The following is a 115,343-nucleotide window of genomic DNA, read 5'->3' on the forward strand; positions in this document are numbered from 1 at the left end:
TCAAGATAACGAAGATATGATATGATAGAACGGTTGAAATAAATGGTAAATTAGGGGTGTATGTATGAAAAAGAAACTTTTAAGTGTAGCAGCAGTGGCAAGTGTATTCACATTAGCAGCATGTGGTTCAAATGACGAAGCTGTCATCAACTACAAAGGTGGAGAAGTCAATAAAGCGGACGTCCAGGACGAGGCGTACCAAAAAGCAGGCGCACAAATTGCTTTCCAACAAACGATGAACAAACTGCTTGAAAAAGAATACGGTAAAAAAGTAACGGATAAAGAAGTAGAAGCTGAAGTCAAGAAAACAAAAGATCAGTTCCCGGATAAAGAGCAGTTCAATTCGACACTTCAAACAGCTGGTATCAAAAGCGAAAAAGAATTCGAAAAAGTTCTTCGGACACAAATGCTCTTAACAGAAGCAAAATCAGCAAAATCAAAAGTAACGGATAAAGAAATCGAAGATCGTTTCAACCAGGAAAAAGTGGAAGTCAAAGCAAGCCACATTCTTGTTGAAAAAGAAGCTGATGCAAAAGCAATCAAGAAACAACTTGATGAAGGCGGCGATTTCGCTAAAATTGCTAAAGCTAAATCAACGGACACTGGTAGCGCAACAAAAGGTGGAGATCTTGGATACTTCACAAAAGGTAAAATGGTCGAGGAATTCGAAAATTATGCGTTCAAGGATGGCGTTGAAGGTAAAATTTCTGACCCGATCAAAACACAATTCGGATATCACATCATCAAAGTAACAGACCGTAAAGAGAAAAAAGACTTTACGCTCGAAAAAGAATCCGATCGAATCAAAAAGGCATTAGCTGAAGAAAAAGCAGCTCAAGTCAATCCAAACGACATCTACCGTTCATTGATGAAGAAGTATGATGTTAAAATCGAGAACAAAGACTTCAAGGATGCTTTTGACCTCGATAAGCAAGAGCAACAACAAATGCAACAACAGATGCAACAGCAACAGCAACAATAAGCTTAAAAATCCCTGCTTCCATCTTGGAAGGCAGGGATTTTTTTGGTTATGCTTTTATTCCTATTAACGAATCGGAGCCCGTTCATATTGTTTCGGTAAACTGACCTCGTCTTTGAGTTCTGCTGCCGCATGATAGACCCAGTACGGTTGACGCAAAAGTTCACGGGCAAGCAGGATGACATCCGCTCGTTCACTGCGAATGATCTCTTCTGCAAGCGTCGCCGTCGTAATCAGACCCACGGCTCCAGTCTTGATTCCGGTTGCTTGCTTGATTTCAGCTGCATACGGCACTTGATAACCGGGATACACGTCCGGAACTGCATTGGCAACAACCGCTCCAGAACTGCAATCGAGCAAATCGATCTTCCGTTTTAACAGTTCCTCGGCCAGTGGAATATAATCCGTTGCCGTCATCCCGCCTGCTGCATGGTCCGCTGCCGAAATCCGGACCCATAATGACAAATTGGATTTTTCTTGAACCGCATCAATGATTTCAAGCAAAAAGCGCATCCGATTTTCCATTGATCCACCGTATTGATCTTGGCGTTTATTCGACAATGGAGATAAAAATGTGTTGATCAAATAGCCATGTGCTCCATGTAATTCGATGAAATCGTAACCCGCTTGTTCGACACGAAGTGCCGCCTCGACAAATTGTTGTTTGATAACATCGATTTCTTCTACAGTCAATTCATGCGGATGGTCGTATGAATCGTCAAATCCGATTGCTGATGGTGCGACAGGCGGTTTAGCCGTCGTACTTTTTCGCCCGGCGTGCGCCAGTTGGATACCTGCTTTTGCCCCCGCCGCTTTCACTTGATCTGCAATGCGACGAAGTCCGTCGATATGTTCATCCGACCAAACGCCTAAATCACCTGCTGAGATTCGTCCGTCTGGTGTGACAGCCGTTGCCTCTAAGATGACACCACCGACGCCACCAACAGCACGTGAGGCATAATGTGTGACATGCCAATCTGTTACGAGACCATCGTCTTTTGCACTGTACATACACATTGGTGCCATGATGACACGATTCCGGAACAGAAGTTCACCGATTTGGATTGCTTCGAATAGTTTTGTTTTCATGAATTTCACTCCTCTGATCAATTTCAAATCCTTTTGAATCACTTCAAGTCATTTATTCATAGCTTGGGACGATAAAAAGATCGATTATCTAACGCAAATGACCGTTCAGAAAACTGACCGGGCTCTACATACTCGAGCAAACGATCCATCATCGTCATTCGTGCATCCAAATTATCAATCAAGAATAATACTTCGGCTTCACGCATCTGTGGTGCGACTGCCGACCCCCACTCGGGACGACCATGATGGCTTAAAACGAGATGTTGTAAGACCGTCAAAAGTTCTGCGTCGATTTGTAACTCCGCCCCGACTTTTTCTAATTCTGCGACCATCAATGAAATATGCCCGACAAGCTTTCCGGGAAGCGTATATTCCGGTGTCACAGGATCAGACAGTTCCTTGATTTTTGCATAGTCATGCAAGACGACACCTGCAATCAACAAATCACGGTTTAAAGTAGGATACAAACGGGCGATTTGGTCAGCCAGTTTTAACATCGAAAGGACATGATACGATAAACCAGAATAAAACGCATGATGGTTTTTGACTGCGGCCGGATGTGTAAAATATGCATCGAAATCCTTGATGACCAGATGCTTGACCAGTTTCTTCATCTCGGCATGTTGAATCGATTCGATGAAGCCAAGTACTTCCGTTTCAATCTGTTCACGCGGAAGAGGAGCCGATTGAATGTAGTCTTCCACATTCGTTTCGTCCAGGACGGTAATTTGCTTCAGCTTCAATTGTGTTCGTCCTCGGTAATCCATCACTTCACCCGCCGCATGGACGATGAATTTCGGTGCATATTTTTCAAGATCGCTTGTATCCCACATCTTTGTTTCAATTTCTCCCGTTTTATCTGCTAAAATCAATGTCAGATAAGGTTTTCCGTTTGCAGCAATTCCTTTTAATGCCTGCTTGATCATGACTCGTTGATCGAGCATTTCCCCAATTGCTAACTGACCGATACCTTTCATTTCACAACACATCCTTTTTATTTATCTGGACTCATTTCGATTGGAGCTATTTACATATTTCTCTGACTGTCAAACGTCACTCTACCATTCTACTATATAGGAGCTCAAAACATGGAATTCGACTCACTCTTTACATGGCATCGTTTTTTAACGCTTGCTGAATTTGAAGAATATTTTCATTCTGAAACACCAACCGATGCCTTTAAGTTGGACTGGTTGAATCAACTGTCCACAAAAGATATGAACTTTACACGTGTCGAACTCGACTTATTATACGGATCCATCATAACTTGGCAAAATCCGGCCGATAAAAGCGATCGCCGCTCTATCTGTTATTATCTTTCACCGACGGAACTGATTACAATCGGCTTATCGGAACATACGGTTTCCTTAATTGAACCGTTTGAGACTACGACCCCTTTCGAAGCTTTTTATGCCCTGTTATCCCTGCAAATGAATACCTACTTCTCGGGAATCGATGCTTTTGAAACAGAACTTTTTTTGAGACAAGATGAGCTCCGGGGAAGCATCGACGAAAATTCTCTCGACAGTATTTTTGGCTTACGCGATACGATCGAAAACTGGTCCGACTTGATCGTCCCGTTCCGTGAGCTTGTTTTAGCAGGTCCCGAAGCTTTCGTTCGGCAAAGTACGTACACGGATGCTTTACCTTACCGACTGGCAGAAAAACGGGTAAAACGTCTGTTGATGCTGATTGAACACTATCAAAAAGATATCGAGGTATTGCTTGATCTTTCGACAACCGTCTCGAACTTCAGAGGAAATGAAATCATGAAAGCCCTGACGATTTTCACAGCCGTTGCCACGCCAATGATGGCCCTCGGTGCGATTTGGGGAATGAATTTTAAAAATATGCCAGAGCTCGACTGGAAATATGGATATGCCAGCTCCCTCTTTTTGATTTTCCTTACGACCGGCGGAATCTTTTATTGGATGAAACGCCGTGGTTGGTTAGGAGCGCTCGTCCGAATGCCTAATAAAAAGTCGAGAGTAAAAAATAGATGACAGAACATAAGTTCGTTATACTTAGTGTAACGAACTAACCGATTGAAAGAAAGGAGGAGACGATGATGGGAAGAAAAATCATTCATGTCGACATGGACGCGTTTTACGCCTCTGTGGAACAGCGCGATCGACCGCATCTAAAAGGGGTTCCCGTCATCGTCGGTGGCCCTCCTCATGCGCGAGGTGTCGTCGCCACCTGTTCGTATGAAGCACGTAAATACGGCATTCACAGCGCCATGCCGTCTCGACGGGCATTTCAACTGTGTCCGCGGGCCGTTTTCCTGCGCCCCCGTTTTGAAGTGTACCGTGCTGTCAGTGCCCAAATCATGGAGTTATTTCTTGAGGTCACGCCTCTTGTCGAACCACTTTCGTTAGATGAAGCCTATCTTGACGTCACAGAAAACAACCTGCAGATGACAAGTGCGACGCATATTGCCCAGTACATTCTGACTGAAATCAAACGACGGACAGGTTTGACTGCCTCTGCCGGTGTATCGAACTCAAAACTTGTTGCTAAAATTGCCTCGGGTCATCAAAAACCAAACGGGTTAACCGTTTTGCCTCCGGATGCTGTCTTACCTTTTTTATCCGGATTAAAGATCGGGGATTTACACGGAGTCGGAAAAGTCACGGAGCAAACGCTCCAAAAACATGGTTTCAACACTGTGGCAGATATCCAACAATCGCCGATAGCTGAACTGCGGGGGCTACTCGGCCGAGATCGGGGAACTGAACTGTATACGATGGCGCACGGTGAAGATGAACGAATGGTCCGCCCGCACCGGGAACGGAAATCAATCGGATCTGAAAGTACGTTCGAAGAAGATACAGAAGATATCGATACCATTTTCGAAACGTTAAAACGCGAAGCACTGTCCGTTGTCAAAACGCTGAACCAAAAGGAACTGGTCTGCAGAACCGTCACAATTAAATGGAAAACGGAAGATTTCCAGTCTCGCTCTAAACGTTATACGTTTTTAGAAGAAACGGCTGATGAAGAAACGTTACTCCGGGTTACGACCAAACTGTTTAATGAAATTGACTTTTCAGGTCCGATCCGCCTGATCGGCATGAGCGTCAGTCATCTTGAATCCCCCCCCCTCTCCAAACAATTAACGTGGCAAGACATTGATTCATACTTGTAAAATGAATGACTATTCATTACACTTAAGCTAGTTATTTCGGATAAGGAGGAATCAGCCATGCTTTATACGATTACCGCATTTTCAGATCGAGGACAAACGTTACTGGATGATACCTTTGACGCTCCCTCCGATTCTGAGGCGCGTCAAGAAGGTATCCGCCGCCTGAAAGAAGCAGACTTGGAACACCGCGGAGCACGTGTGACCCGTGCCGGACAGTTGGTTCATTTTGAACGGGCTTACCTCCCTCGCCTTGTATCAACGGAAAAAACATCATGAAAAAAGCCTCGTTCCGATGAAACGGAAGCGAGGCTTTTTCATGATGTCATTGAACGTCGTCTTGATTTTGTTCCATCATCGGTGCGTATAGTTCTTCGAGTGGCTTCATGATGATTTGTGTCACTTCCGTCAACATCGTGTGCATGCGTTGTTCTTCCTGCATCAGTTGACCAATCAATGGATTGTTTTGGACTTCCAGCATCTTCGCTTGTGCCGATGCCATATCCTCAGGTGTGATTTCTTCACCTTGCATTTGTTTTTGTTGTAACTCAAGTTGCACGTTGCGGAATGAGGCGAATAGCTCATTCGACATTGGATCCGCATTGACTTGCGCATACAAATCCTTAAGTGTAGTGTATTCTGATGTTTCACGTAGTGCACGCTCTAGTGTGTAAGCATGATCGTATAAGTTTGTTTCAGACATATTTGAACCCTCCAATTTAGTTAAACGATAAGAAGTATCGCTTGTATCATTCCAATTAAACCACCTAATAGTCCCCCAAGCCAAGTGATAGCCCGGAATTCTCTTCTTGAAATCGACAGGACGATTTCTTCCAGATACGCGGTATCCAGTAAATCGACTTCTTCCCGAACAATCGTTTCGAGATCCAGTGTCGCCATGATTCGCTCGACTTGTTCGACCAGGCGGACCACCACTTGTTTAGAAAGCATCGGAACCATTTCTTGACTGATCCGGACTTCAAGCGGTTCCAGTAGTTCACGTAATTCCGTATCCAATAATTTCGTCAATGGAATACGCGTTAAGATTTCTGATTTCATTCGCTCGATGAGTTGTTGTTCCGTCTCCGCTCCAAGCAGTTCTTCAACCGGCCGCTCTAGTAACGCACTGATTTCTTGTTCGACCATTTCACTGATGAACTGGTGTGTCGACTTTCCTTGTATTACCCGTTTGAGTTCCGGTTGAATCATTTCCACGAGATTGACATTAGCCAGCAACATCCCGAACATGCCTCCGCCTAATTTACTTTGAATGAACTGAGCGACCGTTTCTTCCAGTTTCATTTTCCCGGCTGGACTGTCAAAATACTGTTCGGTTTGCCGAAGTAATGTCTCGACAATCCCAGGAATCGCTGTCTTGATTTTTGTCGTTCCGCCATCCCCGAGGACTTCTGATAACCGCGCTGTTTTAACCGAAGCAGCCATCGTTACCAATTCCTGATCAATCCGATGCTCCATTTGATGTTGTAATTTACCTTCCGGATTCGTGACAAATCGTTCGGCAATTTCACGAATTGTTTTCGCCGAGCGCGTCCACTTCTGTAACTCCTGCTGAATCATCCGGGTAATTGCCTCGTATACGACCGGCTGCTGAAGCCGCTTGCTGATTCCTTCCGGAGTTAATAAATGTTTGACGACCGTTCGCCCGAGATTCGCCGCTAGTTCGTCACGACGTTTTGGAATTAGTCCCGGTGTAAACGGAATTCGGTACTTTCCGATATACTTTGCTTCAAGCGGACGAAATAACATCCGGATTGCGAGATGATTGGTGATTGCCCCAATCAATGCTCCAATGATGATCATTCCAATCATCTTTATAACTAAATCAACTTCTACTTGCATAGATCCTCGTTCCTTCCGATTTTGGTATTGTGGTAAAGTCTTAGTAGGACTTTTTAGGGAGGCGCCTTGTATGTTACATCAATTAACCGTCTTATTTAAGGATCATCTCTCCACCGATCCTACCTTGTACTGTACCGATAAGTATACCGTATATCAGTTAGCCGATGGACTGCGTTTCGGGATTGAAAATATGGTTCTCACTCCTCGTGAACTGGATTTGCTCGACCTGATTGCAGAACGGGTCGTTACGTCTGATTCCGATCAGATTGTCACGTGGCGTCATCGGTTGGAACAACAGCACAGTGAAGAAGCAGACCCGTTTCGGATGATTCATTTCTTATTTGAACAACTTGACGTCCGGACCGGCGAAGATTTGCAACAACTGCTGACTTCTTTTTTTCATCCGTCGAGTTGGATCATCCCGTTAACATCCAATCGTCTTGTCGTCATTGAACGGGAAGAGTCTGTCACAGAAAATGATTTACATGATTTTTTTACAGCTCTCCAGTCTGATTTTCTGATGGACGGCAAGGTCTTGATCGGCCAACAACGAAAATCCGGAGACCTGGCAGCTCAATTCCGGTTGGAGCAGGCTGCTTTACGTGAACTTCCCTTATTACACATTGAACGGTTCCTGCCTGCCCTGATGCGGTTGACGTTACTGTCGACAGATATCCGCGACGATTTGATCGAACGGTTCATCACACCGCTCGAACGCGAATCACGCGAGACGATCGATGCCTTTTGCCGCGCCAACTTAAATGTTTCACTGACGGCTAAGCATCTCTTTTTACATCGAAACAGTCTTCAGTACCGGCTCGACCGACTGACGGAACAGACGGAAATCGATATCCGGTCGTTCGAGGGTGCGATGTTCCTTTATACGCTTCTTCTTGTAGCATAGTGACCAAATGATAACGTTTACATTCTGGCATGTTGTCCATATGATTTTCGTACCAGTTCTCCTATACTAAGTCTTGTAAGCGTTATAGTAACCGATTACTTAATTTACAGGAGGATGTACACATGGCAGATATTCGTCTTGAGCATATTGATAAAGTTTATTCAGGAACAGCAAAAGCAGTGGATGATTTTAACCTTCATATTAAAGATAAAGAATTCATCGTCTTCGTCGGACCATCAGGTTGCGGTAAATCGACGACATTACGAATGATTGCCGGCCTCGAAGAAATTTCAGGCGGAGATTTCGTCATCGATGGAAAACGCATGAACGATGTGGCGCCTAAAGATCGTGATATCGCGATGGTCTTCCAAAACTACGCCCTCTATCCACATATGAACGTATATGACAACATGGCATTTGGTCTGAAACTTCGGAAGTTCCCGAAAGACGAAATCAAACAACGTGTCGACAATGCAGCACGTATTCTCGGACTCGAAGAATATTTGGAGCGTAAACCGAAAGCCCTCTCTGGTGGACAACGTCAGCGTGTCGCAATCGGCCGTGCCATCGTCCGTGATGCGAAAGTCTTCTTGATGGATGAGCCGCTCTCGAACTTGGATGCTAAACTACGTGTTCAGATGCGTAAGGAAATCATCCAGTTGCACAAACGTCTTGAAACGACGACGATTTACGTGACGCACGATCAGACGGAAGCGATGACCCTCGCGACTCGAATTGTCATCATGAAAGCCGGACTCATTCAACAAGTCGGAACACCAAAAGAAGTATACGACCACCCGGACAACATGTTCGTTGCTGGTTTCATCGGTTCTCCGTCAATGAACTTCCTGACAGGTAAACTCGCGGAAGACGGTCTCTTCCATGTCACGGGTACAGAAGAGAAATTTGAAGTTCCTGAAGGTAAGATGAAAGTCCTGCGCGAACGTGGCTACACAAGTAAAGATCTTGTTCTCGGAATCCGTCCGGAAGATATTCATGCTGAGTTGATCTATCAAGATACACAGACAGCTCACCGTTTCCCGGCACACATTGAAGTATCTGAGCTCATGGGAGCCGAGTCTTACCTCTATTCAAAAGTCGGTAACCAAGCGTTCACAGCACGTGTCGACTCGCGTTCACACGTCGAGATGGGTTCAGATTTAGACCTCTTCTTCGACATGACAAAAGCGCATTTCTTCGATGCAGCAACAGAAGCAACAATCCGTTAATCTTTAAGAGTTCAGTAACCGCAATCAGGCTGTCCATTCATGGGCAGTCTTTTTTATTGACAGACGTTCCTGTAACTTTGTATGATACTGCTTGTAGTCTTAAATTAATCCTATTCGAAAACTAGGAATTGAAATCATTTATTCATTAAAAGGAGAGAGCGCTATGAAACACGGACTAAAGCTAGCAGTAGCAGCACTATCAACAGCGGGGGTGTTAGCGGCGTGCGGCGCTTCTAACGAAGAAGCAAACAAAGACGAAAAAATCGTAACGGTCGGAACAGAAGCAACATACCCACCATTTACGTATAAAGAAAAAGGCAAACTGACAGGTTATGATATCGATGTCATGAATGAAGTCGCAAAACGTGCCGGCTATAAAGTCGAGTACAAAGCGATGGACTTCAAAGGATTGATTCCAGCACTTGATTCAAAACGAATCGACGTCATTGCCAACCAAATGGGGATCACAGATGAGCGGAAAGAAAAATATGCGTTCTCTGATGCCTACACGGTTTCCGGTTCAACGATCATCGTTAACAACAAAACAAATGACATCAAGACACTTGACGACTTAAAAGGAAAAACAGTCGGTTCGACACAAGGCTCACTCTATGCGAAAACAGCGGAAGAAGCCGGTGCGAAAGTCAAATACTACAAAGGCGCAAACCAAGTCTTGAAAGATCTTGAAGCAGGTCGCGTCGACGCTGCCATGAACGATCGTCTGTTTGTCCTGACAGAACTTAAAAAAGCAGGATACAAAGTAAAAGCTGTCGGTGAGACGTTTGACAAAAACGAATCAGGTCTGATGATGGCGAAAAACAGCAAGTATGCAGAGGACTTCAACAAAGCACTCGCAGAGATGCAAAAAGACGGCACACTCGCAGATCTTGGGAAAAAATACTTTAACGAGGACATCAGTAAGTGATGGAATTGTTTACAATCGTCCGCGATAATGCGGACGTTTACGGAAAGGCGATTGGCACTACACTTCTTGCAAGTGGATTTGCCATCGTCTTTGCGCTTTTTCTTGGTCTGATTCTTGCCGTCATGCGGGATAGTCGCTTTGCCGTCTTAAGCGGCTTCGCACGATTGTATGTTTCATTTTTCCGAGGAACGCCACTGTTACTGCAAATTCTGATTTTATACAATGGTCTCGTCGTTCTTCAACTGACCGGCTTCCAAGCGTTAGCATTTGGTCTGTCGCTTCACTTCTCGGCCTACATCTCCGAATCGTTCCGAGCAGCGATTTCGTCTGTTGATCGCGGACAATGGGAAGCTGCGGATTCACTCGGAATTCCACGCCGGAAGACGTTTAAGGATGTTATCCTCCCACAAGCTCTTTCACGTGCCATTCCTCCCCTGTCGAACTCGGTTATTGATATTATCAAATCGACTTCACTCGGGACAATCGTAGCCGTTGAAGAACTGACTTATGTGTCTGATCAGATTTCAGCAACAACCTATCTTGTCATGCCGTTATTGCTGTTTTCAGCTGCGATTTATTGGATTATGTCCACATTAATTCAAGGTGTTCAACATCGTCTCGAAGCACGATTCAGTATTCCGGAATAAAATAAGTACACTTGGAATCGTTACACATTCCAAGTGTTTTTTTTAATCTTTTTCAGGTTTAATACTAGCCAACACGGGAATAATCAAGTATACTAATAAAAATCAGAATTATCTGATAACTTTAAAAGGAGCGTGGCCGAGATGAAACAAGTAATTGAAGCTTTCCGTAGACAAGATGCAGAGCAGCGGATTCCAGTGCTACGCCTCGAAATCGATTATGAGCTCAGTACGCTCTTCGATGCTATCCAAGTCAGTGATCAAGCAGCTGTTGTCGCTAGTAAAGAACGTTTAGATAAATATCGCCAGGAAATGCTTCGTCTCGAAGCATAACCCTATAGATACTCCCATCTCAACTCCCCCTTGAGATGGGACTTTTTTTGTACAAAAAAATAGCCCGAAGGCTATTTTTCAATCGACATCCCGTCCACGGGAAGCTTTTAAGATTTCAAACCATTGTTCACGTGACAGTTCGAGACGCGTCGCCCGGACAGCAGATTCGATCCGCTCAATTTTTCCTGAACCGACGATTGGCATGATGCGCGCCGGATGTTTGAGCAACCAGGCATAGGCTACTTCGTCGATTTCTTCCGCTCCGATGTCACGTCCGATCTCCTCGAGTTTTTCACGAAGCGGCGCAAATTGTTCTTCTTTGAACAATCGTCCTCCGGCAAGCGGACTCCATGCCATGAGCGGCATTTCATTTTCGTGGCATAAATCAACCGAACCGTCTTCAAAATGCTTCAGTTCCGCGACAGACAGCTCAAGCTGGTTCGTGACGAGCATAAACGGCAGTCGTGATTGAATCAAACTTTGTTGAGCCGGTGTATGGTTCGACAATCCAAACGTCCGCACTTTTCCGGATTCTTTTAATTCGACGAATGCTTCGGCTATTTCGTTTGGATCCATCAATGGATCGGGACGATGAATCAGTAATGTATCGATGTAATCGATACCCAGTTCCTTTAATGAACGGGTCGCCTGCTCAATGATATGCTCTTTTGTCGTGTCGTAAAATGAAAGTTTTTGATCCGAGAAATGATTTCCTTTCATTTTGATACCGGTTTTTGTGACGATTTCCATCCGTTCACGTAATTCAGGTTTCAGCGCCAATGCTTCACCAAACAGTCCTTCATTCGTATAATCACCATAAATATCGGCATGGTCAAATGTCGTAATTCCTAATGCTAAGCATTGTTCAATTAATTCGAGTCGCTCCTGTGCCGTCATGTTCCATTCATTCAGACGCCATAGTCCATGAATGATTTTCGAAAATGAAAGTTCTTCTGTTAATTGTACGCGTTCCATGTGTATCCATCTCCTTTTTCTCTATCGTGCTTCATCGTTCACTTTACATGAATTTGAGAACGGTTGCACGGGTTACGACCTTCTTAAACAAATATACAAAAAAACTGGCAGAGACAGATGATCTCTTTGCCAGTTTTCGTGTTCCCGGTTTATCCGATTATTGAATTTGCTCGACTTCCTGCATCACTTCATCTTCAATCAACTGACGTTTGCGTGTTGTCTCTGCGGCGTCCGGTGATGTCACACTGAAATAGAACTTGATTTTCGGTTCTGTTCCAGATGGACGAAGGCAGAACCACGAACCGTCTTCTAACGTAAATTTCAAGACGTTTGATTTCGGCAGATTGATTGGTGATGGCTGATGTTGTATCAAATCATGCGAGATGCTGGCATCATAATCTTCAAATAAGACGACCTTTTCACCTGCCACTTGTTTTGGCGGATGCTCCCGGAATGTATCCATGATCCGGCCGATTTGTGCTACACCGTCTTTACCTTTCAGCGTCAATGAACGAAGCGATTCTTCAAAGTAGCCGAACTGCTCATAGATAGCTTGTAATGCCTCATACAGCGTCCGTCCTTCTTTCTTGTGATACGCTGTCATCTCAGCAGCAAGCAAGCAGGCCTGGACAGCATCCTTATCACGGCAGAAGTCCCCGATCAAGTAGCCATAACTTTCTTCATAACCAAACAGATATTCATATTCCCCGGATTCATTGTATTGCTTGATTTTTTCACCGATAAATTTAAATCCTGTTAATGTGTTTTCAACGTGTAAGTCGTAATGTCTTGCAATCAAAGCTCCAAGTTCCGATGTGACAATCGTTTTCGCTACAAAACCATTTTTCGGCAATGTACCCTGAGCTGATTTTTGTGACAAGATGTAATCAAGTAGTAACGCACCTGTCTGGTTTCCTGTGAGGACGACCCACTCTCCGTCCGCATCACGTGTCGCAACACCAACACGGTCGGCATCCGGATCCGTCGCAAGTAACACATCCGCATCGACACGATCTCCGTACTCGATCGCCAATTTAAACGCCGCATGCTCTTCCGGGTTCGGGGAAGAAACTGTCGGGAACGCACCATCCGGCTTCGCCTGTTCTTCGACGACCGTCACATGCTCAAAACCATAATTCTTTAATCCGACCGTTACAGGCACAAGACCTGTGCCATGAAGCGGAGTAAAGACAATTTTTAAAGGTGCTGTTAACTCGTCTTGAATCGTTGGTAAAACACGAATCGTTTTTAATTGTTCTTGATACGCGTCATCCAGCTGTTCTCCGACACGAACGATTAATCCATTCGCTCGCAATACTTCTTCCGCTTCAAGTTCGATTGAAAGTTCATCCTCGACTTGATCAACGTAAGAGACAAGATCATCCGCTTCTTTTGGCGGTAATTGGCCACCGTCGTTCCCATAGACTTTATAACCGTTATATTCCGGTGGGTTGTGACTCGCCGTAATGACGATTCCGCCTGCTGCACGGAGTTCACGCACGGCAAATGACAGTTCTGGTGTTGGCCGGAGTCCATCAAACAAGTACGCTTTAATCCCGTTACTGGCAAGCGTCTTCGCTGCTTCTAACGCAAACTCCGGAGAGTAGTGACGGGAGTCATGTGCGATGACGATACCTTGAGCGACTGCTTCCGCTCCTTCTGCCTTAATAAAGTCAGCAAACCCTTGTGAGGCTTTACGGACAGTGTATACATTCATCCGGTTCGTCCCGACACCGATTTCACCACGCATACCACCTGTCCCGAATTCCAACTCTTTGTAAAAGGCTTCTTCGGCTGCTTTGTCATCTGCCGCAAGTGCCGTCAATTCTTCTTTTAATTCAGTTTCTAATCCCGAAAACTGATTCCATTTTTGGTAGGTCTCTTTCCATGACATGTAGTGTCCACTCCTTTAAGTTTGTTTGTACAAGATGTTTGTTACGACTTGCGATAAAACGGTACCTTTCATATGATTACTTTAGAAAGGGTCAAGGTGATGTTTATGTTTCCAACCATTCAAATGACAGACTTACAGCAACTTGTCCATACGGATCAGATTCGCTGGTTTGATTGTCGCTATGATTTGCAGCAGCCCGATTATGGTCGTGACGCTTTTAAGGAAAGCCATGTCGAGGGCGCACAGTATTTAGATTTATCAACTGATTTATCAGGACCACGTTCCGAAACGGGCGGACGCCATCCATTACCTTCAAAAGAGCAATGGATTCGTACCTTGGAGTCACTCGGGGTCCAGCGCGATGATTTCATCGTTCTTTATGATGATGGCTTCCCTTATGCAGCACGTGCCTGGTGGCTTTTTAAATGGGCCGGGCATGAACGTGTCGTCGTCCTTGAAGGTGGACTATCATCTTATCTCGCATTTGATTTTCCCGTGAGTTCAGAATCTGCTGTTTTTGAAAAATCGACTTATCGAGCCGACTTTAAAGATGACATGCTGATTCAATATGAAGAAGTTAAAAATCGTCCGGCAGACACCTATCTCGTCGATTCCCGGTCACCTGATCGATTCCAGGGTCAAAACGAAACGATTGATTCCATTGCCGGTCACATTCCGGGTGCTGTGAATTGTTTCTTCGAAAAGGCGATTTCGCCAGACCGCCGCTTGAAAGATGCGGAAGATTTGAAGGAATTGTACGCTGAGCTGCTCGAAGCGGAGTCTCCGATTCTTTATTGCGGCAGTGGCGTGACTGCTTGCGTCAATGTCCTAGCCTTGCACGCTTTAGGGAAAACAGATGTCCGGCTCTATGCAGGTTCTTACAGCGACTGGATCAGCCAAACGGATGAGGTCGCACGATAACGTACACGAAAGTCCGATTCTCATCGGACTTTTTTTAGATTTGAACCGGTTTGATGTTCCATATGGCATTGGCATATTCTTTAATGGTCCGGTCGCTCGAGAAGACACCCGATTTCCCGATATTCATGATGACCATCTTATACCATTTTTCAGGGTCCTGATACGCACGTCCGATTCTTTCCTGCGCTTGTTGGTACGATAAGAAATCTTTTAGAATCAAGTATTCATCATTGTACGTCAGCAGAGAATCATAAATTGCCTGGAACTCACCTGTCGGGAAAAGCGATCCGTCCACGAGTCCATCAATCACGCGACGAAGTTCAGGTTGTGCACTGTATTGATCGTAAGCGCTGTATCCACCATATTTTTTGTAGTTCATGACTTCTTGTGGGGTCAGTCCAAAAATGAAGATGTTTGAATCCTCCACCTCATCACGAATCTCAATGTTCGCACCATCCAGTGTTCCGACCGTCAAGGCTCCGTTCATCATGAATTTCATGTTGCCGGTTCCTGAAGCCTCATAACTTGCTGTCGAAATCTGTTCACTGACATCACTTGCCGGGAAAATCTTTTCTGCAAGCGAGACACGGTAATTCTCAAGGAACACCACTTTCATATAAGGACTGACGTCCGGATCCGAGTTAATCAGTTTAGCTAAAGAATTGATGTAACGGATGACTTCTTTGGCATAATGATAGCCAGGAGCCGCTTTTGCACCGAAAATAAAGGTCCGTGGTGTCATCTGGAACGATTGATCTTCTTTTATACGGTAGTACAACGAATGAATATGAAGCGCGTTAAGTAATTGTCGTTTATACGCATGAAGCCGTTTGACTTGCACATCAAAAATCGAATGCGGATCTACAACGATTCCCGTCTCATTCTCAATCAACTCTGCCAATTCCTTTTTACTCGCTAGCTTAATTGCCTGGATATCCTGTTGAAGCGTGGTATCCTCTGCGAATTTCGTCAGCTTTTGTAAATCAGACGGATGATTGATCCAACTGTCCCCGATTGCTTCCGTTACACGATTCGCAAGTGCCGGATTCGATAATAGGAACCAGCGCCGATGTGTGATTCCGTTCGTTTTATTATTGAAGCGTAGTGGGAACATCTCATAAAATAACCGCATTTCGCGTTGCTTGAGAATTTCCGTATGGATTTGAGCCACACCGTTCGTCGAGTGGGTACCGACGACCGCTAAGTTTGCCATATTGATCATCCCGTCCGCAATAATGGCAATTTCACGCATGTTCGCTTCCAGGTGCGGATAATTATCAAGGACATCTTTACAGAATCGACGGTTGATTTCTTCAACGATGAGATAAATTCGCGGTAATAGATCACGGAACAGATCAACCGGCCAGCGTTCCAAAGCTTCTGAAAGCAATGTATGGTTCGTAAAGGACATGACACTTTTCGTAATCCGCCATGATTCTTCCCATGAATATTCCTCTTCGTCAATCAATATCCGCATCAATTCAGGAATCGCAACAACCGGATGCGTATCATTGATATGGATCGCGATTTGATTTCCTAAATGCTTCAGCGACGTATTTCGTTTTTTATGTGACAACAAGATACTTCGGAGTCCTGCCGAGACGAAGAAGTACTGCTGCTTCAGACGTAATACTTTTCCTTCATGTGTCGTATCATCCGGATATAAGAATTCAGAAATCGTCTGAATTGCTTGTTTGTGGCTTAGTAAGTCTTTATAGTTGCCGCGGTGTTGGCTCAACAGTTCATCGTCGTCATACGGTGATTCAGCACTCCACAGACGTAAGTTATTGACGATACCGTTCTGATAACCGACAATCGGCATGTCATAAGGAACAGCACGAACGATTTCTGCCGGTTCGTGATGGACACGATACTTACCGCCTTCGACTTCCTCGAGCCAAACGTTTCCTCCGAATGGAATATCGACCGCTTTGTCTGAACGACGGATTTCCCACATGTTGCCGTTCTTCAGCCAGTTATCCGGAAGTTCGACTTGGTAGCCATCGATGATTTTTTGTTTAAACAGTCCATATTGATAACGGATACCGTTTCCATGCCCCGGTAAGCCGAGTGCTGCGAGTGAATCGAGGAAACAGGCCGCTAAACGACCGAGTCCTCCATTCCCAAGACCCGGTTCCGGTTCTTCTTCCGTCAAATCAGCCAAATCATAGCCGAGTTCTGAAAGACCGCTTCGCACCTCTTCTAGTACATCGAGACTCAACAGGTTATTGTAGAGGAATCGACCAAGCAAAAATTCAAGTGAAAAATAATAGACTTGTTTACTTTTTTTATGGATGTAAGTTTCTTTCGTTCGCATCCAATCCGTTGTGACATATTCCCGCACCATATAGGCTAACGTTTGGTACACATCATTTTCCGTTGCATCATCGAGCGCTTTACCATGCATGGAAATAAACCGTTCATTAAACCTCTTCTTGAACTTCTCTTTGTCTTGGAACATCTAAAAACCCCATTTCCCGTAATCCCATTTAGTCAACAGACGGTGCGATTAAACGATAGAGCGCCAAATATTCATCAGCAGATCGAATCCAGCTAAAGTCTTCTTGCATCGCTGTCTCGATCAGATGTTTGAATACAGGTTTATCATGATACGTCTCGATCGTCCGTTTGATTGCATCAAGGAACTCTTGCGCATTATAATTCGAGAACGAGAAGCCATTTCCCTCTAAAGTGAACTGATTAAATGGTTGGACAGTATCGCGCAAGCCGCCGGTTTCTCGAACGACAGGCAACGAACCGTACTTCATCGAAATCAATTGACTGAGACCACATGGTTCGAAACGTGACGGCATCAAGAACGCATCACTGCCGGCATAAATACGTTGGGCGAGTCCGACATCAAAACCGATGTATGAAGCTACCTTGTCGGGGCGAATCGTTGACGCATGTTGGAACAATCCTTCATACTCCGCTTCCCCTGAACCAAGAATGATGAACTGCGCATCGAGTTCAAACAGGTCAGGCAGGATATGGGCGAGCAAATCGATTCCTTTTTGATCGACAAGACGCGAGACGAAGCCAAATAACGGAACATCCGGATCGACCGGTAGTCCAAGTTCCTGTTGTAAGGCGGCCTTGTTGGCTGCTTTGCCTGCTTCAGCAGTCTGAACATCGTAGTTTTCCACTAAATATTCGTCTGTGTCCGGACTGAACTGTCTGTAATCGATTCCGTTCAAAATTCCGCGGACGTCGACGGCACGGTGTTGCAAGACTGGTTCTAGTGTTTCCCCATAGTATGGATCCATGATTTCATCCCGGTAAGACGGGCTGACAGTCGTAATTTGATTGGCATGGACAAGACCAGCCTTCATATAGTTGACGAGTCCGTTATGGGCAATTCCGTCTGCTGTGAAGTGTTCGTGACTGAGACCAAGCAGATCACCTAGTACTTCTTCCGGGAATACACCTTGATATTGCAGGTTATGGATTGTAAAGACCGTTTTGATTTCCTGATAACGGTTGAGATGCTGATAATGAATCCGTAAGAAAGCCGGTAAGACGCCGGTTTGCCAATCATGACAATGGATAACATCCGGTACTTCCTCTGCATCAACACGCTGAATCATTTCAAGGACCGCTCTTGAGAAGTACGCAAAACGCTCCGCATCGTCATAATGACCATAAATTACGCCATCGCGCTTGAAGTAGTATTCATTGTCGATGAAATAAAACGTCACACCGTCTTGTTTTAGACGCAAGACTGCTCCAAATTGCTGACGCCATCCGACCGGGACGATGAAATCAAATAAAAATTCCATCTCCTGTTTGTATTGTTCTTTAATTTGACCGTAGTTCGGTAAAATAACCGAAACTTCCGCACCCTCTTCAGCAAGCGCTAAAGGGAGCGAGCCGACGACGTCAGCTAGCCCCCCTGTCTTGATGAATGGTGTCGCTTCTGTGGCAGCAAACCATACCTTCATAATGACATCCCCTTTTAAACGATTGTTTGTTTCTTGATGACAATCGGTTCTTCAGCCGTTCCACGGATGACTTGTCCGCGTTTCACTGTTACCTCTTTGTCAAGGATCGCGTATTCAACGACTGCGCCTTCTTCGATGACTGATTTTTGCATGATGATCGAGTTTTTAATACGCGCATGTTTTCCGACTTTGACACCACGGAAGAGGATGCTGTCCGTTGCCGTCCCCTCTAACTTACATCCGTTCGCGACAAGTGAATTCTTGATTGTCGATCCTGGTAAGTAGCGAGTCGGTGGTTCATGCTTGATTTTCGTGTAGACATGCTGGAAGTCATTGATTGCTCCCCATTGTTCGAGTAACAACATGCTTTCACGGTAGTACGAACGAAGGGAATGAATCACTTGCGATGTACCTGTGTACTCATAACCATGGACATGAAGTCGGTTTAATTGAGAACGAATGATGCTTTGCAACAAATCATATTCCCCGCGGCCAATTGCTTCGTCAACGAGACGGACGAACAAGTTTTTTGACAGGACAACTGTTTCCATGTAGAACGTCTCATCCGATGGTTCATATCCACGTGAACCAATTGCCGTCACACGGTTTTGTTCACTGAAACGAATCGGACGGCAGTAGTTACAAGGCAAGTCGCGCTTTGTATAAACGACTGTAATATCAGCATTGGACGCTTTATGTTCACGTAACACATCACGATAATCAACAGCGGATAAAATGTTTGATCCTGAAATCACGACATAGTTCTCTTTACTGCGTAAAAAGAAGTCGCGGTGTAAATGGAAGTTTGATAGATCCCCACGGAATTCATGGGCATCTTGTGATAAAGCCGGCGGGAAGATGTATAATCCGCCGTTTGACCGGTCCAAGTCCCACTCTTTGCCGGATCCAAGATGATCCATCATGGCGCGGTATTTTTCAAGTGTAAAGACACCGATATTCGCAATCTCATTTTGAACCATGTTCGTCAACGTGAAATCGATGAGTCGGTAACGACCTGCGAATGGTACGGCAGCCAAGTTGCGGTGTTCCGTCAATTCTTTAAAGAATCCTTCTTCACCGCTCAGATTGATGACTCCTAATAAATCTGTTTTCATCGGTACTTCCCCCTTATTGGATCGCTTCTTTGATGACTTCGTTTTTTGGAATGATACTGTTCGCTTCGATAACGAAGACTTCGCCGTTCGGTGTTCCGATTGTTGCCCCGTCTTCTACGACGACACCGTCTGCGAGAATCGCCCGGTGAATCGTAACGTCTTTACCGATCTTGACGTTCGGGAAGATGACCGAATCCTTCACAAGTGAACCTTCTGCGACGTCAACGCCGTAAAAGAGAACCGAATGATTGATTTCGCCTTCGATGTGGCATCCTTCGTTGATGATTGAAGTATCAATCGAAGCATTGTTCCCGATATATTGTGGTTGTTGGTTTGGATTGACAGAATGTACTTTCCAAGACGGTTCGTACAAGTCGAACTCCGGATCCGCTGCAAGTAAGTCCATGTTGGCTTCCCAAAGCGATTGGATTGTTCCGACGTCTTTCCAATATCCCTTGAATTTGTAGGCACGAATGTTTAAGTTTTCAAATAACATGTTCGGAATGATATTTTTCCCGAAGTCAAAGCTTGATTCTGCGTCCCCGGCATCTTGAATCAAATGACGTTTCAAGATATCCCAGTTAAAGACGTAAATCCCCATCGAAGCCAGGTTCGATTTCGGATTTTCCGGTTTTTCTTCAAATTCATTGATTCGAAGATCTTCGTCCGTATTCAGGATACCGAAGCGCGGTGCCTCTTCCCAAGGTACTTCTCGAACAGAAATCGTGACGTCTGCTCCCCCTTGACGATGTTCCTCGATCATTTTTTCGTAATCCATCTTGTAGATGTGATCCCCTGACAATACAAGCACATAATCTGGATCGTATTGGTTGATGTAACTCATATTACGGTAGATGGCATTCGCCGTTCCTTCATACCAGTTTTTCCCGTTTTGGGCTTGGTATGGTGGCAGGATCGTTAATCCACCGTTACGGCGGTCAAGATCCCAGGCACTTCCGATTCCAAGATAGCGGTTTAGTTCAAGTGGTTCGTATTGCGTCAAGACTCCTACTGTGTCGATTCCTGAGTTCGTACAGTTGGATAACGGGAAATCGATAATCCGATATTTCCCTCCAAACGCGACCGCTGGTTTTGCAGTGTGTTTCGTAAGTGCTCCTAGACGTTTTCCTTCTCCGCCAGCAAGCAACATCGCGACGACATTCTTTTTAGCCATTTCGTCCCCTCCAGTTTGTGCTCTTTTTTTACATCAATCGTTTGTTCTAATTTATACAGATACTCTTATATACCCACCTTTTCTCTTTTTAATATAACATTCCTGCAAAATAGGTTTATTAAAATACAAATTTCTTAAATTTTTCTACTGTTTTCTCCATAAAACACCGATAATAGGAATGAAATGCCGTTTGAAAGGAGTTTTCATGAGAATCACGACCGGATATGCTTTAGTCTTGGCTTTAGCTTTTAGTTTAGTACTAACACTTTTTTCAGTTCGTAATCAGTTGGATCTTGCCCAGGATTTGTTCAGTTGGGCAGATCAAAAGACGACTGATCGTCCCCTTGCTTCCTATCAACCGATTACTGTCACGTATCAAAAAGAGCGCCTTGAACTCTATGACGGGTTACGTCGAGATGATTTGATGGCAAGTGCTTTACCACCAAAGGTCGAGCAAGCTTTCATCGCGATTGAAGACCGACGATTTTATCAACACGATGGCTATGATATCACCGGTATTTTGCGAGCGTTTACAGAAAATCAGTCCGGTGACAGTAAAGGTCAAGGCGGAAGTACCATCACCCAGCAACTGGCACGAATGACGTATCTTTCCACAGAGAAAACCTATACTAGAAAAATAAAAGAAATTTTAATTGCAATGGAATTGGAACAAAAATATTCTAAAAAAGAGCTTTTAACAGCGTATGTCAATCAAGCCTACTTTGCCAATAATATTTATGGCATTGAGCTCGCAGCGAAATCTTATCTTGGAAAACATGCAAAAGATTTAAGTTGGGCGGAAGTCAGTTATTTGGCTGCGATTCCAAACAATCCGTCCCTTTACAATCCATTACGGTTTCCGAACAATACGAGCAAACGTCAACAACGTATTTTAAAGGCCTTGCAACAGACAGAGGACATCCCAAACAAAGTCTCGAAGCAGTCCGTTAACGTTTCGTTTCATAAGCCGACCATCCGGTATCCCGATTACATCGATGCCAGCGTGTCGGAAGCAATCCGCCAAACAGCTGCTTCAAAAAATTTGAGCGTGTCACAGGCTGAACAGTATTTACATCAGCACGGTGCTGTCATTCAGACGTATCTTGATCCCGCAGAACAGACTCGGGCCAAAAAAGCAATTCAACAACTCCCCCAACCGCTTGAAGGCGCTTACGTCGGAATCGACGGGGAAACACGCGGTGTGACGGCACTTGTCGGCAATAAATCCAATGTGCCGGGTCAGCTCAATCGGGCGGTTCAGTCCTACCGCCAACCCGGATCAACATTGAAACCATTACTTGTTTATGGTCCCTATCTTGAAAAGACGAAAAAAACATTAACGAGCCGATTGGACGGAAGCCCGGTTTGTTTTGACGGGTATTGTCCGCAAAACAGCAGCAACCGGATTCTCGGAAGCGTAACGATTGCCGATGCGATTGCTTACTCCTATAATACACCGGCCTTACGCGCTTTTGCTGTATCGTTCAATGAAGGGTTGAAAACCATCCGACCGTTCCGGTTCAGTCAATGGACCGAGGAAGATAATTCATACAACAGTGCGCTGGGCGGATTGAAATACGGTGTCAGTCCACTCGAATTGACGAATGCCTACACGACGTTCGTCAATGACGGACTCTATAGTCCATCCTCGATGATCCGCACCATCACGACGGATCAAGGCACACTTTACCGGCATTCGATGACAACGGACCGGATCTGGTCAAGTCGAACAAACCAGTTACTGCGCAAAGGGCTCCACAACGTCATGACGTATGGTACAGGACGATTGGGTTATGATCCAACCCCTGCCTATATCGGAGGCAAAACCGGTACGACAAACGAAAATAAAGACATGTGGTTTGTCGGTATAAAAAACCAACACGTCGGGGGAATCTGGCTTGGGGCGGATATTCCCCGTGCCTTCCCGAACGAAGCGAACGGTACATTACAGGTCAGGACGTGGGCTTCGATCGTCCGATGACTTATTTCGGGAACAAGACGGCTTGTCCAAGCGAATTGAACAAACTTAGTCCGACCCAGGTCAGTCCGGCCAGTAACAGGCCCCACGCCAAAAAAAGAAATACGACTAATCCGATGGCTCCTGCAGATGAGGTCATTTTACTGATTTGAAAAACGTAAAAGAAAAAATAGATTAAAAAAGAACTGGCCAGTACGAGACAAACCAACGGAAACGATGTCATGAATGCAAAACTGATGCATCCTCCGATCAACAGGAGGATACTGCCGGGACGTAACATGCTCAAAGTCGTTCCCACCTGTTCTTTGATGAAAAACGCAAACCCAAGCTGATTAATCGTATCTGAAATCAGTTTCAGCGAACTGAAAATCATGAAATAAATGATTAAAAAGCCGAGCCATACGAGTAACTTCGTGTTACGTGCACTAAGTATTTGTAGTAGCTCGTCGTATACCCCGACGTCATTTAACCATGTCAGTGCAAGCTCTGATGTAGCAATCGCAAGAGACGTACTGAACAGCAGGATGCTGATCAGCGGGGCATAACTTAATAAGTAGACGTTCGTCCGCATTTCGAATCTCCATTCATAGAAATTTCATATGTAGCACACAATTACACTAACAAGTATACTATAATAGATTATATCGGTTATTGAGACTAAAGGGGGAAGCAAAAATGGCATTTATTTTAATGGTAGGCGTTAGTCTCGCTTTCTTGACAGCGATTTTCACTGCAGGCTACAACAAAAAACCTGAAGGTAACGAATAAAACAAATCCCCCTGCCCGTATATTCGGGTCAGGGGGATTTGTTGTTTTACAGAAGATTCGCATATCCTTGTTGCCGCAGTGCTTCATAAACGATGATTGCCGCTGTGTTCGAGACATTGAGCGAACGAACAAGATTCGATTGCGGAAGGCGGATACAACGATCCAGATTCTCATCGATGACGTTTAACGGCAATCCTTTCGTTTCGCGTCCGAAAACGAAAAAGTAGTCTTCTTCAACGTTTGACAAATCCACTTGGCTTGGATATTTTTCGCCATACTTCGTGATATAGTAGAACGTCCCATCCGGATGTTTATCCCATAACTCTTCCAACGAATCATGATATCTTACATCAACGAACTCCCAGTAATCAAGACCTGCCCGTTTCAACTGTTTATCATCCGTTGAAAATCCAAGTGGCCGAATTAAATGTAAGACTGAATGCGTCGCTGCGCATGTCCGTGAAATGTTACCTGTATTTTGTGGAATTTCTGGTTGATACATGACGACGTGAATAGCCATATTAATTCTTCTCTCCTAACTCATGCGCAAGCAGCGCTTCTTTATGGGCAATGCCGCTGGCAAAACCCGTCATTTTACCGGTTGTCCCAATAATCCGGTGACATGGATAAATCAAAGCGATGGGATTCCGATTCAAGGCGCCACCGACTGCACGTGCCGCCTTGTCGGAACCAATCATTCGTGCAAGTTGTCCATAACTCGCTGTCTGTCCGAACGGTATCAATTTTAACGCTTCCAAGACACGTTGCTGGAAAGCAGTAACCTCCAGCCGGCAAGGAATGGTATTCAATGCTTCCGGCTGTCCTTGTTCATATGCGTTAAGCGCGTCGGCTAGAAAACCGGGCAACGGTGCCTCATAATAAGCAGCTTCATCAAGATGTTGCTTCAGACGATTCATGTCATGTCCAAAATCGAGATAGACGACTTCCTCTTCTTCCCACCCGATGACCAGCTCGCCAAACGTATATGTCAGTTTTTTATACGGCATGCCCGCTCCCCCATTCCTCAAGCAAACGATTCCCTTCCACTTGAACATCTTCCGCTAAATCAGTCAACAGCCGCCCTTGGATATAGACTTCCGCTTCTTGACCGGCAATCCGACCGATTGCCCAGATGGCAAGGGCTCGCATATCTTCTCGCTGATCGGTTTCAGCCATTACTCGTAAAGCCTCGAGTGCCGTCCGGTCTTGATAATGAACGAGCGCACAGACGGCATTACGTTGAATTGGTTTTTTTCCGCGCCATGCACCCGATAATGAACCAAACCGTGTTTTAAATTCACGATTACTAAGGGAGAGCAACGGAATCAGTAACGGTTTGACCTGTTCCGGATCAGGTTGCAGTTCGCTGTGTTGTGTCGCATGTTTTTTCCGGTTGTATGGACAGACTTGCTGACAGGTATCGCAACCGTATAACCGATTTCCTAAAGCATATCGGAAGTGTTCAGGAATCAGTGTCTTCGTTTGTGTGATGAAGGAGATACACCGTTTTGCATCGATGACACCAGGTTCAATCAGTGCATCCGTCGGACAAGCATCGAGACATTTATTGCACGAACCACACAGTTCTTCTACAGGTTCGTCCGGCGGAAGATAACAATCCGTGATCAGTTCACCGAGATATAGATAAGAACCGTGCTCTTCACTGATGATGGAACAGTTTTTTCCGCTGAATCCAATACCGGCTCGTTCGGCGACCGCACGATCGACCAGTTCTCCCGTATCGACCATCGAACGCGATCGGGCTCCCGGGTTCAGCTCTTGAATTTTTTCTTCCAGCAATGTCAATCGCTGCTTCAGAGCCTGATGGTAGTCCAGTCCCCAAGAAGAACGTCCAAAAATCCCGCGCCGTTCTCCTTCTTTTCCACGCGGAGCATCTTTGAGCTTACTTGGATAAGCGACGGCGATTGCGATAATGGAGACGGCATCATCCAGCAACAGCGTTGGTGTCGTCCGCCGTTCAAGATCAGGCTCTTCAAATCCAGAAGCATACCCTTTTTCTTGTTGTTGAATGAGACGCTGTTTCATCACTAAAAAAGGATCAGCTGTCGTAATACGGAATTCATCAATACCAATCTCTTTGGCATACATCTGCAATTCTTTTTTCAACAATTCCCACTGCATCGTATCTCTCCTTTCGCTTGTTTATCTCCATGCTAAACAAAAAGAGCAAAGTGTCAATTAAAAACGACACGTTGCTCTTTTTAGGTAAGCGGGTGAAGGGAATCGAACCCTCATCATCAGCTTGGAAGGCTGAGGTTTTACCACTAAACTACACCCGCAAGATACCGGTGGTCGGAATCGAACCGACACTCCAAAGGAACACGATTTTGAGTCGTGCGCGTCTACCAGTTCCGCCACACCGGCACAATCTCTTGCATAAACATTAAATTAGGAATTGGAGGCGCCAGTCAGAATCGAACTGACGATAGAGGAGTTGCAGTCCTCTGCCTTACCACTTGGCTATGGCGCCACTCATTGGAGCGGAAGACGGGATTCGAACCCGCGACCCCGACCTTGGCAAGGTCGTATTCTACCACTGAACTACTTCCGCACAAAAGCTGGGCTGGAAGGGATCGAACCTTCGCATGCTGGAATCAAAATCCAGTGCCTTACCACTTGGCCACAGCCCAATAATAAAAGGGCGACTGATGGGAATTGAACCCACGAATGCCGGAATCACAATCCGGTGCGTTAACCACTTCGCCACAACCGCCATAATAATAGAACAGGGGCAGCAGGAATCGAACCCGCGCTGACGGTTTTGGAGACCGTAGTTCTACCGCTAAACTATGCCCCTAAAAGTGGTGGGGGGGGGCGGATTCGAACCGCCGAACCCGAGGGAGCGGATTTACAGTCCGCCGCGTTTAGCCACTTCGCTACCCCCCCACAATGGGAAAATCATCTAAAAATCATATGGTGGCTTTGGACGGAATCGAACCGCCGACACGAGGATTTTCAGTCCTCTGCTCTACCGACTGAGCTACAAAGCCATACTAAAATTTTTCGGTAAATAAAAATGGCGGTCCTGACGGGATTCGAACCCGCGATCTCCTGCGTGACAGGCAGGCATGTTAACCGCTACACCACAGGACCGTATGTAATTGCGGGGGCCGGATTTGAACCGACGACCTTTGGGTTATGAGCCCAACGAGCTACCAGACTGCTCCACCCCGCGCTAATAAAAATGGTGACCCGTACGGGAATCGAACCCGTGATACCGCCGTGAAAGGGCGGTGTCTTAACCGCTTGACCAACGGGCCATCTTGAAATTGAAAATGTTATGGCGGAGAGCAAGGGATTCGAACCCTTGAGACGCTTGTGACGCCTACACGATTTCCAATCGTGCTCCTTCGGCCACTCGGACAGCTCTCCATTGCATGTGGTGAAGAAGTAATATAATGGCTCCGCAAGTAGGATTTGAACCTACGACCTACCGGTTAACAGCCGGTTGCTCTACCACTGAGCTATTGCGGAACGATCGCCTGGCAGCGTCCTATCCTCACAGGGGGAAGCCCCCAACTACTTTCGGCGTTCAAGTGCTTAACTTCCGTGTTCGGCATGGGAACGGGTGTGACCACTTGGCTATCGCCACCAGACATCTATTATCTTAACATTATGTTTCCATAACGTCAAGCACTTTTTTTGAAAGGCTCGCGCCCTCAAAACTGAAGTCATCAACAAGATCATCTGCTAGAACAAGGCCTCGACCGATTAGTATCACTCAGCTCCGCATGTCGCCATGCTTCCACCCGTGACCTATCTACCTCATCGTCTCTGAGGGGTCTTTCTTGATTACTCAAAGGGAAATCTCATCTTGGAGGGGGCTTCATGCTTAGATGCTTTCAGCATTTATCCCGTCCGCACGTAGCTACCCAGCGATGCTCCTGGCGGAACAACTGGTACACCAGCGGTGCGTCCATCCCGGTCCTCTCGTACTAAGGACAGCTCTCCTCAAATTTCCTGCGCCCACGACGGATAGGGACCGAACTGTCTCACGACGTTCTGAACCCAGCTCGCGTACCGCTTTAATGGGCGAACAGCCCAACCCTTGGGACCTACTCCAGCCCCAGGATGCGATGAGCCGACATCGAGGTGCCAAACCTCCCCGTCGATGTGGACTCTTGGGGGAGATCAGCCTGTTATCCCCAGGGTAGCTTTTATCCGTTGAGCGATGGCCCTTCCATGCGGAACCACCGGATCACTAAGCCCGACTTTCGTCCCTGCTCGACTTGTAGGTCTCGCAGTCAAGCTCCCTTCTGCCTTTGCGCTCTACGAATGATTTCCAACCATTCTGAGGGAACCTTTGGGCGCCTCCGTTACTGTTTAGGAGGCGACCGCCCCAGTCAAACTACCCGCCTGACACGGTCCTCCAGCCGGATGACGGCTGCGAGTTAGAGACTCTATGCATGAAGGGCGGTATCCCAAGGGTGACTCCTCCGAAGCTGGCGCTCCGGTCTCGACGTCTCCCGCCTATCCTGTACATCATGCACAAAGCCTCAATATCAGGCTGTAGTAAAGCTCCATGGGGTCTTTCCGTCCTGTCGCGGGTAACCTGCATCTTCACAGGTACTATGATTTCACCGGGTCTCTCGTTGAGACAGTGCCCAAATCGTTACGCCTTTCGTGCGGGTCGGAACTTACCCGACAAGGAATTTCGCTACCTTAGGACCGTTATAGTTACGGCCGCCGTTTACTGGGGCTTCGGTTCAAAGCTTCGCTTGCGCTAACCCATCCCCTTAACCTTCCAGCACCGGGCAGGCGTCAGCCCCTATACGTCATCTTGCGATTTAGCAGAGACCTGTGTTTTTGCTAAACAGTCGTTTGGGCCTATTCACTGCGGCTCTACTTAATGTAGAGCGTCCCTTCTCCCGAAGTTACGGGACCATTTTGCCGAGTTCCTTAACGAGAGTTATCCCGCGCGTCTTAGAATTCTCATCCCGCCTACCTGTGTCGGTTTACGGTACTGGCACCTTCCACCTCACTAGAGGCTTTTCTTGGCAGTGTGAAATCGTGACCTTCGTCCCTACGGGACTCCGCATCGTTCCTCGACTTTGATGCCTGACGGATTTGCCAATCAGACGGTCTCGAAACTTACACATGCACTTCCATCCGCATGCGTCACTATCCTCCTGCGTCCCCCCATTGTTCAAACGGTGGATCGGTGGTACAGGAATATCAACCTGTTATCCATCGCCTACGCCTTTCGGCCTCGGCTTAGGTCCAGACTAACCCTGAGCGGACGAGCCTTCCTCAGGAAACCTTGGGCTTTCGACGGAGGGGATTCTCACCCCTCTTTTCGCTACTCACACCGGCATTCTCACTTCCAAACGCTCCACTGCTCCTTACGGTACAGCTTCACAGCGGTTTGGAACGCTCCCCTACCATTCCTTACGGAATCCGCAGCTTCGGTGGTATGTTTAGCCCCGTTACATTTTCGGCGCGGCGCCACTCGACTAGTGAGCTATTACGCACTCTTTGAATGGTGGCTGCTTCTAAGCCAACATCCTAGCTGTCTAGGCAGCGCCACATCCTTTTCCACTTAACATACACTTTGGGACCTTAGCTGGCGGTCTGGGCTGTTTCCCTCTTGACTACGGATCTTATCACTCGCAGTCTGACTCCCGAGTATAAGTTGCCGGCATTCGGAGTTTAACTGAATTCGGTAACCCTGTGGGGGCCCCTAGTCCAATCAGTGCTCTACCTCCGGAACTCTCAACCTCGAGGCTAGCCCTAAAGCTATTTCGGGGAGAACCAGCTATCTCCAGGTTCGATTGGCATTTCACCGCTACCCACACCTCATCCCCGCACTTTTCAACGTGCGTGGGTTCGGACCTCCAGTCAGTGTTACCTGACCTTCATCCTGGACATGGGTAGATCACCTGGTTTCGGGTCTACGACAACGCACTATGGCGCCCTATTCAGACTCGCTTTCGCTACGGCTCCGCCTCATCAGCTTAACCTCGCGCGCTATCGTAACTCGCCGGTTCATTCTACAAAAGGCACGCCATCACCCATTAACGGGCTCTGACTACTTGTAGGCATACGGTTTCAGGATCTATTTCACTCCCCTTCCGGGGTGCTTTTCACCTTTCCCTCACGGTACTGGTTCACTATCGGTCACTAGGGAGTATTTAGCCTTGGGAGATGGTCCTCCCGGATTCCGACGGGGTTTCACGTGTCCCGCCGTACTCAGGATCCACTCTGGAGGGAAAACAGTTTCAGCTACAGGGCTGTCACCTTCTTCGGCCGACCTTTCCAGGTCGTTCACCTACTGTCTTCCTTTTTGACTCCGTATAGAGTGTCCTACAACCCCGGAGAGCATGCTCTCCGGTTTGGGCTGTTCCCGTTTCGCTCGCCGCTACTCAGGGAATCGCATTTGCTTTCTCTTCCTCCGGGTACTTAGATGTTTCAGTTCCCCGGGTCTGCCTCACGCTACACTATGTATTCATGTAACATGTCCCATCCCATTACGGATGGTGGGTTCCCCCATTCGGAAATCCTCGGATCAAAGCATACTTACTGCTCCCCGAAGCATATCGCTGTTCGTCGCGTCCTTCATCGGCTCCTAGTGCCAAGGCATCCACCGTACGCCCTTCATACCTTGATCTAGCATTTTGGTATTCTAAGAACACACGTCTAATGACATGGTTATAAAAAGTTTGATGTCTTGTTGATGTCTTCAGTTTTCAAGGTGCGAGTGTCTCTATCGAGACTAGAGAGACGAGCTCTCAAAACTGAACGATGGGCATGTCCCGTAAGGGACGTTTTCCTTAGAAAGGAGGTGATCCAGCCGCACCTTCCGATACGGCTACCTTGTTACGACTTCACCCCAATCATCTACCCCACCTTCGACGGCTGGCTCCTTGCGGTTACCTCACCGGCTTCGGGTGTTGCAAACTCTCGTGGTGTGACGGGCGGTGTGTACAAGACCCGGGAACGTATTCACCGCAGTATGCTGACCTGCGATTACTAGCGATTCCGACTTCATGCAGGCGAGTTGCAGCCTGCAATCCGAACTGGGAACGGCTTTCTGGGATTGGCTCCACCTCGCGGTCTCGCTGCCCTTTGTACCGTCCATTGTAGCACGTGTGTAGCCCAACTCATAAGGGGCATGATGATTTGACGTCATCCCCACCTTCCTCCGGTTTGTCACCGGCAGTCTCCCTAGAGTGCCCAACTAAATGCTGGCAACTAAGGATAGGGGTTGCGCTCGTTGCGGGACTTAACCCAACATCTCACGACACGAGCTGACGACAACCATGCACCACCTGTCACCCTTGCCCCCGAAGGGAAAACTTGATCTCTCAAGCGGTCAAGGGGATGTCAAGAGTTGGTAAGGTTCTTCGCGTTGCTTCGAATTAAACCACATGCTCCACCGCTTGTGCGGGTCCCCGTCAATTCCTTTGAGTTTCAGCCTTGCGGCCGTACTCCCCAGGCGGAGTGCTTAATGCGTTAGCTTCAGCACTGAGGGGCGGAAACCCCCCAACACCTAGCACTCATCGTTTACGGCGTGGACTACCAGGGTATCTAATCCTGTTTGCTCCCCACGCTTTCGCGCCTCAGCGTCAGTTACAGACCAAAGAGTCGCCTTCGCCACTGGTGTTCCTCCACATCTCTACGCATTTCACCGCTACACATGGAATTCCACTCTTCTCTTCTGTACTCAAGCCTTCCAGTTTCCAATGACCCTCCCCGGTTGAGCCGGGGGCTTTCACATCAGACTTAAAAGGCCGCCTGCGCGCGCTTTACGCCCAATAATTCCGGACAACGCTTGCCACCTACGTATTACCGCGGCTGCTGGCACGTAGTTAGCCGTGGCTTTCTCGCAAGGTACCGTCAAGGTACGAGCATTACCTCTCGTACTTGTTCTTCCCTTACAACAGAGTTTTACGATCCGAAAACCTTCATCACTCACGCGGCGTTGCTCCATCAGACTTTCGTCCATTGTGGAAGATTCCCTACTGCTGCCTCCCGTAGGAGTCTGGGCCGTGTCTCAGTCCCAGTGTGGCCGATCACCCTCTCAGGTCGGCTATGCATCGTCGCCTTGGTAGGCCATTACCCCACCAACTAGCTAATGCACCGCAAGGCCATCCCAAGGTGACGCCGGAGCGCCTTTCATCATCAGACCATGCGGTCTGAAGAACTATTCGGTATTAGCTCCGATTTCTCGGAGTTATCCCAATCCTTGGGGCAGGTTCCTTACGTGTTACTCACCCGTCCGCCGCTCATTCCCTTCACTTCCCTCCGAAGAGTTCCGTGAGCTTCCTGCGCTCGACTTGCATGTATTAGGCACGCCGCCAGCGTTCGTCCTGAGCCAGGATCAAACTCTCCATAAAGTGTTTGACTTGCTCGTTGTGTGACCGAAGTCACGTTGACGAAGCTTGCGCTTCATTCATTGTTTGTATCCGAAGATACGTTTTTTGCCTCATCGTTCAGTTTTCAAAGTTCGTCGTGTCGTTTTCAGCGACTTTAATAAGATATCACGGAATAACTTATGCGTCAACCGTTTTTTTCTTGTTTTTTTCATCGCGTCAATGGCGTGTGCCTGTCGACATGTATTAATATACTATCTCGAGATAATAACGTCAATGCTTTTTCATCATTTTTCTTGTTATTATTTTTTCCTTCTATATATGCTAGTTCTATTTTTATTTTTAAAACAAAAAAAAACCGGTCTATCAAACGACCGGTTCATATGTCACGAGTTCAACACCAAGTCCTTTTGTGTGTTGGTACGAAATCCGGACCAACCCTTTCCGAATGAAGAAATCAATCAAACTGCCTAAATCAACCTTCAATTCTGCCAAACGGCTTTCTTCCATCAACTCTTGCATCGTCCAAGGATAATCGTGTTCTCGCATGACTTCGAATAAGTATCTGCCACCGGACAACACTTTCGATTGCAATAAATGTTCTAGTCCGATCAGCGCTAAATGAATCCGTTGTTCTAATGTTTCTTCACTTAACAAGAGTTGTTCATATAATTTATAGACATCCGGATCGTCCAGTCGTGCCTGTTCCCAAACGACAACTTCCGGATGCGCTCCCTTTTCCAATACGGACAACCGGGCCAAATGATGTAGCGCATGATGAACGTGCGTATAGGCATCATAATAATTTCCGCGACTGAACAGATTCCTTCCGTCCTGAAAACGACGCAATAATTTTGCGAATGACAGCGACATTTGTAAACATCGTTCCGTTTCCGGGAAATTGAGCAGTTGTTTTTTCAAATCCGTTAAATAGTCATTTCGCTCAAAAATGATGGTCCCTTCCGACACCCAATGGACAGCACGGCGATTCGCATTTAAAATCAACCAGCGGGAAAGAACTTGTTCATGCACAAGATGTAATGAAACCCGCAATGTATCCAAACGATAGTGTTTCACTGTCCATTCGATAGAAGAGTCTCGGGTAATCACTAAAAGTAAAACATCAAATTGATCGGTCAAAGAGTCTCTCGGTTGCCTTTTCTCAACGGAGATGATTCCTTGCGTCTCCGGATAAGCTGCATATTCTGAATAGATCGTTCGTGTTGCTTGTTCCATTTCCTTCTCACCCTTCTCTACTCCATACTCGTTACTCTGATCATTCGTCCGTTACCATTTTCGACAAAAAATCAATCGTTCCTGCTTCTGACTCGATCCAACAATATGCTAGACTGACTACAGGGGGAATTCATGTGAAAAAACAACGTAAGAATAAAATAAACCGTGCCCGTAACTTAGCAATGTTCCTTGTGTTTGGTGGAATGCTTGTCATGTACGGCGGTCTTTTGTTAAAACAATTCGAAATCATCATGGTCATCCTCATGCTCGTCGGGTTTGTCATGGTCCTCGCCAGTACGGCGCTTTATTTCTTGATCGGACTCACTTCGACGAAAGCGGCCGTCGTCACCTGCCCAAACTGCGGCAAAGAAACGAAAGTCCTCGGGCGAGTTGATTTATGTATGCACTGTGACGAGCCTTTGACGATGGATCGTAACCTTGAAGGAAAAGAATTTGATGAAAAATACAATAAACACAGTAAACGAGCTCCCCGCTAAAAGGAAGCTCGTTTTTTTAATGCACGTTTGATTGACATTCGGGACAAGTCCCATAAACCTCAAGACGATGACGGTCTACTTTAAATCCTGTTAAATGCGCCGCAACTGTCTCGACGTCATCTAAGACAGGATAATTGAAGTCAACGATTTTCCCGCATCCTTCGCAAATCATATGGTAATGACGCGTCGTAACGAAATCAAAACGACTTGAAGCATCCCCATAATTCATCTCTTCTACGATTCCTTTTTCTCGGAAAACCCGTAGATTATTATAAACTGTCGCCACACTCATATTTGGAAAACGATGTTCGAGCGCACGATAAATTTCATCTGCCGTCGGATGGGTATGTCCCGTCGTTAAATATTCCAAAATCGCATGACGTTGTGGTGTCATCCGAACGCCTGATTCACGTAAAGAGCGTACTGCATCATCTAGCATTTCGTTCGCCACGTCATCCCCTCATTTCTATCTTTCATTGATTATTAGATTGTAATCTTTATAATTAGTCTACCTACATTCTCTCTGTCCGTCAACGGCTCTGCTCCACGTTTGACGGACATGATACAATCATATCGTGATATTTTTCACGTATCAATGATTGGAGGAATCATCATGTCAACTCATGCAAATCGCCCAACTTCCGAAGCATTATATGAAGTAGCACAACAATGCATCGTCGGAGGTGTGAACAGCCCATCCCGCTCTTATAAAGCAGTCGGAGGCGGTGCTCCCGTTTATATGGAGCGTGGAGAAGGAGCTTACTTCTATGATGTCGACGGCAATCGTTACATCGATTACTTAGCAGCTTACGGTCCGATCATCACCGGTCACGGTCATCCACATATTACGGAGGCGATCACGAACGCTTCAAAAAACGGCTTATTGTACGGGACACCCCATCGTCTGGAAATCGATTTTGCCCACAAACTCCAACAAGCGATTCCTTCTTTAGAAAAGGTTCGTTTCACAAACTCCGGAACGGAGGCCGTCATGACGACGATCCGCGTTGCCCGTGCCTATACAGGACGTGAACTTGTCGTTAAATTCAGCGGTTGCTACCATGGTCACTCAGACCTAATGCTGATTGCAGCCGGTAGCGGTCCTGCAACACTCGGTTCACCTGATTCGGCTGGTGTCACAAAAGCGACAGCCAAAGAAGTCATTACGACACCGTTCAACGATATCGAGTCTTACCGTCAAATCATGGCAGAATGGGGCGATCAAGTTGCCTGTGTTCTCGTCGAACCGATTGTCGGGAACTTCGGAATCGTCGAACCGCAACCCGGTTTCCTCGAAGCGATTAATGAAATCACCCACGAACATGGTGCGCTCGTCATCTACGATGAGGTCATCACTGCTTTCCGTTTCATGTACGGTAGTGCACAAGAACTTCTGAACATCCGCCCGGACATGACAGCGCTTGGGAAAATCATTGGTGGAGGTCTGCCGATTGGTGCATATGGCGGTCGCCAAGAAATCATGGAACATGTTGCACCACTTGGTCCTGCTTATCAAGCAGGTACGATGGCCGGAAATCCAGCTTCGATGGCAGCTGGAATCGCCTGCCTCGAGTTGTTGGAACAGCCTGGTGTGTACGAAGAATTCGACCGTCTCGGTGCAAAACTCGAACAAGGGATCCTGAAAGCCGCTGACACTCATGACGTCACGATTACCATCAACCGTCTTAAAGGTGCATTGACGGTCTACTTCACGGACGAAACAGTCATCGACTATTTAGGTGCCGAACGTGCAGACAGTGAAATGTTCGGTCGTTTCTTCAAATTAATGCTCGAGCAAGGCATCAACCTCGCTCCTTCTAAATATGAAGCTTGGTTCTTGACGACGGCCCACACAGAAACAGACATTGACGAAACGATTGTTGCTGTCAACCGTGCTTTCGCCCAACTGTAAACAATTACTTTCTCTATATAAAAGGCTGTTCCGTTTTTTCGGAACAGCCTTTTATCATTCAACGAGCTCTAGGTTTTGAATCGCATACAGTTCAAAATAGGCGCCACGTTTTCGCATCAATTCTTCATGACGTCCCATTTCCGTGATCTGACCGTTTTCAATGACGACGATTTTATCAGCATCGGTGATGGTCGAGAGACGGTGGGCGACAGTAAACGTCGTCCGTCCTTTCGCGAGACGGGCAAGCGAATCTTGAATCATCGATTCACTTTCCAAATCAAGTGCACTCGTCGCTTCATCCAAAATCAAAATCGGTGGATTTTTGAGGAATACCCGGGCAATTGCCAGACGTTGTTTTTGTCCGCCAGATAATTTGACACCCCGTTCGCCGACCGGTGTTTTATAGCCGTCCGCCAAACGTTCGATGAACTCATGGGCATTGGCCGCTTTCGCTGCCGCGACCACCTCTTCATCAGTCGCCTCGGGATTTCCCATCTTAATGTTCATTTCGACCGATTCACTGAACAGAATCGATTCTTGCATGACCATACCGATTTGATCGCGAAGACCACGTAACTTCAAATCACGAATGTCGACGCCGTCAAGCGTGATTCGCCCTGATGACACGTCGTAAAAACGAGGAATCAGACTGACCAGCGTTGATTTCCCGCCGCCCGACATCCCAACGAAGGCAATCCGTTCTCCGGCCTGAACATCAAGCGTCAACCGGTCAATCGCCCGTTCACCGCCTTCTTCGTAGGAGAAGCTGATATTTTCAAACTGGACGTTCCCTTTGACAGTAACCGGATTTTTCGCATTGGCTTTTTCCGTAATGTCATACGGCTCATCCAGGAATTCAAACATCCGGTCCATCGAGGCAATCGACTGAGTCAGTGTCGTCGAAGAGTTCACGAGACGACCGAGCGGTGCGTACAGACGATCGATGTAAGCGATGAAGGCCACCATCGTCCCAAGTGATTCTTGACCGTTCAAGACAAGGAAGGCCGCTGCTCCGAAAATCAAAATCGGTGCAAAATCGGTAATCGTCGAAACGACGACGTACGTCCGGGCATTCCAGTTCGTTTGGCGTAATGCTGCCGTCAAGAAACCATCGTTTTGTTTCTTAAACGCCTGATTTTCATGGGGCTCAAGCGCAAAGCTGCGGATGACTGCCATTCCGTTGACCCGTTCCGTCAAGTGACCTTGCAGTTCAGCCAGTGCCGCGGACCGGTCACGTGTCAGACTGCGAAGCCGACCATAGAAAAATTTCACGGCAAGCGCATAAAACGGCAACGGAATGATGGCGACGAGTGTCAGCTTTGGATCAATCGTCCACATGATGGCAATCGCAATCAAAATCGTAATCATATCGAGCCACAAGTTCATTAAACCGGTCACGACAAAGTCTTTTGTTTGTTCGACATCATTAATGATCCGTGAGATGACCTCACCTGTTTTAGAATTCGAATAAAACCGAAGTGATAATTTCTGAACATGATCAAACAGTCGATTCCGGACATCAAATAAAATTTTCGAAGCGGACCACTGGGCAAGGTATTGCCGGATATACTCAAGCGGTGGTTTGACGACGAGAAAGACGAAGAATCCGGCTCCGATCAGATACGCCAACTCCTTGCTGCGCTCCGCCAGCGGAACTGTCTGATTATCGAGTAAATTGTCGATAATGTATTTGTAAAGAAGCGGCAATCCTAACGGAATCGAAAACTTGATGATTCCGACGAACACCGTTAAGAGAATTTGTTTTTTATACGGTTTGACGAATTCCATGTACCGCCGGATGGAGCCCTTCTTTTTTAACTGCTTTTGTTTCGTTTTACCCATGTGTTTCCCTTCTTTCCACTAAAAAAAGACGATGGCGAACCATCATCTCCGATATCTTGTTTCGTATTCACGATACCACGTTTCCACGAAAGCTGGATTGAATGGACCCTTGCGACTGCGGATCCATTGAATCAAAATCTGAACGTTGTCCTTCAGAATACGATCAATCGCTTTCGGATAGTTCATCTCCCGGCGATGTTTCTCGTACTCGTCCTCATCCAAAATCATGTAAGACATGTCCGGATAGACTTTGATATCTAAATCATAATCAATGTACTTGACTGCTCGATCCTTTTCATCAAACGTCGAAGGTGACCCTAAGTTACAGTAATAGTAGATACCGTCTTCACGGATCATACAGATTACATTAAACCAGAGTTCTGTCGAAAAATAACAAATCGCGGGTTCTCGTGTCCGCCACTGACGACCATCCGATTCACTGACCATGATCCGGTCATTGAATCCAATCAATTCTTCTTCCGTCGATTTAAGCACGAGCGTTTCTTCCCAAACTCTGTGTAAGCTGCCGTTATGTTTGAAACTTTGAATCTCAATCTTGCTACTTTCTTTTGGGAATCGACTCATGTGCTACTCCTTTCTGAAGCTTTTTATTCAGTTTTTTCTATACTCTCGTGCTTATTATACCCATTTTCAGAACACATGAAAAACGAAAGGCTACTTTTTCAGGAAAATGACTGGTATTTAACTTGAAAAATGATGTAAAATCGCCTGTTTCCGTTGCTGAAACATCGGTTTCAGAATAAATCCATCCACCACCCATTTTGGTAAATACGACTTATAAACCAAGTCATCAATCATGTAGATGCCGTCCGACCGTTCTTCCACACGGTGAACATGACACCAGGCCGTAAAGGGAAACGGAACTTTGATCCCGACATCCACAAACAAATCGCTCCCGACCATCGGAATGATTGAATCCCACTTCACAAAAATCGGCGGAAGACCGACCTTCAGCTGAATCGTATTGCCGGCATATGTCCGTGTATCTCCCGTCGTCTGTACTTTCGGGAACGTCGTCATTCCGGTCAAGGCTTTTGCATCACTTAAAAAGGACCAAGCTTGTTCCTTCGTCGCTGGCACTTTCGTTTCTGTATAAAAATGATCCATTAAAGTTCCTCCTTTAATAAACGATCAATTTTCATCTGGGCAACGGAAATCGGCTGTTTTTCATATGTCTGTTCATCCATCAGAACAGTTCCTTCCGGTTGTGTCGCAACACGATACACCGTAATGTCCCAAATCCGGTGTGAAAAGATATGTTTGATACTGCCGACACGGATTCCCAGCTGTTCTTCCGTCGATTCGACCAAAGGATATTGCCACATACCGGCTAAGAGTCCTGTATCCGGGCGTTGCATGACTGCGACTTGTCCATTTTCTTCATAGACAAGGGCGTCATACTGAATCGTCTGAGTTTTACCTTTTTTAGTTTTGACGGGAAGTTCTGCTTGAACGGACCGGTCGTAAGCAAAGCAGATATCATTGACCGGGCACAGTCCGCACATCGGTGATTTGGGTGTACAGACCATCGCGCCGAGTTCCATCAATCCTTGATTAAAACTTGACGGATCCGCATGATCAATCAGTTCGTGAACAGCCGCTTCAAAGACTTTTCGTGTTTTTGGTGCCGCAATGTCGTCATAAATTCCGAGGACCCGCGACAGTACACGCATGACATTCCCGTCAACAGCCGGTTCCGGATGACCGTAAGCAATCGAAAGAACAGCACCGGTCGTATAGGGACCGACCCCCCTTAAACTTTCAAACCGTTCTTTTTCGTCCGGTACGATTCCATCATATTTTTCAACAACTTCCTGAACTGCGATTTGAAGGTTCTTAACCCGGGAATAGTACCCTAAGCCTTCCCAATATTTTAAGACTTCACTTTGTTCGGCTGCTGCTAAATCCTGAGGGGTCGGAAAACGTTCCGTGAAGCGGTGGTAATAAGGAATTACCGTATCGACCCGCGTTTGTTGCAACATGATCTCACTGATCCAAATATGATAGGGATTTTTCGTTTCACGCCACGGCAACTGTCGTTGTTCACGTAAAAACCACTCGACCAATTCCGTTGTAAAATGCCGTTTATTAAAGTTTGTGAAATATTCTGTAACAAGAGTCAAAATATTACCTCTTTTCTATTTGATACGTTATAGTAAGTTCAATTAACCTTAAAATCAATTTACGTTTTTTATGATCCCGAATACTTTGATAAGGAGCGAATTCGCATTGGATACTGGAACGCATATCGGAATGGGACTTTGCCTCGCCGCCATTTCCACACTTGAACCGGATGTCGCTGCAAGCGCTACGCTGTTTGCGGCTGTTACGACGACGGCGTTGGTCGGTTCCCATGCTCCAGACTTTGATACTGTATTTAAATTTAAAGGTAACAGTGCCTACCTGAGACAACACCGTGGTAAATCCCACGGCTTAATTGCTTTAATTGCCTGGCCATTACTGCTGTCGATCGTCATCGGCGCCCTGTTTGGCGTTCCGCCTACTTCATTATGGCTGATGGCACAGATTGCTGTCGCCCTTCATGTCTTCGTCGATCTGTTTAATGCTTACGGCACGCAGGCGCTCCACCCCTTTAAGAAAACCTGGATTGGTTGGGGTGTCATCAATACGTTTGATCCCTATCTGTTTACGATGTATTACGGCGCGTTCGGCATTTGGTTATTGACCCGTGCAACAATTGTAATCTTCCCGATTTTGATTGCGATCGTCATCATTTATTACGCGGTGCAGTTCAAATTGCGAAACGATGCCCTGGCAACGGCAGCCCGTTATTATGGCGGTGCTCACAAACTGTTCATCTCACCCGGCATGAAATGGGATGAATGGCATGTCGCAGCACGTCTCCGGAATGAATATGCGGTTGTTAAAATCAATTCCGGTACCGTCGTGGAATGCGGCAATTTCCGGATCAAAAATGAACCGCATGGTGATGAACTGTATGACATCGTTAAAGAGAACGCTGATCTACAAGCTTTTCTTGAGTTCTCGAAAATTCATACGTACACCGTTTCCCGAAAAGACGGAATCGTTGAATACCGTTTCACGAATTTACGTTACTTCACGAAAGAAGTTTATCCGTTCGTTGCTGTCGTCCGGATTGATGCGACATCGCGTCAAATCGTCAGCTCCTATACAGGATGGGTCTTCAGTGAACGGACATTACAAAAAAAATTGGTCGTACCGGTTTTATAAAGAAAGGACTCGCCATGCTCGGAAGACACCCTTCCGAACCGCGAGTCCTTTTTTAATTGACTGACTGGTCGTCGCGCCCAATCATCAAATGCTTGAACTTCTCATTTGTTGTATTGAAACGGTGAAGCATCGGTCCATGTTGCTTGATTTGTTGCTGAACAAAACGAACAGCAACTGCTTCCCCTTGGTATTTTTCTCCCGCTCTTGCCAGTGTTGCTTCGAAATCTTCCCATAAGACTTCGACCCACGTCAAGGCCTCAAGCGGCGTCAGCGTTTCGTTGACTCCCTGCAATTCTTCCGCTAATCCTTTTAATGCTTCTGAACGATTTTGATCCATTGTCATATCTCCTCTTCCTGAATTAAAGCGAGCGGAATCGCCACTTCGTTGACAGTGCCCTCAAAATGACCCCAGCCCATCACACCGTTGACGAAATGAAGTTCGAATCGTGCCTCTTCCCCGGCAATCCGGTAAAAACGACCCGTCTCAAACCGGCTAGCGTCAACTAAGTAACTTTGGGCGATTGCAATCTTGCGGATAATGACCTCGACTTCACTCATGTTGCCGTGTTGCTCCGCTTTACGTTTCTGCTCATTCAATTTCGTCACGAGCATCTCTAACTCATATTTTGATAACTGACTCATACGTGTCTCCATAAAAAAACTCCCCCTCTTCGTCATTAGTATATACGAAAAGAGGAAGAAAAATGATGGAGTTAGCTTGATTTCAGCTCGAGATTGCGTTTACTTTGCAACGCATACATTTTGGCATAGATTTTTTGTTTTTTGAGTAACTCATCATGCGTACCGCGTTCGGCAATCCGTCCCCGGTCGAGAACGATGATTTCGTCGGCGTCTTTGATTGTTGACAAGCGATGGGCGATAATGAATGTCGTTCGCCCTTTCGTCAACGTCAATAACGCGTCCTGAATCATGGCTTCCGTCTCAGAATCGACACTCGCTGTCGCCTCATCGAGGACTAAAATGGCCGGATCAAACGCCAGCGCCCGGGCAAAGCTGATCAACTGCCGTTCACCGGCAGATAAGGTCGCTCCTTTTTCGATGACCGGTTCGTCCAGCCCCTTAGGAAGGCGGTCAATGAATCGGTCTGCTCCTACAGCGACAATCGCTTCCCGAATCCGTTCTTCGGAAATCATTGGATTACCGAGCGTAATGTTCGATCGAATCGTTCCGGTGAATAAAAACGGATCCTGCAGGACGATGCCCATGTGGTCACGAACTGCCTGTTTCGGAAGTGATGTGACGTCTGTTCCATCAATCAATAATTGACCGGATGACGGATCATAAAAACGCATCAGCAGATTCATGATTGAACTTTTCCCGCTGCCCGTATGTCCGACGAGGGCGATTGTCGCCCCGGGACGGGCATCAATTTCGATTTCTTGCAGGACAGGATGACCCGGGTCATAACTGAAGCCGACCTGCTTGAATTCCACGCGACCGGCGAAACGCGGTAACCGTCCTTTTCCGACATCTTCTCCTTTTTCGTCTAGCAGTTGGAACATCCGGTCTGCCGAAACGAGTGCTTGTTGCAGCGGCGACAGTTGATTCATGATTTGCGTCACCGGTTCAAAGAGACGGGAGACATAATCGATGTAGGCATATAAGATACCGAGCGACAAAAACGTCCCGTCGGTCAGACTTTTTCCGGCAACGACCCAAATTAACAAAGCAAGCGTCAGGTTTTTTAAGAAATACGATAAGTTATGCGACATTAAAGCATCGAGCCGTAATAACTTGGAACGGGTTTGATAGTTCTCTTCATTTTTCTGCTCAAATTCCGCCAATACTTCTTTTTCCCGCGCGTACGCTTGAATGATCGGCATCGTTTGGATATTCTCGTTCAATTGACCATTCATATCAGCGACAAGCGACCGGACTTTGAAGTTATTTTCCGTCGCGAGCTTCTGAAACAACTGAATCCAAAAGTAGACGATCGGGATAATCAGCAACGAAACTAATCCCAAACGGACATCGAGGAAAAACATTGCTACTAAAATTCCTGCCATCGTAATCAGTCCTGAAAAGACCCGCGCCAACACACCCAAATACAAATCACGGATCGTTTCTGTATCGTTCGTCACACGACTGACAATCTTCCCGATCGGTGTTTGATCAAAATAGCGGACCGGCAACCGTTGTAAATGTGTAAAGACATCGAGCCGCATCCGTTTGACGATTTTATGTGCCGATCGCTGAAGCAGGATTTGCTGGATCCAGTTTAGACCGGCTGCGATTAACAGCAAGATGATATACATCAACGACAGCCAGCCGACTGCTTTTAAGTCAGAAGCATAAAAATCATACACTTGTCCTTGCGTCAGCTTTGCGACGCCCGGATAACGAAACGTCTCATCGCCACGCGTGACGGTCAACGTTCCATCGGTCACACTGCGTTCGCCACCGCTCACGACTTGTTTCGGTACAAAATAATAACCCTCTTTTGACTGGACAATCGAAATGGATTGAATGATAGCAGAAGACGGAACGTCCTGCTTCTTCGCAAACTGACGCCCGTCATACTCGACCCGTCCTCCATCTTTCACTTCAACCCAGTCCTTTTCAATCGCGACAATATGCTCATCGATGATGACTTTCGCAATATAAGGTCCGGTCAACTCCGCTCCGACTGCCAAAATCAATAGAAACAATCCTAGAAAAATCGCTTGTTTTTCATACATCGCATAACGGACAAGTGATCGAATCGTCGTTTTCCGACGAACAGGATCTAATACATATAATTCTTCTTCCTTCACGTTCGACACCTCCTACCTTACGTTTCTTCACTTTGCCGTTCAAACTGTTCGGCATACCATCCTTTATAGTCCATCAACTGTTCGTGCGTGCCCCGTTCTGTTACTTGACCGTCCTGCAGGACAAGGATTTCGTCCGCATGGGCAACAGCAGACAGACGGTGCGCGACAATCAATGTCGTAGCTTGCTCGCGATTGGTTCGAATCGCTTCAATGATGTGCGACTCGGTTTTCGCATCGACCGCGGATAACGAATCGTCGAGCAATAATAATTTTGGTTTTTTCAACATTGCCCGGGCAATCGAGAGCCGTTGTTTTTGTCCACCGGATAACGTGACACCACGTTCGCCGACCAACGTCTCAAGACCTTGATCGAGCATCGTGATATCTGTCGTGAACGAAGCGAGACGAATCGCTTCTTGCAGTTCGTCTTCCGTTGCCGTTCCGGCTCCGAAAAGGATGTTGTCCCGCACTGTTTTCGAGAATAAGAGATGTTCTTGTGAGACATAACCGGTCCATCCACGGACCGTCTCCAGGGCGACATCTTCATACGGAATCCCGTTGACTTGCAGCATCTCGCGCCCAAGCGGATATTCGCGTAAAAACTGTCGTAACAACGTCGTTTTGCCGGCGCCGGTCGGACCGACGATCCCGATTGTCTTGCCTTGTTCGATTGTCACGTTAATATCGCGTAAGGCGGGCTGTTTCGTTCCCGGATACGTAAACGTCAAATCAGATAGGACAATCGTTTCTGGAATAGCAACATCTGCGACCGGTGTCGACGTAATCAACGGTTTGACCCGCATCGTCGCTTGTAGACGATCAAGACTCGCTGTTCCGCGCTGGATGACGTTGATCAATTCCCCGAAGGCATACATCGGCCAAATCAACATCCCGAGATAAATGTTGAAGGCGACGAGTTGTCCGAGCGTGATGTCGTTCGTGAAGACGAGATAGGTCCCAAACGATAAGCCGATCAAATAACTGATTCCGACGAGTAATTTGATAATCGGCTCGAATAAGACATCAATTTTGGCGACATGCATGTTTTTATCAAACACATCGCTCGTCACAGCATCAAATTTTTTGACATCGATGTCTTCCTGAACGAATGAGCGAATGACCCGCAGTCCGGAAATCGATTCCACGACTTGGTCATTCATCGTGCCAAACGCATCCTGTGCCGTCATGAACCGTCCATGAATCTGACTGCCGAGTTTATTCATTGCGTAAGCAAGAATCGGCATCGGCAACAATGCCGCAAGTGTCAGTTTCCAATCGATTGCCACTCCCATGACAACGAGTGTAATGGCCGTCATGTTTAACGAGTCGACGAGTGTTAAGACACCAAAACCGGCTGTCCGTTCCACTGCCTTCAAGTCATTGGTCGCAAGCGCCATCAAATCCCCGGTCCGATTGCGTTGGTAAAAAGTTGGCGTCAACTTTAATAAATGCGTAAAGAATTGGCTGCGCAACGTCCGTTCGAGTAAAAAGGCCGTTCCGAATAATTTCGCAAGCCACAAGTACGTCAGAATAAAGGACGTAATGGAAATAACGGTCAGACCTACCACATACTGAATCAAAGTCGTTCGGTCCATGGAACCGGAACGCAGTCCGTCAATCACTTTTCCGATCAACCATGGTGGTGTCAAGTCGATGAAGCCGGTCACAATCAGCAGTAACACGGCAATCAAATACGATTTTTTATGTTCCTTCAGAAACCAACTGAGTTGGCGAAATAATCGCACGATGGTTCCCCCCCTTTGTCGTTCATAATGGTGTTACACGTTTCCAAGCACGCAAAAAAGGCAGACGGATTTCCGGAGCAGTCCGAGAATCAATCTGCCTTTCTAAAGACGATTTGAATCGCCGATATGGTCTGCGTGCTCGGGGAACGGATTCCCTGTCAATCGCACACTGAATGTAGTGTTTATACGAGTTCGAGAGTCTCCGCCATATTCAGCTGTTTAATAAGTGCGTTTACAATTGGCTGTTTCATGTGACGGTTCCTCCTTTTCTTAATCTGTGCGTAGGATAGCATAATTATCGAACAATTGTCAATTTTGTGTCTAATCTTTTAAAATGAAGCGAAAACTTATATCCCGTCCGCTTCCTCCTGCTTGACCTGTTCGATCACTTCCGAAACGAGTGCATACGGAAATCCTTTTCGAACCAATGCTTGTTGTGTTTTTTGAACCCGAGCGAACGGTTCGAGATTCCGATACTTCGGATAATATTTTCGTGCCTGGTACAAAGCGGCAGATTCTTCTGTGTCCGCTTCGACCTCTTCGAACACTTGTTGAATCCCGAGCTTCGAGACCTCCGATGAAAATCCGCGTTGCATCAGTGTTTGTTGCAGTTTCTGCTTTAGTTCCCGAACCGATCGGCGGGCCAGTTCTTTTTGTTTTTGCCGGAGAAACTTCAACACTTTTTCAAGCTCTTCTTCTTCTGTGAATTCTTCAAGGGCTTCGTCGATGTACTTTTTCGAAATCTTCAGCGCTTCTAAGTCCCGGCGGATTTTACCAGGTCCTTGCGGTGTCGTCGCCTTTTTTGTTGCTGTGTAGGCCAATGCGAACTGTTGATCATTCAAATACTTTTGGTCGGTCAATCGTTTGATGGCATGCTTGACGGCATGTTCCGGCGTCTCTTTTTCGATCAAATACGATTCCACTTCGCTCGTCGCCCGCATCCGGTATGACAGATGATTGAGTGATAAGCGGTACGCTTTTTGTTGTTCTTCCGCCGTCAGCACTTCCTTGACGAAATCATCATCCAGCTCTTTATCCCGTTGCAGATTGTATTTGATTAGGATATCGGCATCGACGGCAAACGCATATTCTTCCTTACCTTCACGCTCAATGTAGATATTAAAGCGTTCCGTATTTTTTTTTTGGGTTGAAATCCGTGTGATTTTCAAGTCGGTTCCTCCTTTTTCATCTTCTCTTGCAACGATAACATGTTGAATGAGGTTTGAGTGAAATGGACAAACGGGAACATATGTACAAGTATTAATATAGAGAGGATGACTTATGTATGAAAATCGCGATTACAGGCGGAACCGGAATGATTGGACAAGCACTAACGAAACGATTACTTAATGAAGGCCATCAGATTGTCATTTTAACCCGTTCACCGAAGGCAACAGAAGGTGCTGTCTCCTACGTCGAATGGTTGACGGATACCGCGGCTCCGGAACATAAATTAAATGATGTGGATGCGTTCATCCATTTGGCAGGTGCTTCCATCAATGAAGGGCGTTGGACGGAAGAACGGAAACGAGTGATTCTTGAAAGCCGGATTGATTCGACGAAAGAACTCGTCCGGATTATTCAAGCCCTCGATTCAAAACCGGATGTCGTCTTATCGGCTTCTGCCGTCGGAATTTACGGTCAGGACCGCCATCAAACGTTTACGGAAGAAACGACTATCCCCCCGACTGCTGACTTTCTCAGTCATGTCTGTGTCGCTTGGGAAAACCTCGCTCAACCGATTGCTGATAGAGGTGTGCGTCTCGTTCATCCGCGGATTGGCGTCGTCCTCAGTACAGAAGGCGGTGCTTATCCCTTAATGCGCCTTCCTTATACATTATTCGGCGGCGGAACGATGGGCGACGGGAAACAATGGGTCTCCTGGGTCCATATCGATGATCTTGTCGAACTGTTCCTATTCGCATTGACGACACCGTCTGTCAACGGTCCGCTCAACATTACAGCCCCTCATCCGGAAACGATGCGCCGGTTTGGTCAAACGATCGGAAAAGTGTTGCGCCGTCCGCACTGGTTGCCGGCTCCACGCTTCGCACTCGAGCTCGCTCTCGGAGAAAAAAGTGTCATTGTTCTCGAAGGTGCCCGTGTCATTCCAAAAAAAGCTCTCGAAAACGGCTACAAATTTCGGTATGCTGAACTAAAAGATGCACTTCAGAATCTCGAGCACACAAACTAATACAGGGGTTGAACAATGTTGGATGTTTTAATACGTAATGCACATATCTTTCCCATAACATCAGATAATTTTTATGGTGATATCCGAATCAAAGATGGAAAGATTCATGAAATCAATGAATTGCTGGATGCAGAAGACAACGAACGTGTCATCGAAGCGGAAGGCCGTTTCTTGCTTCCCGGTTTCATCGATGCCCACACCCATCTCGGTTTGTATGATGAAGGAACTGGTACAGTCGGAAACGATGCCAACGAAACCATTTTCGCGATGACGCCCCACTTGCGGGCAATCGATGGTGTGTATCCGCTCGATGAAGGATTCAAAGAAGCGATCGAACATGGTGTCACGACGGTGCAAGTCATGCCGGGCAGCATGAATATCATCGGTGGTGTCACGAGTGTCATCAAGACACACGGCCGGTTCATCGATGATATGATTTTACGGAAATATGCCGGATTAAAAATTGCGCTTGGAGAAAATCCAAAGCGTGTCCATAGTGCCGGTCGTGCCGGTGAATTGACACGAATGGGAATCATGGGCATGTTGCGGGAAGCCTTCCTTGAAGTGAAGATGCAACGGACAGCAGATACATTTGCGCACCGGATGATTGAACGGGTGCTCAAAAAAGAAATGCCGCTCCGTGTCCACGCCCACCGGGCCGACGATATTTTATCAGCGATTCGCTTTGCCGAAGAGTTTGACCTCGATGTCCGAATCGAACATTGTACAGAAGGTCATCTCGTTGCCAAAGAACTGCAACAATTACCGATCGAACATGTCACAGTTGGTCCGACATTTACACGAAAATCAAAAATCGAACTTAAAAACAAAACGTGGGAAACGTACCGTGTTCTACATGAACATGATCTTGAAGTATCAATCACAACGGATCATCCATATACACCGGTTCAATATTTAAATTTATGTGCCGGTCTTGCCGCTCGTGAAGGACTGCCTGTCGATATCGCGCTTCGTGCCATCACGATTAATCCCGCCCGTTCGATTGGCGTTGCGGATCGTGTCGGTTCCATCGAAGTCGGAAAAGATGCCGATCTTGTCCTTTGGAGCCACTTCCCGCTCGACTACCTCGCAAAGCCTTTGATGACGATGATTGACGGAAAAGTAGTTTTTGAACATACTCATCTGACATCGATGTCTTAAAAAAAGCCTATGATTTTAACGGAAATCCGTTGAAAATCATAGGCTTTTTTCGTTATGAAAATGAGGATTTTTCGTTTGCAGGAAATGTCTTATTTTCGTATGTTTTTTCACAAAAATTATTTTCTTGCTTTTTTAAAAAAAGAAGGTAATATTATCTTATCCGACAACTGAAGAAGGCATACCATGCGCGGTTCAAACGAGTCAGACAGGTAGCTTTCGACAATCATTCTAGCGGTCTTAAGAGGGAGGAATGGAAGTATGCTCAAGCAACGGGAGCTGAGCGACTGCGCTGATTTGTTCGAACTGATGCAGCATCAAGACGTATATCCGTACGTCCGCCAAAAAACACGGTACTTTGATGAATTTCTGTTTACTACAAAGCAGGCAATCGAAGAGGAAGAGCGCGGTGAGCTTGTCTCGCGCACGATCCTAGACGAATTTGACCAACCAATCGGTACAATCAGTTTACTCGATATCGAAGGACAGTATGGGTTTCTCGGTACATGGTTAGGTAAACCGTATCATGGGAAAGGTTACAACAACCTTGCAAAGGAAGCATTCTTTGCAGAACTGTTTTTTGACCTTGAATTCGAAAGTGTCTTCATGAAAATTCGTAAGACTAACATCCGTTCACAAAAAGCAGCGGAAAAATTGCCTTATGCTTTTTGTGCCGATGAATTACGACCAACGTTACTCGAACAGCTGAACACCGGGGAAACTCAATTCACGCTGTACGAAGTCTCAAAATCAAGTTTTCAAATGTATATCCATGGCCGCGAATTCGAAACGGTCTACGAACAACAACTCGAAGCATAAGAGGCGCCTGCCTCTTGTGCTTTTTTGTTCTTACTTTTGATGTGGATCGAAAGCTTCAAATGGTATGATAATAAGGAAAATTCACCTGTCGGAAGAAGCCATTACCTCTTCCTATATGAAATGGAGTGATTACTGATGCCAGAACAATCCTTTAAAATACTTGTCGTAGATGACGAAGCACAAATGCGTGATCTACTTGTCTCCAATCTTCAAAAAGAAAATTACCAGACGATGACAGCCTCGAACGGTCAAGAAGCGCTTGATCAAATGCAGCGTGATACATTCCATCTCGTCCTGCTTGATGTCATGATGCCGGAAATGGACGGCTTAACGGCTTGCATGCGCATCCGTGAATTCTCAAACGTCCCGATCATCATGTTGACGGCTCGTTCCGACGAACTCGATCGGATCCACGGTCTGAAAATCGGTGCCGATGATTATATCACGAAACCATTCAGCCCCCGTGAACTGTTGGCCCGTATCGAAGCGACACTGCGTCGTTCCCATCGCTTTACAGTCGATCAGTCAGCGACGTTGACAATCGGTAAACTTGAGCTCGATACAGAAAGCCGCAGTGTCCATGTCAGCGGAAAACCGATCAGTCTGACACGCAAGGAATTTGACTTACTTCATTTGTTCGTTCAAAACAACGACAAAGTCTTTTCTCGTGAACAATTGCTTGATCAGATTTGGGGAGCGGACTACATCGGAAACCTACGGACAGTCGATACCCACATCAAAACACTTCGCCTGAAGCTCGGTGAAGCCGGCGGCTCAATCCAGACGGTCTGGGGCATCGGATATAAATTCGAGGAAGTATGATTAAGCGGTATACCATCCGCCGCCGGATTTGGATTACGATTTGGTTCACAAGCGTTTTCTCTGCCGTCTTATTCGTCTTATTGACATTTTATCTGTACGACCGGTTTTACCTGCAAACGCAGGAAGACTTGTTGCTCAACCGGGGTGAAAAACTGATTAACATTTATGAATCCGAGGGACTTTCCGGTGCCTTTTACGATGGAATGACGTATACGAATGAACTGACCGAATCCAAGGTTTTTTTCATCGACTTCCTGAAAAAAAATCCGGCTGGTCTCCGGTTCTTGACGAATGCGGATATCGAACAATTACGCAATGGTGAAACCGTCGTTTCAAGCCGGACCCACCCGATTGAAGGGACAGATATCTTAATGACCGGTTTCCCGATTATTGAGAACAATCGGCTTGTCGGCACACTGATTCTGTATTTGGAACTCGGTCAAATCAGTGAACCGTTCCGCCCGCTTCGACTAATGATTTTCTTTATGATTGGTCTGATCGTGTTGAACCTTGTCATTTTTGGCCGTCAAATCATCGATACAATCATTCGTCCGCTGATCGATATGAAACGGGCTTCCACCGTCTATGCTCAAGGGGATTTTGCTTACCGGATTCCGATTCAATCCGATGATGAAATCGGTGAACTGGCAGAAACTTTAAACAAGATGGCGGAATCCCTCGGTGAAGTGGATGAACAGCGCAAGGAATTTTTGGCGAATGTCAGTCATGAATTACGTACACCCTTGTCCTATATCCGGGGTTATACGGAAATGATGCAAGACAAGGCACTCGACGAAAAAACACGGGATCAATATTATCAAATCATCGAGCGGGAGACAGAACGATTGCAACGCCTCGTAAATGACTTGCTTGATCTCGCCCAACTGGAGCGGGATTCGTATCCGATGACGAAGCAACCGCTTGTTTTCAGCCAAGTGCTGGAAGATGTTGTTTACCGGATGGAACCCATCGCAAAAGCCAAAGGAGTATCCATCGTCACCGACTTTGATCCAAGTCAAATCGTTCTTGGTGACAATGATCGCCTGGAGCAGGTCATCGGAAACCTGTTGGATAATGCGTTACGCTACACTCCCGCCTCGAAACATATTTATTTATCGACGAAAACAGACGGTGAACTGACGATTTGTTCAATCCGGGACGAAGGAGAAGGCATTCCGCCGGAACACTTGGAACGTTTGACGAAACGCTTTTACCGTGTTGATAAATCACGGACACGAAAAGATGGTGGAACAGGTCTTGGACTTGCCATCACGAAACACATCATCGACCGACACGACGGAACAATTTCCTTCGAATCTGTTCTCGGTCAAGGAACAACCGTCTTGATTACGTTACCGTTGTTACCGGACGATGAGGACGGATTCTCTTGATGTCATTTCTTTTGACCGTTATTTCGATCCGTTAACAGCATTGATTGGTTTAAGCTTGAAAGGACGTTTTATTATCGAAGCAACACTCCTTGATTGGTTACAGCAAGCGGATACGTTTGCTGTACCAATCAGTCTTTTAGTCAGTCTAGTCATCAGTTTGTTCGGTGTTGTGCCAAGCGCCTTCGTCACGGCAGCCAATTTACTTTATTTCGGATTTTGGAACGGGCTGTTTTTATCCTTTCTTGGCGAAGTCTTAGGTGCTGGAGTTTCCTTTTATATCTACCGTTATGGTTTTCGGCGTATCGAACCGCTGATTCAGTCCCCGTTCGTCTTGAAGTGGCTCGGTAGGTTAACGAAGCAAACTGGTTGGGATGCTTTTTGGACGATTCTTTTTTTACGGCTGTTGCCGTTCGCCCCTTCCGGTCTCGTCACGTTCTTAAGTGCGACCAGTGGTGTCTCGACACTCGTCTTTTTAACGGCCAGTACGATTGGGAAAGTTCCCGCACTGGTCTTTGAAGCTTTTGCCGTCAATGAATTGATTGAACGGGATTCGATAATCCCGTGGTTGATTGCTGGACTGTTTTTGGTGTTTTATTTGATTTACCTTTATAAAAAACGGTTGCATCCATCGAGGGATATCGATTGATGCAACCGTTTTCTTCGTATAGTGTAGAGAAGTAAACAAAGGAGGAAAACAGTATGGAATTACGTTCATTTGGCAACACTGACATCCAAGTCTCCCCTCTCGGATTTGGTGCCGGTCACATCGGTTCCGATGATTTATCCGATCAGGAAGCAAGCTATGTCCTCCATCAAGCGTTAGATGCAGGCATCCGTTTATTTGATACTGCCCGCGGCTACGGCTTATCTGAACAACGGCTCGGCAACTTTTTAAAACAGCACCGCCATGATGTCGTATTGTCGACGAAGGTCGGGTATGATGTACCACGCACGCAAGACTGGACGTTCCAAGCTGTTGCCGGCGGAATTGATCAGGCCCTTTTGACGATGCAAACAGACTTTATCGATATCGTCCATTTACATTCCTGCAGTAAAGAGATACTGGCTCAAGATGATGTCATCGAGGCACTCGAGCGTGCGAAGCAGGCCGGAAAAGTCCGGCTGATTGCTTATTCAGGTGACCGGGAAGACCTTGACTACGCCATCACAACGGGACGGTTCGACAGTTTTCAAACGTCCGTTAATTTGTATGATCAACGGGCATTGAGCGATGCCATCCCGCTGATTCATCAACAACAAAAAGGCATCATCGCCAAACGTCCGATTGCGAATGCCCCTTGGCGGTTCGCGTCACGGCCAACCGGTCAATACGTCGAACCTTACTGGGAACGGGCACAACAGCTCGAATTCCCTCTTGAAGAAGCCTCTTGGCTTGAAACCGCACTCCGGTTTACAGTCTTTGAGCCCGGCGTCACGAGCGCCATCATCGGGACAGCCAATCCGGATCATTTGGTACAAAATATCCGCTTGCTGGAACAAGGACCTTTACCAACAGAACGTGTCGCTGATCTCAAACGACGTTTTCAGGAACAGGATCAAAACTGGTTGCAACAAACTTAAAAAAAGAAATCCGGACGAAACAAAAGAGGAAAACGGCTATAGCCACTTTCCTCTTTTTCATATAGAAATCGCTTCTTATATCCGTTCGATCTGTTTAAAACTTTTTCTTTTTCTTTTTCTCTAGTACAACGATGGCTTCGACATGTGCCGTTTGCGGGAACATGTCGTACGGTTGGATGTAACTGACTTTGTAGCCGGCTTTCATCAAATGATCGCAGTCACGTGCCAACGTTTGTGGGTTACAGGAAACATAAATGATTTTTTTTGCTTTTGACGAAATCATTGCGTTCAATAATTGCGTATCACAACCTGAACGAGGCGGATCGACGATGAAGACGTCTGGAATCCATCCCTCTTTCACCCAGCGCGGAATCCAAGTTTCTGCTTTTCCGACTACGTATTGCGCGTGGTTAAATCCGTATTGCTTCATGTGTGCCGTTGCATCTTCGACTGCTTCCTCGACGATTTCCATTCCTCGGACTTCTTTTGCACCGCTTGCGATCCAAAGACCAATTGAGCCGACGCCTGCATAAGCATCAACGACACGTTCTTCACCCGTCAAGGCTGCCGCTTTGACGATCTCGCTGTACATCCGCTCCGCTTGTTCCGGATTCAACTGGAAGAAGGCACGTGGTGACAGTTGATACGTAAACTCACCCATCTGTTCCTCGATGCGTTCCACCCCACGTAAAACTTCCGTCTGTTCCCCAAAGACACGCGACGTCATTTTATCATTAATGTTCAAGGCGACTGAAATCACACCTGGAATATCATAAATATCTCGGGATAATCCTTCAAGATCCTTAAAACCGTCTTTGAAAGCGACTAACACGACTTGAATTTCACCTGTTTTGATGCCGGTCCGAACGACGATGTTTCGAATGACGCCATCTTGTTTAGCTGAATTATAGACCGGAACGTTGTAGTCATTTAAAATTTTCGTAACGGCTTTGTTGACACGTAACGTCTCTTTGTTTTGAACGATACACTCGTCGATCGCAACGAGACGATTCGAGTTTGCTGAATATAATCCACTGACGATTTGCGTGCCTTCTTTTCCGACGGCAAACTGTGACTTATTCCGGTACTCCCATTCTGCTGTACCGATTGTCGGACGGATGTCCGATTTCTCGACGTTCAACTTCGTCGATTTCGTAAAGGCGTTTCGGACCATATCTTCTTTATAACGAAGCTGTCCTTCGTAACTCATATGTTGGAGCTGGCATCCGCCGCACTGACTGTAAATCGGACATAATGGTGTCACACGGTCCGGTGAACGGACATCGCGCTTCAAGATTTTTGCATTCGCAAAATTGTTATGGATTTCCGTAATCTCGATCTGAGCGGTTTCCCCGACAAGCAGACCTGGAATGAATACGATTTGTCGTTCGAGTGTCGCGATTCCTTCTCCGTTGATCCCCATGCGTAAGCAGGTTACAGAACGAACCTCGCCTACCTGTAGTTTAATTTTAGTTGTCATCTGATCCATCCTTTCCATGATCCAAATCAAAAAGCGGTCATTTCGAACCGCTCTCTGATTCCTCATGTTCCTTCATATCTTTTGCGTAACGAAGCACCTTGGCTTTCAACTGATCCAAGGAGACGGCTAAACGTTCCAAATCCTCAATATCTGATGTTTCATCCAATGAATCAATCGTATGGCATAAAAGCTGCATTCTTGATTTTAGCACATTCATCTGTCCAAGTTTATCAGTTCTTGCTTTTCCCATTATTCTGACTTCCTTTCTTGTTCTTTATTCCTGTGTACATTTAGCATACGATACGTAGTGGAACTTTAAAAAGGAGGAACATGCACCATGTCACTAAAATCACCTATCACCATCCAAAATGATCCGTGGGAAGCCTATCGAGATATCGAACAGTACGGACAGTCCCGACTGACGAATGTCGAAGTTACGACGACGACGCTTTGCAACATGCGTTGTGAACACTGCGCCGTCGGCTATATGTTGTCGAGCAGCGAAACACCTACCATCCCCGTCGAACTGCTCATCAAACGATTGGACGAAATCGAACACCTGCGTGCCTTCTCCATTACTGGCGGAGAACCGATGCTGTCGATGAAGTCGGTCCGGGAATATGTCGTGCCTTTACTTAAGTATGCCCACGAACGGGGAGCTAAAACCCAAATCAATTCAAATTTAACACTTCCCCTTTCCCGGTATGAGCTGATCATCCCTTATCTTGATGTCTTACATATTTCTCACAACTGGGGAACAGCGGACGACTTCATTGATGGTGGCTTCGCAATGATGGAACGTAAACCGTCACGTGAAGCACGGACGAAACTGTTTGAACAGATGAAGGAAAATGCCCGTATCTTGAATGCGCGTGGTGTCCTCGTCTCTGCGGAAACGATGATCAATAAACGAACGTTACCGCATTTAGAAGCCATCCATCAGGAAATCGTTGAGATGGGCTGTGTCCGACATGAAGTTCATCCCATGTACCCAGCAGATTTCGCCTCGATGATTGAGGCGGCAAGCCTCGACGAGATTCGCGATGGGATCCATCGTCTGCTTGATGTCCGGGATCCAAATGTTTGGATGTTATTCGGTACATTGCCGTTTTATGCCTGCTCGATGAAAGAGGCAGATTTAGCGCTCCATCGCCGTCTGCGCCAGGATCCAAATGTTTCCGTCCGCAATGACCCCGACGGCCGGTCACGCCTAAATGTCAACATCTTTGACGGTGAGATCATCGTGACGGATTTCGGGGATGAATTGGCCTCACTCGGGACGATTCATGACACTTCCTTTAATGATGCGTATACGATGTGGCAAAAAACAGAACTTAATCAAAGTTTGTCCTGTCACTGCCCCGCCGTTCAATGCCTCGGTCCAAATGCGCTCGTCAAAAATGCCTATTATCCGGAAGTAGATTTCCTAAAGCAATCCAGCCGTCTCTGACCAGGTTTGAGTCTCTTTCAAAACGGGAAAAGTCTGTCACAAAGTTGACACACTTTCCTTGTTCGAAGGGGGTTTCAAAAATGGAATGGCTCGTCGGGATTGTCGCGATTATCGGCATGTTCAGTATGGTACTTGGAATCATGATGATTGGCATTCGGGTGTCTCACAGTATCGAACACGATGAAGTGTTCGACCAAACGGATTGGGACGAACATCTTTTGCATATGCCACGTCCAACACGGTTCGAACCAACTCAACAAAAAGAACAATAAGCATAACATGCCCCGGATGTACAGACGTGCACCCGGGGCATGTTATGCTTATATAAAAAAGGAAAGGCAGTTGTTTGTTTTGTCGCGTCGCTTTGCTTTAATTCTTTCGATTGTATTCATTTCGGGTTTCACCCAAGGATTACTCATCCCACTGCTTTCGATCTTGCTCGAACGTCAAGGAACACCCGCTTACATAAATGGACTAAGTGCTGCCGTGCTTTATATCGGTGTCATCGTCGCAGCACCCTTGATGGAAAAACCGTTGCGGCGTCATGGCTATGTGCCTGTCATCTCGTTTGGTCTTGCCTTAGTAGCTGTTGCCGTCTTTGCTTTTCCGCTTATCCCAAGCGTTCTTGCTTGGATGGTACTGCGATTCGTCGTCGGCTTTGGGGACCAGACCCTCCATTACGGTTCTCAAGTTTGGGTCACCTCCATTACACCGAACCATAAACTTGGCCGGACGATGTCACTGTATGGCATGGCATTCGGTCTTGGTTTTGCCCTTGGTCCACTCGCGGCACCACTCGTTGACTGGATCAGCTGGTTGCCCTTCGTCTTGACTGGGACACTGACTGTCCTCGTCTTAATCGCCTTAAGACGGGTACCAAACGAAAAACCGTCTGATGTCATGCCGGAAGAGCTTCAATCTGCGGCTTCCCGTTACCGGCTTGTCTTGACGAGCGCCTGGTTTACATTGTTACCCGGCTTCACCTATGGCTTTTTAGAAGCAACATTGAATGCCAGCTTTCCAGTATTCGCGACACGAAACGGCTACGAACTATCTCAAACGAGCAGTTTGATCACGACATTCGTCGTCAGCTCTTTATTGATGCAGTTACCCCTCGGACGTCTCGCCGATCATTTTGGAAAACGGCGGACGCTGATCACTGTCCTCAGCATCGGAGCTTTTTCGTTTTTGACGGCCTGTTTTTTGTTCCAAAGCTATGGCGCATTGTTTACGATTTTTGCAATCAGCGGTATGGCTCTCGGTTCGACGTATTCCTTAGGCGTCGCTTATATGACCGAACAGTTGCCAAATCATCTGTTGCCGACCGGGAACCTGCTTGCTGGGATTTCGTTTAGTCTCGGTTCGATTCTCGGCCCGATCTCCGGTAGTTTGTTCGTTATATTGCCGCCAGGATTCTACTTTATTTTATTCGTACTGGTTCTCGCGACACTCGCTTATCTGCTTTTTCGGTCAAAACCTGTATCCCGGTCGCTGTAAACAAGCAAAGACGGTCGTCCCATTGGAACGACCGTCTTTTTATTTCACGATTCCTTCTTGCCGAAAACTGTGCCAGAGCTTATCGTCGATTGCATACGGTTGTTCTTTTGCCCGTTTCAATTCTTCCGTCTCCAGCAAGACGACGACCTCTTGACCGTTGATTGACCAAACGGAGTCGTATCCTCTTTCTGCCTCAATGATTTCCACCCCGACATCTCCATGTGTCTCCTTAAGTTGTTGACTGACACAGGTGACGACAAACCGAGCAAACTCATCCCGCGGACGACGGTTGGCAATGATCTTTCGAACGATCTCATTCCGTTCCACTTCTCTCATCTCCTTTCGTTTTTTAGTTGCACTAGCCTTTATAGCAAGGCCGAATCGGTGGTTTTATGACCGTACAGAAAAAGCCGAACTAGTCGGCTCAGCAACAAACGATTAAAAATAACAGATTGATTGAGACTATTTTTGCACGATTCAGAATCTTCGTCAACTCCGCTTTTGAAACCAAATCGGAAGATAAGTTGAAACGAGAATCCCTGAGACGACAAACAACAGACCGATAAAGGCTTGCGGTGGAATGGATTCCCCGAGAATGAGCGCGGATAACGTTACGCCGAAAATCGGGACAAAAAACATGAACAATGACACGCGGCTGACCGGGTTATATTTCATCAAAAGATTCCATAACGTAAATCCGGTCGCTGACAAAAACGCTAAATACACGAGCATCCAGACCGTTGTACTCGTGAAAGTAAACGGGAACCAGTCTCCATTCAAGACTGCTCCGACGATGAATAAGCCAATTGATCCAATGACCATAGCCCAACCGGTCATCGGTGCAACCGGGTAACTTGCCGAATATTCCTTAGCGATTAAATTTCCGAATGCGCCGGAAATCATGGCGAGGATCAGTAAGACTTCACCGCTCCCAAACGATACACCGGCTGATCCTTGCGGCCAGTTTGCTAAAATCACGCCTGTAAATCCTAAAAACAAGGCAAGCCCTTTGAAACGATTCAACCGGTCATCTTCATAACGGAAATGGGCGAGCAACATTTGAAAGAAAGAAGTCGACCCAGCAATGATTGACCCTTGGACGCCCGTTGATAAGGAAAGTCCGATATAAAAGAACACGTATTGAAGAAACGTCAAAAAGAAGCCTAGACGGCTGTAAGCGAGTGTTCGCTTCTTCAACGTAATCGGTTGTTTAAAAATCAGGACGCTGACAATCAGCAATAAGACGCCGGCGATAAAAAAGCGGTAACTGGCAAACAACAGCTGTTCCCCGTACTCCGTTGAAGTGATGGCAAGTAAAGCATAACTTTTTTTGATGAAGGGAAACGCACTTCCCCAAAGGAAGGTCGTCACTAATGCGAGCACAACCATACCAAATCGATCGGTCAATATTTTTTTCATTTTTGCTAATTCCTTTCCTGTTTCTTTTGACATAGACATGGTATAGTAGGTTTACAGATAATAATTATTATAATCTAGCGACAATGAAACTCATTATCATTGATGAGAAAACGTTGGTAATTAACATTCTCATTGTTTTAACATAATGATTTCTTTTCTCATTTAGACTTGAAAGGAGCTTTTCCATATGACTACCTCTACTACTACTGATGTCCATCAGCGTTCCGCTCTCCGTCATGCTTGGGAGGAACATCACGAATTGATTTTAGCACTCTTTAGCGGAATATTGATTTTAATTGCCTACACGCTCGAAAAGATCAACATTCCCGCTACAGGCTATGTCACGCTTTATCTCTCCGCTTATTTAATCGGAGGCTATGCGAAAGCAAAAGAAGGATTAACGGAAACGTATCATGACAAAACCTTGAATGTAGAATTATTGATGATTTTAGCGGCTATCGGTGCAGCGGCTATCGGCTACTGGATGGAAGGTGCCATCTTGATTTTCATCTTTGCGTTATCCGGCGCCCTTGAAACTTATACAATGAATAAAAACGAACGGGCATTACAAAGTTTAATGTCCTTACAGCCAGAAGAAGCCACGCGATTAAATACCGATGGTAAGCTTGAAGTCGTTGGTCTTGAGCAATTGGTCGTCGGAGAACTCGTCTATGTCCGCCCCGGTGAACGTATTCCTGTCGACGGAACCATCATCCGCGGTCAAGCTGCTATTGAAGAAGCTTCGATTACAGGCGAATCGATTCCCGTCGAAAAACATGTCGGGGATACCGTATATAATTCAACCGTCAATATGAATGGTGTGTTGACGATCGAGATGACAAAAGCCGCGGACGAGTCTCTGTTCCAAAAAATCATTCACATGGTTCAGAACGCTCAAAGCGAACAATCACCATCCGCACAATTCATCGAGCGGTTCGAAAGCCGTTACGTTAAAATCGTCTTACTCGTCGTCGCCTTGATGATGGTTGTCCCCCATTACTTAGTTGGTTGGACATTTGAAACGAGTATCTACCGGGCCATGATTTTGCTTGTCGTCGCTTCACCTTGTGCTTTGGTCGCTTCGATCACACCAGCTGCTTTGGCAGCAATCGCCGCTTCTGCCCGAAACGGTGTCTTATTTAAAGGTGGAGCACATATCGAGACACTTGGACAAGTCGATACAATCGTCTTTGATAAAACCGGGACATTAACGACCGGGAAACCCATCGTCACGGAAAGCCATTATGCTGATGGAATTGATGCATTCGCCGTCAAACAAGCTGTCGCATCAATTGAAGCACAATCAAATCATCCGCTGGCACAAGCGATTGTCACGCACTTAAAAACGGATATCATCGAACCATCCACTTTCAAGGATGTGACGGGCTACGGAATCGAGGCCACTGTTTCCGGTCAGACGTACCGGATTGGAAAATATGCGTTCCATGAAGGATTGACCGACCCTTTCCTATCGATGGAGCAAACTTTAAAAGAACAAGGAAATACGATGGTTTATGTCAGTAACGGTCAATCAATCATCGCTCTGTACGCATTACGGGATACGATTCGCCCTGAAGCTAAGACAGCTATCGCATCGTTAAATGCTCTTGGTATCACGACGATCATGTTGACAGGAGACAACCCTGTGACTGCCGCTGCGATTTCCAAGGAAGCCGGTCTGACGGACTACGTAGCCGAATGTCTCCCTGAAGACAAAGTACGTCATATCAAGCAGTACCAAACCGAAGGAAAAACAGTCGCCATGGTCGGAGACGGAATTAATGATGCTCCCGCCCTTGCGTTGGCTCATGTCGGTATCGCAATGGGCGAAGGAACAGATGCTGCCCTTGAAACAGCCGATGTCGTCTTGATGAAAAATGATTTAGGACGCCTGGCCTACGCCGTCAACAAAGCGCGTAAAATGAATCGTGTCGTCAAACAAAACATCACGCTCGCAATCGGTGTTATCCTGTTATTAATCATTTCGAACTTCTCACAGTTCCTAATCATGCCTTTTGCAGTAGTCGGTCATGAAGGTTCTACAATCCTTGTCATTTTGAACGGATTACGCCTTCTACAAAAAGATACCTCAGCCTACAAGACTCCCGCTCCGTTTTCAAAACAAGCTGCAGCTTGATCCAATCAAAAAGCATCTACCGTCGGACTACCGACAGTAGATGCTTTTTAGTGTGGCTCATTCAAATGAGACGGAACTTGAAATCAACCAAACGTATTGGTTGGAATCGAGTCTAAATCCGCTTGCTCTTTCAATCGTTTTTCTTCCATTTTTTTCGGATCCGCTTTTTTCATGAAGCGTTCCCACGACGCATTCAGTTCAGACCCAAGTAAAATGATTAATCCTGTAAAATACAACCATAATAACACGATGACGACACTTCCAAGCGAACCGTATGTTTGATTATAGTTTGAGAAATTCGAGACGTAAAATCCAAATCCAACCGATAATAATTGCCATACGATGACACCAAAGACGGCTCCCGGGATAGCTTCTTTAAACGAAATCGGTCGTTTCGGTGCAACACGGTAGAAAATCGATAAAATCAGAATCAGCAAGACAGTTGAAATGACATATCGCAAGACCGTCAACAGAATTTTTTGCCCCATATCAATCGGTAGGACAAAGTTGGCTAAGTAACTGATAATCGGTCCACCTAAAACGTTCAGGACAATCAACAAGAGCATCCCAATTCCGAGCACAACGGTTAGAATCAAAGCGATTCCACGCGCTGCAACGAATCCGCGCGGTGAAAAATCACCATAGGCATGATTGGCTGTCGTAATCAGACGATCGACGCCTTTTGAAGCTGACCAAATAGCTAAAATCGCCCCGATCGATAAGAGACCTCCTTGCGGTTCCTTGATGGCTTGGAAAATGACATCCGTAAACGTATTGACCGATCCACCCGGTGCCAAATCACGAATTTGAGATTCAAGTGTCTGTTGATCGATGTCAAAGAATGATAATACTGAAATAACAAAAATGATACCTGGGAAAATCGATAAGAACCAATAGTAAGCTAACGTTCCTGCGTAATCCGTAATGTTGTGATCAGACATCCGTTGCTTTAGATTAAGGGCTAATCCTTTTGGGTCACGTGTATGTGCCATCGTCATCTCTCCTTCACAAAAAAGAGGCAGTCTAGGACCACCTCACTGTCTTACTATACTTTTTCCCTGTTTAATCCAACTAAAACCTCAATTATCTTTTAGCTCGATATTATAGAAACGTTCCGTCATCTTCGTCAATTCCTGGACAAGCGCTGTCGGGCGAACCGGTAAATCCATCAATTCTTCGCGTTTGACCCACAACGGTGTATATCCCGATGACTGATCTTCGAACTCTTCTCCGGTTCCTGTTCCAAATATACCACCCGTCATTTTTGCCCAGTAATAAGGATTTTCCAATCCGTTAAAGTGAACGTTTGCGGCAACTCCTTCGAGTTCCACATCCACCCCAAGCTCTTCGTGGGCTTCCCGAATTGCGGTTTCTTCTAATGTCGCCCCGACTTCCCGTCCACCACCAGGAAACACATAATACGTCTCGCCCGGCTTATCCCGACGAATCAAGGCAACTTCGTCTGATTCATTGATTAAAATAATGGCACTTCTTTGAATCGGCATTGATCTTCATTCCTCCTCACAGTCTGAGGACTCAACGAATGGTCTCAAGCATTTCTGGAATCAGTCCATTTTCCGTGGATGCAATGACTTGTGCGGCAACCTTCATCCCAAGTTGAAGTGCCTCTTCTGCCTGCTTGGATTCCGTCAGTTCGGAAAGTACAGCAGAAAAGAAGGAATCGCCGGCACCTGTTGAGTCAACTACTTTCACTTTCTTCGTCCCGACGTGACCTGAAGTCGCTGTCCGGCGGTCCACATAGACAGCACCTAACTCACTCATCGTGACAACCGTAAAGGGTGCTCCTTTTTTCGCCAGTTCGTTGGCGACATGAATGGCGTCTTCTACCGTCACGATGGACAGGTCCGATAAAATCTCAGCTTCTTCACGGCTACAGATGAATCCAGTAAACCCTTGCAACAAATGGCGATTGCGCTCAATCACACTCAAATGTCCACAGACACCGTAAAGCGGCAACTCCATTTTGCGGCAGATATGAATCAACCGTTCGAGGACTGTCACCGACAAATCCAAATCGATTGCGACTGCGTCCACCCCGTCAAGCGCATAGACGGATTGACGAAGAATCGCTTCTTCGAGGAGTTTAGCATCCGGTTGTTTAGAAATCGACGTCTGTAGATCCCCTTCATTGTCCATGACTGCAAGCCACATGCCCATTCCATGGTCTTCGAGCATCTCTACATGATCGACGTTGGCTCCGTAGGATTTTAACTCTTCGAGTACCCCGACACCAATCTGATCGTTCGTAACCGTCGAGATAAAACGAACATCATTTCCGAGAACAGCGAGATTTTGTGCTACGTTCCGTCCTGTACCACCATTCGAGAAGGTGATATCCCCGACGTTTTTCGCATCCTTATGCAAGGGCGCAAACGAAGTTCCTTTTATGTCGACGAATACTTTTCCGATTACCGCAATTTTATTCATTCCTGTTCCACCTCTAAAAAAATTTCATGAACCTGAAGGATGTTATACGCGTTCTAGGCACATTGCTTCTATTATAGTAAAATTTCAAAACTGTTACAACCAATCAGACCCTTCATTGTTCCAACAAAAAAATCCCGACGAAGACAGTTTTATCTGTCCATCATTCGGGATTCCGTTCAAAAAAATCATTGTCATTTTCCATCACAGATTGGCGATTGTCAAACTGATTGCAAGCAATAATCCAAAGATCGTATTGACCTTCCCTGTCTGTGCCATACCCGGCATCAATTCCTGCGGCGGCAAATCATGCCAGAACAGTTTCACGGCTTTAATCATCAGTGGAATGCTTAAAAGAGCAAGCAGTGCCCACCATGTGACGTTAAAGGCTAGTACGGCAATCAACAGCGAAAGGACGGCAGCAGCAAAAAAGGCAATCAGCACATAGACTGCTTTTTGATGACCGACCAAACAGGCGATTGTCTTTCGTCCATTGACTTTGTCATTGTCGAGATCACGAATATTATTTGCGAGTAGAATCGATCCAATTAAAATCGCCACCGGAATCGAAATCGCGACCGCTTCTGTCGGCACATAACCGATCTGCAGATACGCGGAAATCGCAATGATGACATAGCCCATGAAAAAGCCGGCCACCACTTCACCGAACGGTGTGTACGCAATCGGCAACGGTCCACCTGTATAGATATAACCGACAAACATCGAAATGATTCCAATCAACAGCAACCACCAGGTTGTCTCTAGGCATAAATAAATACCGAGTAAAGCCGAAATTCCATACAGCGTCAAGGCAAATGCCAAAATCGTACCCGGCTTAAAACCGTCGCGGACAATCGATCCTCCGATGCCCACCGATTCTTCCGTATCGAGCCCCCGCTTGTAATCATAATATTCATTAAATAAGTTCGTCGCAATCTGAATCAGCATCGATGCGATCAACATGGCAAAAAACAGATCCATCCGTAACGATTCGATCCGTGGTGCCACGATAGCCGTTCCTACGACGACCGGCACAAAACTTGCCGTCAACGTATGCGGTCGTGTCATTCGCCAATATACAGCGATTGATTTATTCATATAATAAACCCCTTTCCTGTCTAAGTGTATCGGGTTTCGTTTTTTACTGTCAATGCTCAATCCAAGATAGCTTATTCCTTCTTTTTTTCAGATAAAAAGTTTACACTGAGAATAAGTGAAACGTATCACAGTATCTATAGACTAGGGGGCAATGAGCGGTATGGCTTACGCTCAACATGAGCTTAAACAATGTATTGAACGTGCTGTTGGTCATGCAAATGCATATCAACGGTCTATCATCGCCGCGTACTCGTGGAATGTCGAGACGCAAGACGTTAGCGCACTGTCATTCGGAACAGAAGAACGCTTTTATTTTACGACACCTGATCGATCCATGCGTGCCATCGGTTTTGGCATTACGCAACAACTAAAGACGGCAGGACACGATCGTTTCTTACGGATGCAGTCCATGTGGTCAAATTTGAATCGGGATCATGTCGGCACCGATTTATTTGCCTTTTGCGGCTTTTCTTTTTCTGAACTGAAACATACTGAATATCGTTGGTCTTCTTTTGGAGAAGCATCGATGACCATTCCCAAGTATCTTTACTTGGAACAAGATGGACGAATGACGGTAACGGTTTTTGCGTTCGTTGAACCGCAATCTAACGCAGAAAAGATTCTCAACCAGTTGGCTGTTGAATATGCAGAATTGCATACACCGAAGTCCACTCAATTCGTGACACGGATTCGTCTGACGCGTGACGGAAATGATGCGTTTGAAGCATCGTTTCATCAAGCGACACAACTCTTAAAAACGTCACTCAAAAAAATCGTCTTAGCCCGTGAGGTCGTCTATGAGCTGGATCAGCCAATTGACTTGGCCGGACTTGTCCAGGAACTCGAGTCTTCGCAGTCGGGCAGTTATATCTTCTTCTTTCAACCGACAACCGATGAAGCTTTCCTTGGTGCGACGCCGGAACGGTTGATTTTAAAATCCGGTCTTGAGCTCAAGACAGCCGCCGTTGCCGGATCTGCTCCTCGACACGCGATCGAGACGACAGATGCTGCACTGGGACAGTCGTTGTTACAAGATGACAAGAACCGTGTCGAACATGCGATTGTCGTCGATTCGATTGAAAATACACTTCAAGGACTCTCGACAGCGATTCACAAACCGGACGAACCGATGTTGCTGAAGAATCGCCATATCCAACATCTCTATACGCCGATCAACGCTACACTTTCACCTGAAGTCAGTCTTTTTCAGCTGATCGAGAAGCTTCACCCTACACCTGCTCTAGGGGGAGAACCCAAGGAGGCGGCCGTCGCTGCCATCCGCGAAATTGAAACGTTCGAACGTGGATGGTACGGTTCTCCCGTTGGTTGGATGGACGGACAGGAAAACGGTGAGTTCATCGTCGCCATCCGATCCGGTTTGTTTACCGACCGCTCGGCTGTTCTTTATGCGGGATGCGGAATCGTTGAGGGATCTGTTCTCCAAAGTGAACTGGAAGAAACCGACACGAAACTATCACCGATGTTACAGGCCTTGTCGCATCTTTGTACGATAGAAAAGGATGATATTTATGTTGACTAAATGGATGCATGCATTAATCGATAATTTAGTGAAAGGTGGAGTCCGGGATTTCGTCATCAGTCCCGGATCTCGTTCGACACCGCTTGCCATCGCTGCCTTCCTTCACCCGTTTAGCCGTACCCACGTCCTCGTCGACGAACGGTCGGCTAGTTTTTTTGCGCTGGGTTTAACACGGGCGGAAGACACCTTGCGTCCGGTTGCCTTGATTTGTACAAGCGGAACGGCAGCGACGAATTATTATTCTGCCGTTACGGAAGCAAATATCTTCGAACTGCCCTTAATCGTATTGACGGCGGATCGCCCCCATGAATTACGTGGTGTCGGTGCACCCCAAGCGATTGATCAGGTCGGTCTATACGGGAAGCAGGTACGGCATGCCTTTGACCTGCCACTACCGGAAGAGACTGCCCTACCCTATGTACAACACGTAGCAGAACGTGCTGTCCTTCTTGCGCTCGTGGAACCTGCTGGTCCGGTCCATATCAATATTCCACTTCGGGAACCATTGATTCCGGAACTGGATTTATTGCAAACGGGTCAGCCGGTCGGACAACCGCATCAACCGGAAATAGAAAAACATACACAAAAATTCATTGAAATTTTATCAATTCCGCGTCTTTTGATTGTCATCGGACCTCAACTTTCTCTTGCAGATACACAAATCATCCTTGACTATGCAGACCGCGCGCGGATTCCGGTTTTAGCTGATCCATTGAGTCAAGGCCGCCGTTCTTCCAACGATACGGTTTTCGGCTATTATGATACCTGGTTAAAAGAAACGGCAATTCACGATGACATTCGACCGGATCATATTTTACGTTTCGGTGCGATGCCGACCTCAAAACCGTATCTTCTTTGGTCAAAAGGCATTCCGACGACAGTTGTTGGACATCCTGGAAATTGGCGTGATCCTCAGTTGCAGGCCCACTTTTTAAGTGGTCATCCGAGCCAACTGAAGACCGTTCCCGTCATCACGCATGACATATCTTATCTCGAGACCCTTCAACGGGCAGAGCAAACCGTCCAGACCGTCTTTTCTTCTTTGGATGCAGACCAGCTGACGGAATACAACGTCGTCCGGGCATTAAATGATTTAACAGAAGGCAGTCTGTTTGTTTCGAACAGTATGCCGATTCGCGACCTCGATACTTTTTTACCGACGCGTACACCGCTACGTATCCTTGCCAATCGGGGTGCCAATGGCATCGACGGGATTCTTTCAAGTGCCCTCGGCGCGACTTATGAAGCAGACAATCGTTACCTGCTCGTCGGCGATCTTGCGTTCTTACATGACATCAACGGGTTGATGATGGGGCGAACCGTCCCGATCACGATTCTTTTAGTAAATAACACGGGCGGCGGTATCTTCAGTTTTCTACCGCAACAAAATCTTGATCCCGCTTTGTTTGAACCCTTGTTCGGAACGGCGCAAGACGTTGATTTCAGCCACTTGGCTGCCGGCTACGGGGTAGAATATGAGCGGATTTCATCGATTACGCAACTCAAGTCGACGCTGCAACAACAAGCGACTACGACACGGGTCTTGGAAATCGTCACCAATCGTCCGGAAAATGTTCGTCTCCACCGCTTGATCTGGGAACAGACGAATCAAGCATTGCAGGACGCGTTCCGATGAAACTACGGTATCAGGAATACCATGTCGAAATTACAGGAAGCGGTCCACCGCTGTTGCTGTTGCACGGTTTTACAGGCAGCAGCGCCACATGGGATCTGCTCGAAAGCCGGTTGCAATCAGACTATACCGTCTATCGGATTGATTTGCTCGGACATGGTCGGACAGCTGCTGCTCCTTACCAACGGATGCGCCTGACGGAACAAGTAAAGGATTTGCGGACCTTACTTGCGACACGCGATGAAGACTGGTCGGTTTTAGGCTATTCCATGGGCGGTCGGATTGCCCTTCTGCTCGCTGCGACATCGAAACAGGTGAAACAGACGATTGCCGTCAGTACGACACCGGGTATCCGATCGGCACATGAACGACGATTACGTCGTCAGGCCGATCGCCGCCTCGCCAATCGTTTATTAACGGATGGTCTAACAGATTTCATCGATTATTGGGAATCGCTCCCGCTTTTTGCAAGTCAACGTCATCTGCCTGTTGAAGTAAAGGAGTCGATCCGCCGTGGACGACTGGCACAATCACCGGAAGGACTGGCCGCTTCTTTGATCGCTCAAGGAACAGGCAATATGGCTCCGGTCTGGCACTTACTCGACTGGTCTTCGATTGACTGGATTGTCGGTACCGAGGACAGTAAATTTAAAAAAATCGCTGTCGAAGCGGCTCTACCAGAAAAAATTCATTTAATTGAGGGTGCATCACACGCCCCGCATATCGACCAACCGGAAAAGTTTGTTACAATAGTAGAGAAACTACTCTTAATTAATTAAATGGGGGAATTGAAATGAGATACGTTCCAGAATGGGCATCTGCCCGTAGCTACGAAGACATCAAGTATGAAAAATGGAATGGGATCGCTAAAATCACGATTAACCGTCCCGAAGTCCGCAACGCTTTTCGTCCGAAGACCGTCCACGAACTGATTGACGCTTTTTCACGTGCACGTGACGATCAAAATGTCGGTGTCATCGTCTTGACTGGTGAAGGCGATCTTGCTTTCTGCTCAGGCGGCGACCAAAAAGTTCGCGGACACGGTGGATATGTCGGTGAGGATGAAATTCCACGCCTGAACGTTCTTGATTTACAACGCCTAATCCGTGTTATTCCAAAACCGGTCATCGCAATGGTTGCAGGATATGCAATTGGTGGCGGACATGTTCTTCACCTAGTCTGTGATTTAACGATTGCAGCGGACAATGCGAAATTCGGGCAAACAGGTCCTAAAGTCGGATCATTCGATGCTGGATACGGTTCTGGTTACCTCGCCCGCGTCGTCGGTCATAAAAAAGCACGCGAAATTTGGTACTTGTGCCGTCAATACGATGCCCAACAAGCGCTTGACATGGGTCTCGTCAATACGGTCGTGCCACTGGCTGACCTGGAGCAAGAAACCATCCAATGGTGTTCTGAAATCCTTCAGCATTCACCAACAGCACTTCGTTTCTTAAAAGCTGCATTTAATGCCGATTCAGATGGTCTTGCAGGTATCCAGCAACTTGCTGGTGATGCAACATTACTCTATTACACGACAGACGAAGCAAAAGAAGGACGCGACGCGTTTAAAGAAAAACGTGATCCTGACTTCGGACAGTTTCCACGTTTCCCATAATACAAAAAAGGTTCAATGTCGAAAGACGTTTGAACCTTTTTCTTATCATCATCCCGAAAGGAAGTGGTAATCCGTGTATCCTTGGATTTACACGCGTGCTAAAGAACAACCGGATGATCTTGCTCTCATCACGGACAGCGAACGTTTGACATGGTCCGCGCTCTACACAAAAGCACATGAACTGGCAAGTTCGTGGGCTCCGCTGTTTTCCCGTGGTGACCGCGTCGCTTTGTATGGTCCTTCCAGCAGCAGTTATATCATCGCTGTTCACGCAGCTCAGTTGCTTGAACTGACAATCGTTCCGATCAATATCCGTTTGAGTCAAACGGAAGTGGAGATGCAACTCAAACAAGCAGATGTCCGGTTCGTCATCTCGGATCGTCCGATCGATGCACCGGTCAAACGGCTTCCGTTTCAAGTGGTCAATCCGGCGCCCGATGTTCTCGTTCGGCATATGCCGAAACATTATATTCAGTCGATGTTATTTACGAGCGGAACGACCGGACGACCAAAAGCGGTGGAACAGACGATGCTCAATCACTTTTCGAGTGCCATGAATGCGGCCCGTCATACCGGTTCCTATCCGGATGACCGATTCCTTGTCGTAACACCGTTGTTTCATATGAGCGGTTTAGCTGTCGTCTACCGTTCCGTCATCTATGGTGTTCCACTCATCCTCGAACCTCATTTTTCACCGAATAAGACCATTACATGGATCAAGACAGAACATATCACACACATCTCTCTCGTCTCAGTCATGTTGGATCGCTTGCTTGAAGCCGGACTGCGCCGGTTTGATTTGCGTGTCGTCTTGACCGGCGGCGGCCCTGTCCCTTTACCGATTCTGACCCGTGCGTTAGACCGCGACATCCCCGTCATGCAAACGTATGGAATGACCGAGACCGCTTCCCAAGTCGCGACACTCCTGCCGGCAGAAGCGATTCGAAAAATCGGTTCTGCCGGTAAAGCCATTGCTCCGACGGAAATCCGCATCAACCGGTATCAGGAAATCGAAGTCAAAGGTCCGACTGTGATGAACGGTTATTTTGCCAATCCGGAGGCGACTGCAGCTGCCTTTACAGCGGACGGCTATTTGAAGACCGGGGATCTTGGACGAATCGATGCCGATGGTTATTTGTATGTGTTGGATCGAAGAAGCGATTTGATCATTTCCGGTGGTGAAAATATTTATCCAGCCGAAGTCGAAGCTGCCTTATTATCAATTTCAGGTATCACGGAAGCCGGTGTCGTCGGACGATTCGACCCGATTTGGGGGCAAGTACCGGTCGCTTTCATCGTCAGTACGCTGGCAGAGACCGTTGTCCGGGAAGAAATGGGACGTTTACTGGCCAAGTACAAATGTCCCGTCACCTATTTTTACCGCGATACGTTACCGCGTAACGCCAACGGCAAACTGATTCGGCGTCAACTGAAGGAGTCACTATGACGGCAATCACCCTTCGCAGCGCGGAACTGTTTGATGTATATCTGACGTTTCGTCAGCCGATGCAGACCGCCATCTCCACGTTGTCGAAACGCCGGACAACGATCCTTCGACTGACCGATCAAGAAGGTCGAATCGGCTATGGGGAAGGCGTCGCTTTTGAGACACCTTGGTACACGGCAGAAACACAAGACTCACTTCGTGCCCTGTCCCCGCTCCTGTACCGTTTGCTTGCCGCACAACCTTTATCGTCACCGGCTGACGTCAACACACGCTTTCAGCCGATCAAAGGCAATCAGATGGCAAAAGCGATGTTCGACGGAGCTGTTCATGAATTATTTGCGCAAGCCGAGCATAAATCCCTCGCAGCCTATTTGGGTGGTGATGAGACTCAGGCAATTCCATGCGGAAAAGCACTCGGACGCTCTTCGGCCGACCAAACGGTTGAAGCTGTAGGTCAGGCGTTGACTGATGGATTCGAGCGGATTAAACTAAAGCTCGCCCCAATGGATACAGCCATTCTCCAACAGGTTCGAAAGACTTTTCCGGACGCTCCTTTGATGTTTGATGCCAACGGAAGTTTTGATTTGTCTGATTTACCAATCCTTCAAGAGTGGGATACTTTTTCCCTGCTGATGATGGAACAACTATTTTCTGCTGACGATTGGTTAAGCCACCAGCATGCTGCCTCATTACTCAAGACACCGCTTTGTCTCGATGAATCCATCCAGACGACGCAGGATGCCTTACTGATGCGAACACTGCAGGCTGGTCAAATCATCAACATCAAGCCAGCGCGTCTCGGCGGTTTGACAGCAGCGCTCGATGTGCGAAGCATGACACCATCGTACTGGTTGGGCGGAATGTTCGAGAGCGGAATTGGACGGCGCCAAACGTTGGCATTCGCCACTTTACCGGATCTCGCTTATCCGATTGATATGTCTGGAACCGATCAGTATTTCATTGAAGATCTACTCGAACAGGACTACATCGTCGAAAACGGATCCATCCGGTATGCGGAACATCCGGTTTCCCGGGAACGCCTCGAAAGGCTGACCGTCTCAACAAAAATTCTCTAAGAAAACAGGAGTATCAAATCCCGCTAGAATCAGGGACTTGATACTCCTGTTTGTTTTAATCGATTTACGAAGCCTGAATCAATCGACTTTCGTTAAGATTTCATATCCATCTTTTAAGACGATGACACTATGTTCAAATTGAGAAACCAAACTTTTATTTGGTGTGTATAATGTCCAACCATCCTTCTCGTCTTCCATACAAAATTCGTCGCCTGTTGAGATGAACGTTTCAACAGCAATGACTTGTCCTTCTTTTAACAAGTCGTTCTCCTCACGGCTGAAGTAGTTCGAAATCGACTCCGGCTCGCCGTGCAATGTCTTTCCTAAACCATGTCCTGCTAAGTTCCGGATGACGGTAAACCCGCTCTTGCGTGTCTCGGCATAAATCGCTTTCCCGATTTGATTCACCTTTGTCCCGGCTTTAACTTTCTCCAATCCTTTTTCAAGGGCAGTCAACGAGACTTCAACCAGTCGGACATCTTCCGGACGACGGGCTTGTCCTGCGATGACCGTTTTACCCGTGTCGGAGTAGTAACCATTCTTCACGGCCGAGACGTCGACATTCACGATATCTCCCTCTTGGATGACATAGGCACCGGGAATACCGTGTGCGGCCACTTCATTCACACTGATACAAGTTGCCCCCGGAAAATCATACATGACGATCGGTGCGGATTCCGCCCCTTGTTCTTTCAAGATACGTGCCCCGATATCATCTAGTTCCTTCGTCGTAATCCCTGGTTTAACGGCATTTGCCATCTCATCGCGTGCAATGGCGACAATCCGTCCGATTTCACGTAATGCATCGTAATCATAATCTAACATCATTCATTTCCTCCTCATTCACTCAATCGTTCTTGATATAAATAGTCTGCTGAAATATCAGCAAATAAGAACATCCCATTATTCAGCGGCATACTGAAGGTCCGCGTCTGTTCCCCTGAACTGAAGTCGACGTAACGGTCAGATAAGTATCCGGTATGCCGTCGTTCCATTGCGACCGTCGTTCGGATGAAATACGGTCGGAAACTCCAATTGTACCCCTTGTAAAACGAATAGCGTTTCCAGTCACCGCTTTTTTTGCTGATATTTGATGACTGCTGGAAGCCGTTCGCATCCGTGATATAAAAACGGATGAACTCCGGCTCCATTTTTTTCGCAAGCATCAACAGCCACTCGTCGATGTCTTCCTCCGGTCGAACTGACTGACAGTACTCATTGAATCGAACGGTCCAATCCTGTTCGAGCTGAAACAGCCGGTTCATCTGTTCCCGGTCATACTTATAAAACATCGGGACCTCATGTAGCAGGATTTCCATTCCGGGACACGTCGTTACCCAGTCCGGTGTTGTTTCACCGAGCAGGTTTCCCATATAGTAACGCCCGCCGTGCTGCCAGGCATAACGCAACTGACCAAGATGGCTGATATTTTTGTACAATAACGGTGCCCCGAGTTGATCACAGAGATGTTCCATCGTCTGCAATAAATGCGGGTAGCTGGCCGACACTGTTTTTTTCTCAATCATCGATGCCAAATCGACAATCAACATGTCCGGCGACATCGAAAAGACTCGTTCAAGACTGGTCGCTTCCGCCCGGTCGAGTGCAACTTTCAAACCGGAATTTTGATAATAGGCAACGATTCTCCCGAGTCGATCAAAATCGTCGACTTGAACATCCGTTAATGTGACGTATAACCGGTCTTCCGGAAAATCGATTTGTGCATCCCGCAAGATGCTTAAAAAATCTTCACCGCCGTTCTCAAACAACCAGGCCGGTCGACAGCGGATCAAAACAAACGAATGCGCATCCATCGGTACTTTTTGAAAGGCATGTCGAATGACATGACTCATCACTTCGAGTTGATACTCAATGGGTACATCGTCTTCTTGAAAAAATGGTTTTAATGGTTCTCCCCGGAAGTGGGATTGAATTTCATACCCTTCTACTTTAAAAGGTGCCGCTCCGACAATCGGCTGAAACCAAGCTTCAATTTGTTCGGGATGAACAATGACATCTAAGGCATCCATTCTTCTGCCCCCCTTTTCTCTTGTTCCATCTTATCAAAAAAAGAACCTCTCTGTAATCAGAGAGGTCCCGTCTTTAAAATAAGGTCGTATCTTTTCTGATTGCGATGTAAAGATAAACACCAAATGTCGCTGTAAGATAAATGATGCTGAGGACTCCGTATTGAATACCGGTTGCTCCGCCCTTGCCAATCGCCAAGACAAGAAAGATAATTCCGCCAAATAACAAAGTTGCCAAAGGAATATAACGGAAATGCCCTTTTGTCGTCTGTTCACTAATTCGTTTCGTCGCGACGACTAGTCCAATCAGACAAATGAATGCTATAGCGTAAATAGTATACACAAAATTCCGCCCTCTCTATATTGTTCATTTTAGCACGAGATTTCATAAAAAAGAACCGACTTGTCTGTGACAAATCGGTTCAAACTTCTTACTTTTCAAAACGTGGTTTACGTCCGCCACGGTTGCGATCACTTTCACTGCGGTTACGACCAGCGTATCCACCTTCACGACGATCTGAAGAAGAAGATGTGCTGCTACGGTTTCCTTCAGAAGGACGACCGCCTTCACGGCGCTCCCCACCACGTGGGTTGCTGCCACGGTATCCGCCACTGCTACGGTTAGAAGAAGAACCAGATCCTGATCCACCTTTGTTACCGTAAGGACGACGGTTACCGCCACCGTTACCACCACCGCTACCAAAACGTTTAACACGAATTGGTTCGATTGACGAAATTTGAACTGGCGTTGCATCCGGCTCTTTCGTTAATCCTTTAAGCGCTGCTGAAATCAATTCAACTGCTTCATACTCTTCAAGAAGTTCTTGAGCGAGTGTTGTATACTCTTGTGAGTTTTTCGCTTCTACACGTTTGATTAACTCTTGTGCAGCAAGTTTCAAGTTACCTTCTAGGATTTCATCAAGTGTTGGTGCATGACGACGCGACATTTTTTTGTTTGTAACACGTTCAATCGTTTTGATCTGACCGAATTCACGTGGTGTAACAAAAGTAATCGCTGATCCTGTTTTACCAGCACGACCTGTACGGCCGATACGGTGAACATAGCTTTCTGGGTCTTGCGGGACATCAAAGTTATAAACGTGTGTAACGCCTGTAATATCAAGACCACGTGCCGCTACGTCTGTAGCTACAAGGATATCGATTGTTCCTTTTTTGAAACGACGGATAACTTGGTCACGTTTTGCTTGTGTTAAGTCACCGTGTAAACCGTCAGCCGTGTATCCACGTTGGACAAGTCCTTCTGTCATCTCATCAACACGTTTTTTCGTACGACCGAAGATGATTGATAGTTCCGGAGAATCCGTATCAATCAAGCGGCAAAGCACGTCGAATTTTTGGTTTTCTTTTAATTCGATGAATGATTGATCGATGTTTTCGACAGTCATTTCTTTTGCTTTTACTTTGATGTGAGTCGGAGTCGTCATGAAACGATCTGCGATTTTACGAATCTGCGGCGGCATTGTCGCAGAGAATAAAAGTGTTTGACGAGTCGGTGGAAGTGTACCTAAGATTTTTTCGATATCTTCCACGAAGCCCATGTTCAACATTTCATCTGCCTCATCCAAGATAACTGTTTGGACGTGGTCGAGGTTTAATGTTTTACGGTTCATGTGGTCCATTAGACGACCAGGTGTCGCGACGACGATTTGCGGGTTCTTACGAAGCGCACGAATCTGACGGTCGATTTGCTGACCACCGTATACTGGCAAGGCATGAACACGTTTCACTTCACCGATGCGGTTTAATTCTTCTGCAACCTGAATCGCAAGCTCACGAGTTGGTGCAAGGATCAATGCTTGGATATGGCGCGATTTTGCGTCAAGACGCTCGATCGTTGGAATACCGAATGCAGCTGTTTTCCCTGTTCCTGTTTGTGCTTGACCGATTAAGTCAACGCCGCTAAGACCGACTGGAATTGTTTCTGCCTGGATTGGAGTTGCTTCTTCAAAGCCCATTTTTAGGACACCTTTGATAAGTGCCTCACTAAGATTTAATTCACGAAATGTTGTCAATGCTAAATACTCTCCTTTGTCATATGAAAAGCGTCTGCCACTAAACAGACGCTACCGTAACGAATACAATCGACTACCTATTATAGCAGAACCTCTTCCTTAAAGATAGGGGCTATTTCTGCATATAATAATGTTTAGGGAAGTCACCATCATAATCGTTGCCATAAGGGCGAGGGAAAGGCATGATGCCCGGACCGTACAACGCTCGAATTCGCGCCGCTTGCCCCCACTAGTGATGGGGTTTTATTTGGAAATGGTCGCCGGTAAATACCAGCCGCAACCACCAAAATGATGAATTCCTAACTATTTATTCGAAACGTAGGCTTAAGTTGGTCAACTTATTTCGTTAACCGAATACCCGTTTCATGTTTTTCTATTTTTTTGTCTTTCAACAATCGACCTAAAGCACGTTTGAAGGCAGCCTTACTTAGGCCAAATACCTCATCAATCGTCTCAGGAGGTGTCTTATCACCATACGTCATCTGACCATCATGTTCAAGCAGATGATTCATGATCAAATCCGCATCGATGTCGATTGCCTCGTGAGCACGTGGTCTTGCTGAAAGTAATACTGTACCATCTGGCTTCACATTTGTCACCCGTAATTTCATAACTTCTCCAAGTCGGGGCCACCGTTCCATCTCTTGTTCATGGAGAAAACCAATCGTTTGTTCATTGACCCAAACGTTTACACCAGGGTCCCGTTGAGCAAAGACGAGCCCTTCAACATCCATGTTATTCCACTCTTCCGGTGCTGGTTTTGCCTGTAAGTTGAAATAGGCATAGGGAGCCGGATCTCCAAGCAAACGAAGTTTTTGATCATGCTTCAGGCGGATGTAAAGCTGATCTCCTTCTTCCGGCCAAAATGTCCGGCGCTGTGGCAAATCATCGAGTGATACTAACACGTCTTTTTGAATGCCGATGTTTGCGAACACTCCTGTATTATAACGTGTCCCGTTAATCGTTGTTTTGACGTAATCTTCAAATGACGCTTCTGGAATCGTCATCGAAGAGGCGAGTCGCCCTTCGTTGTCTTGGTAAAGGAAGACCTCTACTTCTTCATCGAGTTCCAGTTTTTTCGTTTGTTCATTATTATGAAGTAAGATGTCTTCTTCCCCGTTACTCAAGAAAACACCAAAATCTGCTTCCCGTTCTACTTTTAATGTGACAACCTGTCCTGCGCGTAATGCCATGAGTGGTCATCTCCCTTCTGTTGTTTCCATCATTTTTCCCGGTTTGTTCGTATCACCTATCATACTATACTCTTTTTCATCCCCTCTCTGACATGAAGCAAAAGTGAACAAATATGACATTTTTGTGAACGGTTCTGATTTGAGTGATTTTTTTGAAAAAAAGAGATATGATAAAACAATAGGAAAAAGAAGGTTTAGTTTAGTTAAATATGGGGGAAAAACATGTTTCATAACATTCAATCGCGTTCTTTCGCAAGACGCTTCACAAAAACATTGGTATTTGCTTTTTTCGCATTCCTCGCAACGATCGGAATCGTTTTTGCAGAAGGCTCGAACAGTACAGACCTGTCTCCGAAGACACCTGCACTCCAACATATCGATACTCCTTGAACTACCTCCACCTACGCTTCGCTATGAGGTGAAGGATTCCTGAGTTATCCAACCGAGCGGTCGAAAATTTATCAGGCTAACCCCGTCGTCCCGACGGTTGAATGTTGATTTTGTCTGTTTCTTTTATGCGGATGCCTACTCTGCTTGGTTTTCGCTACTTCGGTCATCCGCAAGGTGAACGTTGAAGATTTTACGTGACAGACGAACTTCCTGTCACAACCCCATATCATCAGTTTTCAAAGAACATGACTCTTTGTTTTTTCCTGATTTTAATGGGTTTCAAACCGAGAGTGTCAGACAATTGATGTGTCGTAAGACACCCTTTGCCCGAAGACAATTCCTCGCCTAATTTTGATAAAATCTACACTAAGCGTGTGGATTTTTTATTTTTCCCGAAGTTTTACAGGGCGATACAGGAAATCATGGTTTCGTCACGAATTCTTTAGAAGATGTACATCATCTAAATAAGGAGGGCATGTCATGTGGTTTTACCTTTTCACGACGTTTACAGGTCTCATCAGTACATATTTGAGTTATACGTCCGGCTATTATACAGATTCAATCGGTGTATTCGTTTTTACACTCGCCATCTGCTTATCGCTCTCTTCCTTCAGACAGCTCCTTCGGACATCTCACCAGTCCTATCACGAATATGTGCAGCATCGCCGAGTCAAAAAGCAGTATGAACGGATGAAAAAACGGGAACAGTCGTATCAATTGTCTTATGATCAACGTGAATCCATTCCACCACTTGCATTATCGGCGACAGAACAGCATGATAAATAAAGAACCGATTTAACTTCGTATTATTAGGAGGAACTGAGTCATTATGAATGAAATTCCCTTATCCAACGGTTGGACCCTTCGTTACTCGCCTGTCATCGACCTGTGGTTAAAAGAAGACGGCGTCCTGCTTGTCGATCACGAAGATAAGGTCCGACTGACATTGATCCTTGACGAGGAGTCGATGGAAATCAAACAGATTGATAATACTAACGCTTCTTTCTCGATTGACCCAACGACCCGTCGTTTGACGTTTGAACTTGGAGAGACCGAAGAAGAGTCGGAACCTCGTTATTGGGAATGATGACGAAGACTGGGTGCGATACCCGGTCTTTTTTTGTACAATAATCATTGAAAGTAAAAAAAGGAGTCTGATGCCACTATGTTACGCACAATCATCTGGTTCATTCATTTTGGACTGGTTCTACCCCTCACATTACCGTTTCTTCCGGGGGCAAAACGTCGAACGCATGCCGCACGGTACGCGTACACACAAAAAGTTGCTTACGCCTGGGCAAACTCATTACTCCGTCTTGCCGGAGTCAAAGTCCGGATGACCGGTCAGGAACACATTCCGGCCGATCAACCGGTTGTCTTTATCGCCAATCATCAAGGTAATTTTGATGTTCCGATTCTTCTCGGAAAAATTGATAAACCAAAGGCCTTCATCTCAAAAATTGAAGTCAATAAGATTCCCATCGTCAATGTCTGGATGAATCTGATGGGATGTGTCATGATTGACCGCAAAGATCGACGGCAGTCGTTAAAGGCCATCCGGGCTGGAATCGAAACGATTAAAGATGGGCAGTCGATGATTATTTTCCCGGAAGGTACACGTTCTAAGGGCGGTCCTGTCGCCGAGTTCAAGGCGGGGAGTTTTACGCTGGCCACATCAAGTGGTGCACTTGTCGTTCCGATTGCGATTTCGGGCAGTTATCGTGTCATGGAGGAAACCGGACGTATTCGCCCGGCGACTGTTGACGTCACGATTCTAAAGCCGATTGATCCTAAATCAATGTCGCAAAAGGAATTAGTCGTTCTCGTCGAACAACAAATCAAGGAAATTGTAGAAGGAGTCTGACATGTTACTTAAAGTTGATCAACTAAAAAAAGAATTTGCCGATAAAATCGTATTCGAAGACGTGACGTTTTCCGTCAGTCCCGGTGACCGGATCGGAATCATCGGTGTCAATGGTACCGGAAAATCAACGTTACTGCATATATTAGCCGGGCAAGAAACGCCGGACTCGGGTGAGCTGCAACATCCGAATGACTACCGAATCCGTCTACTGTCCCAGTCAACGGATTATCCGGAAGATCAAACGGTCATGCAAGTCTTGTTGTCCGGTAATACACCAACCATCAACGCACTTCGTCACTACGAGGTCGCACGATTGGCGCTTGAGCAAGACCCGAGCAATGAAACGTTATTGACACGGTTCATCAGTGCACAAACAGAAATTGATGCTGCCAATGCCTGGGATACAGAATCCCGCCTCAAAATGATTTTAAACAAACTCGGTATCACGAATCTTGAAGCAACTATCGGTTCGTTGTCAGGCGGACAACGAAAACGTGTCGGACTAGCTGAAGCGTTGCTCGACGAAGCTGATCTTCTACTACTCGATGAGCCCACAAACGAACTCGACGCCGAGACGATTACTTGGCTTGAATCACAAATCAAAGAATATCGCGGGGCGATTTTACTGATCACCCATGATCGCTACTTCTTGAACCGTGTCACGAACCATATGATGGAGATCGCAAATGGAACAGCCTACTTTTATGTCGGTAATTATGAATCGTTCTTGGAAAAGCGTGCGGAACGCCGGGAACGGACAGCCTCTATGGAGGAAAAACGTCAAAATATACTGCGGCGGGAACTCGCCTGGTTACGACGCGGGGCGAAAGCACGGACAACGAAACAAAAAGCACGGATTCAACGCGTCGATGCCTTGCAAGAACTTTCTTACGAAGAAGACGAAGCATCACTCGAAGTTCAGGTCGGTTCAACACGACTCGGTAAAAAAGTCATCGAGGCGGTTGATGTCCGGCATCAGTTTGGCGACCGGACGTTGTTCAGTGACTTCAATTGGCTATTCGGTCGTAAGGAACGATACGGAATCGTCGGCCGAAACGGGAGCGGCAAGTCCACTTTATTATCCATCCTTGCCAAGCGTCTAGAACCGACGGGCGGTGACATTATTCACGGCGAAACCGTAAAAGTCGGATTCTACGGTCAGTTCGCAGAATTCAGTCACCCTAACCGGCGCGTCATTGAAGAAGTCGAACGGATCGCCCAAGTCATCACGACGTTAGACGGTCAAGAAATCACAGCAGGTCAGATGCTTGAACAATTTCTGTTTAAACCAGAAGCACAATATAAACCGATTGGTAAATTATCCGGTGGTGAAAAACGACGGTTAAAACTGCTCACAATCCTGATGGATGAACCAAATGTCCTCTTCCTTGACGAGCCGACCAACGACCTGGATACGGAAACGTTATCCGTTTTAGAAGATTACCTTGATTCGTTCCCCGGAACGGTCATCACGGTCAGTCATGATCGCTATTTCCTCGACCGTGTCGTGAACCGGTTATTGGCATTCGAAAACGGCGATATCGTGTCTTATTATGGTCAATATACCGATTATTTGGAGCAACGGGAACTCCCGTCTACGACTATCGAAACTACGCCTGTCATCAAAGACGCTGCCCCTGTGGAGATACCGCCTGCCGAAGCACCTAAGAAATTAAGTTATCAAGAACAACTCGACTGGAAAACGATTGAGTCTCAAATTGAAGAAGCTGAACTTCAGGCCGAATCTCTTGAACAAAAGCTGGCTTCCTCCGGGAGCGATTTAGGTCAGGTTAACGACCTCTACCAGCAAATCGGACAAGCGAAAGCAAAAGTCGATCAGTTGATGGAATACTGGACTTACCTGTCCGAAAAAGTTGAAGCGTACGAAAGCTATAAAAAGTAATCTTGTTTTCTTATGAATCGTATCCTTTCGTCAACACGACGGACGGATACGGTTTATTTTTTTGAATCACATGAACCGGACAAAAGCAGTGTATGATGAGAAAAAGATAAACAACTCATGTGAGGAGGCAATTTCATGCAACGATCTCCCTATTTCATAAAATGGTTTCCACCCTTACTGATTATTTCCACGGTATTGATGGTAATTTCCTCTGCAAACAAATCGATTCCGAATCTTATCGTTGAGCAAGTCCTACTGTATCTATCGTTGGCGTTGATTGCCTTTTTTATATTGGTCGCCTATAAACAAGAACAGCTTCTCATCGTTCCAAGACGCAATTTTTGGTTGCTTGCTCTTGGTTCTTTATGTCTATCGGCCATCGGTTCCATTTTAGAAACCATTCATCTGTTCAGCTCGAGCGAAAGTTTTTCCGGACTCTACAGCCTGGTTTTGTTTTCCTTATCACATTACTTATTTTTATATGCTATTTTTTACCGGATTGCTTCTAAAAAAAGTTTTGGTCAACACCTTTTAGCTTTTATGGATGCCCTCATTTTAGTCATTTTTTTCGTACTAATTGCTTATCATATTCTGAATGAACTGGTCGATCCTGCAGTCAATCCGTTCCCGTATTCGCTTGTTGTCATCGTCAATACGTCACTCGGTCTGTTTGTTTTCTTTTATTTTTTCTTTATCCAAGACACCCATTGGGTATCACGGACAACTTTACTTCTGCTCTTTTTATCAATTTTCATTCGTGGCCTTTATGAAATATCGTCCGTCTACTTTCCGGCGTTCACGATGCAGTATCTGATTTTCTCACCGATTCTTATCCGTCTGGCCCAAAGTGCGGCCATCCTTTGGCACATTGATCATATCTATGAAGGGACTAACAAGTCGTCTATCGTCCAACGCTCCTGGCTCCCACTGTTATCTTTGCCGTTGTTTCTTCATTATTTCGTCGACGAGGATGGACAAAAACGGGACGTTTTTGTCATCTTGTTGTTATTGATTGTCCGTCAAATCTTCATCACACGGCAACATACATCCATCGTCCATCAGTTGGATACCCGGAATGAACAGTTAGCAATACGGGTTGAGCGGCGAACAGAACAAATTAAAGCCAGCGAACAGCAAGTCATCCCATTGTTCCTCGGACACCCTGACCCCATCGTTCGTTTTAATCAGCATCAAGAACCCATTTTTGCGAATCGGGCTGCTCAACGAATTTTTGGTCTCTCCGCCATGACAATCAACCATTTGACTGACGAATTGCAACATGTTCAGACTGTCTTGCAGACAGGAACGAACCATTATCAAAATGAAGCGAATCAACAATTTGAATTGATTCTGATTCCGATCAAGATTTCTGATACTGCCGTTGGTCACTTCTTGATTCTGCATGATGTGACCGAACGCATGGCACGTCAACAGCAAATCGAATACCACGCTTATCATGACGGTTTGACGCACATCGGCAATCGTCGTTCTTTAGAGAAAACATTCAGTGAAAAAATACCGCCCTTGAATTATTTAGCTTTGATCGACCTGGACGGCTTCAAACAAATTAATGATACCTACGGTCATGAAGCTGGAGACTATATCTTGATAGAAGTGGCGCAACGCCTTGCGAACGAATTATCTGCTGATGAATCGGTTTACCGGCTTGGCGGGGATGAATTTGCTTTACTGACTTCGGCGAAAGATGAAGTTTCATTAAGACGACGCTGTAAAGTTTTCTTGAATGATCTGTCGAAACCCTATCAGTACCACGGACAACGGTTACGTGTATCTGCCAGCGTCGGCGTCGCACGCCACGATTTGGAATCCGATTTAGAACAATGGCTCAAACAGGCTGATTTAGCAATGTATCGTGTGAAACATCAAGGTAAAAATGGGATTGGGATTTATCGTTCCGAGATTGAATGAGTGTACCAGTCCAAAAAAACCGGCCCTTCCGAATAATTACGGAAAGGCCGGTTTTGATTATTCTGGACGTGGTGCGATGTTTCCTTCTTCGATATCGAGTAATAAATCAATCAACTCGGCACAAAATTCGGGATATTGGCGTAACAAGGCATCTTCTCCTACTTCGTCCACGAAATCAGCTAAAAGGATCCGGACTTCTGGAACTAATGCTTTGGCGACTTTCATGTAAGCAATCGCAAAACGCCATTTCCCCGAGATATAAAGAAGTTTACCGACCAACAAATCACCGGGCTCGACTTCAATTTCTGCTAAATCCGTCTGATACGTCTGTTTTGACATGATGTCGACGACCCGCTCTTCCTCAACAACAAACAGGGAGGGAACGGGATCCGCCAAACCTCTCAGCGCCCGATACAGACTTGGTGACATGTCTTCCTTAACCTGTTCTAAAAAGCGGCCGTGAGGCGTTTTCCCTTGTTCATCCGTTTCATAGAAAATCGCCCAATCGACGAATAAATCACGAAACAGTTCGGCGTCTTTCAAATACCAACGTCCTTCTGTTGCGATTTCTTCGATGAATGCCACCCAGTCTGTACTTCTAGCCGTTGCGGCCTCTTGATACATCGTCTTAAGCGCCGTATTCATCTCTGCTTCCGATACAGTCGTCGGAAAAGGGATTATCTTTCGCTCACTTTTCATCGTGTCGGTCCTTTCCGGTGTGGGTTCGCCGGTCGTTTGATTGTTTCGGGTTCCGTGTGTTCCCGTTTCGGAATCACTTCGCCACGATAGATTTCCATCTCTTCCATTTCCACACCCATTTGTTTAGTCAGTGTCTTCAGGTGTTTCAAATCGTGATCCGTGACGAGGGCAAGGACCATACCGGATGCATTCCCGCGTCCTGTCCGTCCTGAACGGTGAACGAAATCGTCAAATGACTCAGGTAAATCATAATGGACGACATGGGTGACCGCTTCGATGTCGAGTCCACGGGCTGCGAGGCCCGTCGTCACGAGCAATGGGAACTCTCCCCGTTTATATGAACGGAGTGTCTCCATCCGTTCCCGTTTTCCTTTTTCGGCGTCAAGAATTCGGTATTTTAATGAGAACTTACTGAGTTCACCGTTTAATGGTCCAAGGAATGAGCGGTTATTGATGAACGTCAATACTTTCGCTCCCTGCATGTTCGCCAGGCGACGCAAGTATTCCGGTTTAAGACGGCGTGACATTTCGATGTAACCGAATTTCACTTGTGTACTCATCACACGTTCTACTTTAATCCGTGCAGGCTCGTTCGCAAATAATGTTTTTCCCCACTCTGCCGTTCGTTCCGGCAATGTCGCCGAGATGAAGGCCAACTGACGATCACGCAGTGCACTGTTGGCAATTCGTGTTGCCGAAGCGCTCATGCCGCTTTCATAAATTTGATCGGCTTCATCTAAAACAATCAGTTTTACTTTATGCATCTTCATTTTTTTAGAATCAATCAGTTCGACGAGTCGTCCCGGTGTACCGACGATGATTTGCGGTTTTTTCTTCAATCGTTCATGCTGGCGTTTGAGTTCGACGCCACCAATGAAGGCACCTGATTTAATGCCGCTTCCTTGCGAAAACAGTTGAATGACTTGATGGATTTGCATGACCAGCTCACGTGTCGGTGCTGTAATCACGACTTGGATATGCGGTTCATTTTCATCAATCAATTCTAATGCTGGGATGACATATGCTAATGTTTTCCCAGTCCCGGTCGGTGCTTCGACCAAAACATCTTTTCTTTCGCGTACTAATGGAATTGCCTGTTCTTGAACCGGCATCATTTTTTCGAAGCGGGCGCGCTCCCATGCTTCTGTAATAAAAGGCTTCATAAAGTCCATAACGTGTATTCTCCTACTCTCTTCTGCATCATTCTGTAACATATTCAAATTGATCGGTCGTTTCGTCACGCAGACCACGTAACGTTTGTGTGTATTCGTTTCCTGCGTCGATGAGCCGGATGTGATATACCACTTCCTGGTCATTCTTTATTTCTTCCGTCAAAATATCAAACCCTTGAATGACCCGGTCTTGAAGTTCATCCGCCAGTTTCGGAAACTGACTGAGCACCGGGTAATCGGATCGGACATCACTCGGGCGACGAATCAGCTTCGCCAAGTATTTTTCTTTATATCCGATGAAGTCTTCAAAATCAAAGTCATCTTCAAAACGAATCCAAAATCCGTCTTCCTCAAACTCCGTAATCATTCCTGTTCTCGGTGTTCCTTCAGTCGATACTTTTAACGTCACCCAATCACCTGTTCTATAATCGGCACGGTCTTCCAACAGCAAAAAATCCATTTTATGCACCTCCACGGTCTATATTCCCTTTTTCATTGTCAACGATACGTCATAAAAATACAAGATAACCCGGTGTGACTTTTATCACGATTCGAACTGTCTTGTTCAGATGAGCATCAAAATAGTGATACAGATTTGAAAATATGGCTGTATTTCAACCTTTTTCTGTTTTTTGAGCATGTTCCAATCACTGGTACACATTTGACGAATCCCTTCTATACCAACGTTTTTCAAGTCTCTTACGCTTTCACCGGGATGTAAAACTCTTCCCTTCTAATGTTTGTTACACTATTCACATAAGGGATATATCTTGGACTGTTCACCTTACAAACAAAGGAGTGTTCGTAATGTTACTTGAAAAAACACCAGCATGGCAACAATTCGAAACAGGAACGTGGAACGATCAGATTGACGTAGCAGATTTCATCCGTCGAAACCGGACAGAATATCGAGGGGATGATCAGTTTCTCGCAGGACCAACAGTTGCTACGGAAACACTGTGGCAACAAATCATGAGTTTGACAAGCGAAGAGCGGACACGCGGTGGTGTATATGCCGTTGACGCTGCGACACCATCAACGATCCTGTCACACGGCCCCGGATACCTCGATCGTGACTTAGAAAAAGTCGTCGGTCTCCAAACGGATGAACCGTTCAAACGCTCGATTCATCCGAACGGCGGAATCCGGATGGTTAACGATGCGCTCGAGGCCTATGGTTTTAAGGCAGATCCTGTTGTGACACGGACGTTCAGTGAATACCGGAAAACACATAATCAAGGCGTGTTCGATGCCTATACTCCCGAAATGCGTGCCGCCCGAAAAGCAGGTATCATCACCGGTCTTCCGGATGCATATGGACGTGGTCGGATCATCGGTGATTACCGTCGCGTTGCGTTATACGGAACAGCGTACTTGATTGAGCAACGGAAACAAGACTTACAGAACCGTGGCGGCTTTTTATCCGAATCGATGATCCGGGACCGTGAGGAAATGAATGAGCAAATTCGTGCATTGCAGGAACTGACCGAACTCGGCAATCGTTATGATTGTGACCTATCCCGTCCTGCTGAAACCGCACAAGAGGCGTTCCAGTGGGTTTACCTCGCTTATCTTGCTGCCATTAAAGAACAAAATGGTGCTGCGATGTCACTTGGCCGCGTCTCAACGTTCCTCGATATTTATATCGAACGTGATTTGCAGACCGGACGTTTGACGGAACAAACAGCACAGGAACTAGTCGATCATTTTGTCATGAAACTGCGAATCGTCAAATTCCTGCGTACCCCGGACTACAATGATTTATTCTCCGGTGATCCGACCTGGGTCACGGAATCCATCGGCGGGATGAGTGAGGACGGCCGCTCCAACGTCACGAAAAGTTCGTTCCGCTTCCTGCAGACACTCGTCAATCTCGGTCCGGCTCCAGAACCGAATCTGACAGTCCTTTGGTCCACACAACTACCGCGCGGCTTTAAAGAATTTTGTGCCAAGATGTCGATTCTGTCCAGTTCGATCCAGTATGAAAATGATGATTTGATGTTGCCGATTTACGGCGACGACTACGGTATCGCATGCTGTGTTTCCGCCATGAAAATCGGAAAACAGATGCAATTTTTCGGAGCACGGGCGAACTTGGCAAAAGCACTCCTCTATACGTTAAACGGCGGCATGGATGAAAAACTTAAAATTCAAGTCGCTCCAAAAACCGATTTGATTTTAGATGACGTCTTGGATTATGAAACGGTCATGGCCGCGTACGACCGTCAACTCGACTGGTTGGCGGAACTCTATGTCAATACGTTGAACGTCATCCATTTCATGCATGATAAATACAGTTACGAACGGATTGAAATGGCGTTGCATGATCCAGAAATCTTACGGACGATGGCTTGCGGTATCGCCGGACTGTCCGTCGTCGCCGACAGTCTGTCTGCCATTCGTTATGCTAAAGTTTCCCCGATTCGTGATGCAGATGGAATCGCCGTTGATTTTAAAATCGAAGGTGACTTCCCGAAATTCGGAAATAATGATCAACGGGTCGATCAGATGGCGGTTGATCTCGTCAAACTGTTTATGGAAAAAATCCGGAAACATCCGACGTACCGCGATGCTTTACCGACTCAATCCGTCTTGACGATTACTTCAAATGTCGTCTACGGCAAAAAAACCGGCAATACGCCAGATGGACGACGGGCTGGTGAACCATTCGCACCGGGAGCCAATCCGATGCATGGTCGGGATACGAAGGGGGCCGTCGCTGCGTTGACTTCCGTCGGGAAATTACCGTATGAACATGCCCTTGACGGCATTTCCTACACGTTCTCCATCGTCCCGAAAGCACTGGGGAAAGATGAACCGACACGAATTCGAAATACAGTCGGACTGCTTGACGGCTATATGGGCGGAACTACTTCAAAAGGACATCACTTAAACGTCAATGTCTTCGACCGGGAAACATTGCTCGATGCGATGGAACATCCGGAACTCTATCCACAATTGACGATCCGCGTTTCCGGTTACGCCGTCAACTTCATCAAGTTGACCCGCGAACAGCAAATCGACGTCATCAACCGGACGTTCCACGGTGCACTTTAACTGAAAGAAAGGACTGAAATGGCTATGACACACGGAACGATTCATTCTGTTGAATCCTGCGGCACGGTCGACGGACCGGGTATTCGCTTCATCGTCTTCACGCAAGGCTGTCCTTTACGTTGCCAATACTGCCACAATGCAGATACGTGGGAATTCGGATGTGGTCGTTCCGTCTCGGCAACGGAAATCATTGAAGAAGCGGAAAGTTACCGATCATTTTTCGAAGCGACAGGCGGTGGTATCACATTTTCCGGCGGAGAACCGCTTGCCCAACCGGAATTTTTGGAAGCCGCACTTCGGGAAGCAAAACAAAAAGGCTTGCATACCGTCATCGATACAGCCGGTTCGGTCGTCCCTAAAAATATCGACCGGATTCTCGATTACACGGATCTCGTGTTACTCGACATTAAGCATATCGATGATGCGACCTGCCGGATTCTGACGGGGCGGAGTAACGCCAATACACTTGCCTTTGCCAAACGGTTGGCGGAGCGAAACATTCCCGTCTGGATCCGCCACGTCCTCGTGCCCGGTTTGACGATGACGGAGACCTTTCTTCGACAGACGGGCGAATTCATCCGGACACTCGGTAATGTCGAACGGGTCGAAGTCCTTCCCTACCATCAGCTCGGTGTCTACAAGTGGGAAGCGCTTGGTCTCGACTATCCATTGGCGGATGTTTTACAACCGAATCCGGAAGAAGCAACGGATGCACAAACCTTGCTGGATTCTTACTTGTCTTGCTGACGACAAGTTGCTACACTGAACACATAGTCTATGAATAGGAGGTACAATACCGAAATGAAGCATTCACTCGCTACTGTCTAATGATGAAAGAATTCATCACTTTCGCAATGAGTTGCGGATGACTGACGCTACGAGTCTGCTCATTTTCGGTATTTCCCTCATCAGGAAGATACCTTCTTTGATCTGCACTCCTGCACACCATCCGCTCGCTTTCGGATGGTGTGTTTTCATTTCATCTGTATCGAAATGAACTCCTAAGGAGCTGAGAATATGCCTACTGAAATCTTATCGATTCACGATTTACACGTTGAGCTTCCGCAACAGACGTTGTTCCAACACATCTCGTTTTCCGTTCATCCGGGTGAGCATGTCGCCTTGGTCGGTGCCAATGGCGTCGGGAAGACCACGTTATTACAAATCATTCTCCAACAGATCAAGCCGACGTCCGGCGATATCTTCCGTGCATATAAAAACGCCGGTCATGTCGCCCAACACCTCTCTTCTGATGAACCGGCACTTCGTCTGGTCGAGCAAGCCGATCAAATTCGTTATCAGGCACGGGAACAAACACTCCACTCGCCATCCATCGAAGCGTACCAAGTCGCTCTGGATGTTGATGCTTTTTCACTCGAAGCGGACGCAGCACGTGCATTAAAAGAAGTTCAACTGCCTGAATACGTCTGGTCTCACCCCTTTGACACACTCAGCGGAGGCGAACAGACCCGCATCCAACTCGCCTGTCTGTTGGTCCAACAACCAGATTTCATTCTGCTAGACGAGCCGACCAATCACTTGGATGCCGACACATTGGATTGGTTGATTGAATGGATGCACCAGACACCCATCGCGATTCTTTACGTGTCACATGAACGTGCCTTCATCGATGCAACGGCCGATGCCGTCATTGAGCTGACACCGAGTCTCGCAACACGTTATAAAGGCAACTATCAAACGTATCGCCAGCAAAAAGAACAGGAACGCCTGACCCAAGAACGCGAATATGAAAAACAGGAAAAAACACGCAAAGAACTGAAGCGGATGATCCATCAATACCAAAACTGGCATCAACAAGCTGTCGCCCATGCAAGCGAACGCGATCCATACGCCAAGAAAAAGGCAGCCAAACAAGCGAAAAAGTTCAAAGCAAAAGAAAAACAGCTCGAACAGGTACTAGATCAACGGGTTGCCAAACCAGAAGCGGCACCGTCCGTTCATGTCGCGTTTGAAGCCGCATCCTTTGCAGCAAAGCAGTTGCTTTCATTGGACGCCGTTTCCTTTTCTTACGCGAGTCTCCCACTATTGAAACAGCTGACCTTCTCCATCCAGCAAGGAGACCGGATTGCCGTCATCGGTCGGAACGGTTCCGGAAAAACGACGTTGCTCCGTCTGATTCAAGGTGAACTGAATCCGACTCAAGGAACAATCATACGTCATCCGTCCCTGACGACCGGTTATTTTTCTCAGGCGCTTTCGAATTTACCGACTTCCGGTTCTCTGTTGGACGCTTTGATGGAAGAGACAACGATTTCCGAGACCGATGCGCGGACGCTGTTCGCTTGTTTTCTATTTCGGCGTGACCGGGTCTATCAACCAATTGACGCAGCGAGCATGGGCGAGCGATGCCGGATCGCCTTCTTACGCCTCTATTTTTCCGGTGCCCGTCTGTTGATTTTGGATGAACCGACCAACTACTTGGATTTAACGACCCGCGAACAAATCGAGGCGGCTCTCGATGTCTTTCCGGGTGAACTGTTGTTCGTTTCGCACGATCGTTACTTCAATGACCGACTCTCGAACCGGACAATCGCGTTAGATCAAGAAGCTGTCGTCCATCCTGTCGGAACGAAACTACTCCGGGAACAACAACCAAGTGACATTCAAGCGATTCAGAACGATTTAAGACGTCTCGATGAATTGACGGGAACTGTTCATTTTGATCAGGATTAAACCCTTTACCTTTTTTTAACAAAACGAACGACGCCTCTCTGTTTAATCAGAAGGGCGTCGTTCGTTTTGTGATGTTAAATTAAATCATCGTTTTTGATACTTCAATTTCGTTCGGGCCTGTGCCTGCTTGTGGATCTTCTTCCACTTCTCTTTTTCGGCTGCTTGTAAGGCGACATTTTGTTTTCGTTCCGCATAGGCGACTTCACGTTTCAGTTTCAGGAAGCTGTCCCACCGTTCGTGCGACAAGCTTTCGTTCGCCAAAGCGGCTTGAACCGCACAGCCTGGCTCTTCGCCGTGCTGGCAGTCACGGAAACGGCAGGACTCTGCCAACGTCTCGATGTCTGAAAACGTCGATGCCAATCCCTCGGTTCCATCCAATAGTCCGAGTTCACGCATACCCGGTGTATCGACGAGTAACAAGCCACTCGACAACCGTTTTAATTCCCGGTGTGTCGTCGTATGCCGTCCGCGCTCATCGTCCTCCCGAACGCCACCCGTTTCCATCAGCTGTTCTCCTGCCAAAGCATTAACGAGTGTTGATTTCCCGACACCGGACGATCCGACCAACACAATCGTCTCATTTGGTTGCAAAGCGTCTTTTAAGTCGTCCACCCCGTCACCCGTCAATGAATCCACGGCGAAATACGGTGTACCAAAGGCGACTGCTTCTATCTCCGACAGGAACTCGTCGACCGAATCGGCTAAACTTTTTTTCGTCAAGACGATAAGTGGTGTGACCCCGGCTTCCCAGGCAACCGTCAAATACCGCTCCAGTCGGCGAACGTTAAAATCATGTCCAAATGCCATGACGAGTAATGCGACGTCGACATTCGCGCAGATGATTTGTTCCTCAGTTTCCGTTCCGGCTGCTTTCCTGGAAAATTGCGTAGTCCGCGGCAAAACACGTTCAATCCGTCCCTTACCTGCTTCACGGTCCTTTTGAATCACCCAGTCCCCGACTGCCGGCAGTTCGGCTTTCGTCAAGGCTTCAAACCGCAACTTTCCGGATAACTCACTTAATGTTTCTCCGTCAGCTGTCATCACACGAAATTGCTTTTGAAAGGCTGCCGTGATACGACCTAACTGTTCATTTATTCCGACTTCATGTGCCGGTATTTTACCCCATTCGTTCAATTGGTTTCCTCCTCTGATTTTAAGGGAGGGAAACCCCTCCCTGTGTTCCGATATGGTTTTCTGTTACGTAGCTGATTGCATACATAAAAACACCACTCCTCTCGTTTCTGTTAGTCGAATTTTACCATATTATACGGACCGGACCTAGCGAAGCTATGGAAGTCAGACCTTCATACTCCGCCTCAAGTCGGAGACAATTACGGTCCGAAGGGCGTCGTGCCTCCCTGCTTCTTCCCTTAAGATAAGAGTATCAAGAAAAAGGAGGCTTCATCATGAAGCAATCAAAAGGAAAACAGGTCTTGATGGCACTTGCCGGTCTCGCCCTTCTCGCTGTCGTCATCGGTACATTACCGCACATGATCGGACTCGGGCTCGGTGCGCTCCTCGCATTTTATGCCATCAGTAAGTTTGTCCAAACATCAAAAGTTTTCGCGAAAATCGGATTCGGATTACTCGCTGCACTCGGAATCGGTCTTGCCTTGTCGAACATTTGGGCCGTCGTCGGAATCGCTGCTGCACTGGCACTTTACATCGGATACATGCGCATGAAAATGCAACGCGTCGATTTAAATCAATTGTTTGCCCGCCGTCGTCCAACCACTTCGACCCACTTTGAAGCCGATTGGAAAGACCTCAATCAAAAACGCTAATACGCAGACAGTACATCACTGCCAAACATTTTGCTGATCCAACATCCAAGGAGGAATTTTTCATGAAAAATGTATTTGATCAATTAAACGAGTTTGCGAACCAAATGATGACGGAAGTTAAAAAAGCGGCCGACCAAGGGGAAGCGCCTGCCAAGAAGTTGGTCCGCCACATTCGGACGACTGAGTCGGATTTAAAAGAAATTGATCGTTTACTTGAACGTCAGCGGACGTTGCTTGTCGAACTGACGCATAAACAAGATGAAGCAAAAGAGTTGGCAGACAAACGCTTTAAGCAGGTCGAAATCGCCAAAGAAGCGAACGAACAAGAACTTGCGGAACGGGCGGCGATCGAGTCGAAACATTACGGGGAACAGTTCCGTTTCTTTGAAGAACTGATCGTCGAAACGAAACGTGAGCTCAATCAGCTCGAACGGGAAGCACTGGAATTAAAACTGAAGCTGGAAGATTTACAAAACAAACGGTATGAATGGATGATGCGCGAAAACGTCTCGAATTTAAAATCGAAGATGAACCAGGTGCTAGAACGTGAACCAAATGCTACTATTAAACAAGAACAACATCCATTTACAACAGACGAACCTGAACCGAAGGAAGAGGAAGCTCCGATTGCAGAAGATGATATCGATGCCCGGATTGCCGATCTCGAACGTCGTTTCCAAAAATAAGTATTCGGACGAAGGAGGCATTCTTGCCTCCCTTTGTCATGTCAGGAAGGAGATTGCCCGTGCGACGATTAAGTACAAAACAACTAGTCGGCTACGTGTCGATCCTGTTTGCTCTCGGATTATTTTATGATTTGATGACAGGTGCGGGAAACGTGTTATTCGGAGTTCTTTTCCCTTTCCTCTTGTACTATGTCGGGATTCATTTCCGAAAAAGAAATCATGAAAAACTGGCTATCCTGTTTTATATCGTTGGTACAATCATCTTAGCCGGTGTCGTCCTCAGTTCAGCAGCGATTGGATTTGTCATCGCCGGCATCTTGCTGTATCTCGGAATCATTCTCGTCACACGTCACTCTGTCCGGGAATTTTTCTTCTCAAAAATTTCACCGAGTCTTTACGAAGAGGAAGGCATTAAGATTCAACCGGCCTACTCGTTTGCGACACAACAAGAACTGCCCTATGTCTTAAAAGATTTGAGTGAACAATTCATCGTTCGTGATCTCGAAATCGACTTGACACATGCCTATGTTCCGGAAGGCGAGACACTGATCGTTGTCAGTGGTGTCGTCGGCGATGTCCGGATCTTGTTACCGTCCGGTTACGACTACACACTCGACACATCGATCGGTTTCGGGAGCGTCAAAACAGATGTCCGCCGTATTCCTACTTTCTTCAACCGCCGAATCCAGTACCGTGCCCCCGAATATGACGAGGCTGTCCGAAAAGTCCGGATTCATGTCATGCTCGGCATCGGGAACGTGGAGGTGACCTCGATATGAAACGTGATCAATTTCCGCTTGGTGTCATCGCACTCCAGGTCATGACCGGTTTTTTAACGGCTGTGATGACGACGTTATTATTTTTAAGTACACGCCAGGTCAATTGGCATGTACTTTTCGTCCGTCAACAGGACTTTCCTGTTTTTCTGCTTGTCATCGGTTTATCTCTTTTATTACCGTTAGCAGTTGGCAGTATCCACTATTTCTTTTTACGGCGTGATTTCAAGAGAGTTACGACGGCCATCATCGAACTGGAACAAGGAAAAGAAGTGACGATTGTCAACGGTCCCTATTTCCATACGCTGACGCGTCTGTCCCGTATCGGGAAACGGATTGATGAACAGGTCGAAACCGTTCAAAAAATCAGTACCCGTCCCCAACATATCGAACAAGTCCGTGTCCAGGCCATCACGGAGGAACGAAAACGGCTTGCCCGTGATTTACACGACTCTGTTTCCCAGCAGCTGTATGCCATCTCGATGATGACGACAGCAGCGAAACAGACGATTCTGACGCAACCGGAAACAGCTGCCAAACAAATTGATTTGGTCGAAACGATGGCCCAGACGGCACAGTCAGAAATGCGTTCCCTTTTGTTACAGTTACGACCGGTGGAACTAGAAGGTATGACCCTTCAGCAAGGTCTGACTCAATTGTTAGAAGAATTATCAAGAAAGCAGTCAACCGAGTTGAGTTGGAAGCTTGAAGCCATCGAATTACCCCGCCCGATTGAAAACGAATTGTTCCGGATTGTCCAAGAAGGGCTGACCAATGCGTTGCGTCATGCCAAAGCTTCACATATGGACATTGAACTTCGTCAATTCAATGACACAGTCATCTTAAGCATGAATGATGACGGTGTCGGTTTTATCGTCGATGAAAAAAAACTCGCTTCTTACGGCATCAACTCGATGCGGGAACGAACAGCCGAGATGGGTGGAACGATTCGTCTAGTCAGTGTTCCGGGACAAGGAACGCAAATTGAAGTAAAATTAAGAAAAGATCGGATGGTGCAAGTATGATACGTGTGTTATTAGTCGATGATCACGAAATGGTCCGTGCGGGTGTTTCTGCTTTTTTGTCCACTCAAGCAGATATCGAGGTCGTAGCAGAAGCATCAGATGGACAAGCAGGTGCTGAGCTTGCATTGAAACATCGTCCGGATGTCGTTTTAATGGATTTAGTCATGGAGCCGGTCGATGGGGTTGAAGGAACACGTTTGATTCGAAAAGAATGGCCAGATGCCAAGATTTTAGTCGTCACCAGCTTTTTAGATGATGAAAAAGTCTATCCTGTCATCGAGGCCGGTGCAATGAGTTACGTCTTAAAAACAGCAAGTGCCTTTGAGATTGCGGAAGCGATTCGAAAAACAGCAAGCGGTCAATCCGTCATGGCGGCGCAAGTCACCGGTAAAATGATGGAACGTTTAAGAAAACCAACGAGCCATCTCCATGATGATTTGACAGAACGTGAACAGGAAGTCTTGCAACTGATGGCACGTGGAATGGCGAACCAGGAAATTGCCGATGAGCTGTTCATCTCTTTGAAGACTGTCAAAACTCACGTTTCGAACATCTTGTCGAAGCTTGATGTCGTTGACCGTACACAAGCTGTCGTTTATGCGTTTAAACACAACATCGTTAAGTAATCTTCAGTATTCTTCTATACTTACAATTGCTCTCATACTCAATGAAAATGACCGGGTTCCTCCTGTATCTCAGAGGAACCCGGTCTCGTTCTGTCACCACAATTTCCAGCCTGGTGCTCCAGGCGGCGCATTCTCAATCATATGCCAAATTGGAACTGTATAGGCAAATGCAATTAACGCAAACGTCACGAAAATCCAAAGCTTCCAATTCTCGAAGAACAGTGGAGTTTGCATCGCTGCTTCTTCTGTTTCGGCAACAGGGAACTCTTCCATCCCTTTCGGTGCCCGGAAAGCGAGCTGGAACATCGCAAATAAGAACAGCAGAATCGAAAGGAATAAAATCGTTCCGCCGATCGCCATCGCCACGTGGTAAGGAATCCAGTCTGCGACAAGAGAATCCTTGAAGTAAGCCGCAGGGCCGGTCCGTCTCGGATTACCGAGCAGTCCTGAGATGTGCATCGCTGTCGACATAAACAGCATACCAATCGTCCATAACATCGTTTGAACCAGTCCGATCCGGTTGAGTTGTTTCGTCAACGTCCGCCCTCTGAGCAACGGAACCAGCCAGTAAGCCGTTCCAAAAAACGTTAAGGCAACGGCAGCTCCGACCGTGATATGAAAATGACCGGTCACCCACAGTGTGTTATGGACAACAATGTTTAATTGATGCGACGCATTGATGACTCCACCTGCTCCCGCCGGAATGAAAAATAACATTCCGACAAACGGTGCTAAAAAGCGGACATCCCGGTAAGGCATCTTCTTGATCCATCCGAACAGTCCGGTTGCGCCTTGACGTCGTCCTGCCAATTCAAACGTCGCAAACATCGAGAAAGCTGTCATCAAGGATGGAATGATGACAAGAAACGTGAGGACGACCTGAATGTATTTCCAAAAGGCTGAGATACCCGGTTCGAGCAATTGATGATGAAATCCGACCGGGAAAGAAAACAGTAAGAATAATAAAAATGACATCCGGGCTAATGCATCTGAAAAAATCTTCCCTCCGACGATTTTCGGAATCACAGTGTACCAGACGATATATGCCGGTAACAGCCAAAAATACACAAGCGGATGACCAAAGTACCAAAAGAGCGTCCGTGACAACTCAATCCCGACTTTATCCGTCCACCCGAGTGACAACGGTAAGAGTTGAAACAAAATCGTAGCAGCGACACCGAGTGTCGCGACGACCCATAACAATACCGTCATGATGCTCATGTATGCTTGAAGCGGTGGATGAACGCCATTGTGTTCCCGTTTATAATCCGCGTACATCCGGAACATCGCACCGGAAGAAATCCACGTCCCGACAACAAAGATGACGAGTCCGATATAGAAGACCGGGTGAGCTTTCAATGGTGCATAAAAGGTATATAAAACAGAGGCTTCCCCTGCGAGGACCATCCATGTGACGAGGACGACACCAAGCATCATAAACCAAAATCCGACCCAACCAAGCCGTCTTGGAAATTCTTCGAAACGGCCAAACGATTGTCCTAAAAAAGAAAATAGTAAGCCAAAAATAAATAATGTCGTAAATACAATCGCCAGCATCAACCCGTGGGCCGTCAATAATTCATAATAACCAACGCCTGCAATTTCCGGAATCACACCTGTCCGGACGAGTGTCTGCAGTAAACCGCATAACCCGCCAATCAACAAGGCGACGAGCGAAAAGCTGACATGGGCAAAAGCCAGTTTTGCTTCCTTTAGTCCAATGGCCGTCGCCGGCATTCCCCGCTCCATCTCAAACTCTTTTAATTTTCTCGAAATGGCATTCATTTACTCCACCACCTTAATTTTTGTTGACATCATATGGTGCCCGCTTCCGCAATATTCATTACAGACAATCAAATACTCTCCGGCTTTTTTAAAGGTATATTCGATCGAATTGATATGACCGGGTACGACCATCATGTTGACGTTCGTCTTCACGATTTCAAAACCATGAACGACATCTTTTGACGTCACGAGAAAATCCACAGTTGCCCCTTTTTTGATTACCATATTTTGCGGAGTGAACTGAAACGCTTGCGACACCATGACTGCTTCATAGCGGTTGTCGTCAATTTTTTTTAATCCCGGTTTATCAAATGGTTTGGTCTGATCCACTTGTGTCGGATCAATTAATGTAGCGTCAGACGGCGGTTGATTGCCGGATGCAAAAGCAGAGATACCTATGATGACTAAAAAAACAGCTAACATCACACAACCAAACCCCAACCAAATTTTCTCCAAGCGATGAATGTGCATTGTCTTTCCTCCTTATCTGGAACTAAATAATAGAAAAATCGATCCCCACATCCCGATGATGACGGAAGCGACGATAAAGACGGCGACGATGGTTCCTGATAAATTCGGCTCTGGTTTACTGCTCATGATGCTCGACTCCCTTCTCATTTCAACTTGATGCCCTGTCTTTATTCTAGAAAAGTCGGATTGTTCGAGACCGTGATAAATGTCACACCATTTGTGACGATTTCGCGCTTTCTCTTCTAAAAACACACATAAAGTTCACATGTTAGGAAGAAAGCAAAAAAATCCCCTTGTCTCAAGGACAAGAGGATTCGTTTCGCTTTTAGATTCGGCAGACCCCTACCGGACATCCTTCACAATGGCATAAATCTCTCAAATAGTTAGCATCATGGACAATGATTTTAGTCGTCGTTGATGAAATGACCTTCTCTTTTTTCCATTGGGAAAACATGCGATTGACTGTTTCACGTGGTGCTCCGATCAACTGACCGAGTTCGCTGTCGGATGGTCGTTTAGATATGACATAGTCTTGCCCGACTTGTTTCCCATGCATGGCAATCAAGCGCAGTAAGGTTGAAGCAAGCGCGCCTTGTTTCCCAAACAGTAACAGGTCACGCAGTTTCGTTTCGGACTGTTTGCGCATCAAGGCTTGCCAACGCATAATTTCTAAGGCAAATACACCATCCTGCTTCATCAATTCTTCCAGCTTACTTTTCGAAATGACACCCAGTACACTGTCTTCCATCGTTTCAACGCTATAAGAACTTGGAAATGCTTCTCCGACGTCAAACTCACCGAACAAATCACCCTTAAAGTATAAAAACATCATCAGGGGACTGCCTTTTTTCGTCAGTTTAGACAGTTTGACACCGCCTTGCTTCACATAAAACAACTTATCGTTTAACTCACCTTCCCAACAAACGATGGATTCCTTTTTAAACGTCACCTCTGTCATGAAGTCTTCCAGTACCATTCGTGTCTCTGCCGATAAGACAAACGTATTTGCTTCTGTTGTTCCGCAAGCAAGCATTTCGCATTCTCCTTTCCTTGATTCCTTCTGACCCTAGTATAGAACATCACACGTCAAAAAAACGTTTTTTCAAAAGATTGTCAAACATTGTTCATGTTTTCACAAAATATTTTAAATAAAAAACAATCCTAGTTTCATTTAAAAACTTAGATTGTTTTTTTACCTCAACGCACTTTCCGGTAGTAATGATCAACAATACGACGTGTCGCTTGTCCTGGTTGTTCCGTATACCAGACCGTTTTGAATTTTTTCATCGCCGTTCGACTTTCTTCCAGAGCTGCTTCCGAATTAATCCAGTTCAACATCACGTCAAATTGATTCGTGTAGATAACCGGTAGCGGGTTCGGATAGGAATCGATGATACCCGGAATTTGCCGGTACGTATCAATATCAGGTGTGTAAAGAAGAGTCGGAATGTCGAGCAGACAACTTTCAAAAGGAATCGAGGAATAGTCGGTGATCAATACATCGGTGATGAGTAAGTAATCATTGATTGAATATTCGTCCGTAACGAAGTGCACATCTGTTTTTTGATGCGTGAACATGGAGCGGACCGTCGGATGTAATTTGACGAGAATCGTCCAGCCTTGCTCGGTCAATTGTTCGAGTTGGCGGACGGTCTGTCCTTCCATTCCATTATATTCCCGGTAAGTCGGTGCATATAATATTATACGCCGCTCCTTTTTGACGTAGGCAGCGCAAAGTTGTTTTTTAATATGTTGATGTTGTTCGTCGAACCAATAATCCGTCCGGGGCATTCCAAATGTTTTGAAGACTGTCCGTGGAAGATCATGCGGCGCCATGAATTGTCCTGCACATGCATCTCCCGGTACGATGAAGTCCCCATAACGTCGATACACCCGTTTGAAACGTCGCAGGACATGTTTCGGGACCATTAAACTCTTCGAGGACGTCAAACCGAATTTTTTTAACGTCCCTGCAGCATGCCATAACTGGATCCGTTTTGTTCCTTTGCGAATCGGGGCGACACTATATTCGCCGATGTAGTTATCGATGAAATGATGCTTCGATGTCGCGAGCAGATACGCCAGTCGGATAAAACGCAGTCTGCGATAGGGCAAGGCATATTCTGCCGACCATGCTTCCGGATATTTTACAAATTTTTTATCATAAATCAAATACCGTTTTTCGTTCGGAAATTCCGTCAGGAGCGCATCATTGATCGGTTTCACATTATCACCGTAAGTGACCCAAAAGAGCGTTACTGGTCTCACAGGTAACAAACAGAAGATCCGATAGAAAATCCGAAAAAGCAGCAAATAGATTTGCACGATACTCTCTCTCACGTTATTCCCCCCCTTCCATAAAGAAAGACCGCACGCAGGGTGTGGTCTTGTTTGTTCACGAACCGTTGCCTAACTCCGTTTTGATTTGGCTTGTCGAAATACCTTCCGTCCGACTGAGATAAACGACTTCACAATATTCTTTCAAGAAATCGAATTCGCCGGCCCAGTCATCCCCCATGACAAATGTATCAATTTGATGTTCTTGTACATCCGTGACTTTCTGATCCCAATTGTTTTCCGCGATAACTTCGTCAACGTAGCGAATCGATTCCAAAATCAATTTACGGTTTTCGAAGCTGTGATACGATTCTTTGTGTTTCAGTCGATTGAACTCGTCCGTCGAAATCGCAACGACTAAATAATCGCCCATTTCCTTTGCGCGTTTGAGGATGTTGATGTGACCCCAATGTAGTAAATCAAATGTACCGTACGTGATGACTTTTTTCATGATGATTCTCCTTTATGCTGATTGCTGGCGGGTTGCAGTATACGTTGATAGGCTTTTAAAGACGCTGTTCCGTCATCCCACTGACAAAATTTCTTTTCAAATGCGGCAAACGCCGGACCATATCGATCGCTCCATTCGTGCAATCGGTCAATCTCTTCAAATAGCCGTGATTGTTGTAAAACGAGCGGTCCGGGTGCTTCCTGTTCAAAGTCAAAATAAAATCCGCGCAATTGGTCCCGGTAATGTTCTAAATCATACGTATAAAAAATCATCGGTCGTTTCAAATGCGCATAGTCAAACATGACGGAAGAATAATCCGTAATCATGGCATCCGCTGCGATATACAAATCTGAAATATCCGGGTAACCCGAAGCGTTATGAATAGAGGGATAAGCCGTCGTATCCACTTGATCTGCGACTAAATAATGCATCCGGATGAGTAACGTATATTCAGCACCAAACCGTTTTTCAAACTGTTCCAACGAAAAAGGCAACTTAAAGGAATAAGACCCCTGTACCACATATTCATTGTCTCGCCATGTCGGCGCATATAGAATGATTTTTTTGGTCCGATCGATCTGATACCGGGAATAGACCCGTTCAAGAATTTCCGGATGGCGTTCCGTCTGGTAAAACACATCATTACGCGGATAACCGATTTCAAGCATTTCACCTGAAAAATCAAAGGCCCGCCGAAATATCCGACTTGAATAGGCGTTCGGTGAAATCAATACATCCCACTTGGATGCTTCACGCGCAAAGTCACGTTTATAGCGTTCTGTCGTCGTATTAGCCATCTGCACATCATCCATGTCGAGTGCTAACTTCTTTAACGGCGTTCCATGCCACGTTTGTAAATAGATGGTTCCTTTTCGTTTGAACAACCAAGAGGGAAGCCTGCTGTTAGAAATCCAGACACGCGATGTAGCGAGCAGATAAATCCAGCGAATGGTCATTCGATCTACTGTCTGAACCGTCGGGTCATGTAATACACTTTGCCGATCTTTACTGAAAATCAACTCAAGTTCCGGATGTTCTTGTTTTAGCGTTTCATAAATAGCACGTGGATTGTCACTGTATTGTTTCCCTAAAAAGCTTTCAAAAAGGAAGCGATTTTGGTGAACCGGCAAACAAGCAAACAACCGCATCACAAGATGCAATCCCGTTTCGATCAATTTGGTTTTCTTGATCCACTGACGTAATTGACGTTTCAAAATTGTACTCCTTAATTTAACAAAAAATTTACTTTTTATAGAACTTCATATAAATCAAACCTCAACCATCATAACAAAAAGCGCATCCATTTGGAATCAGTATTTGAACGCATATAACGGAAAGGTAAATCAAACTTCGTCGTGTTGTGCACAAGACCTTTTCGATGGCTGAACGTTTCAAAGCTGTATTTGCCATGATATCCGCCGATACCACTGGCGCCAACGCCACCAAACGGTAAATTATGCTGTGCGACATGCATGAGTGTATCATTCACACAACCGCCGCCAAAGGAAATCCGGTTCAGGACACGTTCCTTGACGAAATCGTTCTCTGTGAACAAATAAAGTGCAAGCGGTTTGTCACGGTCTGTGACAAATGTGATGACATCTTCGATTTCATCATATACAAGAACCGGCAAAATCGGACCGAATATTTCTTCTTGCATCAATTTTGAATCAAGTGGAACGTTCGTCATGACGGTCGGAGCCATTTTTCTTGTTTCCGGGTCAACTTGTCCGCCGAATTCAATGTCTCCCTGATCGAGATAGCCTGTTAAGCGTTCCAAGTGACTATCGGATACAATTTTGACGTATGATCCAACTCCTACACCGTTCCCATACTGTGAAAATGCCTCTTCTTCGATATAACGCAGGAATGTTTCTTGGACGTCCCGATGAACGAAAACATAGTCCGGTGCGATACATGTCTGTCCGGCGTTTAACCATTTCCCCCAGGCAATCCGCTTCGCTGCGAGTCTTAAATCTGCATCCTTGTGGACAATCGTCGGAGACTTGCCCCCGAGTTCAAGGGTGACCGGTGTCAGGTGTTTCGCTGCTGCTTGATGAACGATTTTTCCAACGCGTGTCGAGCCGGTAAAGAAGATATAATCAAACTTCTCTTCCAACACTGCTGCACTCACTTCCGCATCGCCTTCAATCACTACACCAAAACGTTCATGGAAGGCTGTCTCAAAAACTTCACGCAACACACGCGAGACGTTTGGCGTTAATTCCGAAGGTTTTAAAACGACGGTATTTCCTGCTGCAATCGCTCCTACGACAGGTGCAAGGGCAAGTTGGAAAGGATAATTCCAAGGTGCAATGACAAGCACGTTTCCGTACGGCTCGAAACGGATTTCGCTTTTCGAGCCGAAATGCAACAATGGCGTCCCGACACGGCGCGGCTTTGCAAGACGGCGCAATTGTTTTTCCATCCGATTGATTTCGCCGTAGACAAAACCGATTTCTGTCGTAAAGGCGTCTTGACGTCCTTTATTCAAGTCTGCTTTCAATGCATCATAAATGGCTGCTTCATGCGTTTCAATCGCTTGTTTCAAAAACGTCAACATACTTAAACGAAAAGCAATGCTTCTTGTTGCGCCTGTCTTGTAAAAAGTCCGTTGTACCTCGACCTGACGTGCTACATCTAATCCCGTTGTCGTCAATCCCATCCGTAAATCCCCCTTGTGAGCTCATTCATTTCTTACTTCTCATTCTACCATAGCTGTCAGGGCAAATAAAAAAAGCGGAGAGTGTTTTCTCCGCCTTCCGTTTACAGCTGAATCGCTGTCTCTAGTGCTACTTTCATCATATCGTTAAACGTCGTTTGACGTTCTTCCGATGTCGTCTCTTCGCCCGTCAACAAATGATCGGAAATCGTCAAGATCGTCAGCGCATTGACTTTATGTTTTGCAGCAAGTGTATAGAGGCCTGCCGCTTCCATCTCGATTGCCAGGCAACCAAAGTCCGCCCATTTTTTGAAGTGATGGAAATCATCTTGATAAAATTGATCGGTCGTGAAGATTTGACCGACTTTTGCATCGATGCCGTGCTCTTTCGCTGTCATATAAGCTTTGTGCAATAAGTCAAACGATGCTGTCGGCGCATAATCCAGTCCGTTGAACCGAACTCGGTTTTGTGCCATATCATGTGACGCACTCATCGCGATGACGACGTCGCGGACTTTGACATCCGGCGTGATCCCGCCGGCAGTACCGACTCGAATCAGATTTTTAGCTCCGTATGATTGGATCAATTCGTTTGCATAAATCGACATCGACGGGACACCCATCCCTGTTCCTTGAACAGAAACTTTTTTGCCTTTATACGTTCCTGTAAAACCATACATTCCGCGAACTTCGTTATACAAAACGACGTCCTCTAAAAATGTATCGGCAATATATTTTGCACGAAGCGGATCTCCTGGAAGTAATACGGTTTCTGCAATCTGACCTTCTGTTGCGTTAATGTGTACGCTCATGTACGATTCCTCCTCTTAAATAGTGACTAAACCGACAACAACTCTCGGAACTCATTCGGAGTCATTCCGAATTGCTTTTTAAAGACTTTCCGAAAATATTTATCATCATGGTATCCGACTTCAAGCGCAATCTCGTAGATGCGAGCATCCGTCTCACCCAACAATTCCTTTGCCCGATTTAAACGGATCGTTTGAATGTAATCCGAAAGATTAACCGAAAAACGTTGTTTAAATCGTCTTGAAATATATTCCCGACTTAAGTAAAAGCGTTCACTCATGAGTTGAAGCGTTAGTTCTTCCGCATAATGTGTCGCGATGTACTTTGCAATCTGATCAATCGCTTCTCCTTGTTCTGGAGCAGGACCTATCAATTCCATCGCACGGGCGACGGCATCATTTAAAATATCAGGATCGATCGGCTTGAGTAAGTAATCAAACGATTGATGCAAAATTGCACGACGCATATACGTATAATCATCATACCCTGTCAATACAATCGTGACGACCTTTGGATGATGATTTTTTGTCCATTCGAGTAAACTTAACCCGTCAAGTCCGGGCATTTCAACATCTGTTAACATCAAATCGATTTTTTCCTGTTCCAAAAAACGTTTGGCAGTGACTCCATCATCCGCTTCAAAGATGTTGTCTACCTGCCATGTATCCCACTCTCCGAGCAATTTTACGGCATCACGTACATGTTTTTCGTCGTCTACGATCAATACATTCATCACAGTTCCTCCTGTTCAACGGGAATTCGAATGACGATTCTAAAACCACCTTCAATTGGAGACTGCAGGATCATGCTGGCTTCCTCTCCATAAAAGATCAATAGACGTTCGTAGATATTGTGTAGACCGATGCCGGACGTTTGACGATCTTCCGGCCGGCGATGCATGCGCATGGTTTGATCAATACTTTCCAGTTCTGTTGATTCCATGACTGCCCCGCTGTTTTCCACTTGGATGATCAGTTGATCCCCATCGCTTCTGACTTTATAAGCGAGATAATTTTCGGTTGCATCCACCTGCTGATTAAACGCATGCTTAAAATAATTTTCAGCAAAAGGTTGTAAAATCATCTTTGGAACTTCAATCGAATTCATATGCCACGGTACATCGACAATATAACGGAACCGATCCGGAAAACGTTGCTGTTGAAGACGCATGTAGGATTGGAGATGATCCACTTCCTGCTTCAACGTCACGATCGTCTGCTCATTGTTCATGGAATAACGCATCATCTGCGAAAGTCCTGTAATCGAACGATATGCGATTTTCCGGTCGCCCTGTAACGTCGTCGTCCCGATGGATTGCAGGGCATTAAATAAAAAATGCGGATTCAATTGAGATTGTAAGGCACGCAATTCATTCGTCCGATTTTCAAGTGCCAAACGGTATTCCCGTTTGATCAGCCGGTCGATTCGTTGAATCATTCGTTGGAACTGTCGATTCAGTAATCCTATTTCATCATTGGTCGTCGCAACGAATTGGGCTGATAAATCACCTTGTTCGACACGCCATACGTTTGCTGTCAGTTGTTTGATTGGTTTTGTGATTTCAAGTGCTACGAGACTTGCTGCAATAATCATCAAGACCAACGAGACAATCCCGATCAAAATTAAAATCAGGGCCGTTTCATTAGCACCTTTGACGACAGAAGCGTATGGAGTCGTCTTGACCAATGTAACGGGAACACCTTGTGTTTTCGTTTTGGCATAGACGATGAATGAGTCACCGACACGCATGCTTCCACTTTTACCTGTCAATCGGTCATTCGTGACCGGAAGTTCTTTTCCCGTTTTCGCAATCAGCTGATTTCCATTCAACAGCCAAAGCGATTCACCGGGGAAATTTTCGAACAGCTTTAATTGTTGTTCAAAGACACTCGTCGGAATATCGACAGAAAGAAACCCGAGCGGTTCATCCGTTTCCACACGATTGATCCGGTAACGGAAGCTGACAATCTGTTTATCATCCAAAATCATCGTATGTGTATTATAGGCAGCAATCGGATGTGCCGGATCAATCAGCCAGCCGTTTTCCTGTTTCATCAAACGAAAGTAATCGGTCTCCTGCAGCCAATCAAATTTCCCCCGGCTTGATGTCTTCATGTTATAAACCGAGTACTCTGAGTTGCCTTTTAAGATAACGAAGTGAAGTTGCTCAATGTCTTGCCTGGATAAAAAGAGTCCGAGCAGCGCCCGTGAAATCACACCTTCCGATTCACTGAGCTCGGCATCCGCTCCGACGTTCATAATATTGAGCAATGAGCGATTGGCATACAAACTCGTCGGTAACCGTCTTACATCTTCCATATAATGACTGATTTGGTTACTTCCTCTTTTCAAAGCGTTCAAGCTTGAACGTTCCGCCTGCTCCACGTTTTGGTTGCGTACATAGAGATAAGAAGCTGATGTAGCAAGCGTCGTCGGAATCAGAATTGCTAAGACGACAAGTCGGATCAAACGTGTTCGGATGCTCTTCATCGCCGTCTCCTCCATCCTTTTTCTTCTAATAATTAGTATAGCATAGCTGTATCCGCTTACATGCGTGACTTTTATTTGTTTACATCCGTTGTGATTTCATTCAAATTATATTTCTAAAAAAACAACACTTGATTCCGAATGAATATTGATATATCATCGTTAATGTTCGTTTTTAACAAACTTTTGAGATTAAGGTGGTCTTTGACTCATGTTTAAACTTTCAGCACACGATACAACGGTCAAACGTGAAATTCAAGCTGGTTTTATCACGTTCATCACGATGGCTTATATTCTTTTCGTCAACCCAACTATTTTGTCCGAGGCAGGGATTCCACAAGATCAAGCTTTCTCGGCAACGATCATTGCTACGCTGATCGGAACGTTATTAATGGGCTTCTATGCCAACCTACCGATTGCCGTAGCACCAGGAATGGGATTAAACGCTTATTTCACGTATACACTTGTCATCGGTGAAAAAATTCCATACCAAACGGCTTTATCAGTTGTCTTCGTCGCCGGAATCATTTTTCTTTTGTTGTCGCTGTCCCCTTTGCGGACTAAGTTGATTGAAGTCATTCCGACTACACTTAAATTAGCAATCACTGGAGGAATCGGTTTGTTCATCGCTTCCCTCGGTTTGAAGATGTCCGGTATCCTTGTGGCAGATCCGGCTACCTTGATTACAATCGGCTCTTTAACGTCACCGGAAGCTCTAATCACATTAGTTGGCTTACTGGCAGCTGCTATTCTGACGGTTAAGCGCGTTCCGGGCGGACTGTTGTACGCTATGATTTTATCCGGATTGCTCGCTTTCTTGACCGGTGAGTTGACGTTCTCGAAAACTTTGATTGCTTTACCGACTTTACCGGAAGGCATTGTTGTCGCGAATCCGCTCACTGCCGTTCAAGATGTCATTCAATATGGACTTTTCAGTGGTGTTCTTTCGTTTGTGCTCGTCACGATGTTTGATACGACCGGAACGATGGTCGCAGTCGGCGAACAGGCTGGACTGATCGAAGAAGACGGATCACTTAAAAACAGTGAACGTGCCCTGTTATCTGATTCAACGGCGATGATTGCCGGAGCTATGTTTGGAACAAGTCCGACAACGGCCTATGTCGAATCGGCTTCCGGTGTCGCAGCGGGTGGACGAACCGGCTTGACCTCTGTCACGGTCGGAATCTTGTTTGCGCTGTCAGCAGTGTTTGGTCCAATCGTTCAATCGATCTCGAGTGTTCCTGCTATTACAGCACCGGCCTTACTTCTTGTAGGTGCCCTGATGTTACAAAACATCAAACAAATCGAGTGGGAAAATTTCAGCGAAGCCTTTACCGCGTTCATGGTGATCATCATCATGCCGCTATCCGGCAGTATCGCAACAGGTATCGCGTTTGGATTCATCATCTATCCGATCATGAAGGCCGTTCAAAAACAACGTGTTCACTTTTTGATTTATCTGTTTGCCGTTCTATTTTTCATTCAATTGTTTTTCCTTCATTAAAAAAAGCGTGTTGCTTCCAATTTTTGTTGGAAGCAACACGCTTTTTTATTATTTCTTCATTTTTTCCCATGTCTTCGTAAAGTCCTGTAACATCTCTTCCGATGTTTTTTGTTTTCCTACGTATGCCTGCATGATGGCACCAAATTCATTGACAGCACCGTCCGGGTATTTGAACCAGTTCCACGAGATGGTTTTATCTTCTTTAGAGTACTTGATGATATCGTCAGCAAGTGGTCCAAGATCGGCTGCTTCGATTGATTTGAAGGCCGGGATGAATTTAAATTTGTTGACCATGTAATCTTTTCCTGTGTCAGATGTCGCCATCCACTCGAGGAATTTTTTACCTTCTTCTTTGTTTTTCGAATTTTTGTTAACAACCCAGTTGTTCGGTACACCAACCGGAAGACGGTCCATTTTTTCTTTATCGTCATTGATCGGCATCGGAATGAAGCCCATCTCGATATCCGGATTGACATCTGTAATCAATTGTTGCGCCCAGTTTCCTTGTTGAATCATTGCTGTTTTCCCTTCAGCAAACTGAGAAACTTGTGTATTATAATCCGTCGTCAACGGATTTTTGTTTCCGTATTCGATCGTCAAATCAAACAAGTTCATGAATTCTTTGAATTGTTTGTTGTCTTCGAACTTTCCTTTTCCAGAGTTCAAATCGGCAATGAACTGATCCGGATCATCCTGTTGCGCCATCGGGATATTCATCAAGTGGTTTCCAAGGATCCACCACTCGCCGTATCCGATTGAGAATGGCGTGACACCATCCGCTTTCAGTTTTTTAGATGCTTCCGTTAATTCTGTTAAGGTTTTTGGTAACTCTGTAATACCGGCTTTCTTAAAGATTTCTTTATTGTAGATAAAACCATAACCTTCCAGGTTCATCGGCATACCATAAAGTTTCCCGTCAATCGTCATTGGTTCTTTCGAGAGGTCTGTTAAATCACTGACCCATTTTTCATCTGAAAGATCTTCCAATTTGTCTTGCCACGTTTTTGCTTCTGTAAATCCACCGTTGTTAAAGACATCCGGTTCATTCCCTGAAGCAAACTGTGATTTTAAAGCCGCGCCATAATCCGATCCGCCACCGACCGTTTGAACAACGACTTTTACGTCCGTTTCTTTTTCATAGGCCTTCGCCATCTTTTCCATGTCTTTTGCGATTTCAGCTTTAAATTGGAATACGTTGAGGGTCTTCCCGTCCTTAGAAGAGCCACTGTCCTTTGAGTCATCACTATTGAGTGTTCCACCGCCACCACATGCTGCAAGTGCTACGACCATTGCGGTCGTCATAACTGGTAGTGCTGCCCATTTACGTTTACGCATTCGGATACCTCCCTGATTTTCGAGTTGATAATCGTGCTACGCTTTTACAATAAATGAAAACGTTTGCAATAAAAACGGATAATTTTGTCCGGTGCGGTGGAAAATATTGAACAATCGTTATCCGATTAAAAAAGTCGGGATTAGTGTATGATGAAAGTAGATACTACTTCACGAAGGAGTTTGATGCAATGTCCCTACAATTCACGATTTTATTGATTGGTTTATTGTTATTCACGGCAGTCTGGACGACGAAATTATCCAGTCGCCTTAACATTCCCGCTCTCTTGATTTTCATCGCACTTGGTATGATTGCCGGTAGTGATATTACCGGTTTCATTCGATTCGATGATGCGGAGCTGGCACAATTGCTTGGTACCGTCGCTTTAATTGTCATCTTATTCGAAGGGGGACTTCAGACCGCCTGGAAAGAAGTCAAAACGGAGCTTGCGCCTTCCCTTTCACTTGCGACGTTTGGTGTCTTCATCGCGACGACGATTGTCGCTGTCGCCTCCCACTACATTCTCGGCTTCAGCTGGGCCAATGCCTTCTTATTAGGAGCCATCGTCGGGTCGACGGACGCTGCCGCGATTTTTTCAGTGCTCAGCGGACAATCCGTCCGGCGAAAAGTCGGATCGACGTTAGAACTCGAATCCGGAACGAACGATCCGATGGCTGTTTTTCTGACCGTTTTCTTCCTTGAATTCGTTACGAATCCAAAGGACGCTTCACTGGTTTCCGGTTTAACGTCTCTTGTCTGGGAAATGATGATTGGATTATTGCTTGGTCTGTTCATCGGCTGGATTGCCTCGACGTTACTCAATCGGATTGACCTCAGTTCATCCAGTTTTTATCCGATTCTGTTGATGTCCTTTGCTTTTCTTTCATTTGGTATTGCCGACACCGTTCATGCCAGTGGGTTCTTAGCTGTTTACGTGACGGCTATTTATATCAGCAATCATGAGTTGGTCTACCGCCAGACGCTCGTCCGTTTCACGATGAGCATGGCACACTTGGCGCAAATCGGAATGTTCATTGTGCTCGGATTACTCGTGTTCCCGAAACAGCTGCTTGATCCGCAGGTGATCCTATCATCGATTGCCCTCGCTTTGATTTTAATCTTTATCGCTCGTCCGGTTTCGGTCTGGCTCAGTCTCCTTCCTTTTAAATATTCTTGGCAGGAAAAAGTGTTTGTCTCTTTTGCCGGTTTAAAAGGAGCCGTTCCGATCATTCTCGCAACCTATCCGCTCGTTGCCGGAATCGACAATGCCGGAATAATCTTCAACATCGTCTTTTTCACTGTTCTTTTATCCACGTTGATCCAAGGGAGTATGTTGACCTTCCTGGCGGACCGGCTTCATTTAAACGAAACAGGTTCATCCACGATTCAAACGGTCATTGAGTTCATGTCGATTGGTAAACCCAATGCTGAAATCATTGAATTGACGATTCCTAACTCTCATCCGTTTGTCGGGAAAGCCATCTCGGACATTGATCTGCCGCAGGAATTTTTAATCACGGCCATCATTCGGGACGATCAAATCGTGACGCCACGGGGCGATACGATTTTTGAAGGCCGGGATCAATTGCTTCTATTAACACCAAAACATCGTATTAAAACGCTTAAACGTTTTTTATTCCCGCAAAAAGAAATGACAAAAAAGAGCTGACGCCGCTGTCAGCTCTTTTTTGTCATTTCTCTTAACGCTTTGATTTAAAGCGGCGATACAAAATGTATCCGATGATTCCGACGACGATAATACCGAGAATCCACCATAACTCCTGTTCGAGTCCTTTCAACATGGACTCTGCCCGCTCCACTCCAAACTTTTCTCCCAACCACACATAGAAGAATGACACCGGGAATAACCCAATGCTTGAGGCCAGTAAGTAACGTTTGAAAGACAAATTAAATAAACCACACGGAATGGAAACGACAGAACGAACAACTGGGAAAAATCGGCCAAACAATGCTGACCAGGAACCGTATTTCGATACGATCCGTTCTCCTTGAACGATTTCCCGTTCCTTAATCATTAACCATTTTCCGTAGCGAATCAAAATTGGACGTCCGGCATAACGACCGAGAAAATAAAATAACGTCGCCCCCATCAGACTGCCGAGGAAACCAATCAAGACGGCTGCAGTCCATCCAATCGTTCCGTTCGAAACATAGAGACCGAGTACCGGCAAACCGACTTCAGCCGGAATTAATTCCGTCCCGAGCCCCAGAATCATAATTCCTAAAAACAGCCAGAGATTCGACTCTCCGGCTGAGAACAACCATTCTAACATCCAACCACTCCTCTAATTCAGCCTCGTGCAGGACGAAGAAGATAATAAATGATGACGACGAGCGTCGTCCAGACTCCTGTAAAGATCCCGATGATTCCGACGATAAAGAAGCCAAGTGCCATCATTGATCCCGTGCGTTTGTAATCGCGCCACATCGTCCGTAATCCTTTAATGTTAAACCAAAGGAAAGCTACGAAAAGTACGGCAAACACTAATCCTGTAATGAGTATCGCTGACATGTCTTCACCTCTCTCTTATTAGTTCATATGCCCATTATAACGTGTTTTCACACGTCTTTCCTCCGTCTGAGGTCGGATGAACTTATTTTAGCGCATAAAAAACATCCTACTGTCCATGAAATCATGGTCAGCAGGACGTTTTGAATTATATCTATCAGTACATCACTCGTTCTTACAGCAGGTGCACACCTTGCTCACGGTACGACACGCGTGTTTCTTCCGACCAGACCGATGCTTGAACTTCACCGATATGACGTTTCTTCAAGAGGAACATCGCCATCCGGGATTGTCCGATTCCTCCACCAATCGTCAGCGGAAGTTTCTCTTCCAATACACCCTGATGGAACGGGAAATCAAGTTTCGCATGTTCGCCTGTTGTTTCGATCTGTGCCAGTAACGTCTCCCGATCAACACGGATACCCATCGACGAAAGTTCGAACGCCCCGATTTCCGGATGGTGGACTAAAATATCACCGTTGAGCGTCCAGTCATCATAGTCAGCCGCTCGACCATCATGTTTTTCTCCGGATGCCAGCGCACCGCCGATCTGCATCAAGAAGACTGCACCATACTCTTTCGTCACTTCCGTCTCCCGCTCTTTTGTCGAAAGACTCGGGTACGCATCTTCAAGATCTTGTGTCGTCATGAAATGGATCGTCTCCGGCAAAATCGCTTCGATCGCGAGCTTCTCTTCGACTTCACGTTCCACTTGACGAATTGATTCATAAATCGCACGAACCGTCGTTTGCAGATAGTCAATCGTCCGCTCTTCTTTTGTGATGACCCGTTCCCAGTCCCACTGATCGACATGAATCGAATGGGTTTCATCCAATACTTCATCACGACGGATGGCATGCATTAATGTGTATAAGCCTTCGCCTTTTGAGAATCCGTACGTGTGGAGTGCTTGGCGTTTCCACTTCGCAAGAGATTGAACGATTTCGAGTTCTGCCTGATGGTCAATCGCATCAAAGCGGATGACGCGTTCGATTCCGTTTAGATGATCGTTGACTCCGAGTGTGCTTTCGACGAATAATGGCGCTTCGACGCGTGTTAATCCAAGTTGTGCTGAGAATTGCTCCTCAAAGCGTTTTTTTACGAGTGTGATGGCTTCCTGTGTCTGTTTCATCGATACGAGTGTTGTCATGGTAATCTTCCTCCTCAATTGTGTGTTTGAAAAAGAAGCCATAAAAAAGAGCCCTTCTCTCCCAAGAATATGGGACGAAAGACTCGGTTCCGCGGTACCACCCATGTTAACAGCTCAGCTGCTCACTCAAAAGACTGATGATCAATTATCATCTCAATCTTCGGCCATATGATAACGGACAGGCAACTCCGGCTACGCCTACTGACTTCAGTGTTCGGGTAGCGACTCCGGGATGTTCTTCGCAACTTGTTTCCGACTGGGCTCTCACCGTCCCCAGCTCGCTAATTCGGTATTACAAGATGTTACTCTTCCCTTCAACGTCGTTGTTACAATTGAATTGAGAACATCGTACACCATCCGGCAAGCATTTGAAAAGTCCTTTTTTCAAAAAAAAATAAAATAATCTGACTAATCAGATTAGATAATCCGAAGAAAAACGTTCCCGCAGAAGCGAGAACGCGCTTACAATTTATTTGATTGAACCACTCGTAATTCCTTGAATAATTTGTTTTTGCATCGCGAAGAAGAAGAGTAACAGCGGAATAATTCCGAGGATCAGTCCCGGCAGTGCCAAGTCCCACTGCTTCGTATACTGACCGAAGAAATAGAACGTCGCGAGCGGAATCGTCCGCAGTTCGACATCACGCAACATGAGTGATGGCAACAAGAAATCATTCCAAATCCACAGTGTGTTCAAGATGACAATCGTCACCGTAATCGGTTTAAGCAATGGGAACACGATCCGCCAAAAGACTCCCCACTGCGAACAACCGTCAATGATGGCTGCCTCTTCAATCTCCTCCGGGATCGACTTCATGAATCCGTGATACAAGAAAATTGATAACCCGGAACCAAAACCAAGATACATCAAAATCAGACCCCAATAACTGTTTTGCAGACCGAGGTCACCCGACAGCTTCGATAACGGAATCATAATCGATTGGAACGGGATGATCATCGCCGCGACAAATAAGAAAAAGATGATTGTCGATAACCGACTTTTCGTCCGAACGAGTTTCCATGCAGCCATCGAACAAAAAATGACAATAATCGCATTTGCACCGACGGTAATGATGACAGAGTTCAGAAAAACTTTTCCGAAATTCATCGCTTCCCAGGCATCTGTATAGTTCGAGGTGATCCATTCTTTCGGAAGCCCCGATGTATTCGTAAAGATGTCACCCTGTGTCTTAAATGAATTTGAAACCACATAATAAAATGGAATCATGTACAGTAAACCCATTAATAGTGCGGCAATCTCCACGGTTCCAAGACGCACGGAATAACGACCACGCTTTTTCGGTGCCGGTTTCTCCGGCGTCAGTTCCGGTTTCGGTAAAGGTTGTGCGGTACTCATGCTTCCACCTCCCGTTTTTTCGTCAAATAGACTTGGGTGACCGTGATCGCGGCAACGACGACAAAGAAGATGATCGCTTTAGCAGAACCGAGACCCAGATTGTTATTTGTAAACGATTCTTTATAGATGTTCAGCGCAAGCATTTCTGTCGATTTGAACGGACCACCATTTGTCAGCGATAAGTTCGTATCGAATAATTTAAAGGACCAAGAAATCGTCAAGAACAGGCAAATCGTTACGGATGGCATAATCAGCGGAATCGTAATATTCCGCAACGTGGATAATCGATTGGCTCCATCAATTTTTGCTGCTTCAATCAGCTCCTGCGGGACATTTTGCAGGGCAGCGATGTAAAT

105 protein-coding genes, 14 tRNA genes, 3 rRNA genes and 1 other annotated feature (1 of these 123 only partly in view) are annotated in these 115,343 nt (G+C 46.2%); of the genes, 47 read left to right on the top strand and 75 right to left on the bottom strand.

Features of this window, described 5'->3' with window-relative positions; translation table 11 throughout:
* Positions 1 to 64 precede the first annotated feature (64 nt).
* Complete coding sequence (locus tag P402_RS0113045) at positions 65 to 982, top strand: peptidylprolyl isomerase (protein ID WP_026829097.1); 918 nt, start codon at positions 65 to 67, stop codon at positions 980 to 982.
* A 63-nt stretch (positions 983 to 1,045) separates the two neighbouring features.
* Here P402_RS0113045 and namA read toward each other — a convergent pair whose 3' ends face one another.
* Both namA and P402_RS0113055 read right to left on the bottom strand, forming a co-directional pair.
* The gene (namA, locus tag P402_RS0113050; RefSeq protein ID WP_026829098.1) at positions 1,046 to 2,068 is read right to left on the bottom strand and encodes an NADPH dehydrogenase NamA; all 1,023 of its coding nucleotides are present in this window, start codon (positions 2,066 to 2,068) and stop codon (positions 1,046 to 1,048) included.
* Between the two features lie 56 nt (positions 2,069 to 2,124).
* Positions 2,125 to 3,045, bottom strand: a complete 921-nt coding sequence (locus tag P402_RS0113055; RefSeq protein ID WP_026829099.1) for an HD domain-containing protein — start codon at positions 3,043 to 3,045, stop codon at positions 2,125 to 2,127.
* 111 nt (positions 3,046 to 3,156) lie between these two features.
* Here P402_RS0113055 and P402_RS0113060 point away from each other — a divergent pair, with 111 nt between their 5' ends.
* From P402_RS0113060 to P402_RS16550, 3 genes are all read left to right on the top strand, one after another.
* Positions 3,157 to 4,071, top strand: coding sequence for a magnesium transporter CorA family protein (locus P402_RS0113060; RefSeq protein ID WP_026829100.1), 915 nt, complete (start codon positions 3,157 to 3,159; stop codon positions 4,069 to 4,071).
* A 65-nt stretch (positions 4,072 to 4,136) separates the two neighbouring features.
* A complete protein-coding gene (gene dinB, locus P402_RS0113065; protein WP_235188883.1) occupies positions 4,137 to 5,216 on the top strand; it encodes a DNA polymerase IV in 1,080 nt (359 codons plus the stop codon).
* 57 nt (positions 5,217 to 5,273) lie between these two features.
* On the top strand, positions 5,274 to 5,492 hold the full coding sequence (locus P402_RS16550) for a YhzD family protein (RefSeq protein ID WP_051525163.1): 219 nt from the start codon (positions 5,274 to 5,276) through the stop codon (positions 5,490 to 5,492).
* 46 nt (positions 5,493 to 5,538) lie between these two features.
* On the opposite strand, the gene P402_RS0113075 is transcribed toward P402_RS16550, so the two are convergent.
* Positions 5,539 to 5,916: a YlbF family regulator gene (locus P402_RS0113075; RefSeq protein ID WP_012369586.1), complete on the bottom strand. Its 378-nt coding sequence runs from the start codon at positions 5,914 to 5,916 to the stop codon at positions 5,539 to 5,541.
* 20 nt (positions 5,917 to 5,936) lie between these two features.
* Positions 5,937 to 7,073, bottom strand: a complete 1,137-nt coding sequence (locus tag P402_RS0113080) for a DUF445 family protein (protein ID WP_026829102.1) — start codon at positions 7,071 to 7,073, stop codon at positions 5,937 to 5,939.
* Positions 7,074 to 7,143: 70 nt separating this feature from the next.
* Here P402_RS0113080 and P402_RS0113085 point away from each other — a divergent pair, with 70 nt between their 5' ends.
* The 5 genes from P402_RS0113085 (at position 7,144) to P402_RS0113105 (ending at position 11,108) form a co-directional block, all read left to right on the top strand.
* Positions 7,144 to 7,977, top strand: a complete 834-nt coding sequence (locus P402_RS0113085) for a PucR family transcriptional regulator (RefSeq protein WP_026829103.1) — start codon at positions 7,144 to 7,146, stop codon at positions 7,975 to 7,977.
* Between the two features lie 122 nt (positions 7,978 to 8,099).
* Positions 8,100 to 9,206, top strand: coding sequence for an ABC transporter ATP-binding protein (locus P402_RS0113090; RefSeq protein WP_026829104.1), 1,107 nt, complete (start codon positions 8,100 to 8,102; stop codon positions 9,204 to 9,206).
* Positions 9,207 to 9,369: 163 nt separating this feature from the next.
* Positions 9,370 to 10,131 (top strand): transporter substrate-binding domain-containing protein, encoded by a 762-nt coding sequence (locus P402_RS0113095; protein WP_026829105.1) that lies wholly within the window; start codon positions 9,370 to 9,372, stop codon positions 10,129 to 10,131.
* Positions 10,131 to 10,778, top strand: coding sequence for an amino acid ABC transporter permease (locus tag P402_RS0113100; RefSeq protein WP_034770010.1), 648 nt, complete (start codon positions 10,131 to 10,133; stop codon positions 10,776 to 10,778). Before P402_RS0113095 ends, P402_RS0113100 begins: the two co-directional genes overlap by 1 nt.
* Positions 10,779 to 10,919: 141 nt before the next feature.
* A complete protein-coding gene (locus P402_RS0113105; RefSeq protein WP_014969669.1) occupies positions 10,920 to 11,108 on the top strand; it encodes a hypothetical protein in 189 nt (62 codons plus the stop codon).
* 78 nt (positions 11,109 to 11,186) lie between these two features.
* Here P402_RS0113105 and P402_RS0113110 read toward each other — a convergent pair whose 3' ends face one another.
* Both P402_RS0113110 and P402_RS0113115 read right to left on the bottom strand, forming a co-directional pair.
* Complete coding sequence (locus P402_RS0113110) at positions 11,187 to 12,083, bottom strand: aldo/keto reductase (RefSeq protein ID WP_026829106.1); 897 nt, start codon at positions 12,081 to 12,083, stop codon at positions 11,187 to 11,189.
* Positions 12,084 to 12,240: 157 nt separating this feature from the next.
* The gene (locus tag P402_RS0113115; protein WP_026829107.1) at positions 12,241 to 13,977 is read right to left on the bottom strand and encodes a phospho-sugar mutase; all 1,737 of its coding nucleotides are present in this window, start codon (positions 13,975 to 13,977) and stop codon (positions 12,241 to 12,243) included.
* 105 nt (positions 13,978 to 14,082) lie between these two features.
* On the opposite strand from P402_RS0113115, the gene P402_RS0113120 reads away from it, so the two are divergent.
* Complete coding sequence (locus P402_RS0113120) at positions 14,083 to 14,898, top strand: sulfurtransferase (RefSeq protein ID WP_026829108.1); 816 nt, start codon at positions 14,083 to 14,085, stop codon at positions 14,896 to 14,898.
* A 34-nt stretch (positions 14,899 to 14,932) separates the two neighbouring features.
* Here P402_RS0113120 and P402_RS0113125 read toward each other — a convergent pair whose 3' ends face one another.
* The 4 genes from P402_RS0113125 to P402_RS0113140 are packed head-to-tail and all read right to left on the bottom strand — an operon-like array spanning position 14,933 to position 21,128.
* Complete coding sequence (locus P402_RS0113125) at positions 14,933 to 17,359, bottom strand: glycogen/starch/alpha-glucan phosphorylase (protein WP_026829109.1); 2,427 nt, start codon at positions 17,357 to 17,359, stop codon at positions 14,933 to 14,935.
* A 28-nt stretch (positions 17,360 to 17,387) separates the two neighbouring features.
* Positions 17,388 to 18,839, bottom strand: a complete 1,452-nt coding sequence (gene glgA, locus P402_RS0113130) for a glycogen synthase GlgA (RefSeq protein ID WP_026829110.1) — start codon at positions 18,837 to 18,839, stop codon at positions 17,388 to 17,390.
* A 14-nt stretch (positions 18,840 to 18,853) separates the two neighbouring features.
* Complete coding sequence (gene glgD, locus P402_RS0113135) at positions 18,854 to 19,954, bottom strand: glucose-1-phosphate adenylyltransferase subunit GlgD (RefSeq protein WP_026829111.1); 1,101 nt, start codon at positions 19,952 to 19,954, stop codon at positions 18,854 to 18,856.
* 13 nt (positions 19,955 to 19,967) lie between these two features.
* Entirely contained in the window at positions 19,968 to 21,128 is a 1,161-nt protein-coding gene (locus tag P402_RS0113140; protein ID WP_026829112.1) for a glucose-1-phosphate adenylyltransferase, read from the bottom strand.
* A 205-nt stretch (positions 21,129 to 21,333) separates the two neighbouring features.
* On the opposite strand from P402_RS0113140, the gene P402_RS0113145 reads away from it, so the two are divergent.
* Complete coding sequence (locus P402_RS0113145) at positions 21,334 to 23,109, top strand: transglycosylase domain-containing protein (protein ID WP_026829113.1); 1,776 nt, start codon at positions 21,334 to 21,336, stop codon at positions 23,107 to 23,109.
* 1 nt (position 23,110) lies between these two features.
* Here P402_RS0113145 and P402_RS0113150 read toward each other — a convergent pair whose 3' ends face one another.
* The 22 genes from P402_RS0113150 to P402_RS0113260 form a co-directional block, all read right to left on the bottom strand.
* Positions 23,111 to 23,677: a DUF5366 family protein gene (locus P402_RS0113150; protein ID WP_026829114.1), complete on the bottom strand. Its 567-nt coding sequence runs from the start codon at positions 23,675 to 23,677 to the stop codon at positions 23,111 to 23,113.
* Positions 23,678 to 23,920: 243 nt separating this feature from the next.
* Positions 23,921 to 24,394, bottom strand: coding sequence for a tRNA (uridine(34)/cytosine(34)/5-carboxymethylaminomethyluridine(34)-2'-O)-methyltransferase TrmL (gene trmL / locus P402_RS0113160; RefSeq protein WP_026829115.1), 474 nt, complete (start codon positions 24,392 to 24,394; stop codon positions 23,921 to 23,923).
* Between the two features lies 1 nt (position 24,395).
* Positions 24,396 to 24,881: a methylated-DNA--[protein]-cysteine S-methyltransferase gene (locus P402_RS0113165; protein WP_026829116.1), complete on the bottom strand. Its 486-nt coding sequence runs from the start codon at positions 24,879 to 24,881 to the stop codon at positions 24,396 to 24,398.
* The gene (gene queG, locus P402_RS0113170) at positions 24,871 to 26,016 is read right to left on the bottom strand and encodes a tRNA epoxyqueuosine(34) reductase QueG (protein ID WP_026829117.1); all 1,146 of its coding nucleotides are present in this window, start codon (positions 26,014 to 26,016) and stop codon (positions 24,871 to 24,873) included. Before queG ends, P402_RS0113165 begins: the two co-directional genes overlap by 11 nt.
* 87 nt (positions 26,017 to 26,103) lie before the next feature.
* Positions 26,104 to 26,174, bottom strand: a tRNA-Gly gene (locus P402_RS0113175).
* Positions 26,175 to 26,178: 4 nt separating this feature from the next.
* Positions 26,179 to 26,259 (bottom strand) — tRNA-Leu (locus tag P402_RS0113180).
* 32 nt (positions 26,260 to 26,291) lie between these two features.
* A tRNA-Cys gene (locus P402_RS0113185) sits at positions 26,292 to 26,365 on the bottom strand.
* A gap of 6 nt (positions 26,366 to 26,371) precedes the next feature.
* Positions 26,372 to 26,446, bottom strand: a tRNA-Gly gene (locus P402_RS0113190).
* Between the two features lie 7 nt (positions 26,447 to 26,453).
* Positions 26,454 to 26,525, bottom strand: a tRNA-Gln gene (locus P402_RS0113195).
* 10 nt (positions 26,526 to 26,535) lie between these two features.
* Positions 26,536 to 26,608, bottom strand: a tRNA-His gene (locus P402_RS0113200).
* Between the two features lie 13 nt (positions 26,609 to 26,621).
* Positions 26,622 to 26,692: transfer RNA gene (locus P402_RS0113205), tRNA-Trp, on the bottom strand.
* A gap of 5 nt (positions 26,693 to 26,697) precedes the next feature.
* Positions 26,698 to 26,781: transfer RNA gene (locus P402_RS0113210), tRNA-Tyr, on the bottom strand.
* Positions 26,782 to 26,809: 28 nt separating this feature from the next.
* A tRNA-Phe gene (locus P402_RS0113215) sits at positions 26,810 to 26,885 on the bottom strand.
* Between the two features lie 27 nt (positions 26,886 to 26,912).
* A tRNA-Asp gene (locus P402_RS0113220) sits at positions 26,913 to 26,988 on the bottom strand.
* 8 nt (positions 26,989 to 26,996) lie between these two features.
* Positions 26,997 to 27,070, bottom strand: a tRNA-Met gene (locus tag P402_RS0113225).
* Positions 27,071 to 27,080: 10 nt separating this feature from the next.
* Positions 27,081 to 27,155, bottom strand: a tRNA-Glu gene (locus P402_RS0113230).
* A 21-nt stretch (positions 27,156 to 27,176) separates the two neighbouring features.
* A tRNA-Ser gene (locus P402_RS0113235) sits at positions 27,177 to 27,267 on the bottom strand.
* Between the two features lie 27 nt (positions 27,268 to 27,294).
* Positions 27,295 to 27,369, bottom strand: a tRNA-Asn gene (locus tag P402_RS0113240).
* A gap of 6 nt (positions 27,370 to 27,375) precedes the next feature.
* A 5S ribosomal RNA gene (gene rrf / locus P402_RS0113245) occupies positions 27,376 to 27,491 on the bottom strand.
* A gap of 95 nt (positions 27,492 to 27,586) precedes the next feature.
* Positions 27,587 to 30,502, bottom strand: a 23S ribosomal RNA gene (locus P402_RS0113250).
* Between the two features lie 167 nt (positions 30,503 to 30,669).
* Positions 30,670 to 32,231: ribosomal RNA gene (locus P402_RS0113255) — 16S ribosomal RNA — on the bottom strand.
* The 16S, 23S and 5S rRNA genes sit together here with 14 tRNA genes alongside, the layout of an rRNA operon.
* Before the next feature lie 342 nt (positions 32,232 to 32,573).
* Complete coding sequence (locus P402_RS0113260; protein ID WP_026829118.1) at positions 32,574 to 33,443, bottom strand: nucleotidyltransferase-like protein; 870 nt, start codon at positions 33,441 to 33,443, stop codon at positions 32,574 to 32,576.
* Between the two features lie 134 nt (positions 33,444 to 33,577).
* On the opposite strand from P402_RS0113260, the gene P402_RS0113265 reads away from it, so the two are divergent.
* Entirely contained in the window at positions 33,578 to 33,940 is a 363-nt protein-coding gene (locus tag P402_RS0113265) for a DUF2614 family zinc ribbon-containing protein (protein ID WP_012369565.1), read from the top strand.
* A gap of 16 nt (positions 33,941 to 33,956) precedes the next feature.
* Here P402_RS0113265 and perR read toward each other — a convergent pair whose 3' ends face one another.
* The gene (gene perR / locus P402_RS0113270) at positions 33,957 to 34,379 is read right to left on the bottom strand and encodes a peroxide-responsive transcriptional repressor PerR (protein WP_251138800.1); all 423 of its coding nucleotides are present in this window, start codon (positions 34,377 to 34,379) and stop codon (positions 33,957 to 33,959) included.
* 174 nt (positions 34,380 to 34,553) lie between these two features.
* Here perR and P402_RS0113275 point away from each other — a divergent pair, with 174 nt between their 5' ends.
* A complete protein-coding gene (locus P402_RS0113275) occupies positions 34,554 to 35,852 on the top strand; it encodes a glutamate-1-semialdehyde 2,1-aminomutase (protein ID WP_026829120.1) in 1,299 nt (432 codons plus the stop codon).
* 54 nt (positions 35,853 to 35,906) lie between these two features.
* Here the strand turns inward: P402_RS0113275 and P402_RS0113280 are convergent, their stop codons facing one another.
* From P402_RS0113280 to mutY, 4 genes are all read right to left on the bottom strand, one after another.
* Complete coding sequence (locus P402_RS0113280; RefSeq protein ID WP_051525165.1) at positions 35,907 to 37,694, bottom strand: ABC transporter ATP-binding protein; 1,788 nt, start codon at positions 37,692 to 37,694, stop codon at positions 35,907 to 35,909.
* Positions 37,695 to 37,736: 42 nt separating this feature from the next.
* The gene (gene ntdP / locus P402_RS0113285) at positions 37,737 to 38,279 is read right to left on the bottom strand and encodes a nucleoside tri-diphosphate phosphatase (protein WP_012369561.1); all 543 of its coding nucleotides are present in this window, start codon (positions 38,277 to 38,279) and stop codon (positions 37,737 to 37,739) included.
* Positions 38,280 to 38,396: 117 nt separating this feature from the next.
* Positions 38,397 to 38,822, bottom strand: a complete 426-nt coding sequence (locus P402_RS0113290; RefSeq protein ID WP_026829122.1) for a hypothetical protein — start codon at positions 38,820 to 38,822, stop codon at positions 38,397 to 38,399.
* Entirely contained in the window at positions 38,822 to 39,838 is a 1,017-nt protein-coding gene (mutY, locus tag P402_RS0113295) for an A/G-specific adenine glycosylase (RefSeq protein WP_026829123.1), read from the bottom strand. Before mutY ends, P402_RS0113290 begins: the two co-directional genes overlap by 1 nt.
* 106 nt (positions 39,839 to 39,944) lie before the next feature.
* On the opposite strand from mutY, the gene P402_RS0113300 reads away from it, so the two are divergent.
* Complete coding sequence (locus P402_RS0113300; RefSeq protein ID WP_026829124.1) at positions 39,945 to 40,928, top strand: metal-dependent hydrolase; 984 nt, start codon at positions 39,945 to 39,947, stop codon at positions 40,926 to 40,928.
* 52 nt (positions 40,929 to 40,980) lie between these two features.
* Here the strand turns inward: P402_RS0113300 and P402_RS0113305 are convergent, their stop codons facing one another.
* From P402_RS0113305 to P402_RS0113325, 5 genes are all read right to left on the bottom strand, one after another.
* On the bottom strand, positions 40,981 to 41,265 hold the full coding sequence (locus P402_RS0113305; RefSeq protein WP_026829125.1) for a YfhJ family protein: 285 nt from the start codon (positions 41,263 to 41,265) through the stop codon (positions 40,981 to 40,983).
* 2 nt (positions 41,266 to 41,267) lie between these two features.
* A complete protein-coding gene (locus P402_RS0113310; RefSeq protein WP_026829126.1) occupies positions 41,268 to 41,582 on the bottom strand; it encodes a DUF1811 family protein in 315 nt (104 codons plus the stop codon).
* 59 nt (positions 41,583 to 41,641) lie between these two features.
* The gene (locus P402_RS0113315) at positions 41,642 to 43,702 is read right to left on the bottom strand and encodes an ABC transporter ATP-binding protein (RefSeq protein WP_081776656.1); all 2,061 of its coding nucleotides are present in this window, start codon (positions 43,700 to 43,702) and stop codon (positions 41,642 to 41,644) included.
* 17 nt (positions 43,703 to 43,719) lie between these two features.
* Positions 43,720 to 45,447 (bottom strand): ABC transporter ATP-binding protein, encoded by a 1,728-nt coding sequence (locus P402_RS0113320; protein WP_026829128.1) that lies wholly within the window; start codon positions 45,445 to 45,447, stop codon positions 43,720 to 43,722.
* A 347-nt stretch (positions 45,448 to 45,794) separates the two neighbouring features.
* Positions 45,795 to 46,616: a RecX family transcriptional regulator gene (locus P402_RS0113325; RefSeq protein ID WP_026829129.1), complete on the bottom strand. Its 822-nt coding sequence runs from the start codon at positions 46,614 to 46,616 to the stop codon at positions 45,795 to 45,797.
* A gap of 116 nt (positions 46,617 to 46,732) precedes the next feature.
* Between P402_RS0113325 and P402_RS0113330 the strand changes: the two genes are divergently transcribed.
* From P402_RS0113330 to P402_RS0113360, 7 genes are all read left to right on the top strand, one after another.
* Positions 46,733 to 47,641: a TIGR01777 family oxidoreductase gene (locus tag P402_RS0113330; protein WP_026829130.1), complete on the top strand. Its 909-nt coding sequence runs from the start codon at positions 46,733 to 46,735 to the stop codon at positions 47,639 to 47,641.
* Positions 47,642 to 47,656: 15 nt separating this feature from the next.
* Positions 47,657 to 48,802: an amidohydrolase gene (locus tag P402_RS0113335; RefSeq protein WP_026829131.1), complete on the top strand. Its 1,146-nt coding sequence runs from the start codon at positions 47,657 to 47,659 to the stop codon at positions 48,800 to 48,802.
* A 258-nt stretch (positions 48,803 to 49,060) separates the two neighbouring features.
* Positions 49,061 to 49,618, top strand: coding sequence for a GNAT family N-acetyltransferase (locus P402_RS0113340; RefSeq protein ID WP_026829132.1), 558 nt, complete (start codon positions 49,061 to 49,063; stop codon positions 49,616 to 49,618).
* Positions 49,619 to 49,753: 135 nt separating this feature from the next.
* A complete protein-coding gene (locus P402_RS0113345; RefSeq protein WP_026829133.1) occupies positions 49,754 to 50,440 on the top strand; it encodes a response regulator transcription factor in 687 nt (228 codons plus the stop codon).
* The gene (locus tag P402_RS0113350) at positions 50,437 to 51,831 is read left to right on the top strand and encodes a sensor histidine kinase (RefSeq protein ID WP_051525166.1); all 1,395 of its coding nucleotides are present in this window, start codon (positions 50,437 to 50,439) and stop codon (positions 51,829 to 51,831) included. Before P402_RS0113345 ends, P402_RS0113350 begins: the two co-directional genes overlap by 4 nt.
* Positions 51,812 to 52,477: a TVP38/TMEM64 family protein gene (locus P402_RS0113355; RefSeq protein ID WP_235188884.1), complete on the top strand. Its 666-nt coding sequence runs from the start codon at positions 51,812 to 51,814 to the stop codon at positions 52,475 to 52,477. The genes P402_RS0113350 and P402_RS0113355 overlap by 20 nt, the downstream gene beginning before the upstream one ends.
* A 53-nt stretch (positions 52,478 to 52,530) precedes the next feature.
* Positions 52,531 to 53,412 (top strand): aldo/keto reductase, encoded by an 882-nt coding sequence (locus P402_RS0113360; RefSeq protein ID WP_026829136.1) that lies wholly within the window; start codon positions 52,531 to 52,533, stop codon positions 53,410 to 53,412.
* A 94-nt stretch (positions 53,413 to 53,506) separates the two neighbouring features.
* On the opposite strand, the gene rlmD is transcribed toward P402_RS0113360, so the two are convergent.
* Both rlmD and P402_RS0113370 read right to left on the bottom strand, forming a co-directional pair.
* Positions 53,507 to 54,892: a 23S rRNA (uracil(1939)-C(5))-methyltransferase RlmD gene (gene rlmD / locus P402_RS0113365; RefSeq protein ID WP_026829137.1), complete on the bottom strand. Its 1,386-nt coding sequence runs from the start codon at positions 54,890 to 54,892 to the stop codon at positions 53,507 to 53,509.
* Positions 54,893 to 54,929: 37 nt separating this feature from the next.
* On the bottom strand, positions 54,930 to 55,142 hold the full coding sequence (locus P402_RS0113370; RefSeq protein WP_012369544.1) for an SE1561 family protein: 213 nt from the start codon (positions 55,140 to 55,142) through the stop codon (positions 54,930 to 54,932).
* 87 nt (positions 55,143 to 55,229) lie between these two features.
* On the opposite strand from P402_RS0113370, the gene yfkAB reads away from it, so the two are divergent.
* The 3 genes from yfkAB (at position 55,230) to P402_RS0113385 (ending at position 57,839) form a co-directional block, all read left to right on the top strand.
* The gene (gene yfkAB / locus P402_RS0113375; protein ID WP_026829138.1) at positions 55,230 to 56,342 is read left to right on the top strand and encodes a radical SAM/CxCxxxxC motif protein YfkAB; all 1,113 of its coding nucleotides are present in this window, start codon (positions 55,230 to 55,232) and stop codon (positions 56,340 to 56,342) included.
* Between the two features lie 80 nt (positions 56,343 to 56,422).
* A complete protein-coding gene (locus P402_RS0113380) occupies positions 56,423 to 56,614 on the top strand; it encodes a hypothetical protein (RefSeq protein ID WP_026829139.1) in 192 nt (63 codons plus the stop codon).
* Positions 56,615 to 56,630: 16 nt separating this feature from the next.
* Positions 56,631 to 57,839, top strand: coding sequence for an MFS transporter (locus P402_RS0113385; protein WP_081776674.1), 1,209 nt, complete (start codon positions 56,631 to 56,633; stop codon positions 57,837 to 57,839).
* 39 nt (positions 57,840 to 57,878) lie between these two features.
* Here P402_RS0113385 and P402_RS0113390 read toward each other — a convergent pair whose 3' ends face one another.
* Entirely contained in the window at positions 57,879 to 58,166 is a 288-nt protein-coding gene (locus tag P402_RS0113390) for a hypothetical protein (RefSeq protein ID WP_026829141.1), read from the bottom strand.
* A gap of 162 nt (positions 58,167 to 58,328) precedes the next feature.
* On the bottom strand, positions 58,329 to 59,258 hold the full coding sequence (locus tag P402_RS0113395) for a DMT family transporter (RefSeq protein WP_026829142.1): 930 nt from the start codon (positions 59,256 to 59,258) through the stop codon (positions 58,329 to 58,331).
* A gap of 187 nt (positions 59,259 to 59,445) precedes the next feature.
* Here P402_RS0113395 and P402_RS0113400 point away from each other — a divergent pair, with 187 nt between their 5' ends.
* Positions 59,446 to 61,395 carry a heavy metal translocating P-type ATPase gene (locus tag P402_RS0113400; RefSeq protein ID WP_026829143.1) on the top strand — a complete coding sequence of 650 codons (1,950 nt, stop codon included), beginning with the start codon at positions 59,446 to 59,448 and terminating at the stop codon, positions 61,393 to 61,395.
* Between the two features lie 83 nt (positions 61,396 to 61,478).
* Here P402_RS0113400 and P402_RS0113405 read toward each other — a convergent pair whose 3' ends face one another.
* The 4 genes from P402_RS0113405 to P402_RS0113420 form a co-directional block, all read right to left on the bottom strand.
* Positions 61,479 to 62,387, bottom strand: coding sequence for a YihY/virulence factor BrkB family protein (locus tag P402_RS0113405; RefSeq protein WP_026829144.1), 909 nt, complete (start codon positions 62,385 to 62,387; stop codon positions 61,479 to 61,481).
* Positions 62,388 to 62,474: 87 nt separating this feature from the next.
* On the bottom strand, positions 62,475 to 62,900 hold the full coding sequence (locus P402_RS16555) for an NUDIX hydrolase (RefSeq protein WP_034770017.1): 426 nt from the start codon (positions 62,898 to 62,900) through the stop codon (positions 62,475 to 62,477).
* A gap of 31 nt (positions 62,901 to 62,931) precedes the next feature.
* A complete protein-coding gene (locus P402_RS0113415) occupies positions 62,932 to 63,843 on the bottom strand; it encodes a PfkB family carbohydrate kinase (RefSeq protein WP_026829145.1) in 912 nt (303 codons plus the stop codon).
* A gap of 201 nt (positions 63,844 to 64,044) precedes the next feature.
* Positions 64,045 to 64,938: a 1,4-dihydroxy-2-naphthoate polyprenyltransferase gene (locus P402_RS0113420; protein ID WP_034770019.1), complete on the bottom strand. Its 894-nt coding sequence runs from the start codon at positions 64,936 to 64,938 to the stop codon at positions 64,045 to 64,047.
* 160 nt (positions 64,939 to 65,098) lie between these two features.
* On the opposite strand from P402_RS0113420, the gene P402_RS0113425 reads away from it, so the two are divergent.
* The 6 genes from P402_RS0113425 (at position 65,099) to menC (ending at position 72,252) form a co-directional block, all read left to right on the top strand.
* Positions 65,099 to 66,478 (top strand): isochorismate synthase, encoded by a 1,380-nt coding sequence (locus tag P402_RS0113425; protein WP_026829147.1) that lies wholly within the window; start codon positions 65,099 to 65,101, stop codon positions 66,476 to 66,478.
* Entirely contained in the window at positions 66,468 to 68,114 is a 1,647-nt protein-coding gene (menD, locus tag P402_RS0113430; RefSeq protein WP_051525167.1) for a 2-succinyl-5-enolpyruvyl-6-hydroxy-3-cyclohexene-1-carboxylic-acid synthase, read from the top strand. Before P402_RS0113425 ends, menD begins: the two co-directional genes overlap by 11 nt.
* The gene (gene menH, locus P402_RS0113435; protein WP_026829149.1) at positions 68,111 to 68,890 is read left to right on the top strand and encodes a 2-succinyl-6-hydroxy-2,4-cyclohexadiene-1-carboxylate synthase; all 780 of its coding nucleotides are present in this window, start codon (positions 68,111 to 68,113) and stop codon (positions 68,888 to 68,890) included. Before menD ends, menH begins: the two co-directional genes overlap by 4 nt.
* Positions 68,891 to 68,904: 14 nt before the next feature.
* Positions 68,905 to 69,729 carry a 1,4-dihydroxy-2-naphthoyl-CoA synthase gene (gene menB / locus P402_RS0113440; RefSeq protein ID WP_026829150.1) on the top strand — a complete coding sequence of 275 codons (825 nt, stop codon included), beginning with the start codon at positions 68,905 to 68,907 and terminating at the stop codon, positions 69,727 to 69,729.
* Positions 69,730 to 69,802: 73 nt separating this feature from the next.
* Positions 69,803 to 71,176 carry an o-succinylbenzoate--CoA ligase gene (gene menE / locus P402_RS0113445; protein ID WP_026829151.1) on the top strand — a complete coding sequence of 458 codons (1,374 nt, stop codon included), beginning with the start codon at positions 69,803 to 69,805 and terminating at the stop codon, positions 71,174 to 71,176.
* Entirely contained in the window at positions 71,173 to 72,252 is a 1,080-nt protein-coding gene (menC, locus tag P402_RS0113450) for an o-succinylbenzoate synthase (RefSeq protein WP_026829152.1), read from the top strand. Before menE ends, menC begins: the two co-directional genes overlap by 4 nt.
* Before the next feature lie 78 nt (positions 72,253 to 72,330).
* Here the strand turns inward: menC and map are convergent, their stop codons facing one another.
* From map to P402_RS0113475, 5 genes are all read right to left on the bottom strand, one after another.
* Entirely contained in the window at positions 72,331 to 73,077 is a 747-nt protein-coding gene (gene map / locus P402_RS0113455) for a type I methionyl aminopeptidase (RefSeq protein WP_200868741.1), read from the bottom strand.
* A gap of 14 nt (positions 73,078 to 73,091) precedes the next feature.
* Positions 73,092 to 74,282 carry an EAL-associated domain-containing protein gene (locus P402_RS0113460; protein ID WP_026829154.1) on the bottom strand — a complete coding sequence of 397 codons (1,191 nt, stop codon included), beginning with the start codon at positions 74,280 to 74,282 and terminating at the stop codon, positions 73,092 to 73,094.
* A gap of 73 nt (positions 74,283 to 74,355) precedes the next feature.
* The gene (locus P402_RS0113465; RefSeq protein ID WP_026829155.1) at positions 74,356 to 74,622 is read right to left on the bottom strand and encodes a hypothetical protein; all 267 of its coding nucleotides are present in this window, start codon (positions 74,620 to 74,622) and stop codon (positions 74,356 to 74,358) included.
* 88 nt (positions 74,623 to 74,710) lie between these two features.
* A complete protein-coding gene (locus tag P402_RS0113470; RefSeq protein WP_026829156.1) occupies positions 74,711 to 76,312 on the bottom strand; it encodes a DEAD/DEAH box helicase in 1,602 nt (533 codons plus the stop codon).
* 338 nt (positions 76,313 to 76,650) lie between these two features.
* Positions 76,651 to 77,505 carry a S1-like domain-containing RNA-binding protein gene (locus tag P402_RS0113475; protein WP_026829157.1) on the bottom strand — a complete coding sequence of 285 codons (855 nt, stop codon included), beginning with the start codon at positions 77,503 to 77,505 and terminating at the stop codon, positions 76,651 to 76,653.
* A gap of 222 nt (positions 77,506 to 77,727) precedes the next feature.
* On the opposite strand from P402_RS0113475, the gene P402_RS17085 reads away from it, so the two are divergent.
* The 6 genes from P402_RS17085 (at position 77,728) to P402_RS0113505 (ending at position 83,591) form a co-directional block, all read left to right on the top strand.
* Positions 77,728 to 77,895: a hypothetical protein gene (locus P402_RS17085; RefSeq protein ID WP_012369521.1), complete on the top strand. Its 168-nt coding sequence runs from the start codon at positions 77,728 to 77,730 to the stop codon at positions 77,893 to 77,895.
* Between the two features lie 480 nt (positions 77,896 to 78,375).
* The gene (locus P402_RS0113485) at positions 78,376 to 78,681 is read left to right on the top strand and encodes a hypothetical protein (protein WP_026829158.1); all 306 of its coding nucleotides are present in this window, start codon (positions 78,376 to 78,378) and stop codon (positions 78,679 to 78,681) included.
* Positions 78,682 to 78,724: 43 nt separating this feature from the next.
* Complete coding sequence (locus P402_RS0113490) at positions 78,725 to 78,982, top strand: hypothetical protein (RefSeq protein ID WP_012369519.1); 258 nt, start codon at positions 78,725 to 78,727, stop codon at positions 78,980 to 78,982.
* Between the two features lie 78 nt (positions 78,983 to 79,060).
* Entirely contained in the window at positions 79,061 to 79,759 is a 699-nt protein-coding gene (locus tag P402_RS0113495; RefSeq protein WP_026829159.1) for a lysophospholipid acyltransferase family protein, read from the top strand.
* A 1-nt stretch (position 79,760) separates the two neighbouring features.
* On the top strand, positions 79,761 to 81,662 hold the full coding sequence (locus P402_RS0113500) for an ABC-F family ATP-binding cassette domain-containing protein (RefSeq protein WP_026829160.1): 1,902 nt from the start codon (positions 79,761 to 79,763) through the stop codon (positions 81,660 to 81,662).
* 135 nt (positions 81,663 to 81,797) lie between these two features.
* Positions 81,798 to 83,591 carry a GGDEF domain-containing protein gene (locus P402_RS0113505; protein WP_026829161.1) on the top strand — a complete coding sequence of 598 codons (1,794 nt, stop codon included), beginning with the start codon at positions 81,798 to 81,800 and terminating at the stop codon, positions 83,589 to 83,591.
* 57 nt (positions 83,592 to 83,648) lie between these two features.
* On the opposite strand, the gene P402_RS0113510 is transcribed toward P402_RS0113505, so the two are convergent.
* Genes P402_RS0113510 through P402_RS0113520 form a run of 3 tightly spaced genes read right to left on the bottom strand, consistent with a single transcriptional unit; the run spans position 83,649 to position 85,922 of the window.
* Entirely contained in the window at positions 83,649 to 84,290 is a 642-nt protein-coding gene (locus P402_RS0113510) for a hypothetical protein (protein WP_026829162.1), read from the bottom strand.
* Complete coding sequence (locus tag P402_RS0113515) at positions 84,287 to 85,453, bottom strand: DEAD/DEAH box helicase (RefSeq protein WP_235188885.1); 1,167 nt, start codon at positions 85,451 to 85,453, stop codon at positions 84,287 to 84,289. The genes P402_RS0113510 and P402_RS0113515 overlap by 4 nt, the downstream gene beginning before the upstream one ends.
* Before the next feature lie 37 nt (positions 85,454 to 85,490).
* The gene (locus P402_RS0113520; protein WP_026829164.1) at positions 85,491 to 85,922 is read right to left on the bottom strand and encodes a hypothetical protein; all 432 of its coding nucleotides are present in this window, start codon (positions 85,920 to 85,922) and stop codon (positions 85,491 to 85,493) included.
* Positions 85,923 to 86,269: 347 nt separating this feature from the next.
* Here P402_RS0113520 and pflB point away from each other — a divergent pair, with 347 nt between their 5' ends.
* From pflB to abc-f, 3 genes are all read left to right on the top strand, one after another.
* Positions 86,270 to 88,519, top strand: a complete 2,250-nt coding sequence (gene pflB, locus P402_RS0113530) for a formate C-acetyltransferase (RefSeq protein WP_026829165.1) — start codon at positions 86,270 to 86,272, stop codon at positions 88,517 to 88,519.
* A gap of 24 nt (positions 88,520 to 88,543) precedes the next feature.
* Positions 88,544 to 89,266, top strand: coding sequence for a pyruvate formate-lyase-activating protein (gene pflA, locus P402_RS0113535; RefSeq protein ID WP_026829166.1), 723 nt, complete (start codon positions 88,544 to 88,546; stop codon positions 89,264 to 89,266).
* Between the two features lie 270 nt (positions 89,267 to 89,536).
* On the top strand, positions 89,537 to 91,213 hold the full coding sequence (abc-f, locus tag P402_RS0113540; RefSeq protein ID WP_026829167.1) for a ribosomal protection-like ABC-F family protein: 1,677 nt from the start codon (positions 89,537 to 89,539) through the stop codon (positions 91,211 to 91,213).
* 84 nt (positions 91,214 to 91,297) lie between these two features.
* Here abc-f and rsgA read toward each other — a convergent pair whose 3' ends face one another.
* Complete coding sequence (gene rsgA, locus P402_RS0113545; RefSeq protein WP_026829168.1) at positions 91,298 to 92,347, bottom strand: ribosome small subunit-dependent GTPase A; 1,050 nt, start codon at positions 92,345 to 92,347, stop codon at positions 91,298 to 91,300.
* Positions 92,348 to 92,619: 272 nt separating this feature from the next.
* On the opposite strand from rsgA, the gene P402_RS0113550 reads away from it, so the two are divergent.
* The 5 genes from P402_RS0113550 (at position 92,620) to P402_RS0113570 (ending at position 96,110) form a co-directional block, all read left to right on the top strand.
* Positions 92,620 to 92,997 carry a lmo0954 family membrane protein gene (locus tag P402_RS0113550; protein WP_026829169.1) on the top strand — a complete coding sequence of 126 codons (378 nt, stop codon included), beginning with the start codon at positions 92,620 to 92,622 and terminating at the stop codon, positions 92,995 to 92,997.
* 62 nt (positions 92,998 to 93,059) lie between these two features.
* The gene (locus P402_RS0113555) at positions 93,060 to 93,683 is read left to right on the top strand and encodes a PspA/IM30 family protein (protein ID WP_026829170.1); all 624 of its coding nucleotides are present in this window, start codon (positions 93,060 to 93,062) and stop codon (positions 93,681 to 93,683) included.
* A gap of 59 nt (positions 93,684 to 93,742) precedes the next feature.
* Complete coding sequence (liaF, locus tag P402_RS0113560; protein ID WP_012369506.1) at positions 93,743 to 94,462, top strand: cell wall-active antibiotics response protein LiaF; 720 nt, start codon at positions 93,743 to 93,745, stop codon at positions 94,460 to 94,462.
* A complete protein-coding gene (locus P402_RS0113565) occupies positions 94,459 to 95,484 on the top strand; it encodes a sensor histidine kinase (protein ID WP_026829171.1) in 1,026 nt (341 codons plus the stop codon). The genes liaF and P402_RS0113565 overlap by 4 nt, the downstream gene beginning before the upstream one ends.
* A complete protein-coding gene (locus P402_RS0113570; protein WP_026829172.1) occupies positions 95,481 to 96,110 on the top strand; it encodes a response regulator transcription factor in 630 nt (209 codons plus the stop codon). The genes P402_RS0113565 and P402_RS0113570 overlap by 4 nt, the downstream gene beginning before the upstream one ends.
* Before the next feature lie 93 nt (positions 96,111 to 96,203).
* Here P402_RS0113570 and P402_RS0113575 read toward each other — a convergent pair whose 3' ends face one another.
* The 10 genes from P402_RS0113575 to P402_RS0113625 all read right to left on the bottom strand — a co-directional run bounded on the left by P402_RS0113575 (position 96,204) and on the right by P402_RS0113625 (position 107,116).
* Positions 96,204 to 97,895 (bottom strand): b(o/a)3-type cytochrome-c oxidase subunit 1, encoded by a 1,692-nt coding sequence (locus P402_RS0113575; protein ID WP_034770022.1) that lies wholly within the window; start codon positions 97,893 to 97,895, stop codon positions 96,204 to 96,206.
* Positions 97,896 to 98,366, bottom strand: coding sequence for a cytochrome c oxidase subunit II (locus P402_RS0113580; protein WP_026829174.1), 471 nt, complete (start codon positions 98,364 to 98,366; stop codon positions 97,896 to 97,898).
* A 325-nt stretch (positions 98,367 to 98,691) separates the two neighbouring features.
* Positions 98,692 to 99,399, bottom strand: a complete 708-nt coding sequence (locus P402_RS0113590) for a Crp/Fnr family transcriptional regulator (protein ID WP_026829175.1) — start codon at positions 99,397 to 99,399, stop codon at positions 98,692 to 98,694.
* Between the two features lie 164 nt (positions 99,400 to 99,563).
* Positions 99,564 to 100,706 carry a CDP-glycerol glycerophosphotransferase family protein gene (locus tag P402_RS0113595; protein ID WP_026829176.1) on the bottom strand — a complete coding sequence of 381 codons (1,143 nt, stop codon included), beginning with the start codon at positions 100,704 to 100,706 and terminating at the stop codon, positions 99,564 to 99,566.
* Positions 100,707 to 100,761: 55 nt separating this feature from the next.
* Positions 100,762 to 101,154: a glycerol-3-phosphate cytidylyltransferase gene (gene tagD / locus P402_RS0113600; protein WP_026829177.1), complete on the bottom strand. Its 393-nt coding sequence runs from the start codon at positions 101,152 to 101,154 to the stop codon at positions 100,762 to 100,764.
* Entirely contained in the window at positions 101,151 to 102,368 is a 1,218-nt protein-coding gene (locus P402_RS0113605) for a CDP-glycerol glycerophosphotransferase family protein (RefSeq protein WP_026829178.1), read from the bottom strand. The genes tagD and P402_RS0113605 overlap by 4 nt, the downstream gene beginning before the upstream one ends.
* A 68-nt stretch (positions 102,369 to 102,436) precedes the next feature.
* Entirely contained in the window at positions 102,437 to 103,819 is a 1,383-nt protein-coding gene (locus tag P402_RS0113610) for an aldehyde dehydrogenase (RefSeq protein ID WP_026829179.1), read from the bottom strand.
* Positions 103,820 to 103,920: 101 nt separating this feature from the next.
* Positions 103,921 to 104,628 (bottom strand): purine-nucleoside phosphorylase, encoded by a 708-nt coding sequence (gene deoD / locus P402_RS0113615; protein ID WP_026829180.1) that lies wholly within the window; start codon positions 104,626 to 104,628, stop codon positions 103,921 to 103,923.
* 26 nt (positions 104,629 to 104,654) lie between these two features.
* On the bottom strand, positions 104,655 to 105,359 hold the full coding sequence (locus P402_RS0113620; RefSeq protein WP_026829181.1) for a response regulator transcription factor: 705 nt from the start codon (positions 105,357 to 105,359) through the stop codon (positions 104,655 to 104,657).
* Positions 105,359 to 107,116, bottom strand: coding sequence for a sensor histidine kinase (locus P402_RS0113625; RefSeq protein WP_026829182.1), 1,758 nt, complete (start codon positions 107,114 to 107,116; stop codon positions 105,359 to 105,361). The genes P402_RS0113620 and P402_RS0113625 overlap by 1 nt, the downstream gene beginning before the upstream one ends.
* Before the next feature lie 208 nt (positions 107,117 to 107,324).
* Here P402_RS0113625 and P402_RS0113630 point away from each other — a divergent pair, with 208 nt between their 5' ends.
* A complete protein-coding gene (locus tag P402_RS0113630; RefSeq protein ID WP_026829183.1) occupies positions 107,325 to 108,617 on the top strand; it encodes an NCS2 family permease in 1,293 nt (430 codons plus the stop codon).
* Positions 108,618 to 108,665: 48 nt separating this feature from the next.
* Here P402_RS0113630 and P402_RS0113635 read toward each other — a convergent pair whose 3' ends face one another.
* The gene (locus P402_RS0113635; protein ID WP_026829184.1) at positions 108,666 to 109,952 is read right to left on the bottom strand and encodes an ABC transporter substrate-binding protein; all 1,287 of its coding nucleotides are present in this window, start codon (positions 109,950 to 109,952) and stop codon (positions 108,666 to 108,668) included.
* A 188-nt stretch (positions 109,953 to 110,140) separates the two neighbouring features.
* Between P402_RS0113635 and P402_RS0113640 the strand changes: the two genes are divergently transcribed.
* Positions 110,141 to 111,619: a potassium/proton antiporter gene (locus P402_RS0113640; protein ID WP_026829185.1), complete on the top strand. Its 1,479-nt coding sequence runs from the start codon at positions 110,141 to 110,143 to the stop codon at positions 111,617 to 111,619.
* Between the two features lie 31 nt (positions 111,620 to 111,650).
* On the opposite strand, the gene P402_RS0113645 is transcribed toward P402_RS0113640, so the two are convergent.
* The 5 genes from P402_RS0113645 to P402_RS0113665 all read right to left on the bottom strand — a co-directional run.
* The gene (locus P402_RS0113645; RefSeq protein WP_026829186.1) at positions 111,651 to 112,244 is read right to left on the bottom strand and encodes a DedA family protein; all 594 of its coding nucleotides are present in this window, start codon (positions 112,242 to 112,244) and stop codon (positions 111,651 to 111,653) included.
* A gap of 17 nt (positions 112,245 to 112,261) precedes the next feature.
* A complete protein-coding gene (locus P402_RS0113650) occupies positions 112,262 to 112,483 on the bottom strand; it encodes a hypothetical protein (protein ID WP_026829187.1) in 222 nt (73 codons plus the stop codon).
* 172 nt (positions 112,484 to 112,655) lie between these two features.
* Entirely contained in the window at positions 112,656 to 113,630 is a 975-nt protein-coding gene (gene asnA / locus P402_RS0113655) for an aspartate--ammonia ligase (protein ID WP_026829188.1), read from the bottom strand.
* A gap of 67 nt (positions 113,631 to 113,697) precedes the next feature.
* Positions 113,698 to 113,957, bottom strand: a binding site (T-box leader).
* 142 nt (positions 113,958 to 114,099) lie between these two features.
* The gene (locus P402_RS0113660) at positions 114,100 to 114,987 is read right to left on the bottom strand and encodes a carbohydrate ABC transporter permease (protein WP_034770025.1); all 888 of its coding nucleotides are present in this window, start codon (positions 114,985 to 114,987) and stop codon (positions 114,100 to 114,102) included.
* Positions 114,984 to 115,343 carry the end of a carbohydrate ABC transporter permease gene (locus tag P402_RS0113665; RefSeq protein ID WP_026829190.1) on the bottom strand. Its footprint extends 531 nt past the window's final position, so 360 of the gene's 891 nt are visible here — the last part of the coding sequence; its start codon lies beyond the right edge, outside the window; the stop codon is at positions 114,984 to 114,986. The genes P402_RS0113660 and P402_RS0113665 overlap by 4 nt, the downstream gene beginning before the upstream one ends.

The organism is Exiguobacterium sibiricum 7-3, from assembly GCF_000620865.1.
In the GTDB taxonomy this organism is placed as follows: domain Bacteria; phylum Bacillota; class Bacilli; order Exiguobacteriales; family Exiguobacteriaceae; genus Exiguobacterium_A; species Exiguobacterium_A sibiricum_A.

Bases quoted from the DNA above. Each gene is read 5' to 3' on its own strand.
- P402_RS0113045 (WP_026829097.1), top strand. From the start codon at position 65: ATGAAAAAGAAACTTTTAAGTGTAGCAGCAGTGGCAAGTGTATTCACA.
- namA (WP_026829098.1), bottom strand. From the start codon at position 2,068: ATGAAAACAAAACTATTCGAAGCAATCCAAATCGGTGAACTTCTGTTC.
- P402_RS0113055 (WP_026829099.1), bottom strand. From the start codon at position 3,045: ATGAAAGGTATCGGTCAGTTAGCAATTGGGGAAATGCTCGATCAACGA.
- P402_RS0113060 (WP_026829100.1), top strand. From the start codon at position 3,157: ATGGAATTCGACTCACTCTTTACATGGCATCGTTTTTTAACGCTTGCT.
- dinB (WP_235188883.1), top strand. From the start codon at position 4,137: ATGGGAAGAAAAATCATTCATGTCGACATGGACGCGTTTTACGCCTCT.
- P402_RS16550 (WP_051525163.1), top strand. From the start codon at position 5,274: ATGCTTTATACGATTACCGCATTTTCAGATCGAGGACAAACGTTACTG.
- P402_RS0113075 (WP_012369586.1), bottom strand. From the start codon at position 5,916: ATGTCTGAAACAAACTTATACGATCATGCTTACACACTAGAGCGTGCA.
- P402_RS0113080 (WP_026829102.1), bottom strand. From the start codon at position 7,073: ATGCAAGTAGAAGTTGATTTAGTTATAAAGATGATTGGAATGATCATC.
- P402_RS0113085 (WP_026829103.1), top strand. From the start codon at position 7,144: ATGTTACATCAATTAACCGTCTTATTTAAGGATCATCTCTCCACCGAT.
- P402_RS0113090 (WP_026829104.1), top strand. From the start codon at position 8,100: ATGGCAGATATTCGTCTTGAGCATATTGATAAAGTTTATTCAGGAACA.
- P402_RS0113095 (WP_026829105.1), top strand. From the start codon at position 9,370: ATGAAACACGGACTAAAGCTAGCAGTAGCAGCACTATCAACAGCGGGG.
- P402_RS0113100 (WP_034770010.1), top strand. From the start codon at position 10,131: ATGGAATTGTTTACAATCGTCCGCGATAATGCGGACGTTTACGGAAAG.
- P402_RS0113105 (WP_014969669.1), top strand. From the start codon at position 10,920: ATGAAACAAGTAATTGAAGCTTTCCGTAGACAAGATGCAGAGCAGCGG.
- P402_RS0113110 (WP_026829106.1), bottom strand. From the start codon at position 12,083: ATGGAACGCGTACAATTAACAGAAGAACTTTCATTTTCGAAAATCATT.
- P402_RS0113115 (WP_026829107.1), bottom strand. From the start codon at position 13,977: ATGTCATGGAAAGAGACCTACCAAAAATGGAATCAGTTTTCGGGATTA.
- P402_RS0113120 (WP_026829108.1), top strand. From the start codon at position 14,083: ATGTTTCCAACCATTCAAATGACAGACTTACAGCAACTTGTCCATACG.
- P402_RS0113125 (WP_026829109.1), bottom strand. From the start codon at position 17,359: ATGTTCCAAGACAAAGAGAAGTTCAAGAAGAGGTTTAATGAACGGTTT.
- glgA (WP_026829110.1), bottom strand. From the start codon at position 18,839: ATGAAGGTATGGTTTGCTGCCACAGAAGCGACACCATTCATCAAGACA.
- glgD (WP_026829111.1), bottom strand. From the start codon at position 19,954: ATGAAAACAGATTTATTAGGAGTCATCAATCTGAGCGGTGAAGAAGGA.
- P402_RS0113140 (WP_026829112.1), bottom strand. From the start codon at position 21,128: ATGGCTAAAAAGAATGTCGTCGCGATGTTGCTTGCTGGCGGAGAAGGA.
- P402_RS0113145 (WP_026829113.1), top strand. From the start codon at position 21,334: ATGAGAATCACGACCGGATATGCTTTAGTCTTGGCTTTAGCTTTTAGT.
- P402_RS0113150 (WP_026829114.1), bottom strand. From the start codon at position 23,677: ATGCGGACGAACGTCTACTTATTAAGTTATGCCCCGCTGATCAGCATC.
- trmL (WP_026829115.1), bottom strand. From the start codon at position 24,394: ATGGCTATTCACGTCGTCATGTATCAACCAGAAATTCCACAAAATACA.
- P402_RS0113165 (WP_026829116.1), bottom strand. From the start codon at position 24,881: ATGCCGTATAAAAAACTGACATATACGTTTGGCGAGCTGGTCATCGGG.
- queG (WP_026829117.1), bottom strand. From the start codon at position 26,016: ATGCAGTGGGAATTGTTGAAAAAAGAATTGCAGATGTATGCCAAAGAG.
- P402_RS0113260 (WP_026829118.1), bottom strand. From the start codon at position 33,443: ATGGAACAAGCAACACGAACGATCTATTCAGAATATGCAGCTTATCCG.
- perR (WP_251138800.1), bottom strand. From the start codon at position 34,379: ATGCTAGATGATGCAGTACGCTCTTTACGTGAATCAGGCGTTCGGATG.
- P402_RS0113275 (WP_026829120.1), top strand. From the start codon at position 34,554: ATGTCAACTCATGCAAATCGCCCAACTTCCGAAGCATTATATGAAGTA.
- P402_RS0113280 (WP_051525165.1), bottom strand. From the start codon at position 37,694: ATGGGTAAAACGAAACAAAAGCAGTTAAAAAAGAAGGGCTCCATCCGG.
- ntdP (WP_012369561.1), bottom strand. From the start codon at position 38,279: ATGAGTCGATTCCCAAAAGAAAGTAGCAAGATTGAGATTCAAAGTTTC.
- P402_RS0113290 (WP_026829122.1), bottom strand. From the start codon at position 38,822: ATGGATCATTTTTATACAGAAACGAAAGTGCCAGCGACGAAGGAACAA.
- P402_RS0113305 (WP_026829125.1), bottom strand. From the start codon at position 41,265: ATGGATCAAAATCGTTCAGAAGCATTAAAAGGATTAGCGGAAGAATTG.
- P402_RS0113310 (WP_026829126.1), bottom strand. From the start codon at position 41,582: ATGGAGACACGTATGAGTCAGTTATCAAAATATGAGTTAGAGATGCTC.
- P402_RS0113330 (WP_026829130.1), top strand. From the start codon at position 46,733: ATGAAAATCGCGATTACAGGCGGAACCGGAATGATTGGACAAGCACTA.
- P402_RS0113335 (WP_026829131.1), top strand. From the start codon at position 47,657: ATGTTGGATGTTTTAATACGTAATGCACATATCTTTCCCATAACATCA.
- P402_RS0113340 (WP_026829132.1), top strand. From the start codon at position 49,061: ATGCTCAAGCAACGGGAGCTGAGCGACTGCGCTGATTTGTTCGAACTG.
- P402_RS0113345 (WP_026829133.1), top strand. From the start codon at position 49,754: ATGCCAGAACAATCCTTTAAAATACTTGTCGTAGATGACGAAGCACAA.
- P402_RS0113350 (WP_051525166.1), top strand. From the start codon at position 50,437: ATGATTAAGCGGTATACCATCCGCCGCCGGATTTGGATTACGATTTGG.
- P402_RS0113355 (WP_235188884.1), top strand. From the start codon at position 51,812: ATGAGGACGGATTCTCTTGATGTCATTTCTTTTGACCGTTATTTCGAT.
- P402_RS0113360 (WP_026829136.1), top strand. From the start codon at position 52,531: ATGGAATTACGTTCATTTGGCAACACTGACATCCAAGTCTCCCCTCTC.
- rlmD (WP_026829137.1), bottom strand. From the start codon at position 54,892: ATGACAACTAAAATTAAACTACAGGTAGGCGAGGTTCGTTCTGTAACC.
- P402_RS0113370 (WP_012369544.1), bottom strand. From the start codon at position 55,142: ATGGGAAAAGCAAGAACTGATAAACTTGGACAGATGAATGTGCTAAAA.
- yfkAB (WP_026829138.1), top strand. From the start codon at position 55,230: ATGTCACTAAAATCACCTATCACCATCCAAAATGATCCGTGGGAAGCC.
- P402_RS0113380 (WP_026829139.1), top strand. From the start codon at position 56,423: ATGGAATGGCTCGTCGGGATTGTCGCGATTATCGGCATGTTCAGTATG.
- P402_RS0113385 (WP_081776674.1), top strand. From the start codon at position 56,631: ATGTACAGACGTGCACCCGGGGCATGTTATGCTTATATAAAAAAGGAA.
- P402_RS0113395 (WP_026829142.1), bottom strand. From the start codon at position 59,258: ATGAAAAAAATATTGACCGATCGATTTGGTATGGTTGTGCTCGCATTA.
- P402_RS0113400 (WP_026829143.1), top strand. From the start codon at position 59,446: ATGACTACCTCTACTACTACTGATGTCCATCAGCGTTCCGCTCTCCGT.
- P402_RS0113405 (WP_026829144.1), bottom strand. From the start codon at position 62,387: ATGGCACATACACGTGACCCAAAAGGATTAGCCCTTAATCTAAAGCAA.
- P402_RS16555 (WP_034770017.1), bottom strand. From the start codon at position 62,900: ATGCCGATTCAAAGAAGTGCCATTATTTTAATCAATGAATCAGACGAA.
- P402_RS0113415 (WP_026829145.1), bottom strand. From the start codon at position 63,843: ATGAATAAAATTGCGGTAATCGGAAAAGTATTCGTCGACATAAAAGGA.
- P402_RS0113420 (WP_034770019.1), bottom strand. From the start codon at position 64,938: ATGAATAAATCAATCGCTGTATATTGGCGAATGACACGACCGCATACG.
- P402_RS0113425 (WP_026829147.1), top strand. From the start codon at position 65,099: ATGGCTTACGCTCAACATGAGCTTAAACAATGTATTGAACGTGCTGTT.
- menD (WP_051525167.1), top strand. From the start codon at position 66,468: ATGTTGACTAAATGGATGCATGCATTAATCGATAATTTAGTGAAAGGT.
- menH (WP_026829149.1), top strand. From the start codon at position 68,111: ATGAAACTACGGTATCAGGAATACCATGTCGAAATTACAGGAAGCGGT.
- menB (WP_026829150.1), top strand. From the start codon at position 68,905: ATGAGATACGTTCCAGAATGGGCATCTGCCCGTAGCTACGAAGACATC.
- menC (WP_026829152.1), top strand. From the start codon at position 71,173: ATGACGGCAATCACCCTTCGCAGCGCGGAACTGTTTGATGTATATCTG.
- map (WP_200868741.1), bottom strand. From the start codon at position 73,077: ATGTTAGATTATGATTACGATGCATTACGTGAAATCGGACGGATTGTC.
- P402_RS0113460 (WP_026829154.1), bottom strand. From the start codon at position 74,282: ATGGATGCCTTAGATGTCATTGTTCATCCCGAACAAATTGAAGCTTGG.
- P402_RS0113475 (WP_026829157.1), bottom strand. From the start codon at position 77,505: ATGGCATTACGCGCAGGACAGGTTGTCACATTAAAAGTAGAACGGGAA.
- P402_RS17085 (WP_012369521.1), top strand. From the start codon at position 77,728: ATGTTTCATAACATTCAATCGCGTTCTTTCGCAAGACGCTTCACAAAA.
- P402_RS0113485 (WP_026829158.1), top strand. From the start codon at position 78,376: ATGTGGTTTTACCTTTTCACGACGTTTACAGGTCTCATCAGTACATAT.
- P402_RS0113490 (WP_012369519.1), top strand. From the start codon at position 78,725: ATGAATGAAATTCCCTTATCCAACGGTTGGACCCTTCGTTACTCGCCT.
- P402_RS0113495 (WP_026829159.1), top strand. From the start codon at position 79,061: ATGTTACGCACAATCATCTGGTTCATTCATTTTGGACTGGTTCTACCC.
- P402_RS0113500 (WP_026829160.1), top strand. From the start codon at position 79,761: ATGTTACTTAAAGTTGATCAACTAAAAAAAGAATTTGCCGATAAAATC.
- P402_RS0113505 (WP_026829161.1), top strand. From the start codon at position 81,798: ATGCAACGATCTCCCTATTTCATAAAATGGTTTCCACCCTTACTGATT.
- P402_RS0113510 (WP_026829162.1), bottom strand. From the start codon at position 84,290: ATGAAAAGTGAGCGAAAGATAATCCCTTTTCCGACGACTGTATCGGAA.
- P402_RS0113515 (WP_235188885.1), bottom strand. From the start codon at position 85,453: ATGAAGCCTTTTATTACAGAAGCATGGGAGCGCGCCCGCTTCGAAAAA.
- P402_RS0113520 (WP_026829164.1), bottom strand. From the start codon at position 85,922: ATGGATTTTTTGCTGTTGGAAGACCGTGCCGATTATAGAACAGGTGAT.
- pflB (WP_026829165.1), top strand. From the start codon at position 86,270: ATGTTACTTGAAAAAACACCAGCATGGCAACAATTCGAAACAGGAACG.
- pflA (WP_026829166.1), top strand. From the start codon at position 88,544: ATGACACACGGAACGATTCATTCTGTTGAATCCTGCGGCACGGTCGAC.
- abc-f (WP_026829167.1), top strand. From the start codon at position 89,537: ATGCCTACTGAAATCTTATCGATTCACGATTTACACGTTGAGCTTCCG.
- P402_RS0113550 (WP_026829169.1), top strand. From the start codon at position 92,620: ATGAAGCAATCAAAAGGAAAACAGGTCTTGATGGCACTTGCCGGTCTC.
- P402_RS0113555 (WP_026829170.1), top strand. From the start codon at position 93,060: ATGAAAAATGTATTTGATCAATTAAACGAGTTTGCGAACCAAATGATG.
- P402_RS0113565 (WP_026829171.1), top strand. From the start codon at position 94,459: ATGAAACGTGATCAATTTCCGCTTGGTGTCATCGCACTCCAGGTCATG.
- P402_RS0113570 (WP_026829172.1), top strand. From the start codon at position 95,481: ATGATACGTGTGTTATTAGTCGATGATCACGAAATGGTCCGTGCGGGT.
- P402_RS0113575 (WP_034770022.1), bottom strand. From the start codon at position 97,895: ATGAATGCCATTTCGAGAAAATTAAAAGAGTTTGAGATGGAGCGGGGA.
- P402_RS0113580 (WP_026829174.1), bottom strand. From the start codon at position 98,366: ATGCACATTCATCGCTTGGAGAAAATTTGGTTGGGGTTTGGTTGTGTG.
- P402_RS0113590 (WP_026829175.1), bottom strand. From the start codon at position 99,399: ATGCTTGCTTGCGGAACAACAGAAGCAAATACGTTTGTCTTATCGGCA.
- tagD (WP_026829177.1), bottom strand. From the start codon at position 101,154: ATGAAAAAAGTCATCACGTACGGTACATTTGATTTACTACATTGGGGT.
- P402_RS0113610 (WP_026829179.1), bottom strand. From the start codon at position 103,819: ATGGGATTGACGACAACGGGATTAGATGTAGCACGTCAGGTCGAGGTA.
- deoD (WP_026829180.1), bottom strand. From the start codon at position 104,628: ATGAGCGTACACATTAACGCAACAGAAGGTCAGATTGCAGAAACCGTA.
- P402_RS0113620 (WP_026829181.1), bottom strand. From the start codon at position 105,359: ATGAATGTATTGATCGTAGACGACGAAAAACATGTACGTGATGCCGTA.
- P402_RS0113625 (WP_026829182.1), bottom strand. From the start codon at position 107,116: ATGAAGAGCATCCGAACACGTTTGATCCGACTTGTCGTCTTAGCAATT.
- P402_RS0113630 (WP_026829183.1), top strand. From the start codon at position 107,325: ATGTTTAAACTTTCAGCACACGATACAACGGTCAAACGTGAAATTCAA.
- P402_RS0113635 (WP_026829184.1), bottom strand. From the start codon at position 109,952: ATGCGTAAACGTAAATGGGCAGCACTACCAGTTATGACGACCGCAATG.
- P402_RS0113640 (WP_026829185.1), top strand. From the start codon at position 110,141: ATGTCCCTACAATTCACGATTTTATTGATTGGTTTATTGTTATTCACG.
- P402_RS0113645 (WP_026829186.1), bottom strand. From the start codon at position 112,244: ATGTTAGAATGGTTGTTCTCAGCCGGAGAGTCGAATCTCTGGCTGTTT.
- P402_RS0113650 (WP_026829187.1), bottom strand. From the start codon at position 112,483: ATGTCAGCGATACTCATTACAGGATTAGTGTTTGCCGTACTTTTCGTA.
- asnA (WP_026829188.1), bottom strand. From the start codon at position 113,630: ATGACAACACTCGTATCGATGAAACAGACACAGGAAGCCATCACACTC.
- P402_RS0113660 (WP_034770025.1), bottom strand. From the start codon at position 114,987: ATGAGTACCGCACAACCTTTACCGAAACCGGAACTGACGCCGGAGAAA.